At 69.8% G+C, this 111575-nt stretch carries 106 protein-coding genes, 1 tRNA gene and 2 pseudogenes (2 of these 109 only partly in view); 58 read left to right on the top strand and 51 right to left on the bottom strand.

From position 1 onward, the window contains the following. Together A3862_RS27620 and A3862_RS27615 are read left to right on the top strand one after the other, a co-directional pair. Positions 1 to 215, top strand: partial view of an NUDIX domain-containing protein gene (locus A3862_RS27620; RefSeq protein ID WP_043755804.1) — the end only. 355 nt of this gene lie to the left of the window's left edge; the window shows 215 of its 570 coding nt (coding positions 356-570); its start codon lies beyond the left edge, outside the window; it ends in the stop codon at positions 213 to 215. Between the two features lie 202 nt (positions 216 to 417). After that, positions 418 to 1587, top strand: a complete 1170-nt coding sequence (locus A3862_RS27615) for an acetyl-CoA acetyltransferase (RefSeq protein WP_111474142.1) — start codon at positions 418 to 420, stop codon at positions 1585 to 1587. Between the two features lie 232 nt (positions 1588 to 1819). On the opposite strand, the gene A3862_RS27610 is transcribed toward A3862_RS27615, so the two are convergent. The 3 genes from A3862_RS27610 to A3862_RS27600 form a co-directional block, all read right to left on the bottom strand. Next, the gene (locus tag A3862_RS27610) at positions 1820 to 3112 is read right to left on the bottom strand and encodes an O-acetylhomoserine aminocarboxypropyltransferase/cysteine synthase family protein (protein ID WP_043755809.1); all 1293 of its coding nucleotides are present in this window, start codon (positions 3110 to 3112) and stop codon (positions 1820 to 1822) included. 59 nt (positions 3113 to 3171) lie between these two features. Beyond that, positions 3172 to 3558: a response regulator gene (locus A3862_RS27605; protein WP_043351947.1), complete on the bottom strand. Its 387-nt coding sequence runs from the start codon at positions 3556 to 3558 to the stop codon at positions 3172 to 3174. Positions 3559 to 3643: 85 nt separating this feature from the next. After that, entirely contained in the window at positions 3644 to 4300 is a 657-nt protein-coding gene (locus tag A3862_RS27600) for an alpha/beta hydrolase (RefSeq protein ID WP_043351944.1), read from the bottom strand. Between the two features lie 273 nt (positions 4301 to 4573). On the opposite strand from A3862_RS27600, the gene A3862_RS27595 reads away from it, so the two are divergent. The 12 genes from A3862_RS27595 to A3862_RS27540 all read left to right on the top strand — a co-directional run bounded on the left by A3862_RS27595 (position 4574) and on the right by A3862_RS27540 (position 15102). After that, positions 4574 to 5743: a cysteine desulfurase family protein gene (locus A3862_RS27595; RefSeq protein ID WP_043755812.1), complete on the top strand. Its 1170-nt coding sequence runs from the start codon at positions 4574 to 4576 to the stop codon at positions 5741 to 5743. A 68-nt stretch (positions 5744 to 5811) separates the two neighbouring features. Next, positions 5812 to 7281 carry a Fe-S cluster assembly protein SufB gene (sufB, locus tag A3862_RS27590; RefSeq protein ID WP_043351940.1) on the top strand — a complete coding sequence of 490 codons (1470 nt, stop codon included), beginning with the start codon at positions 5812 to 5814 and terminating at the stop codon, positions 7279 to 7281. A gap of 25 nt (positions 7282 to 7306) precedes the next feature. Beyond that, positions 7307 to 7546, top strand: a complete 240-nt coding sequence (locus A3862_RS27585) for a hypothetical protein (RefSeq protein ID WP_043755814.1) — start codon at positions 7307 to 7309, stop codon at positions 7544 to 7546. A gap of 15 nt (positions 7547 to 7561) precedes the next feature. Then, positions 7562 to 8314: a Fe-S cluster assembly ATPase SufC gene (sufC, locus tag A3862_RS27580; protein WP_043351937.1), complete on the top strand. Its 753-nt coding sequence runs from the start codon at positions 7562 to 7564 to the stop codon at positions 8312 to 8314. Between the two features lie 3 nt (positions 8315 to 8317). Next, positions 8318 to 9640 (top strand): SufB/SufD family protein, encoded by a 1323-nt coding sequence (locus A3862_RS27575; RefSeq protein WP_043755815.1) that lies wholly within the window; start codon positions 8318 to 8320, stop codon positions 9638 to 9640. Between the two features lie 187 nt (positions 9641 to 9827). Beyond that, the gene (locus tag A3862_RS27570; RefSeq protein ID WP_043755817.1) at positions 9828 to 11072 is read left to right on the top strand and encodes a cysteine desulfurase; all 1245 of its coding nucleotides are present in this window, start codon (positions 9828 to 9830) and stop codon (positions 11070 to 11072) included. Between the two features lie 52 nt (positions 11073 to 11124). Next, positions 11125 to 11508: an SUF system Fe-S cluster assembly protein gene (locus A3862_RS27565; protein WP_043351932.1), complete on the top strand. Its 384-nt coding sequence runs from the start codon at positions 11125 to 11127 to the stop codon at positions 11506 to 11508. Positions 11509 to 11753: 245 nt separating this feature from the next. After that, positions 11754 to 12083: a hypothetical protein gene (locus tag A3862_RS27560; RefSeq protein ID WP_043755820.1), complete on the top strand. Its 330-nt coding sequence runs from the start codon at positions 11754 to 11756 to the stop codon at positions 12081 to 12083. Positions 12084 to 12454: 371 nt separating this feature from the next. Continuing rightward, entirely contained in the window at positions 12455 to 12694 is a 240-nt protein-coding gene (locus tag A3862_RS27555; RefSeq protein WP_236961564.1) for a hypothetical protein, read from the top strand. A gap of 271 nt (positions 12695 to 12965) precedes the next feature. Continuing rightward, the gene (locus A3862_RS27550; RefSeq protein ID WP_043351927.1) at positions 12966 to 13217 is read left to right on the top strand and encodes a hypothetical protein; all 252 of its coding nucleotides are present in this window, start codon (positions 12966 to 12968) and stop codon (positions 13215 to 13217) included. Positions 13218 to 13393: 176 nt separating this feature from the next. Continuing rightward, positions 13394 to 14326, top strand: a complete 933-nt coding sequence (locus A3862_RS27545; protein WP_043755821.1) for an ABC transporter ATP-binding protein — start codon at positions 13394 to 13396, stop codon at positions 14324 to 14326. Next, a complete protein-coding gene (locus A3862_RS27540) occupies positions 14323 to 15102 on the top strand; it encodes an ABC transporter permease (protein ID WP_043351924.1) in 780 nt (259 codons plus the stop codon). Before A3862_RS27545 ends, A3862_RS27540 begins: the two co-directional genes overlap by 4 nt. A gap of 4 nt (positions 15103 to 15106) precedes the next feature. On the opposite strand, the gene A3862_RS27535 is transcribed toward A3862_RS27540, so the two are convergent. Continuing rightward, complete coding sequence (locus A3862_RS27535; RefSeq protein ID WP_043351922.1) at positions 15107 to 15871, bottom strand: alpha/beta fold hydrolase; 765 nt, start codon at positions 15869 to 15871, stop codon at positions 15107 to 15109. Between the two features lie 116 nt (positions 15872 to 15987). Between A3862_RS27535 and A3862_RS27530 the strand changes: the two genes are divergently transcribed. Next, positions 15988 to 16830, top strand: coding sequence for an FkbM family methyltransferase (locus A3862_RS27530; RefSeq protein ID WP_043351921.1), 843 nt, complete (start codon positions 15988 to 15990; stop codon positions 16828 to 16830). Here the strand turns inward: A3862_RS27530 and sfsA are convergent. Continuing rightward, positions 16817 to 17530 carry a DNA/RNA nuclease SfsA gene (gene sfsA / locus A3862_RS27525; protein ID WP_043351919.1) on the bottom strand — a complete coding sequence of 238 codons (714 nt, stop codon included), beginning with the start codon at positions 17528 to 17530 and terminating at the stop codon, positions 16817 to 16819. The two genes, A3862_RS27530 and sfsA, sit on opposite strands and share 14 nt — an antisense overlap. 77 nt (positions 17531 to 17607) lie before the next feature. On the opposite strand from sfsA, the gene A3862_RS27520 reads away from it, so the two are divergent. Then, complete coding sequence (locus A3862_RS27520; RefSeq protein ID WP_043755823.1) at positions 17608 to 18348, top strand: competence/damage-inducible protein A; 741 nt, start codon at positions 17608 to 17610, stop codon at positions 18346 to 18348. 50 nt (positions 18349 to 18398) lie between these two features. Beyond that, positions 18399 to 19268, top strand: a complete 870-nt coding sequence (locus A3862_RS27515) for a formate/nitrite transporter family protein (RefSeq protein ID WP_043755825.1) — start codon at positions 18399 to 18401, stop codon at positions 19266 to 19268. Between the two features lie 195 nt (positions 19269 to 19463). Here A3862_RS27515 and A3862_RS27510 read toward each other — a convergent pair whose 3' ends face one another. From A3862_RS27510 to A3862_RS27480, 7 genes are all read right to left on the bottom strand, one after another. After that, entirely contained in the window at positions 19464 to 19949 is a 486-nt protein-coding gene (locus A3862_RS27510) for a F0F1 ATP synthase subunit B family protein (RefSeq protein WP_170861837.1), read from the bottom strand. A gap of 16 nt (positions 19950 to 19965) precedes the next feature. Then, the gene (locus tag A3862_RS27505) at positions 19966 to 20544 is read right to left on the bottom strand and encodes a F0F1 ATP synthase subunit B family protein (RefSeq protein ID WP_043383811.1); all 579 of its coding nucleotides are present in this window, start codon (positions 20542 to 20544) and stop codon (positions 19966 to 19968) included. A gap of 146 nt (positions 20545 to 20690) precedes the next feature. Then, positions 20691 to 20918: a F0F1 ATP synthase subunit C gene (locus A3862_RS27500; RefSeq protein WP_007566773.1), complete on the bottom strand. Its 228-nt coding sequence runs from the start codon at positions 20916 to 20918 to the stop codon at positions 20691 to 20693. Between the two features lie 75 nt (positions 20919 to 20993). Next, positions 20994 to 21749 (bottom strand): F0F1 ATP synthase subunit A, encoded by a 756-nt coding sequence (locus A3862_RS27495; RefSeq protein ID WP_043351912.1) that lies wholly within the window; start codon positions 21747 to 21749, stop codon positions 20994 to 20996. A gap of 74 nt (positions 21750 to 21823) precedes the next feature. Beyond that, on the bottom strand, positions 21824 to 22198 hold the full coding sequence (locus A3862_RS27490; RefSeq protein WP_043351911.1) for an AtpZ/AtpI family protein: 375 nt from the start codon (positions 22196 to 22198) through the stop codon (positions 21824 to 21826). A gap of 191 nt (positions 22199 to 22389) precedes the next feature. Next, positions 22390 to 23034, bottom strand: a complete 645-nt coding sequence (locus A3862_RS27485; RefSeq protein ID WP_043351909.1) for a DsbA family protein — start codon at positions 23032 to 23034, stop codon at positions 22390 to 22392. 89 nt (positions 23035 to 23123) lie between these two features. Next, positions 23124 to 23606, bottom strand: coding sequence for a DUF721 domain-containing protein (locus A3862_RS27480; protein WP_053609944.1), 483 nt, complete (start codon positions 23604 to 23606; stop codon positions 23124 to 23126). Between the two features lie 120 nt (positions 23607 to 23726). Here A3862_RS27480 and mutY point away from each other — a divergent pair, with 120 nt between their 5' ends. Next, the gene (gene mutY / locus A3862_RS27475) at positions 23727 to 25061 is read left to right on the top strand and encodes an A/G-specific adenine glycosylase (RefSeq protein WP_111474141.1); all 1335 of its coding nucleotides are present in this window, start codon (positions 23727 to 23729) and stop codon (positions 25059 to 25061) included. A 209-nt stretch (positions 25062 to 25270) separates the two neighbouring features. On the opposite strand, the gene A3862_RS27470 is transcribed toward mutY, so the two are convergent. Next, complete coding sequence (locus A3862_RS27470) at positions 25271 to 26461, bottom strand: site-specific DNA-methyltransferase (RefSeq protein WP_269467566.1); 1191 nt, start codon at positions 26459 to 26461, stop codon at positions 25271 to 25273. 585 nt (positions 26462 to 27046) lie between these two features. Here A3862_RS27470 and A3862_RS27465 point away from each other — a divergent pair. The 5 genes from A3862_RS27465 to A3862_RS27445 all read left to right on the top strand — a co-directional run bounded on the left by A3862_RS27465 (position 27047) and on the right by A3862_RS27445 (position 31565). After that, positions 27047 to 27397 (top strand): septal ring lytic transglycosylase RlpA family protein, encoded by a 351-nt coding sequence (locus A3862_RS27465; RefSeq protein ID WP_051044822.1) that lies wholly within the window; start codon positions 27047 to 27049, stop codon positions 27395 to 27397. A gap of 123 nt (positions 27398 to 27520) precedes the next feature. Beyond that, positions 27521 to 27835 carry a polyhydroxyalkanoic acid system family protein gene (locus tag A3862_RS27460; protein WP_043351901.1) on the top strand — a complete coding sequence of 105 codons (315 nt, stop codon included), beginning with the start codon at positions 27521 to 27523 and terminating at the stop codon, positions 27833 to 27835. 80 nt (positions 27836 to 27915) lie between these two features. Continuing rightward, on the top strand, positions 27916 to 28152 hold the full coding sequence (locus tag A3862_RS27455; protein WP_043351899.1) for a hypothetical protein: 237 nt from the start codon (positions 27916 to 27918) through the stop codon (positions 28150 to 28152). A 66-nt stretch (positions 28153 to 28218) separates the two neighbouring features. Further along, complete coding sequence (locus A3862_RS27450) at positions 28219 to 30021, top strand: ATP-binding cassette domain-containing protein (RefSeq protein WP_043351897.1); 1803 nt, start codon at positions 28219 to 28221, stop codon at positions 30019 to 30021. Positions 30022 to 30065: 44 nt separating this feature from the next. Further along, the gene (locus tag A3862_RS27445) at positions 30066 to 31565 is read left to right on the top strand and encodes a carboxypeptidase M32 (protein WP_111474139.1); all 1500 of its coding nucleotides are present in this window, start codon (positions 30066 to 30068) and stop codon (positions 31563 to 31565) included. Between the two features lie 39 nt (positions 31566 to 31604). On the opposite strand, the gene A3862_RS27440 is transcribed toward A3862_RS27445, so the two are convergent. Both A3862_RS27440 and A3862_RS27435 read right to left on the bottom strand, forming a co-directional pair. Further along, positions 31605 to 35081 (bottom strand): ATP-binding protein, encoded by a 3477-nt coding sequence (locus tag A3862_RS27440; protein ID WP_111474138.1) that lies wholly within the window; start codon positions 35079 to 35081, stop codon positions 31605 to 31607. Between the two features lie 22 nt (positions 35082 to 35103). Then, on the bottom strand, positions 35104 to 36342 hold the full coding sequence (locus A3862_RS27435) for a metallophosphoesterase family protein (RefSeq protein WP_043755834.1): 1239 nt from the start codon (positions 36340 to 36342) through the stop codon (positions 35104 to 35106). 268 nt (positions 36343 to 36610) lie between these two features. Between A3862_RS27435 and A3862_RS27430 the strand changes: the two genes are divergently transcribed. Beyond that, entirely contained in the window at positions 36611 to 37396 is a 786-nt protein-coding gene (locus A3862_RS27430; protein ID WP_236961563.1) for an endonuclease/exonuclease/phosphatase family protein, read from the top strand. Here the strand turns inward: A3862_RS27430 and A3862_RS27425 are convergent. From A3862_RS27425 to A3862_RS27410, 4 genes are all read right to left on the bottom strand, one after another. Continuing rightward, positions 37314 to 38750: a phospholipase D-like domain-containing protein gene (locus A3862_RS27425; RefSeq protein ID WP_043755835.1), complete on the bottom strand. Its 1437-nt coding sequence runs from the start codon at positions 38748 to 38750 to the stop codon at positions 37314 to 37316. The two genes, A3862_RS27430 and A3862_RS27425, sit on opposite strands and share 83 nt — an antisense overlap. Positions 38751 to 38816: 66 nt before the next feature. Next, positions 38817 to 39128 (bottom strand): hypothetical protein, encoded by a 312-nt coding sequence (locus A3862_RS27420; RefSeq protein ID WP_043356346.1) that lies wholly within the window; start codon positions 39126 to 39128, stop codon positions 38817 to 38819. A 137-nt stretch (positions 39129 to 39265) separates the two neighbouring features. Further along, positions 39266 to 40075, bottom strand: coding sequence for an enoyl-CoA hydratase (locus tag A3862_RS27415; RefSeq protein ID WP_111474137.1), 810 nt, complete (start codon positions 40073 to 40075; stop codon positions 39266 to 39268). A gap of 176 nt (positions 40076 to 40251) precedes the next feature. Next, a complete protein-coding gene (locus tag A3862_RS27410; protein ID WP_236952860.1) occupies positions 40252 to 40617 on the bottom strand; it encodes an AMP-dependent synthetase in 366 nt (121 codons plus the stop codon). A 378-nt stretch (positions 40618 to 40995) separates the two neighbouring features. On the opposite strand from A3862_RS27410, the gene A3862_RS27405 reads away from it, so the two are divergent. Then, a complete protein-coding gene (locus tag A3862_RS27405) occupies positions 40996 to 41421 on the top strand; it encodes a hypothetical protein (protein WP_043353176.1) in 426 nt (141 codons plus the stop codon). A 15-nt stretch (positions 41422 to 41436) separates the two neighbouring features. Here A3862_RS27405 and A3862_RS27400 read toward each other — a convergent pair whose 3' ends face one another. After that, positions 41437 to 42126, bottom strand: coding sequence for a uracil-DNA glycosylase (locus A3862_RS27400; protein ID WP_043383780.1), 690 nt, complete (start codon positions 42124 to 42126; stop codon positions 41437 to 41439). Between the two features lie 284 nt (positions 42127 to 42410). On the opposite strand from A3862_RS27400, the gene hemH reads away from it, so the two are divergent. Together hemH and A3862_RS31705 are read left to right on the top strand one after the other, a co-directional pair. Further along, positions 42411 to 43493 carry a ferrochelatase gene (hemH, locus tag A3862_RS27395; protein WP_043353172.1) on the top strand — a complete coding sequence of 361 codons (1083 nt, stop codon included), beginning with the start codon at positions 42411 to 42413 and terminating at the stop codon, positions 43491 to 43493. 93 nt (positions 43494 to 43586) lie between these two features. Continuing rightward, positions 43587 to 43745 carry a hypothetical protein gene (locus A3862_RS31705; RefSeq protein ID WP_164706403.1) on the top strand — a complete coding sequence of 53 codons (159 nt, stop codon included), beginning with the start codon at positions 43587 to 43589 and terminating at the stop codon, positions 43743 to 43745. A 294-nt stretch (positions 43746 to 44039) separates the two neighbouring features. Here the strand turns inward: A3862_RS31705 and A3862_RS27390 are convergent, their stop codons facing one another. Further along, positions 44040 to 44954 (bottom strand): peptidylprolyl isomerase, encoded by a 915-nt coding sequence (locus A3862_RS27390; RefSeq protein WP_111474136.1) that lies wholly within the window; start codon positions 44952 to 44954, stop codon positions 44040 to 44042. A gap of 261 nt (positions 44955 to 45215) precedes the next feature. Here A3862_RS27390 and secA point away from each other — a divergent pair, with 261 nt between their 5' ends. The 7 genes from secA (at position 45216) to A3862_RS27355 (ending at position 57371) form a co-directional block, all read left to right on the top strand. Beyond that, on the top strand, positions 45216 to 48110 hold the full coding sequence (gene secA / locus A3862_RS27385) for a preprotein translocase subunit SecA (RefSeq protein ID WP_053609938.1): 2895 nt from the start codon (positions 45216 to 45218) through the stop codon (positions 48108 to 48110). Between the two features lie 7 nt (positions 48111 to 48117). After that, a complete protein-coding gene (bioD, locus tag A3862_RS27380; protein WP_111474135.1) occupies positions 48118 to 48789 on the top strand; it encodes a dethiobiotin synthase in 672 nt (223 codons plus the stop codon). A gap of 126 nt (positions 48790 to 48915) precedes the next feature. Next, the gene (locus tag A3862_RS27375) at positions 48916 to 50859 is read left to right on the top strand and encodes a potassium transporter Kup (RefSeq protein WP_111474134.1); all 1944 of its coding nucleotides are present in this window, start codon (positions 48916 to 48918) and stop codon (positions 50857 to 50859) included. Between the two features lie 307 nt (positions 50860 to 51166). Next, positions 51167 to 51571: a hypothetical protein gene (locus A3862_RS27370; RefSeq protein WP_043755840.1), complete on the top strand. Its 405-nt coding sequence runs from the start codon at positions 51167 to 51169 to the stop codon at positions 51569 to 51571. A 159-nt stretch (positions 51572 to 51730) separates the two neighbouring features. After that, a complete protein-coding gene (ahcY, locus tag A3862_RS27365) occupies positions 51731 to 53131 on the top strand; it encodes an adenosylhomocysteinase (RefSeq protein ID WP_043353165.1) in 1401 nt (466 codons plus the stop codon). Positions 53132 to 53506: 375 nt separating this feature from the next. Then, a complete protein-coding gene (locus A3862_RS27360; protein WP_111474133.1) occupies positions 53507 to 56101 on the top strand; it encodes a sensor histidine kinase in 2595 nt (864 codons plus the stop codon). A gap of 37 nt (positions 56102 to 56138) precedes the next feature. Beyond that, positions 56139 to 57371 (top strand): MFS transporter, encoded by a 1233-nt coding sequence (locus tag A3862_RS27355; RefSeq protein ID WP_043387950.1) that lies wholly within the window; start codon positions 56139 to 56141, stop codon positions 57369 to 57371. 210 nt (positions 57372 to 57581) lie between these two features. Here the strand turns inward: A3862_RS27355 and tolB are convergent, their stop codons facing one another. The 4 genes from tolB to tolQ form a co-directional block, all read right to left on the bottom strand. Further along, positions 57582 to 58919, bottom strand: coding sequence for a Tol-Pal system beta propeller repeat protein TolB (gene tolB / locus A3862_RS27350; RefSeq protein ID WP_043387949.1), 1338 nt, complete (start codon positions 58917 to 58919; stop codon positions 57582 to 57584). 66 nt (positions 58920 to 58985) lie between these two features. Next, positions 58986 to 60311 carry a cell envelope integrity protein TolA gene (gene tolA, locus A3862_RS27345; protein ID WP_043387948.1) on the bottom strand — a complete coding sequence of 442 codons (1326 nt, stop codon included), beginning with the start codon at positions 60309 to 60311 and terminating at the stop codon, positions 58986 to 58988. Between the two features lie 9 nt (positions 60312 to 60320). Continuing rightward, positions 60321 to 60767: an ExbD/TolR family protein gene (locus tag A3862_RS27340; protein WP_043349109.1), complete on the bottom strand. Its 447-nt coding sequence runs from the start codon at positions 60765 to 60767 to the stop codon at positions 60321 to 60323. Between the two features lie 27 nt (positions 60768 to 60794). Next, on the bottom strand, positions 60795 to 61511 hold the full coding sequence (gene tolQ / locus A3862_RS27335) for a protein TolQ (RefSeq protein ID WP_043349106.1): 717 nt from the start codon (positions 61509 to 61511) through the stop codon (positions 60795 to 60797). A 309-nt stretch (positions 61512 to 61820) separates the two neighbouring features. Between tolQ and A3862_RS27330 the strand changes: the two genes are divergently transcribed. After that, complete coding sequence (locus tag A3862_RS27330; protein ID WP_111474132.1) at positions 61821 to 62609, top strand: HpcH/HpaI aldolase family protein; 789 nt, start codon at positions 61821 to 61823, stop codon at positions 62607 to 62609. A gap of 105 nt (positions 62610 to 62714) precedes the next feature. On the opposite strand, the gene ybgC is transcribed toward A3862_RS27330, so the two are convergent. The 3 genes from ybgC to ruvB form a co-directional block, all read right to left on the bottom strand. Beyond that, on the bottom strand, positions 62715 to 63167 hold the full coding sequence (gene ybgC / locus A3862_RS27325) for a tol-pal system-associated acyl-CoA thioesterase (RefSeq protein WP_205782303.1): 453 nt from the start codon (positions 63165 to 63167) through the stop codon (positions 62715 to 62717). Positions 63168 to 63257: 90 nt separating this feature from the next. Then, positions 63258 to 63983, bottom strand: coding sequence for a DUF4142 domain-containing protein (locus tag A3862_RS27320; RefSeq protein ID WP_043349102.1), 726 nt, complete (start codon positions 63981 to 63983; stop codon positions 63258 to 63260). 368 nt (positions 63984 to 64351) lie between these two features. Beyond that, positions 64352 to 65407: a Holliday junction branch migration DNA helicase RuvB gene (ruvB, locus tag A3862_RS27315; protein WP_043349101.1), complete on the bottom strand. Its 1056-nt coding sequence runs from the start codon at positions 65405 to 65407 to the stop codon at positions 64352 to 64354. A gap of 235 nt (positions 65408 to 65642) precedes the next feature. Between ruvB and A3862_RS27310 the strand changes: the two genes are divergently transcribed. Together A3862_RS27310 and A3862_RS27305 are read left to right on the top strand one after the other, a co-directional pair. Further along, positions 65643 to 65873, top strand: coding sequence for a hypothetical protein (locus A3862_RS27310; protein WP_043755845.1), 231 nt, complete (start codon positions 65643 to 65645; stop codon positions 65871 to 65873). 148 nt (positions 65874 to 66021) lie between these two features. Beyond that, positions 66022 to 66411, top strand: a complete 390-nt coding sequence (locus A3862_RS27305; RefSeq protein WP_043755846.1) for a hypothetical protein — start codon at positions 66022 to 66024, stop codon at positions 66409 to 66411. On the opposite strand, the gene A3862_RS27300 is transcribed toward A3862_RS27305, so the two are convergent. Next, positions 66383 to 66739 (bottom strand): hypothetical protein, encoded by a 357-nt coding sequence (locus tag A3862_RS27300; RefSeq protein WP_111474131.1) that lies wholly within the window; start codon positions 66737 to 66739, stop codon positions 66383 to 66385. The two genes, A3862_RS27305 and A3862_RS27300, sit on opposite strands and share 29 nt — an antisense overlap. A gap of 73 nt (positions 66740 to 66812) precedes the next feature. On the opposite strand from A3862_RS27300, the gene A3862_RS27295 reads away from it, so the two are divergent. Further along, complete coding sequence (locus A3862_RS27295; RefSeq protein ID WP_043349093.1) at positions 66813 to 67709, top strand: GGDEF domain-containing protein; 897 nt, start codon at positions 66813 to 66815, stop codon at positions 67707 to 67709. 212 nt (positions 67710 to 67921) lie between these two features. After that, positions 67922 to 68608, top strand: coding sequence for a LuxR C-terminal-related transcriptional regulator (locus A3862_RS27290; protein ID WP_043349091.1), 687 nt, complete (start codon positions 67922 to 67924; stop codon positions 68606 to 68608). Positions 68609 to 68643: 35 nt separating this feature from the next. Here A3862_RS27290 and A3862_RS27285 read toward each other — a convergent pair whose 3' ends face one another. Then, entirely contained in the window at positions 68644 to 69897 is a 1254-nt protein-coding gene (locus A3862_RS27285; protein ID WP_111474130.1) for a DNA topoisomerase IB, read from the bottom strand. 136 nt (positions 69898 to 70033) lie between these two features. Here A3862_RS27285 and A3862_RS27280 point away from each other — a divergent pair, with 136 nt between their 5' ends. From A3862_RS27280 to A3862_RS27265, 4 genes are all read left to right on the top strand, one after another. After that, positions 70034 to 71197, top strand: a complete 1164-nt coding sequence (locus A3862_RS27280) for a glycosyltransferase (protein WP_052083543.1) — start codon at positions 70034 to 70036, stop codon at positions 71195 to 71197. A 2-nt stretch (positions 71198 to 71199) separates the two neighbouring features. Beyond that, complete coding sequence (locus tag A3862_RS27275) at positions 71200 to 71859, top strand: class I SAM-dependent methyltransferase (RefSeq protein WP_043755852.1); 660 nt, start codon at positions 71200 to 71202, stop codon at positions 71857 to 71859. A 184-nt stretch (positions 71860 to 72043) separates the two neighbouring features. Next, positions 72044 to 72610: an NAD(P)H-dependent oxidoreductase gene (locus A3862_RS27270; protein ID WP_043755854.1), complete on the top strand. Its 567-nt coding sequence runs from the start codon at positions 72044 to 72046 to the stop codon at positions 72608 to 72610. A 67-nt stretch (positions 72611 to 72677) separates the two neighbouring features. Then, positions 72678 to 73292, top strand: coding sequence for a cytochrome b (locus A3862_RS27265; protein ID WP_043354496.1), 615 nt, complete (start codon positions 72678 to 72680; stop codon positions 73290 to 73292). A gap of 19 nt (positions 73293 to 73311) precedes the next feature. Here A3862_RS27265 and A3862_RS27260 read toward each other — a convergent pair whose 3' ends face one another. Together A3862_RS27260 and A3862_RS27255 are read right to left on the bottom strand one after the other, a co-directional pair. Next, a complete protein-coding gene (locus A3862_RS27260; protein ID WP_043755855.1) occupies positions 73312 to 74199 on the bottom strand; it encodes an AprI/Inh family metalloprotease inhibitor in 888 nt (295 codons plus the stop codon). Further along, the gene (locus A3862_RS27255; protein ID WP_043755857.1) at positions 74196 to 75167 is read right to left on the bottom strand and encodes a 2-hydroxyacid dehydrogenase; all 972 of its coding nucleotides are present in this window, start codon (positions 75165 to 75167) and stop codon (positions 74196 to 74198) included. Before A3862_RS27255 ends, A3862_RS27260 begins: the two co-directional genes overlap by 4 nt. 242 nt (positions 75168 to 75409) lie before the next feature. Here A3862_RS27255 and leuC point away from each other — a divergent pair, with 242 nt between their 5' ends. Both leuC and A3862_RS27245 read left to right on the top strand, forming a co-directional pair. Then, positions 75410 to 76822: a 3-isopropylmalate dehydratase large subunit gene (gene leuC / locus A3862_RS27250; RefSeq protein WP_043388616.1), complete on the top strand. Its 1413-nt coding sequence runs from the start codon at positions 75410 to 75412 to the stop codon at positions 76820 to 76822. Positions 76823 to 76889: 67 nt separating this feature from the next. Then, a tRNA-Leu gene (locus tag A3862_RS27245) sits at positions 76890 to 76974 on the top strand. A gap of 823 nt (positions 76975 to 77797) precedes the next feature. On the opposite strand, the gene A3862_RS27235 is transcribed toward A3862_RS27245, so the two are convergent. Further along, the gene (locus A3862_RS27235) at positions 77798 to 80479 is read right to left on the bottom strand and encodes a bifunctional diguanylate cyclase/phosphodiesterase (protein ID WP_052083549.1); all 2682 of its coding nucleotides are present in this window, start codon (positions 80477 to 80479) and stop codon (positions 77798 to 77800) included. Positions 80480 to 80831: 352 nt separating this feature from the next. Here A3862_RS27235 and A3862_RS27230 point away from each other — a divergent pair, with 352 nt between their 5' ends. After that, positions 80832 to 81134, top strand: a complete 303-nt coding sequence (locus A3862_RS27230) for a phage gp6-like head-tail connector protein (RefSeq protein ID WP_043755885.1) — start codon at positions 80832 to 80834, stop codon at positions 81132 to 81134. A gap of 189 nt (positions 81135 to 81323) precedes the next feature. Beyond that, positions 81324 to 81479: a hypothetical protein gene (locus tag A3862_RS31700; protein ID WP_158498440.1), complete on the top strand. Its 156-nt coding sequence runs from the start codon at positions 81324 to 81326 to the stop codon at positions 81477 to 81479. Between the two features lie 1001 nt (positions 81480 to 82480). Here the strand turns inward: A3862_RS31700 and A3862_RS27225 are convergent. Continuing rightward, positions 82481 to 82870 carry a hypothetical protein gene (locus tag A3862_RS27225; RefSeq protein ID WP_043755886.1) on the bottom strand — a complete coding sequence of 130 codons (390 nt, stop codon included), beginning with the start codon at positions 82868 to 82870 and terminating at the stop codon, positions 82481 to 82483. A 156-nt stretch (positions 82871 to 83026) separates the two neighbouring features. Between A3862_RS27225 and A3862_RS27220 the strand changes: the two genes are divergently transcribed. Next, positions 83027 to 83641 (top strand): NIPSNAP family protein, encoded by a 615-nt coding sequence (locus tag A3862_RS27220; protein ID WP_043755888.1) that lies wholly within the window; start codon positions 83027 to 83029, stop codon positions 83639 to 83641. Between the two features lie 634 nt (positions 83642 to 84275). Here the strand turns inward: A3862_RS27220 and istB are convergent. After that, positions 84276 to 85116, bottom strand: a pseudogene (istB, locus tag A3862_RS27215) (IS21-like element ISMdi7 family helper ATPase IstB). Beyond that, positions 85113 to 86611: pseudogene (istA, locus tag A3862_RS27210) on the bottom strand (IS21-like element ISMdi7 family transposase). The pseudogenes istB and istA overlap by 4 nt, the downstream one beginning before the upstream one ends. An 83-nt stretch (positions 86612 to 86694) precedes the next feature. Here istA and A3862_RS27205 point away from each other — a divergent pair. The 3 genes from A3862_RS27205 to A3862_RS27195 all read left to right on the top strand — a co-directional run bounded on the left by A3862_RS27205 (position 86695) and on the right by A3862_RS27195 (position 87919). Continuing rightward, positions 86695 to 87066: a sensor histidine kinase gene (locus A3862_RS27205; RefSeq protein ID WP_236961561.1), complete on the top strand. Its 372-nt coding sequence runs from the start codon at positions 86695 to 86697 to the stop codon at positions 87064 to 87066. A 184-nt stretch (positions 87067 to 87250) separates the two neighbouring features. Beyond that, complete coding sequence (locus tag A3862_RS27200; RefSeq protein ID WP_043755901.1) at positions 87251 to 87514, top strand: GCG_CRPN prefix-to-repeats domain-containing protein; 264 nt, start codon at positions 87251 to 87253, stop codon at positions 87512 to 87514. Positions 87515 to 87583: 69 nt separating this feature from the next. After that, entirely contained in the window at positions 87584 to 87919 is a 336-nt protein-coding gene (locus A3862_RS27195) for a GCG_CRPN prefix-to-repeats domain-containing protein (protein ID WP_043350781.1), read from the top strand. Between the two features lie 57 nt (positions 87920 to 87976). Here A3862_RS27195 and A3862_RS27190 read toward each other — a convergent pair whose 3' ends face one another. The 4 genes from A3862_RS27190 to A3862_RS27175 form a co-directional block, all read right to left on the bottom strand. Then, the gene (locus A3862_RS27190) at positions 87977 to 88963 is read right to left on the bottom strand and encodes an inorganic phosphate transporter (protein ID WP_043350779.1); all 987 of its coding nucleotides are present in this window, start codon (positions 88961 to 88963) and stop codon (positions 87977 to 87979) included. Positions 88964 to 88978: 15 nt separating this feature from the next. Further along, entirely contained in the window at positions 88979 to 89620 is a 642-nt protein-coding gene (locus A3862_RS27185; protein WP_111474129.1) for a DUF47 domain-containing protein, read from the bottom strand. Between the two features lie 135 nt (positions 89621 to 89755). Further along, positions 89756 to 90013, bottom strand: coding sequence for a hypothetical protein (locus tag A3862_RS27180; protein WP_043350773.1), 258 nt, complete (start codon positions 90011 to 90013; stop codon positions 89756 to 89758). A 106-nt stretch (positions 90014 to 90119) separates the two neighbouring features. Further along, positions 90120 to 90332, bottom strand: coding sequence for a hypothetical protein (locus A3862_RS27175; RefSeq protein WP_043350771.1), 213 nt, complete (start codon positions 90330 to 90332; stop codon positions 90120 to 90122). Positions 90333 to 90809: 477 nt separating this feature from the next. Here A3862_RS27175 and A3862_RS27170 point away from each other — a divergent pair, with 477 nt between their 5' ends. After that, positions 90810 to 91007: a hypothetical protein gene (locus A3862_RS27170; RefSeq protein WP_043755905.1), complete on the top strand. Its 198-nt coding sequence runs from the start codon at positions 90810 to 90812 to the stop codon at positions 91005 to 91007. Positions 91008 to 91129: 122 nt separating this feature from the next. Here the strand turns inward: A3862_RS27170 and murI are convergent, their stop codons facing one another. Continuing rightward, positions 91130 to 92005, bottom strand: a complete 876-nt coding sequence (murI, locus tag A3862_RS27165; RefSeq protein ID WP_053610954.1) for a glutamate racemase — start codon at positions 92003 to 92005, stop codon at positions 91130 to 91132. Between the two features lie 263 nt (positions 92006 to 92268). On the opposite strand from murI, the gene egtB reads away from it, so the two are divergent. The 3 genes from egtB to A3862_RS27150 are packed head-to-tail and all read left to right on the top strand — an operon-like array spanning position 92269 to position 95616. After that, positions 92269 to 93537, top strand: coding sequence for an ergothioneine biosynthesis protein EgtB (gene egtB, locus A3862_RS27160; RefSeq protein ID WP_111474128.1), 1269 nt, complete (start codon positions 92269 to 92271; stop codon positions 93535 to 93537). An 18-nt stretch (positions 93538 to 93555) separates the two neighbouring features. Beyond that, positions 93556 to 94530 (top strand): L-histidine N(alpha)-methyltransferase, encoded by a 975-nt coding sequence (egtD, locus tag A3862_RS27155; protein WP_111474127.1) that lies wholly within the window; start codon positions 93556 to 93558, stop codon positions 94528 to 94530. 21 nt (positions 94531 to 94551) lie between these two features. Further along, the gene (locus A3862_RS27150; protein WP_111474126.1) at positions 94552 to 95616 is read left to right on the top strand and encodes an adenylate/guanylate cyclase domain-containing protein; all 1065 of its coding nucleotides are present in this window, start codon (positions 94552 to 94554) and stop codon (positions 95614 to 95616) included. Positions 95617 to 95667: 51 nt separating this feature from the next. Here A3862_RS27150 and A3862_RS27145 read toward each other — a convergent pair whose 3' ends face one another. The 5 genes from A3862_RS27145 to A3862_RS27125 all read right to left on the bottom strand — a co-directional run bounded on the left by A3862_RS27145 (position 95668) and on the right by A3862_RS27125 (position 100779). Then, complete coding sequence (locus A3862_RS27145) at positions 95668 to 96966, bottom strand: flavin monoamine oxidase family protein (RefSeq protein WP_111474125.1); 1299 nt, start codon at positions 96964 to 96966, stop codon at positions 95668 to 95670. Positions 96967 to 97027: 61 nt separating this feature from the next. Further along, positions 97028 to 97312, bottom strand: coding sequence for a hypothetical protein (locus A3862_RS27140; RefSeq protein ID WP_043350748.1), 285 nt, complete (start codon positions 97310 to 97312; stop codon positions 97028 to 97030). Positions 97313 to 97403: 91 nt separating this feature from the next. Then, a complete protein-coding gene (gene clpA, locus A3862_RS27135) occupies positions 97404 to 99893 on the bottom strand; it encodes an ATP-dependent Clp protease ATP-binding subunit ClpA (protein ID WP_043755910.1) in 2490 nt (829 codons plus the stop codon). A gap of 37 nt (positions 99894 to 99930) precedes the next feature. After that, entirely contained in the window at positions 99931 to 100317 is a 387-nt protein-coding gene (gene clpS / locus A3862_RS27130; protein ID WP_043352001.1) for an ATP-dependent Clp protease adapter ClpS, read from the bottom strand. Between the two features lie 189 nt (positions 100318 to 100506). Then, positions 100507 to 100779 (bottom strand): phasin family protein, encoded by a 273-nt coding sequence (locus tag A3862_RS27125; RefSeq protein ID WP_236952864.1) that lies wholly within the window; start codon positions 100777 to 100779, stop codon positions 100507 to 100509. Positions 100780 to 101192: 413 nt separating this feature from the next. Here A3862_RS27125 and A3862_RS27120 point away from each other — a divergent pair, with 413 nt between their 5' ends. Beyond that, positions 101193 to 102662 carry a D-alanyl-D-alanine carboxypeptidase gene (locus A3862_RS27120; RefSeq protein WP_043352005.1) on the top strand — a complete coding sequence of 490 codons (1470 nt, stop codon included), beginning with the start codon at positions 101193 to 101195 and terminating at the stop codon, positions 102660 to 102662. Between the two features lie 104 nt (positions 102663 to 102766). Here the strand turns inward: A3862_RS27120 and A3862_RS27115 are convergent, their stop codons facing one another. The 3 genes from A3862_RS27115 to A3862_RS27105 are packed head-to-tail and all read right to left on the bottom strand — an operon-like array spanning position 102767 to position 104919. Continuing rightward, positions 102767 to 103525, bottom strand: coding sequence for a J domain-containing protein (locus A3862_RS27115; RefSeq protein WP_111474124.1), 759 nt, complete (start codon positions 103523 to 103525; stop codon positions 102767 to 102769). Positions 103526 to 103528: 3 nt separating this feature from the next. After that, entirely contained in the window at positions 103529 to 103792 is a 264-nt protein-coding gene (locus tag A3862_RS27110; protein ID WP_111474123.1) for a hypothetical protein, read from the bottom strand. Further along, entirely contained in the window at positions 103789 to 104919 is a 1131-nt protein-coding gene (locus tag A3862_RS27105) for a S1C family serine protease (protein WP_043388664.1), read from the bottom strand. The genes A3862_RS27110 and A3862_RS27105 overlap by 4 nt, the downstream gene beginning before the upstream one ends. 414 nt (positions 104920 to 105333) lie before the next feature. Here A3862_RS27105 and A3862_RS27100 point away from each other — a divergent pair, with 414 nt between their 5' ends. Beyond that, positions 105334 to 105549: a hypothetical protein gene (locus A3862_RS27100; RefSeq protein ID WP_043352013.1), complete on the top strand. Its 216-nt coding sequence runs from the start codon at positions 105334 to 105336 to the stop codon at positions 105547 to 105549. Between the two features lie 230 nt (positions 105550 to 105779). Here the strand turns inward: A3862_RS27100 and A3862_RS27095 are convergent, their stop codons facing one another. Beyond that, complete coding sequence (locus A3862_RS27095; RefSeq protein ID WP_053610950.1) at positions 105780 to 109217, bottom strand: SbcC/MukB-like Walker B domain-containing protein; 3438 nt, start codon at positions 109215 to 109217, stop codon at positions 105780 to 105782. Between the two features lie 176 nt (positions 109218 to 109393). Here A3862_RS27095 and A3862_RS27090 point away from each other — a divergent pair, with 176 nt between their 5' ends. Further along, complete coding sequence (locus A3862_RS27090) at positions 109394 to 111070, top strand: methyl-accepting chemotaxis protein (protein WP_111474122.1); 1677 nt, start codon at positions 109394 to 109396, stop codon at positions 111068 to 111070. A gap of 166 nt (positions 111071 to 111236) precedes the next feature. Here the strand turns inward: A3862_RS27090 and A3862_RS27085 are convergent, their stop codons facing one another. Beyond that, positions 111237 to 111575 carry the 3' portion of a DUF4194 domain-containing protein gene (locus A3862_RS27085; RefSeq protein ID WP_043345479.1) on the bottom strand. It continues 288 nt past the right edge of the window, so 339 of the gene's 627 nt are visible here — the last part of the coding sequence; its start codon lies beyond the right edge, outside the window; the stop codon is at positions 111237 to 111239.

Genomic DNA, 111575 nt, shown 5'->3' with positions numbered 1-111575 from the left:
CCGAGAAGATCCACCTGTACCTCGCGATCTACGGCTTGGCGGATCGGGCCGAGCCGGGCGGCGGGGCCGAGGGCGAGCACGAGAACATCCGGGTCGTCGAGATCCCGCTGGCCGAGCTCGCCGCCCGGGCCGACCGCGCCGAGATCACCGACCTGAAAACGCTCACCCTGATCCTCGCGCTCCGGGCACGCCATCCGGAGCTGTTCCACCGGTGAGGAACCGCCAGCGCGCATTCGCCCAGGGTCTGCTGACCGCGCTGGTGCTGGCCGGGGTCGCGTGGATCGCGTTCCACCTGCGCTGAAAGCGACCTGCGTGAAGGACACTCATGCGGACAGTAAGCTCCGAAGAGCCGTCGGCACGTCTTGATCGCCGGCCACGGCGGGCCCATCGTCCGCGCAAGACTCGGGAGGTCACCGGATGACGCGCGCCTGCATCGTGGGCTGGGCCCACACATCCTTCGGCAAGCTGGAGGAGCCGGATGTCGAAGGGCTGATCGCCCGGGTCTCGGGCGAGGCGCTGGCCCATGCCGGCGTCGAGGAATCCCAGGTCGACGGCATCTATGTGGGCTCGATGAACACCGGCTTCTCGAAGCAGGGCTTCGAGGGCGCGCTGGTGGCGGTGAATCGGCCCGGCCTCGCCCACGCCCCGGCGACCCATCTGGAGAACGCCTGCGCCACCGGGTCGGCGGCCCTCTACGCGGCCCTCGACTTCGTCGACAGCGGCCGCGGCCACGTGGCCCTTGTGATCGGCGCCGAGAAGATGACGGCCAAGACCGTCGCCGAGACCGGCGACATCCTCCTGGGCGCCTCCTACCGGAAGGAGGAGGCCGACATCGAGGGCGGCTTCGCCGGCGTGTTCGGGCGGATCGCGGCGGGCTATTTCCAGCGCTACGGCGACCGCAGCGAGGAGCTGGCCCGGATCGCCGCCAAGAACCACCGCAACGGCGTCGGCAATCCCTACGCGCAGCTGCGCAAGGATCTCGGCTTCGACTTCTGCAACCGAGTCTCGGAGAAGAACCCCTACGTGGCCGCTCCCCTGCGGCGCACCGACTGCTCGCTGATCTCGGACGGCGCGGCGGCCCTGGTGGTGGCGGATGCCGAGACGGCGGAGGGTCTGGAGCGGGCGATCGGCTTCCGCGCCCGGGCCCACGTCAACGACATCCTGCCGCTGTCCCGCCGCGACCCGGCGGAGTTCAAGGGCGCGCGGATGGCCTGGGAGAAGGCCCGCGCGCAGGCCGGGATCGCCAACGAGGACCTCTCCTTCGTGGAGACCCACGATTGCTTCACCATCGCCGAGCTGATCGAGTACGAGGCGATGGGCCTCGCAGCCCCCGGCGAGGGCTACCGCGTGGTGCGCGAGGGCCTGGCCGAGAAGGGCGGGCGGCTGCCGATCAACCCGTCCGGCGGCCTGAAGGCCAAGGGCCATCCGGTCGGCGCCACCGGCGTGTCGATGCACGTGATGGCCTGCCTCCAGCTCATGGGCGAGGCCGGCGAGATGCAGGTACCCGGTGCGGAACTCGCCGGGATCTTCAACATGGGCGGCGCGGCGGTCGCCAACTACGTGTCGATCCTGGAACGGCGGCGCTGAGCGGAGGCTCGGCGGCCCGGCGACGATCCAGAGGGGCAGGCTTCCTCTCTGGACCGGACGAGGATCGAACGCGAGAGGTCAGGTCCTTCGGGAGGTCTCGCCGTCGCCGTCTTCGCGACCGGAGCGCGGCAATCCAGCAGGGCGATGACGGCCAGCGCGCATTGCCGTGGTTCGCTGCGGTCGCGGCGGATGAGGAGAGGGGCCGCACGCCCTTCGGACGCGAGCGTCCCGCTCAGCCCAGCCGGTCCAAGGCCTGCGTGAGATCGGCGATCAGGTCGGCCTCGTCCTCCAATCCGATGGAGAGGCGAACGGTTTCGGGCCCGACCTGCGCGGCGGCCTTCTCGTGTTCCGGCAACTGCCGGTGGGTGGTCGAGGACGGGTGGATCGCCAGCGACTTGATCTCGCCGATGTTCACGAGGTGCGAGATCAGCTCCAGGGCGGCGATGAACGTCAGGGCCGCCGGCTCGCCGCCCTTCAGGGCGAAGGTAAAGATCGAGCCCGGCCCGTTCGGCGTGTAGCGCCGGGCGAGGTCCTCCCCGGGCTGTCCCGGCAGCATCGGATAGCTCACCCAATCCACCGCCGGATGGTCCTTGAGGAAGGCCGCGACCGCCCGCGCATTTGCGCAGTGCCGCTCCATGCGCAACGGCAGGGTCTCGATGCCCATGAGCGTCAGGAACGCGTTCATCGGCGACAGGCCGGGCCCGAGGTCGCGCAGGCCGAAGAACCGGCAGGCGGCCGCGAACGGGGTTTCGGGGAAGGCCTTGGTCAGGACGAGGCCGTCATAGTCCGGCCAGGGCTCGGTGATCAGGTTGTAGCCGCCGGCCTTTTCCCAGTCGAAGCGGCCGGCGTCGCAGATCACGCCGCCGATGGTCTGGCCGGAGCCGCTCAGAAACTTCGAGGTCGAGTGCCAGACGATGTCGGCGCCGTGCTCGATCGGTCGGATCAGGGCCGGCGAGGCCAGGGTATTGTCTACGACGAGCGGGAGATCGTGGCGCCGCGCCACCGCGGCGATCCCATCGAGGTCCACCACCGACGCGCAGGGATTCACGATCGATTCGCAGAAGATGGCCCGGCAGTCCGGGGTGATGGCCGCCTCGAAATCCTCCGGGGCCATGCCGCGTGCGAAGCGGGGCTTCAGGTCGTAGCGCCCATCGAGGCGGCGCATCAGACCGAGTGACCCGCCGAACAGGCGCGGCGATGCGACATAGGCGTCGCCGCTCTTCATCAGCGTCATCAGGACCAGCTGCATGGCGGACTGTCCTGAAGACACCGCCACGCCGGCCTTCGCGCCCTCGAGATCGGCGATGCGACGTTCCAGCGCGGCGACGGTGGGGTTCGAGCCGCGGGAATACGAGAAGCCTGTCCGCCGGCCGGCGAAGATGTCCGCCGCCTGCTCGGTCGAGTCGAACACGAAGCCGTTGGTGAAGTAGATCGGCTGGACCCGCGCGCCCGTGGCGGGGTCCGGCGCCGCGCCGGCATGGATGGCCCGGGTCGCGAAACGGTGCGGTCGGTTCTGATCCGTCATGGCTCTCGGTCGGGTGTTCGATGCCCGGACCGGGGCGTCAGCCCGAGCGGATCCGTGCGTCACGCCGCGCGGCGGAGGAAGGCCTGCAGGGTTCGGACCAGGGTGGTCGGCTCGTAGGGCTTCGGAATGAACCGGGCGCCCTCCGGCATGTCGTTGGGACCGGGCGTACCCATGCCCGACACCACAAGAACGGGGATCGACGGCCAGCGATACGCCACGAGGCGGGCGAGGGCGAAACCGTCCATCGAACCCTGCGGCATGTCGACGTCGGTCATCAGGACGCCGACATCGTCACGGTTCTCCAGGACCTTCAGCGCCTTGTCGGCGTGCGTCGCCTCGACGACGGTGAAGCCCGCATCCGCAAGGGTGTCAGAGGCCTCCATCAGCAGGAGGCCGTCATCCTCCACCAGGAGCACCACGGGTTGATCGGACGGGCTATCTGACATCAGACCTGCGAAGGTGAGTCTCAATTCCGAAGTCCGCGCCCTATTCCTCCGGGGCTCCCCCCGTCAAGGCGCGGGACCGGTTCGGTCAGGCCGCCTCCTCGCGCTTGCCCAGGCGCTTGTCGAGATAGGTGTCCACCGTCTGTGTCAGTTCCTCGACCTTGCCGTCGAAGAAGTGGTTCGCGCCATCGACCATCTGGTGCTCGATGATGACGCCCTTCTGGGTCTTCACCTTCTCGATCACCGGCATGACCTCGCGGGCGGGCGCCACCCGGTCCTCGGAGCCGTGCACGAACAGGCCGGAGGAGGGGCAGGGGGCCAGGAAGGTGAAGTCGTAGCGGTTCGCCATCGCGGCGATGGAGATGAAGCCCTCGATCTCGGGGCGGCGCATCAGGAGCTGCATGCCGATCCACGAGCCGAACGACACGCCGGCGATCCAGCAGGACTTCGCCTCGGGGTTGACCGACTGCACCCAGTCGAGGGCGGCGGCGGCATCCGACAGCTCGCCCGAGCCGTGATCGAAGGAGCCCTGGCTGCGGCCGACCCCGCGGAAATTGAAACGCAGGGCTGCGAAACCGCGATTGGCGAAGGTGTAAAAAAGGTTGTACACAATTTGATTGTTCATCGTACCCCCGAACTGGGGGTGCGGGTGCAGGATGATGGCGATCGGCGCACCGCGCTTCTTGGGGGCTTGATAACGGCCTTCCAGGCGGCCGGCCGGGCCGGTGAAGATGACTTCGGGCATCGCTCGTCTCTCACTCTCGAGATCGCCCGCCGGGCGATCGGCACGGCGACGCGGCAGCCTTGACTCGTCGCGCGCGCCCCATAAAAGCAGTCTTAGAATGGTTCTAGATGATTAGAACTATTCTAAAGAAGCCGCCTGAAGCTTCGCGCCGGCTGCCACGCCGACCGGATTGGGGCGGCGGGATCTCATTCTCTCGGCGCGCCTTAGCACGGCGAGCCGGTGCGCGGGCAAGGAATTGTGACGCGCCGCAGCAGAGGACTTAACGGAACGCGGATGAGCCGGGGACGCGCCTATCTCGACTACAATGCGACAGCTCCGGTCCGTCCGGCCGTCGCCGAGGCGGTGGCGCGCGCGCTGATGCTCCCCGGTAACCCGTCCTCGATCCACGCGGAGGGTCGGGCCGCCCGGGCCGCTCTTGAAGCGGCCCGCGCCGAAGTCGCGGCCCTGGTGACGGCGCGGCCCGAACAGGTCGTCTTCACCAGCGGCGGCACCGAAGCCGCCAACGCCGCCCTGTCGGGCGCCCTGCGTCGCCGCAGCACGCCGGCTCCGACCCGGCTCCTCTACTCGGCGACGGAGCACCCCTGCGTCGCGGCGGGTCACCGGTTCCCGGAAACGGCCGCGGAGGCGTTGCCGGTCACGGCCGACGGCGTGGTCGACCTCGCCGCCCTGGGGACACGGCTCGCCGCGCTGTCCGACGAGTCCGTGCTCGTCTCAGTCCATGCCGCCAACAACGAGACCGGCGCCGTGCAGCCGCTGGCCGACATCGTCGGGTTGGCTCGCGAGCACGGCCGGACCATGGTCCACAGCGACGCGGTGCAGGCGGCCGGGAAGGTCCCCCTCGACATGGCCGGCCTCGGCCTCGACGCACTGACCCTGTCGGGCCACAAGTTCGCGGCGCCGAAGGGTGTCGGCGCGCTGGTGCTGGCCGACGGGGTCACCCTGGAGACCGCCTTTATGCGGGGTGGCGGGCAGGAGCGCCGGCAGCGCTGCGGCACCGAGTGCCTGCCGGCCATCGTCGGCATGGGCGAGGCCGCGCGGATCGCCCGCGAGTCGCTCGACCGGGAGAGCGCGCGCCTCGGGGCGCTGCGCGACCGGATCGAGGCTGGCATCCGGGCCCTGGCGCCCGACGCGGTGGTGTTCGCCGCCGGGGCCCAGCGCCTGCCCAACACCCTCAGCTTCTCGGTCCCGGGCCTCGATGCGCCCTCGGCCCTGATCGCCCTCGACCTCGCCGGCGTGGCGGTGTCGTCGGGCTCGGCCTGCTCTTCGGGCAAGGTCGCGCGCTCGGCGACGCTCGCCGCGATGGGCGTCGGTCCTGACCTCGCCGGGGGGGCGCTGCGCGTCAGCCTCGGCTGGAACACGGTGGACGAGGAGGTGGCATGCTTCCTCGACGCCTTCGAACGGGCCTTGCAGCCCCTATATAGACGGCGAGGACAGGCGGCCTGAGGGCCGCGCCCCCGCTATCCGACAGACGCTTCCCGGCCCTTGACGCCGGAGATGCCCAGGAGACGCTGATGCCTGCCGTGCAGGAAACCATCGACCGGGTCCGCTCGATCGACCTCGACCAGTACAAGTACGGGTTTGAGACCACCATCGAGATGGAGAAGTCCGCGAAGGGCATCTCCGAGGACGTCGTGCGCTTCATCTCGGCCAAGAAGAACGAGCCCGCGTGGCTGCTGGAGTGGCGCCTCGACGCCTACAAGCGCTGGCTGACCATGAAGGAGCCGGAGTGGGCGCGGGTCTCCTACGACAAGGTCGATTACAACGACATCTACTACTATGCGGCGCCCAAGCGTCCGGCGGCGATGTCGCTCGACGAGATCGATCCTGAGATCCTGAAGACCTACGAGAAGCTCGGCATCCCGCTCCGCGAGGTCGAGGTGCTGGAGGGCATCGCGCCGGAGCGCCGCGTCGCGGTCGACGCCGTGTTCGACTCGGTCTCGGTGGCCACCACCTTCAAGAAGGAGCTGGAGAAGGCCGGCGTGATCTTCATGCCGATCTCCGAGGCCGTGCGCGAGCATCCCGAGCTGGTGAAGAAGTACCTCGGCTCGGTCGTGCCGGTGACCGACAACTTCTTCGCCACGCTCAACTCGGCCGTGTTCTCGGACGGGTCGTTCGTCTACATTCCGCCGGGCGTGCGCTGCCCGATGGAGCTGTCGACCTATTTCCGCATCAACGAGCGCGACACCGGCCAGTTCGAGCGCACGCTGATCATCGCCGACAAGGGCTCCTACGTCTCGTATCTCGAGGGCTGCACCGCCCCGAAGCGCGACGACAACCAGCTCCACGCCGCGGTGGTCGAGCTCGTCGCCCTGGACGATGCCGAGATAAAGTACTCGACGGTCCAGAACTGGTACCCGGGCGACAACGAGGGCAAGGGCGGGATCTACAACTTCGTGACCAAGCGCGGCGATTGCCGTGGCGCCCGCTCGAAGATCTCGTGGACGCAGGTCGAGACCGGCTCGGCGATCACGTGGAAGTACCCGTCCTGCATCCTGCGCGGCGACGATTCCCGCGGCGAGTTCTACTCGATCGCGGTGTCGAACGGCATGCAGCAGGTCGATTCCGGCACCAAGATGATCCATCTCGGCAAGAACACGACGAGCCGGATCATCTCGAAGGGCATCTCGGCGGGTCGGTCGCAGAACACCTACCGGGGGCTCGTCTCGGCCCACAGGAAGGCTTCCAACGCCCGGAACTTCACGAACTGCGACTCCCTGCTGATCGGCGACCAGTGCGGCGCGCACACCGTGCCCTATATCGAGTCGAAGAACGCCTCGGCGGTGTTCGAACACGAGGCGACAACCTCGAAGATCTCCGAGGACCAGAAGTTCTACTGTCAGCAGCGCGGCCTCTCCGAGGAGGAGGCGACCGCACTCATCGTCAACGGCTTCGTCCGGGACGTGCTGCAGCAGCTGCCCATGGAGTTCGCCGTCGAGGCGCAGAAGCTGATCTCGATCAGCCTGGAAGGCTCGGTGGGCTGACCGCCTGGGCGGTTTCGACGACGACGTGCTGCGGGCCGCGCATCGGCACAGCGCGCGGCACGCCGACGAGGTCAGGAGCAGCGTCCTGTGCGGATGCTTCTTCTGCATCGAGGTTTTCGCGCCGGACGAGATCGCGGGGTGGATCGCCGATGATGGCACCGCCCTCTGTCCCCGGTGCGGCATCGACGCGGTGACCGGCGATCTCTCCGGCTACCCGGCCGGGAACGTCGCGTTCCTGAGGGCGATGCGAGACAAATGGTTTTGAAGGACTTGGACTGACATGCTGGAAATCAAGAACCTCGTCGTGCAGATCGAGGACAACCGCATCCTGAACGGCCTGAACCTGACCGTGAACGACGGCGAGGTCGCGGCGATCATGGGGCCGAACGGCTCGGGCAAGTCGACCCTGTCGTACGTCATCGCCGGCAAGGAGGACTACGAGGTCCTCGACGGTGAGATCCTGCTCGACGGGCAGAACGTGCTGGAGATGGCCGCCGACGAGCGCGCCGCGGCCGGTATCTTCCTGGCCTTCCAGTACCCGCTGGAGATCCCCGGCGTCGGCACCATGACCTTCCTCAAGGCCTGCCTCAACGCGCAGCGCAAGGCGCGCGGCGAGGCGGAGCTGTCGACCCCCGACTTCATCCGGGCGGTGAACGGCGCCGCCGACAAGCTCGAGATCAACAAGGAGATGCTCAAGCGCGCCCTCAACGTCGGTTTCTCCGGCGGCGAGAAGAAGCGCATGGAGATCCTCCAGATGGCGCTGCTGCAGCCGAAGTTCTGCGTGCTCGACGAGACCGATTCCGGCCTCGACATCGACGCCCTGCGCATCGTGTCCGAGGGCGTGAACGCGCTGCGCGACAAGAACCGCTCGTTCCTGGTCATCACCCACTACCAGCGGCTGCTCAACCACATCGTGCCCGACACCGTGCACGTCATGTCGAAGGGTCAGATCGTGAAGACCGGCGGCAAGGAGCTCGCCCTCGAACTCGAGGCCTCCGGCTACGCCGAGTATCGCACCAACGAGGCGGCCTGAACCATGGCCGGCGTCACCAACCTCCGCTCCCCCGCCGAGGCCGGCCTGTCGAAGCTGTTCGAATCGGCCCGCCAGAGCTTCGCCAGCGAGACGGCGATCGCCCGCGAGGAGGCGTTCCGCTTCTTCGAGGCGACCGGCCTGCCCAGCCGCCGGGTCGAGGCCTTCAAGTACACGGATCTGCGCGCCGCCATCACCGAGGCCGCACCGCCGGCCGATGCGCCGAGCCTCGAGGTCGCCAAGGCGGCCGTCGCGCAGGCGAAGGGCTTCTCCGGCATCGAGGCCGCGCGCCTGACCTTCGTGAACGGGCACCTCATCGGCGAACTGTCGGATCTCGATGCGATCCCCGAGGGTGTCACGGTCGTGCCGATGTCGGAGGCCCTCGCCAAGGGCCATGCCGGCCTGAAGCAGCTCGCCCCGGTCGCACAGGCCCGGGAGAACCCGGTCTACCAGCTCAACACCGCCTTCCTGGCCGATGGCGCGGTGATCACGGTCGCTGCCGGTGCGAAGCCGGTGCGGCCGCTGCATCTCCGCTTCGTGGGCACCGGCGACGCGCCGTTCTCCACGGCGACCCGCGTGCTCGTCCAGCTGGGCGAGGGCGCGGAGTTCAGCCTGCTGGAGAGCCATGAGGGAACGGACGGCCTCACCTGCCAGCCGAACGACGCCCTCGACGTGGTGGTCGGCCCGAAGGCTGCCTTCCGGCACACCCGCCTGAACATCGAGGGCGATGCCACCATCGCGCTCTCGACCCTGTCGTTGAAGGTCGAGGCCGAGGGGCAGGTGGAAACCGTGAACCTCGTGACCGGAGCGGTGCTGTCGCGCCACCAGATCTTCGTGCACATCGCGGGCGAGGACACGAACGTGGTCGTCAACGGCGCGGCCATGCTGCGCAGGGGACAGCTCGCCGACTCGACGCTTCTCGCCGACCATGCCGCCGTGGGCGGTGTCGGCCGCGAGCAGTTCAAGTGGATCATCGACGGTGACGCCACCGGCGTGTTCCAGGGCAAGATCATCGTCCGTCAGGCCGCCCAGAAGACCGACGGCAAGATGAAGTCCGACTGCCTCCTCCTCACGGACGAGGGGCAGATGATGAACAAGCCGGAGCTGGAGATCTTCGCCGACGACGTCGCCTGCGGCCACGGGGCCACCTGCGGTGCGCCGGACGACGATCTGCTGTTCTACCTGATGGCCCGCGGCCTGCCGCGCGCGATCGCCGAGAGCCTGCTCGTGCAGGCCTTCGTGGGCGAGGCGGTGGAAGCGGTCACGCACGAGGGCGCCCGCGCGGCGCTGGTCGGCGAGATCGAGGCCTGGCTGAAGGCACGGGTGTAGCGTCCGCAACCCGCTCCGTCCTGCACGCGATGCGCTCTCCTCCCCCGTGCGGGGAGGAGCCCGAGGTTGGAGCGGCGCCGGTCGAATCTCGGCGGCGCCTCATGACCCGCCCGCACCCTTACCCCTCCCCGCATGGGGGAGGGGGCCCGTCCTCTTCGAAGGGTGGGCGCTCAGTGAGTGAGAAGCGATGAACGCACCCGTCCTCACCCCCACCTACGACATCGAGGCGATCCGCAAGGATTTCCCGATCCTAGGCCAGCAGGTCTACGGCAAGAAGCTGGTCTACCTCGACAACGCCGCTTCGGCGCAGAAGCCCCGTCAGGTGATCGACGCGATGGTCTCCTGCATGGAGACCGGCTACGCCAACGTCCACCGCGGCCTGCACTACATGGCGAACGCCGCCACGGAGGGCTTCGAGGGCGCCCGTGAGACCACGCGGCAGTTCCTCAACGCCGCCTCCACGGACGAGATCATCTTCACCCGCAACGCCACCGAGGCCTACAACCTCGTGGCCTCGTCGATGGGCTGGGCCGGCCTGATCGGGGAGGGGGACGAGATCATCCTCTCGATCATGGAGCACCACTCCAACATCGTGCCCTGGCACTTCCTGCGCGAGCGCCGGGGCGCCGTGATTAAGTGGGCACCGGTGGACGACCAGGGCAACTTCCTGGTGGAGGAATACGAGAAGCTGTTCTCGCCCCGCACCAAGATGGTGGCGATCACCCACATGTCGAACGTGCTGGGCACGGTGACGCCCGCCGCGGAGATCGTGCGTATCGCCCACGCCCACGGCGTCCCGGTCCTGCTCGACGGCGCACAGAGCGCGGTCCATCAGCCCGTCGACGTGCAGGCGCTCGATTGCGACTTCTTCGTCTTCACCGGCCACAAGGTCTACGGGCCGACCGGAATCGGCGTGCTCTACGGCAAGAAGGAATGGCTGGAGCGCCTGCCGCCCTACCAGGGCGGCGGCGAGATGATCCGGACGGTGAGCGAGGACGCGGTCACCTACAACGAACCGCCGCACAAATTCGAGGCGGGCACCCCGGCCATCATCGAGGCTGTCGGCCTCGGCGCGGCGCTGGAATACATGATGACGCTGGGACGCGACGCGATCGCCGCCCACGAGGCGAAGCTGACGGCTTACGCGCAGGAGCGGCTCGGCGCGATGAACGCCCTGCGCCTGATCGGCACGGCTGCCGGCAAGGGCGGTGTGATCGCCTTCGAGATGAAGGGCGCTCATGCCCACGACATCGCCACGGTCATCGACCGCCAGGGCGTGGCGGTCCGGGCCGGGACCCACTGCGCCATGCCGCTGCTCCAGCGGTTCGGCGTGACCTCGACCTGCCGCGCGTCCTTCGGGCTCTACAACACGACCGCCGAGATCGATGCCCTTGCCGAAGCGCTCGGCAGGGCGGAGATGCTGTTTACCTGATATCTGGATCCGAGGCTGGTCCCGTCCGCGCGGGTCCGGGGAGAGTGAAGCGATGACCACCGACGCCACCATCACGGGGGGCATGAACGCCCCCGCCGTCGAAGGCGATTCCGCGATCCCGCAGGCGGAGCTCGATCGCCTGACCGACGACATCGTCGCGGCCCTGAAGACCGTCTACGATCCCGAGATTCCGGCTGACATCTACGAACTCGGCCTGATCTACAAGGTCGATATCGGCGACGATCGGAAGGTCGCCATCGACATGACGCTGACCGCCCCGGGCTGCCCGGTGGCCGGTGAGATGCCGGGCTGGGTGGAGAACGCGGTGAGCGCCGTGCCGGGCGTCCAGTCCTGTTCGGTGACCATGGTGTTCGATCCGCCGTGGGATCAGAGCCGCATGTCGGACGAGGCGCGCGTCGCCCTCGACATGTGGTAGGGCGGATCCGCGTTCACAGGCTCCTGAACACGCATGGGCGCGTGCCGCGAGGCGCGTGACCGCGCTCGAGTTTCGCTGCTGCGACAAGGGCATAAGCCGAAACGTTGGCATTGCGAAGGAATGGACGGCACCGGCGGACCTGCGGCGATCTACGTAGCCGTTAAGGTCTCGCTAACCATCGCGGCGCAGAGCGGAGACGGCCGCAGCAACAGCGGCAACTCCCTCGATACGGTTGGTGGAAACGGATGGCTTCGGGCTACGTGGTCGCGGCGTTCCTGGAGGCGGCCGGGCTGGTCGGCCTCGTGATCGCGGTGCTCCGGATACGGACGGAACGCCAGGCGAAGGCCGCCGAATTGCGGAGCTTTCTCCGCTCCGGGCAGATCCCGTCCGCCACCGCCGGAACGCCCCGCCGCGTGGACTTCGCGTCGCACGCGGTCGCCGTCCCGTTCACACCGGGACGCGGCAGCGGATTGCAGGGCCGCCCTTCGGCAGCCCGCTCGGCGCTCGGACGCGCCATCGTGCGCGGCGGCCCGGCCCTGCCGCCCCGCCTGACCGGTGCCATCAGCGCAGGATGATGTCGAGGCCGCTGCCGAACAGAACGACGGCGCTGAGCGTCAGCATGAACTTCAGATCTTCCAGGCGCGCGCTCATGATCGATCCTCGTTGTTCGGCTGACGGGCCGCCGCTGCGATGTCCGATCATCATCTAAAGCGTGGGATTCTCGCGAGTCCTTTCAGGTTCCGTTAGGGATTTACCGACGGTTTCTGTTTACTAACGTTACCGCTGCGTTAATTCGGGATCCGCAGGCGGCGGTTCATCTTGGTCCGATCCGATGCGGCGCTACGCACCTGCTGGCAGCAGGAAGGTTCGAGCCATGGCCCCATCACCGCCTACGACCGTCCGGCGGGCGCTCGATTGGCTGTTCCGCGACAGGAACACCGGCGCCATGACGGTGGCCCAGTGGCCCAATCTGCCGCTCTGGCTGTTTGCTGGCTTCAGTCTGGCCGCTTGGTCGGCGCAGGAGCAGGGGCCGCTCGCATCCTGGCTGTCCCTTGGGGCGGATCTTGCGCTGGCTTGGTGGGCTGCCGATGAGCTGCTGCGCGGCGTGAATCCCTGGCGTCGATTTCTCGGCGGTGCGACGATCCTGGGATTGGCCGCGCTGTTCGCCCTGCGCCACGCGGCCTAGGGCGGCATTTTCGCCACCTATAGTTGTATTTTTTGATGATGTTCCAGCGTGGAGGTTGCTTCACGCTGGCCGAATCCGGAGGCACGCCCACCGATCTGCCTCTACGCGCCAGCCATTCGGCCTTAAGTCGCAGCCCTCTTCCGAGGTAGAACCATAACGGTAGGTTGCACCCGCCGCGAGAGTGTGAATGGTAGAGCCGCGCCGCGCGAACGGCGCGTTTGTGGGACCCCGTGCATTCGCGCTCGGCTGAAGGATTGGTTTCGAAGAGATCATGACGGACGCGGGCGGATTCGATCTCGACGGCGCGGCCCAGTCGGCTCGTGAGCGGGACAAGCTGCTTCGAGACATCGCCCGCATGTTGAACGTTCCGGAATCCACATTCCGGAGGCCGCCAGCCTCCGGGGGAACCCGCGGCCCGAGCGCCGCGGAATGTGCCGCGCTGCTGACGGCCTTCTCGCGCATCGAAGACCCGGATCTCCGGAAGGAGTGCGTGGCGCTGGCGGAGCGCTACGGCCGCACGTGAGGGACGCGGCGTCCTCGCGGTGCGGTGGCACACACGGGGTCTGTCAGCACCGTGATTGCCGCGTGCTATAGGGGCGCCCGCTACCGAAGACGGTCCGATCGGTCGGCCCACCGCGTTTCCGGTGCCGGCCTCATGGCTGCCGGCACCGCGCATGCCCCAGCTCGTTCCAGGCCCCGATGCCGATCATCTCCATCTCGAAGCTGTCGAAGACCTACACGTCCGGCTTCACCGCCCTGCGCGACATCGAACTCGCCATCGAGCGGGGGGAGATCTTCGCGTTGCTGGGTCCGAACGGTGCCGGCAAGTCGACGCTCATCAACATCGTCTGCGGCATCGTCACCGCCAGTTCGGGAAGCGTTCTGGTCGACGGCCACGACATCGTGGCGGATTACCGCGCCGCGCGCCGGGCGATCGGCCTCGTGCCGCAGGAACTGACTACCGACGCCTTCGAGACGGTGCTGAACACCGTGAGCTTCTCCCGCGGCCTGTTCGGGATGAAGCCCGATGCCGGGCATATCGAGCGGATCCTGCGGGCGCTGTCCCTCTGGGACAAGCGCGACAGCCGGCTGATGACCCTGTCGGGCGGGATGAAGCGGCGGGTGCTCATCGCCAAGGCGCTGTCGCACGAGCCCCGGGTGCTGTTCCTCGACGAGCCCACCGCAGGCGTCGACGTGGAGCTGCGCCAGGATATGTGGCGCCTCGTGCGCGACCTGCGCCAGCAGGGCGTCACCGTCATTCTCACCACCCACTACATCGAAGAGGCCGAGGAAATGGCCGACCGCATCGGCGTGATCCGCCGGGGCGAGATCATCCTGGTCGAGGAGAAGGCCGCGCTGATGCACAAGCTCGGGCGCAAGCGGCTGACCCTGCATCTCCAGCAGCCGATCACCGCGGTGCCGCCGGAACTCGCCGATTACGGCCTGGCGCTCTCCGGGGAGGGCAGCGAGCTGGTCTATACCTATGACACCCGCGCCGAGCGGACCGGCATCACCGGGCTTCTCACTGGCCTGGCGGCGGCGGGAATCCGCTTCAAGGACCTTCACACCGAACAGAGTTCGCTGGAGGACATCTTCGTGGGCCTCGTGCGCGAGGAGAGGGCACAGGTATGAGCGCGGCGTTCACCCTGAACTGGCCGGCGGTCCGGGCCATCTACCGGTTCGAGATGGGCCGCTTCTGGCGCACCGCCGGGCAGAGCATCCTGGCTCCGGTCATCTCGACCACCCTGTACTTCGTGGTCTTCGGCGCCGCGATCGGCTCCCGGGTCTCGGCGGTCGACGGCGTGCCCTATGGGCTGTTCATCGTGCCCGGCCTGATCATGCTCTCGCTGCTCACGCAGAGCATCTCGAACGCCTCCTTCGGCATCTACTTCCCGCGCTTCGCCGGTACGATCTACGAGATCCTGTCGGCGCCGATCTCGCCGCTTGAGGTGGTGCTGGGCTTCGTCGGCGCGGCGGCCTCCAAATCGATCCTGATCGGGCTGATCATCCTGGCGACGTCGGCCCTGTTCGTGCCGCTGCGGATCGATCACCCGCTCTGGATGCTCGGCTTCCTGCTCCTCACCGCGGTGACCTTCAGCCTGTTCGGCTTCGTCATCGGCCTGTGGGCGGACGGCTTCGAGAAGCTGCAGCTGGTCCCGCTCCTCGTCGTGACCCCGCTCACCTTCCTGGGCGGCAGCTTCTACGCGATCTCCATGCTGCCGCCCTTCTGGCACGCGGTGAGCCTGCTCAACCCGGTCGTGTACCTGATCAGCGGTTTCCGCTGGGCGTTCTTCGGCAAGGCGGACGTGAACATCGCGATCAGCCTCGGCATGACCGCGCTGTTCCTGGTGATCTGCCTTGGCCTCGTCACCTACATCTTCCGGACGGGCTACCGGCTGAAGAGCTGAGGCTTCAGGGCTGCGCGGCCAGGAAGGCCAGCACCCCGTCCCGGTGCGGCTTGGCACCGACCGCGGTGGAGTGGTCCTTGCCCTCGATCTCGAGGGCCCGGGCGTCCGGGATCAGGGCGGCGAGCCCCGGGCCGGAGCCCGCGACCGTATCGAGGGTCCCGACCGAGACCAGAACCGGGACCTCGATCTGCGCGAGTTCCCCCCGGCTCAGCGTCTGACGTGAGCCGCGCATGCACGCGGCCAGCGCCCGCAGGTCGCTGCGGGTCTGCTCGGCAAAGGTGCGGAAGGCTGCGGCCGTCGGGTTGGGCGCCGGCGTCCCGGCGGGCGCCTCCAGGGCCTCAGCGATCCCCGAGGGCAAACCCTTGCCTTCGATGAGGTGCATTCCGAGGCCGCCGATCAGGGCCGAGCGAACCCGGTCCGCATGGTCCAGGGCAATATGGGCGGTGATCCGCCCGCCCATCGAGTAGCCCATGACGTGAGCGCGCTCGATGCCGAGATGGTCGAGAAGCCGGATCGCGTCGTTGGCCATCGCGTCGGAGCTGTAGGCGGCCGGATCGTAGAGCTTCTCGCTCTCGCCGTGACCGCGGTTGTCGAGCGCGATCGCGCGGTAGCCGGCCTGGGTCAGGGCGCGCACCCACTGGGTGTTGACCCAATTGACCGCATGGTTCGACGCGAAACCATGGATCAGAAGGATCGGCTTCCCGGCCCCGTCCGCGGGCGGGACGTCGATATAGGCGATCCGCACGCCGTCGGAATTGAAGGACTCCATGCCGCGCAACCCGTGTTCATCAAGCTCGGCCACGGCTTAGACCACCGGAGCGCGCCGGAGCAACGTGGATCGATCCGCTTGCGGCTCGGGGCGCCGGCTGGCAAACCGCCCCGGTCATGACCGACATCCAGCCCTACGGCACCTATGAACCGTCCGGTCTCGTCGCGGCGATCACCCGCCGCACGAACCGGATCCCGGCCGAATCCTGGTACGGGCGGCGCCTCGCGCTGTTCCTGCGCCGGATCGCCATCGCGCGGCTCGGGGGCAAGCCCCTCGACGTGACCCGCTACGGCGCGCGGATGCGGCTGCACCCCTACAACAACAACTGCGAGAAGAAGGTGCTCTTCACCCCGCAGTTCTTCGATCCGGAGGAGCGCGCGCTGCTCCAGAAGCACCTGCCGAGGGACTGCGTGTTCCTCGACATCGGAGCCAATGTCGGCGCCTACGCCCTGTGCGTGGCGGCCTTCTCGGGCCCGGGGGCGCGGATCGTCGCGGTCGAGCCCCAGCCCGACGTGTTCGACCGCCTGACCTACAACATCGCCCAGAACCCGTTCCACACCGTGAAGGCGGTCGCCTGCGCGGTGGCCGACAAGGCAGGCGAGCTGACCCTGTTCATCGATCCGCGCAACCGCGGCGAGTCGAGCCTGCGCATCGTCGGCACCAACGAGGGTGCGCGGATCACCGTCCCGGCGGTGACCCTCCTCGATCTCCTGCGGAGCGAGGGCCTCACCCGGGTCGATGCGGTCAAGCTCGACGTCGAGGGCGCCGAGGACCTCATCCTGGAGCCGTTCCTGCGCGAGGCGCCGGACGCGCTCCTGCCGCGGATCCTGCTGATCGAGAACGGCACCGGGCAGTGGCAGCTCGACCTGCTGCAGCATCTGGCGCGCTACGGCTATCGCGAGATCGCCCGCTCCCGGCTGAACCTGATGTTCGAGCGCAGCACCGTCAGGGCGGCGTGACCACCGGAATCTCCCCGGCGAGGACGACGCCCTCCGGCCCGACGGCGCATCGGTAGGCCCGGACCGCCACACCCGCCGCTCGCGCCTCCCGGAACGCCCGGTCGAAGGTGGGGTCGATGTCCCGGGCAACGTCGAACGCCTCGGCCTTCATCTGCACGACGATGACCACCAGCGCCCGGCCCCCCTCGGCCACGACCTGAGCCAGGTCGCGCATGTGCCGGGCGCTGCGGGCGGCTTTGCAATCCGGGAATTCCGCGAGGCCCGCCCGACGCATCATGTGACAGTTCTTCACCTCGACGTGGCAGGGGCCGGCCACCGCGCCGCTCGCCAGGAAATCGACCCGGCTGGCCTCGGCATAGCGGACCTCCGGCTTCAGCGTGTCGTGGCCGGCGAGCGCCGTGATCGCGCCGGCGCGAAAGGCCTCGGCCACGAGGGCGTTCGGGCGCAGGGTGTTGATGCCGACCCATTGCAGCCCCCCGGGCAGGTCGGCCTCCACCAGCTCCCAGGTCAGCGGCAGCTTGCGCGCCGGATTGGTCGAGCGCGACAGCAGCACCCGGGCGCCGGGCGTGTTCAGCCCGAGCATCGCTCCGGGATTGGGACAGTGCACCGTGACCCGTCCCTCATCGGTATCGATGTCGGCCAGGAAGCGCTTGTAGCGTTGCACGAGCCGTCCCGGCACGAGCGGCGCGGCGAACTGCATCGGATCCTCGGGGTTCACGTAGTCGCGGGCAACGGTTGCGCTATCTGCCTGCAGGCCCCGCCCGACGCCAGAGTTCCATGCCCCAGCCTTCCGAATCCGTCACCGCCGCGATCCTCGTCATCGGCGATGAGATCCTCTCGGGTCGCACCAAGGACAAGAACATCGGCACGATCGCCGACTTCCTCACCGCCGCCGGCATCGACCTGCGCGAGGTGCGGATCGTGCCCGACGAGGCCGCCATGATCGTCGAGGCGGTCAACGCCCTGCGTGCCCGCTACACCTATCTGTTCACCACAGGCGGGATCGGCCCGACCCACGACGACATCACCGCCGATTGCGTGGCCGAGGCCTTCGGGGTCGGCATCGATGTCGATGAGCGGGCGCGTGCGATGCTGCTGGAGCGGCACAAGCCCGAGGACCTGAACGCGGCGCGCCTGCGCATGGCGCGGATTCCGTTCGGAGCCGACCTGATCGCCAACCCGGTCTCGAAGGCGCCGGGCTTCCGCCTCGGCAATGTCCACGTGATGGCCGGCGTGCCCGGCATCATGCAGGCCATGCTGGATTCGATCGCCCCGACGCTGACAGGCGGCGCCGCGATGCTGTCCGAGACGATCGAGGCGGCCGGCCTGCCGGAGGGCAACTACGCGGGCGACCTCGGCGAGATCGCCAAGGCGCGGCCGGCCGTCTCCATCGGCTCGTATCCCGCGATGACTCCGGACGGTTTTCGCAACCGGATCGTCGTGCGCAGCCGGGACGCGCAGGCGCTCGCGGAGGCACGGAGCGCGGTCGAGGCGCTGGTGGCGCGTCTCTCGGCCTGACGGACTATCCTGCATCCGATCGGATCGAGTTGCGTTGCGGAGCTGGGCGGATGGTTCGGGACAAGAATAAGCGCGGCGATCCGGAGGCTCGCCGCGACGCGTTGCTGAAGGAGGTCTCCGAGATCGTCCGGCCCGATGCCTACGTCCTGCACGAGGTCATCCGGCTCGGCGGCGACGAGGAGCTGCGGCGCCACGGCCTCGCCCTGTTCCTCTCGGCCTTCGCCGCCGGCCTGAGCATCGCCCTGTCCCTGATCGTGCCGGGGGTCCTGCGGAGCCACCTGCCCGAGACCGATTGGGCCAAGATCGTGAGTTCGATGGGCTATGCGGTGGGATTTCTGGTCGTCGTCCTCGGGCGCCAGCAGCTCTTCACCGAGAACACGATCACGCCGATCCTGCCGCTGCTGCACGACCGCTCGGTGAAGACGGGCCTCCGGGTCATCCGGCTCTGGACCATCGTGCTGTCGGGCAACATCCTGGGAACGCTGGCGATCGCGACGCTGCTCGCCCATTCGGGCGCCTTCGAGCCGCCGGTCCTCAAGGCTTTCGCGGAGATCAGCCACGATGCCATCGCGCACGGCTTCTGGGCGACGTTCATCAAGGCGGTCTTCGCGGGCTGGATGATCGCCCTGATGGTCTGGTTCCTCCCCGCCACGGCCAGCGCGGCGCCGTTCGTGATCCTGCTGATGACGTGGCTGGTGGCGCTCTGCAGCCTCGCCCACATCGTCGCCGGCTCCGTGGAGGCCTTCTACCTGGTCGTTACGGGGGCGGCCTCAATGGGCGATTACGGGCTGAAGTTCTTCCTCCCCACGCTCCTCGGCAACACCTTCGGCGGCGTGGCGCTGGTGGCGGTGCTGAATTACGGGCAGGTCGCCCCGGAGGTGGAGGAGACCAAGGCCGTCGAGGGCGAGCGGGCGGATTAGACCCGGACGCCCGGTCCAGAACCGGTCCTGCCACCGCGCGGTCCGACCCGAAGCGGCCCTCAGCCGATGCGGCCTCGGCCGGACGGCTGGCGCCGACCGAGACGACGACCGGCGTCGCCGTGCAAAGGCCTCGCAGTTCCCGAAACGAAAAAAGCCGCCCGAAGGCGGCTTCTCCCTGCGGCGATGCCGGTGCGGTCAGGACCGCATGCGGGTCCGGACCTCGCCGAGGCTCGCACGGATCAGGCCCTGCGCCGCCTCGCCCTGCATCCGCTCGCGCAGGATGGTCTCCGATACCTTCACCGCAGCCTCCGCGGCAGCGGCGCGGACCTGGGCCTCGGCCTGCGCCTCGGCCTGGGCGATCTTCGTCTCGGCAGCCTTGGTGCGGCGGGCGAGGAAGTCATCGAGCTTGCGGTGACCCTCCTCGGCGGCGCGCGCGGCCTCCTCGCGGGCACCGGCGACGATCGACTCGGCCTCCTTCTCGGCCTCGGCGCGGCGACGCTTGTAGTCGGCGAGTACGGCGGCCGCCTCCTCGCGCAGGCGCTTGGCCTCGTCGAGTTCGTGGCGGACGCGGTTGGCGCGGCCGTCCAGACCCTTGGTCATCGTCGAGAAGGCACCGGCCTTCCAGGCGATGCCCATGAAGATGACGAACGCGACGGCGACCCAGAATTCGGCTTCGAGCAGCATCGTGGGATCCCGTTCAGTGTGCGGTGGCGTCGAGGGCGCGGTCGAGGGTGGCCCGGTCGGGGGCCTGACCCGTCAGACGCTCGACGATCGCCGAAGCGGCCTCGCCCGCGATGGAGCGGACATTGCCCATGGCGGCTTCAGTCCGCGTGCGGATCGTCGCCTCGGCAGCGACGAGCTTGGCGTTCAGCTCCGCCTCCAGCGCCTTGCGCTTGGTCTCGGCCTCGGCGGCCAGCGTGTTCCGGGTGGTCTGCGCGATGTCGCGCGCCTTGCCCTGGGCATCCCGGAGGCCGGTCTCGAAGGCCACGCCGGCGGCATCCGCCTCGGCCTTCATCGCCTGCGCCTGGTCCAGGTCGGCACGCAGGCGCTCGGCGCGGGCGTGCAGGATCGACTGGATCCGCGGCAGCGCGATCTTGTCCATCAGGTAGTAGAGGAGCCCGAAGGCCAGGGCGAGCCAGATCAGCTGCGCCAGGAAGCCCGACGTCTCGAAGGGCGGGAAGGCGCCCGAATGCGCTTCCGTATGTTCGACATGGCCCGGCACGAGCTTCGTGTCGGCGCCCGGGGGCGGCGTGGTGAGGGGATTGGGCTGCGCCATGAGACCGCTACACTGACACCGTTCGGTGAGGCCACCGCCGGCGCGGTGACGGACGAAGGCGGACGCCCCGTCGCGGGAGCGTCCACCCGTTCATCGGGCCGGAGCCCGGGAGGAGACCGCGGGGACCGCGGCCTCCGGGGCGCCGATCAGACGGCGAAGAGCAGCAGCAGGGCGATCAGCAGCGAGAAGATGCCGAGCGCCTCGGTGAGGGCGAAGCCCAGGAGCAGGGTGGCGCGCTGGCCGTCGGCCGCAGACGGGTTGCGAAGGGCGCCGGCGAGGAACTGACCGAACAGGTTGCCGAGGCCGATGCCCGCACCCGCCATGCCGAGGCAAGCGAGGCCGGCGCCGATGTACTTCGCAGCGACGGGATCCATGGTAACTCCTGAGGTCTCTTCAGATCGAAACGTGCAGTGACGTTTGCGGCGGGTGGAGCCGGCCAGGTCTGACGACTAGTGGCCGGGGTGAAGGGCGTCGTTGAGGTAGATCGCCGTCAGCGTCGCGAAGACGTAAGCCTGAAGCGCCGCAACGAGGAACTCGAGAGCGGTCAGCGCGATCGTCAGGAACAGCGGGAGCGGCGATAGCACGCTCCAGGCGCCTGCGAGAAGAAGCTGGACCACGAAGAAGGCGAAGATCTTCATCGCGATGTGGCCGGCCAGCATGTTGGCGAACAGACGGACCGACAGGCTGATCGGGCGCGAGATGAACGAGATCACCTCGATCGGCACCAGGATCGCGAGAAGCGGCTTCGGCACGCCCGACGGCACGAACAGGCCGAAGAAATGGGTGCCGTGCTTCATCACACCGAAGATCACCACGGTGGAGATCACCAGCGCCGCGAGGCCGAAGGTGATGATCAGGTGGCTGGTCACCGCGAAGGCGTAGGGGATCATCCCGAAGAGGTTCAGGACGAGCACGAACATGAACAGCGAGAACACCAGCGGCAGGAACCGCTTGCCGCCGTCGCCGGTCGCCTGATGCACGGTATCGGCGATGAATTCGTAGAAGATCTCGGCCAGCGCCTGCATGCGGCCCGGCACGACCGAGCGCGACGCCGTCGCCACGATGGTGATCAGCGCGATCACCCCGACAGCCGCGAACATGTAGAGGGCGGACTGTGTGAACGCGAGCTGCTGATGGCCGATATGGCCCAGCGAAACGAGCGGCTTCAGCTCGAACTGATGAATCGGGTCGATCGTGACCGCCATTCCCGCTTCCGCCCTTCTTGTCCGGCGCGCCGACGGGTGTCGGCCGCCCCACATTCCCTACCGATCGGCGCGCCTTATGGCTCCTGCCGATCGCGCCGTCCCGGACGCGCGCCGGCGAAACCCGACACCCGCATCACGTTGTAGATCCCCGCGACGAACCCCAGCATCAGGAGGACGATCAGGCCCCAGGGCTTCGTCCCGAAGACATGATCGACGATCCAGCCGAGTATGCCCCCTGCGATCACGCCCGCGACGAACTCCGTGGAGATCGTCATGGCCTGGCCCAGCGAGGATGGCCCGCCGTTCCGAGGGCGCGTCGATGGATCGGGAGCAGCCTGCGGCCGCTTCCGTTCGATCTGCGTCTCGAGACGTCTGAGCCTCGCGGAGAGTTCGCTGTCCGTCGGCGTCTGCTGGGTCCCTTTCCCGTCCCTCTGGTCGTCGCCGTTCACGGCTCAAAACTCATCGGGCAGGAGGATCTGGAACCCGCTGGACACCCCCAGCAAGCGGGGCGCACCATAGTTTCGCCTATCTTGAGTGTCAAGGCGAACCCCATACACAGTAAGTCTTTGATTTTGAGTTGGAATTCCAGCTTCAAGCGACGCGCCGGAGCCGCGTTGCGCACAAGGCTCCGGCAGGGCTCTCAGGCCCCGATCAGCGGCTTGATCACCTTCTCCATCCCCTCGACGGTCATCTCGCCGGTATAGCGCTCGCCGTTGATGAAGAAGGTCGGGGTCGAATCGACCTTGAACACGTCGAGGCCGCGCTGCTTCACGGCGTTGACGGCGCTGTAGATCTTCTGGTCCTTCAGGCAGGCCTCGAAGGTCTGCTTGTTGTAGCCGGCCTGCCGGAGCATCTGCTCCAGGGCGTCCACAGGCTTGGGCGTGAAGGCCCAGGCCGGCTGCTGGTCGAACAGCAGGTCGGTGATCGGGTAATACTTGGAATCGCCCTGACAGCGCGCCAGCATGAAAGCCGCCGTCGCCAGCGGGTCAAGGGGGAACTCGCGGAGCGTGAACCGCACCTTGCCGGTGTCGATGTAGCGCTCCTTGAGGGTCGGCCAGGTGTTCCGGTGGAAGGCCGCGCAGTGCGAGCAGGTCATCGACGCGTATTCGATGATCGTGCACTTGGCGTCCGCCGGGCCGAGCCAGACATCGCCGAGGGGACCCGGCTGCAGCAGCGCGGCCATCTCGGAATTCTGCGCCCGGGCGGGCCGCGCGAGATAGGGCAGGGCGAGACCGGCGCCGAGGGCGAGGCCGGAGAATTTGAGAGCGTCGCGTCGCGTCGTCATCGGGCAGGCTCCGCCGGATTGAACAGTCGTGGCGTTCCGAAGCCGGTACTCGGGCGCGACCGTCCTGGCAAGGTGACCGAATCGACCGCTCACCGGTCCGGGCGCGTCGCCACCGCGGCGATGCCGAGGCGATCGAGGGCGGCGCGCAGGCCGTCATCGGCGATCCCCGCTACGGCGCGCTGCACCTCGACGGCGGCGGCCGGATCGATGCGGGCGGGGGAGGGCGCTCGGGCGCCGCGCCCGACCCGGTCCTGCTGCAGAACGATCCGCGAGACGCAGGCCCAGCCGTAATGGGCGTTGATCCGCTGGATCACCACCGGCGCGAGATGCTGCAGCTCGAGGGCGAAGACGCCCTCGACGCGCACCACCAGCGTCCCGGCTTCGGGCGTGCCGGCATCCTTCCGGCGACGCTTGGGCCATTCGAGCTTGGAAGGCCGGCAATATCGCGCGAGCCGTTCGCCGACGATCTCCGGCCAGGCGGCCAGGATGTCGGTCGACGCGAAGCCCTGCGCCGCGAAGGCAGGTCCGATGCAGCTCTCGATCAGCTCGGCCAGCGGTTTGACGCGCGCCATGGTGGTTCCGGCCCTGTGGATCCGCGAAGGTTAGCGCAGGATGGTTGACGAAGGGAGCACGGGGCCGCGCTGTCATCGCCCTATGATCGCCGCCGACCTGCGGCTATGCAGCCTGAACGCATGCCGACCCGCACCGCCACGGATCCCAAGCCCGGCCCCGAACCGCGCGCCGACGAGCTGCTCGCCTGGTACGACCGGCATCGGCGGGTGCTGCCCTGGCGGGCGCTCGCCGGCGAGGTGCCCGATCCCTACCGGGTCTGGCTGTCCGAGGTCATGCTGCAGCAGACCACGATCGCGGCGGTCCGGCCGTATTTCGAGCGCTTCCTGACGCGCTTCCCCGATGTCGTCGCCCTGGCCGACGCCCCCGAGGAGGCGGTGATGTCGGCCTGGGCCGGCCTCGGCTATTATTCACGCGCCCGCAACCTCCATGCCTGCGCCAAGGCGGTCGCGGCGGCTGGCGGGCGGTTTCCCGACACGGCGGACGCCCTGCGCAAGCTGCCGGGAATCGGCGCCTACACGGCAGGGGCCATCGCGGCGATCGCCTTCGACCGGCCGGAGGCCGCCGTCGACGGCAATGTCGAGCGGGTCCTGAGCCGGGCCTACGCGGTGGAGACGCCACTGCCGGGCAGCCGGCCGGAGATCCGCCGCCTGACGCAGGCACTGGTCCCGGAGGACCGGCCCGGCGACTTCGCCCAGGCGCTCATGGATCTCGGCGCGACGATCTGCACGCCCAAGCGCCCCGCCTGCGCCCTCTGCCCGTGGATGCTGCCCTGCCGCGCCCGGTCGGTCGGCACCCAGCAGACGTTCCCGCGCAAGATCAAGGTCGCCAAGGGCGCGCTCCGCCGCGGTGCGGCCTTCGTGGTGATCCGCAGCGGCGACGAGGCGGTGCTGCTGCGGACGCGCGCGCCGGAGGGGCTGCTCGGCAACATGGCCGAGCCGCCGGGCAGCGCCTGGGAGCCGGACTACGATGTCGCCGCCGCCCTCCTGGACGCGCCGCTGGATGCCCGGTGGAAGCGGCTTCCGGGGCTCGTGCGCCACGGCTTCACGCATTTTCCGCTGGAGCTGACGGTCTTCGTGGCCCGTGTCGCGCTCGCGACACCGGTTCCGGCCGGTATGCGCTTCACCCCGCGCAGCGCCCTCGACGACGAGCCGCTCCCCGGCCTGATGCGCAAGGTCCTGGCCCACGCCTTCGATCCGAAGCCGGAGCCCGAGGCGAAGCCGCGCGGACGCCCCCGGAAGGAGCCGCCGCCGATGCCGCTCCTCGCGGCGATGGAGGCGCCGGTATCGATGCCGGATCCGGTTCCGCGCCCGCGCGTGCGGGCCGTTCCGAAGCCCCAGCCGAGGCCGGCGCCCGCGCCACCGCCCGAAGCGGACGATCTGCATGAGGGCGAGGTGGAGCCGCCCGCGACACCGACCTCGCCGCGGCGCCGGGGCCCGGCCCGAAGACGGTCCTGACCCGGTCGCACCGCACGTCCGGAGCTGCCAGCAGGCGCGAGCCCCGGAATCCAGCGACCCTGCCGGTCCGGGACGGTGCCTTTAAGCTCAGTGCCGGCGCGGTTCCGGATTCCGGGCGCAGCGACGGGGCCCAGGGCAGGGCGACATCCGACAGCGTCATGCCAGCCTGGATGGCGTCGCTCCGCCCGCGCGGACGGCCGCGACGTTTGTCAGCTGTTCGCCATCGCCTGCCGCAGGCCCGCCCGGTAGGTGTCGATCACCACCGGCTTGCCGCCGCGCTCCACGTGCCAGAAGGTCCAGCCATTGCAGGCCGGCAGGCCCTGGACCAGGGCGCCGATCTTGTGGATCGAGCCGATGACGAGGCCGTTGTCGAGCTGGCCGTCGGGGCGGACCGTGGCGCGGAAGCGGCGGCGCTCGTCCGTGACGGTCTCGCCGGGGCGGATATGGCCCGCCTCGATCACCGACAGGAACGGCACCCGCGGCTCGGCGCGCTTGGTCGGCGCCACCATGAGGGCGGCCTTCGACAGGGTCTCGACGGCGGCGATCCGCTCACGGGCGGCCGCCGCGTAGGTCTCCTCGCGCTCGATGCCGATGAAGCGGCGGCCGAGGCGCTTGGCGACGGCGCCGGTGGTGCCGGTGCCGAAGAACGGGTCGAGGACCACATCGCCGGGATTGGTCGCAGCCAGCAGCGTCCGGGCGAGCAGGGCCTCGGGCTTCTGGGTCGGATGGACCTTGCGCCCGTCCGCATCCTTCAGCCGCTCCTCGCCGGTGCAGAGGGGGATGAACCAGTCGGAGCGCATCTGGAGGTCCTCGTTGCCTCCTTTCAGCGCCTCGTAGTGGAAGGTGTAGCCCTTCGAGTCCGCCGAGCGCGAGGCCCAGATCAGGGTCTCGTGCGCATTGGTGAAGCGCTTGCCGCGGAAGTTCGGCATCGGGTTGGCCTTGCGCCAGACGATGTCGTTGAGGATCCAGTAACCGAGATCCTGCAACGCGCTCCCGACCCGGAAGATGTTGTGGTACGAACCGATCACCCAGAGGGTCGCGTTCGGCTTCATCACGCGGCGGCAGGCGGCGAGCCAGTCCCGGGTGAAGGCGTCGTAGGCCTCGAAGGTGGCGAACTTGTCCCAATCGTCGTCGACGGCGTCGACGCGGCTCTGGTCCGGACGCAGCAGCCCGGCCTCGCCGAGCTGGAGGTTGTAGGGCGGATCGGCGAACACGCAGTCGACGCTGGACGCCGGCAGAGCGTTCATGGCCGCGATACAATCCCCGACGAGAACTTGGTCGAGGGGTAGGGAACGCTGGGCGGGTACGAGACCCATCCGTGGCGCCGACGCGGGCCGCCCGGCACGCGAGACCTGTTTCCGGGCGACGGCGTCGGCAGCCACGGTACGCGGGGAAGCCATGGCAAACACCGGTTACGCGACTGACCGGCAGACCATGCCTCCGGTACGGTAAAGGTCACGTTGTCGAATTCGGCGGCGCCGCGTCCCGTTCTGGGGCTGCAGATTTTGCCGACCCCGCTCTCGGACAATCCTGCGACAGATTTAGCAACGGTTACCCGGCGGTCCCGGGCGCCGTTTACGCGGCGATGACCCGTCACATCTGCGGGCGTCCGGCCCTAGCGCAGGGCCTGGACTGTCCGAACCGCCGGGCATGCCGGGCGGCGGCCATAAGGTCTGGTTTCCGCGTCCGCTTCCAGCTCAGCGGGATGCAGGGTCACAGCCGATGCAGGGCTTAGGAAAATCAGCCCATTTCGGCGCGCCGCAGGGTGGCCTGGACAGTACTTTCCGAATACGCGAAAGATCCAAACAATGCATTCTCCGCGAAACAAATGGAAACAAACCGTAATAAACCTCCATGTAATAATCATGATCAGGACGAAATCGGCCAAAATGTGACAGAATCGGCCCGCAAATGCCTGCCATAATCCGGCCGATTTCGGACACGACTGGCGCCGCCCCGACAACAACAAAGGGAATGCGTCGAGAATGTCGTTTGGTTTCGGTAAGCTCGTTGTCTCACTTGGAATGCTGTCCACCGTCGTCGGAACAAGCCTCCCGGCCGCCGCGCAGAGCGGAGCGGCCTCCTGGTATGGAAGCGGTCATCGCACCGCGAACGGCGAGCGTTTCAACCCCAACGGACTGACCGCCGCCCATCGCAGCCTGCCGTTCGGCACCCGGGTCCGCGTCGAGAACAGGCGGACCGGCCGCTCGGTGGTCGTTCGCATCAACGATCGCGGTCCCTTCGTGCGCGGCCGCATCATCGATCTGTCGCGTGGCTCCGCCCGCGCTCTGGGCATGGGCGGCACGACCTACGTGTCGCTGCAAGTCGTGCACTGATCCCTCACGGGCGCCGCACGCGCCGGGCCGCCGCCCGTCCGAGAGGGCGGGGCGGCTCCCCGGGCGTTGTCTGCCGCGCCCGGACGCCCCATCTGCAGCCGGGTTCAGCTCGGATCAGTGCCCATGCCCAAGCCCCTCATCGTCGACATCCCGCACGACCTCGGCCGCGATGAGGCCAAGCGTCGCCTGGAGCACGGCACGGATCAGGCGCGGGCCTTCCTGGCCAAGAGCGGCATCACCGTGGATCAGCTCGCCTGGACGGGGGACCGACTCGATTTCGGCGTGTCGGCGATGACCCAGAAAGTCGCCGGGACGATCGACGTGGGCGCCGAGAGCGTCCGCCTGGAGGTGAAGCTGCCGTTCCTGCTCGCCCTGTTCGCCGAGAAGATCCAGAAGGTCGCGAGCAAGGAGGGCAACCTCCTGCTGACGAAGAAGTAGCGCTCCGGAACCGGATCGGCCGGTCTCTGTTTCCGCGGGACCGGTGCCGAAGTGCGCCGTCGGTCTCGTGGAGGATTACGGTGCCCGATTACACCCTCGCCGATCCGGGGCAGGTCCCCGAGGTCCCGCCGCAGCCGGCTCCGGTGCCGGACCGGCCCTACGATCCGCCGCAGGCCCCGACGCAGCCGCCCGGACCGGAGATCCCGGGGAACACCCCGGCCGAGGCGCCGGGCGTCCATCCGCCGGAGATCCCGGTCAACGATCCGGGCGCGCCCGAGATCAGCCCGCCGACGGGACCGGCCAATCCGATCGCCTGACCCGCCGACGAGGTCGGGGGGCGGCGCCGTTTGAACAGGCCGCCCCACACTGCCATAAGCCGGCCCATGGCCGCTCCCCCGCTCCTCACCCTCCAGGACGTCGCCCTGACTTTCGGCGGCACGCCCCTGATCACCCGTGCCGACATCGCCATCGCGCCGGGTGAGCGCACCTGCCTCGTCGGTCGGAACGGGTCGGGCAAGTCGACGCTCATGAAGATCGCCGCGGGACTCGTCGATCCCGACAAGGGGCGCCGTTTCGTCCAACCCGGCACGACGATCCGCTACCTCGCCCAGGAACCCGACTTCACGGGCTTCGACACCACCCTCGATTTCGTCGAGGCCGGGCTGCCGCCTGGCGAATCGACCCACCGCGCCCGTTACCTGCTGGAGAGCCTCGGCCTCACGGGTGCCGAGGATCCAACCAAGCTCTCCGGCGGCGAGGGGCGGCGCACCGCATTGGCGCAGGCGCTCGCCCCCGAGCCCGACGTGCTGCTTCTCGACGAGCCCACCAACCACCTCGACCTGCCGGCGATCGAGTGGCTCGAGGCCGAGCTGAAGGGCACCCGCGCGGCCCTCGTGCTGATCAGCCACGACCGGCGCTTCCTCTCGGCCCTGTCGCGGGCCACGATCTGGCTCGACCGGGGCGAGACGCGCCGGATCGACCAGGGCTTCTCCAGCTTCGAGGCGTGGCGCGACGCCTTCTTCGAGGAGGAGGAGCGGGACCAGCACAAGCTCGACCGCAAGATCGCCGCCGAGGAGCACTGGCTGCGCTACGGGGTCACCGCCCGGCGCAAGCGCAACGTCCGCCGCCTCGGCAACCTGCACGAGCTGCGCCAGAACCGGCGCGAGGTGCGCCGCCCGGTGGGCAGCGTCAGCATGCAGGCTTCCGACGCGGAATCCTCGGGGAGCCTCGTGGTCGAGGCCCGCGACATCGCCAAGAGCTACGGGGAGCGCAAGATCGTCGACGGGCTGTCCCTTCGGGTGATGCGGGGGGACCGGCTCGGCATCGTCGGGGCGAACGGCGCCGGCAAGAGTACTCTGATCAACCTGCTCATGGGCCGGCTCGCGCCCGATTCCGGGCAGGTCGTCCTCGGCACCAACCTGCTGCCGGTGGTGCTCGATCAGGCCCGCGCCGTGCTGGAGCCCGGGATGACCGTCACCGACGTGCTCACCGGCGGCCGCGGCGACAGCGTCGTGGTGAACGGCCAGAGCCGCCACGTGATCGGCTACCTGAAGGACTTCCTGTTCACCCCCGAGCAGGCCCGCACGCCCGTCTCAGTCCTGTCCGGCGGCGAGCGCAACCGCTTGCTGATCGCCCGGGCCCTGGCCCAGCCGGCGAATCTTCTCGTCCTCGATGAGCCCACGAACGACCTCGACCTCGAGACCCTCGACCTGCTCCAGGAGATGCTGGGCGACTACCAGGGGACGCTGATCCTGGTGAGCCACGACCGCGACTTCCTCGACCGCGTGGCGGGCAGCGTGCTGGTGTCCGAGGGCGCCGGCCGCTGGGTCGAGTATGCCGGCGGCTACAGCGACATGCTGGTCCAGCGGGGCCAGGGCGTCGAGGCGCGGACCGTCGCGCCGAAGGCGAAGGAGCCGCGCGAGCGCAACGCCGCACCGGCGGCCCAGCCCGCGGGCAAGCCCAAGCTCGGCTTCAAGGACCAGCACGAGTTGAAGACGCTGCCGGCCCGCATCGAGAAGCTGGAGGCGGCGATCGCCCAGCTCAAGACGATCCTGGCCGACCCCGAACTCTACGCCCGCGATCCGGCCCGGTTCGACAAGGCTTCGACCATGCTGGCGCAGGCCGAGACCGAGCTGTCGCAGGCGGAGGATCGCTGGCTGGAGCTGGAGATGCTTCAGGCGGGGTGACCGCCGCAGCATCAGGCCGCGAGACGTACCGGACCGGAGACCGCATGACCGCCTACCAGATTCTCGAACAGCGCTTCGCCCGGCTCGCGGCTCTCGAGGGCGCGGCCGGGATCCTCGGCTGGGACGCGCAGACCCTGATGCCGGACGGCGCCGCCGAGGCCCGCGGGGACCAGCTCGCGATTCTGCGCGGGCTCGCCCACGGGATGCTCACCGCTCCCGAGGCCGCCGAGGAACTGGCGGCCGCCGAGCAGGGCGGGGACCTCGAACCCTGGGCCGCCGCCAACCTGCGGGAGATGCGCCGCGCCCAGGCCCATGCCACGGCCGTCCCCCGCGATCTCGTCGAGGCCAGCTCCCGCGCCGTGTCCCGCTCGGAGATGGTGTGGCGCGAGGCGCGGCGCGACGCCGACTTCGCCCGCCTCGAGCCCCACCTCGCCGAGGTGCTGCGGCTCCAGCGGGAGATCGGCCAGGCGAAGGGCGCGGCCCTCGGGCTCGACCCCTACGATGCGCTCCTCGACGGCTACGATCCCGGCATGCGCCGGGCGACGATCGATCCGCTCTTCGCGGATCTAACCGGCTGGCTGCCGGACCTGATCGCCCGCGCGCGCGAGATCCAGGCGTCCCGTCCGGCGCCGCTCCCGCTCGCCGGCCCGTTCGACGTGGCGGTGCAGCGCGATCTCGGCCTCAGGCTGATGGAGGCGGTGGGATTCGACTTCACCCGCGGCCGGCTCGACATCAGTCTGCATCCGTTCTGCGGCGGCGCCACCGACGACGTCCGGATCACCACCCGCTACGACGCGGCCGATTTCGGGCGGGCCCTGATGGGCGTTCTCCACGAGACCGGACACGCCCTCTACGAGCAGGGCCGGCCGGCCGCGTGGCGGAACCAGCCGGTCGGCGCGGCGCGGGGGATGAGCCTGCACGAGAGCCAATCGCTCATCGTCGAGATGCAGGCCTGCCGGAGCCGGGACTTCTTCACCTTCCTGGCGCCGCTCCTGCAGTCGGCCTTCGGGCGTTCCGGACCGGAATGGTCGCCGGAGAACCTGCACGCGCTCAACATCCGGGTGGCGCCGGGCTTCATCCGGGTGGATGCCGACGAGGCGACCTACCCGGCCCATATCCTCCTGCGCTACCGTCTGGAGACGGCGATGATCGCGGGCGACCTCGCGGTGCGCGATCTGCCGGGGGCGTTCAACGACGGCCTGCGCGATCTCCTCGGCCTCACCGTACCGGACGACCGGGTCGGTTGCCTCCAGGATATCCACTGGCCGAGTGGCGCCTTCGGCTATTTCCCGACCTACACCCTCGGCGCCTTGGCCGCCGCGCAGCTGTTCCGCGCCGCCCGGTCGGCCGAGCCGGCCTTACCGGACCGCCTCGCGCAGGGCGATTTCGGCCCCTTGCGGGACTGGCTCCGGACGAACGTCCATGCGGTCGGAAGCCTGCTGGACACCGACGCGCTGCTCACCCGCGCCACCGGGACGCCACTCGGCACGGAAGCGTTCCGGGCGCATCTTGAGGCACGCTATCTCGGGGGCTCGGGCGCCTGAGGAGGGCCGCGCGCCGGGACGGGGCGCTTCCAGCCCCTTCTACAGCGCCACCACGTCCACCGCTTCGCCGAGCCTGTCACGGGCGATGTCCGCCACGTGGCGGTGGTGCGTGAACAGGATCGGCTGGACCCGTTCCCCGATCGCCGCCAGGGCGTCCAGACCGTAGCCGGTCCGGGTCTCGTCGAAGGTCGAGAACAGGTCGTCGCCGATGAAGGGCGCCGGCTCGGCGCGTTCGGCGTAGTCTTCCAGGTAGGCCAGCCGCAGGGCGAGGTAGAGCTGGTCGCGGGTGCCCTCGCTCATGCCCTCGATCGCCACCGTGCCGCCCCCGGCGCGCTGCCCCGCGAGCTTCGGGGTGTCGGCCTCGTCGTAGATCTGGGCAAGGCCGGAGAACGCGCCGCCGGTGAGGGCGCGGAACAGCGCGCCCGCCCGGGCGACGAGGGGATCCTGCTGCCCCGCGCGATGGCGGGCCACCGCCTGCCCCAGCATCAGACCGGCGAGCCGCAGCACGGCCCAGGAGCGCGCCGCCGCCTGGAGATCCGCCTCCGCCGCCTTGCGCTCGGCGAGGGCCAGTTCGGCGCCGGTGCCGCCCTCCAGTTCCGCCCGGCGCCGCTCGGCGCGGTCGCGGTCGGCGAAGATCACCTGCCCGCGTTCGGCCTGCTCCTCGGCCTCGAGCGCCAGACGTGCCAGTTCGGCCTCGATGGCCTCTGGGGGCAGGGTCTCGAGACCGGCGCGCAGCTCGGCCTCGGGAAGCCCGTCGGCTGCGCCCGCGAGGCTGCCGCGGAGCCGCAGACGCTCGGCGCGCAGCAGCTCCCGGGCACTCAAGCGGCCGAACAGACGATCGATCTCCGCAGTCGGGGCCGCAGCGAGGTCCGGCATCGCCTCGGCCACCAGCCGGACGAGGGTCGCCCGGGCCGCCTCGTGCGATTCCGCGGCATCGCGATGCGCCAACTCGGCCTCCTCGCGGCGGCGGTCGAGCTCGGCACGCCGCGCTTCCCGGGCTTGCGCGGCGACGAGGCGGCTGTGGAGGGTCCGGATCGCACCGGCGGGCGGCGCCTGCGCGAGATCGGGCGCCAGGGCCTCGACCAGGGTGGCCACCGTGACCCGGAACGCCTCCATGTCCCGCCGGATGCCGGTGGACCGGCGCTGCAGGGCGGCCCGCTCCGCCAACCGGTCCGGCACGCTTCGCCATGCCTCCAGCGCGCCCTCGGCCTCTTCGGGCCCAGCCGCACCGTCGAGCCCGAGGGGCAGCAATGCCGCCGCCCAATCGGCCTGCCACGCGGCGCGACGGGAGGCGGTCTCGGCGAGGGCCCGCTCCAGCCGCTCAACCGAAAGTCCGGTGGCGCGCACCAGACCGGCAGTCTGAAGATTGGCTTCCCAGCGGCTTGCCAGGGTGGCGACCCGCGCTTCCAGACCGTCCAGCGCGGCAGCGATCTCGAGGTCCGGTGCGGCGTCGAGCCCGGCGCGGTGGCGCAGATCGGTCAGCGGCGCCCGGGCGGCCTCGATCCGCACCCGGAGGCGATCCGCCTCGATCCGCTGCGCGGCGAGCCGCTGCTCCGCTTCGATCAGGCTCTCCACCTCGGCGAGCCACGCCGCCATCTCGGCCGGCGGGCCGGGCACGAGGGCGGCGGGCCGCCAGGCCTCCTGCCAGGCCGCCTCGCCCGCGGCGAGCTCGGCGGCGAGGGCGGCGAGGACCTCATCGGCCTGCGTGGCCTCCGCCTCCTCGGTGGCGAGGCGCTCCAGGTCGGCGGCGTGGGCCGCGACCCGGGCCGCATCGGAGGCCCGCTCGTCGGCGACGCGGTCGGCCGACAGGAGCGCGCGCTCGAAGGCTGCGATCTCGGCGATCCCGGCCGGGCGCCCTTCCGCCAGGGCATCGCGGAGAAACGCGAAGGCGGCATCGCGGGTCGCCCGCAGCGCGTCGAGCCGCTCCCGGGTGGCGACGGGCCGGCCGGCCTCGCGCTCACGCAGCCGCGCCTGGGTGGCGGCGACCTGCCGGCGGGCGGTGTCGCGACGGTCGGCGGCCCGCTCGTGCTCGCGGGTCTTGGTCTCCAGACGCTGACGGTAACGCGCCACCGTATCGGGAGCGGGCAGAGGCGTCCGGACGAGGACGGCGAGGTCGGCCACCGGAGGCGACAGCCGCCCCGCCTGGTTGTGCAGCAGCGCCGCCTCTCGGCAAATGGCGGCGTCGAGGGTCTCGCGGGCGGCGATCCATTCGTGCAGGCGGGCGAGAGGCTTCAACGCTTCCCGCAGGGGGATCGGATCCCGGGCCGCATCCGCCGCCTCCATCTCCCGGGCGAGGCGCTCCCGCTCGGCGCGGGCGGCGGCGAGGTCACGGCCGAGCTGATCCTCCGCGGCCGCGAAGGTCCGGCCCTCCCGGATCAGGCGCTCGATTCGTGCGCGCGCGGCGTCCGGAGGCTGCCCAGCCTCGAGCGCGGCGAGATCGGGGGCGCCGATCCGGCCGCGCAGCCGCTCAAGCTCCAGCCCGACCTTGTAGGCGTCGCCCTCGATCCGGGGCAGGTCGGTGCCGCCCTTCTCGAACTCCTTGGTGCCGCTGAACGCCGCCAGGATCTCGTCGGCCCGGTGGGTCAGCGCCGGCTCGACCGGTACCGCCTCGGCCTCGCTCCGGGCCCGGTCACGCGCGGCTTCGGCCCGCACCGCCTCGGCTTCCGCGGCGCGGCACGCGTCAAGGGCGGCCCCGAAACGGGCGATCCAGGCGGGATCCGCATCGGCGAGGTCGGTCTCGGCGGCGATGCGCTCCTCCAGCGCGTCGATCTCGGCGATGATCGGCCGGACGCGCTTGAGCCGCTCCAGCCGGGCGCGCGCCACCGCGATGGCCTTCTGCTCAGCCCGCAACGCCTCAAGCTGCGCGGCCGCCGCGGCGATCTCGTCGTTGAGCGCCCGCCAGTCGCCGGCGCGCAGGCCCCGCTCGCGGATCGCCCGCCGTGCCGTCTCGTGACGCTCCAAGGCTTGGTAGAAGGTCCGGTGCTTGGCTTGGCGCGGGGCGAAGATGGCGTCGGCCTCCGCATCGAGTGTCGTCTGCAGCTCCGTGAGTCCGCGCAGGCCCGAACCCGCCGCGAACAGGCTCGCGCCAACCTCGCCCTCCACGTCGACCATCTCGCGCCCGCCGGCCCGGAGGCTCGCCGCGTCGAGGCCGAAGGCCCGGCAGAAGACCGGCCGGGACAGTCCGCCGAGGAACGGCGCCAGCGCGTCGTCGGGGAGCGGCGCCTCGGCGGCGTCGATGAGGGTCCGGCTGTTGCCCTTCCGGCGCCGGAAGGACAGACGGCGGCCGTCGGCGGCGGCGATCTCCGCGCCGAGGCGCAGCTGCGGCATGTCGTGCAGGAAGGCGTAGGGGGTGGATTTCCCGAAGCCGAACAGCAGGTCGGTGACCGCCGCCAGCGCGGTGCTCTTGCCGGCCTCATTGGCGCCCAGCACCACGTGAAGGCGCGCATCCGGCCGGAATTCGACCGTGCGGTCCGTGAAGGCGCCGTAGCGCTCCAGGGCGAGGCGGATCAGGCGCATCGGGCCTCCATGGGCGATCGCCTCAGCAGTGCCGGCCGCCGAGGCGCCCGAGGACCAGCGCCTCCGCCTCGGCACAGAGGGCGTCGAATTCCGCGTCGAAGTCGGCTTCCGCTGCGGCGGTCACCGGGATCCGGCCACCGATCTCGGCCAGGGCCGCCTTGGCCCTTGTGCGGAAATCGGGGTCGCGGTCGAGCTCGGCCAGCAGCGCGGCGGGGTCGATGGCGGCACCGGAGGGCTCCACCGCGGCGCGCGGGCGGCACGTCTCGATCTTCAGGCGCTCCAGCCAGATCTCTTCGTGCAGCCGGTGCGCGGCCGCCTGGATCTCGGCCGTCAGGGTCTCCCGGTCGGCCGCCAGGGCGTCGTGGGCGCGGGTGGTGCCGACGAGGTGGACGCGGACCAGGAGCAGCCGGCGGGCCGCGACGGCGGCGAGCGGCCTCAGGGCCGCCTCGACGGCCTCCACGGCGCCGCGCGGGTCGGCCGCCGCCGCGAGGTCGACCGCGATCCGCTCGAACCGGGCTCGGTCGAGGGGCAGGCGGCTGACGCCCGTCACCCGCCCGTCGGCGACGTCCACCACGACCGCCCCCTTCTCGCCGCACTCGCGCACGCTCCGGCCCTGGAGATTGCCGGGGAACACGATCCAGGGATCCCGGGACAGCTCCGCGTATTCGTGGATGTGGCCGAGCGCCCAGTACTCGTAGCCCCGGGCCGCGAGGTCGGCGACCGAGCAGGGGGCATAGGTTTCGTGGGCGGCGTGGCCGGTGCAGGAGGTGTGCAGGACCCCGAGATTGAACCAGCCCGGCACGGCCGCCGGGTAGGTGAGCGACAGGTTCTCTTCGACGGCCCGACCCTGGAAGCTGCGGCCGTGGATCGCGACCCGCAGCGCGTCGAGGCGCAGGGTGCCGGCGCGGGCCGCCGGGAAGACATGCACGGAGTCCGGCAGCGTGATCGAGCGCGTGATGACGCTCTCGGCGTCGTGGTTGCCGCGCACGAGGATCGTCGGGATGCCGGCACGGTCGAGGCGCGCCACCTGCCGGGCGAAGAACAGGCCGATCGTGGTGTCGGCCCAGTCGCCGTCGTAGACGTCGCCGGCCACCACCACGAAGGCGACCGACCGCTCGATCGCTTGGCTCACCAGGTCCTCGAAGGCCTGCCGCCCGGCCGAGGCGAGGCGCCGGGCGAGATCCGCGTCACGCGTGGCGAGGCCCGAGAGCGGGCTGCCGAGATGCAGATCCGCCGCGTGGATGAAGCTGAACGCAGTCATCGGTCTCCGGGAGGGATCGGTGGCGAGCCGGGGCGCGATCGCGCGCAGCCGTCGGCATCACAATGCGGGCTCTTAGGCCGCCGACAGGGGTCGTCTCAAGCGGCGGCATGCGACGAGCTGTGGGGCACGTCGCCGGGGACGGCCTCTGTTGCTCGTCGATCGGGCCCTTCCGCGGCGTCGGTGCGAATCCGGTCGAACGTCCCGGCCCCGGGCGCGTTAGAGCGTGGCGGTGACGGGAGAGCCGCGCGATGAGGTTGAGACCGGCCCGATGAATCCTGCTGCACGCCCGGCCCGCCTCACCGCCGCATCGTCGCACGCCCTGCCGATTTACCCTGCCGATCGGCCGCATCAGCCCTTCAAGATCGTGAGCTGGAACCTGCTGCGGCGCACCGGCGCGGCGGTTGACGACGTGGCCGCCCTCGTCGTCCAGGAGAAGCCCGACCTGCTGCTGATGCAGGAGGCGACCCGGGCCATCGGCTTCCTGCTGGACCGGATCGGCGGCCACTACGCCTGGGCACCCCTGCCGGGCCGGATCCACGGGCTGGCCATGTGGAGCCCCAGGCCCTGGCCGGCGCCGCCCCGGGTCATCGCGCTGCCCTCGGGGGCGCTGGTGCACCGGGTCTGCCAGATCCTGGACCTCGGCGAGTTCGGCGTGGCCAACGTCCACCTGTCGCATGGGCAGATGCTCAACCGCCGCCAGCTGCGCCGCATCGTCAGCGAGCTGCCGCCCCGGGCCGCGGTTCTCGGCGATTACAACATCGTCGGCCCCGCGATGATCCCGGGTTTTCGCGATGTCGGACCGCGTCAGTCGACGCACGCGATGGTCGAGGTGCTGCCCCTGCGGCTCGACCGCTGCCTCGCCCGCGGCCTCGTCTGCCACGCCCATGCGGTGCTGCCGCGGGGGCCCTCCGATCACCGGCCGATCATCGTCCATCTCGGCCCGGCTCCCGAGGCGCATGCCCCGGGACGCTTCAAAGGTATGGCAGCAGCAGTCGCACGCCTGCGTCGCGCAAACGGACCGGCAGGCCGCGCGCGGCGAGATCCTCCCGCCTGAGCTGCGTCTCCATTTTGCCGCGCATGAACCGGTCGAGCGCGGCCGCGCAATCCGCGTCGATGATCTCGACGTTCAGCTCGAAGTTGAGCCGGAAGCTGCGCATGTCCCAGTTGGCGCTGCCGACGAAGCACCAGATGTCGTCAACCACCATCGCCTTGGAATGGTCGAAGGGCGGCTCGTCGAGCCACACCTGCACCCCGGCCCGCAGCAGCGGCTCGAGATGCGCCCGGGTCGCCCAGTCGATGAACGGATGGTCGCTGACCCGCGGGATGATCACGTCGACGGTGATGCCCCGCATCGCGGCCTGGGCCAGAGCGCCGGTCACCAGTTCGTCGGGCAGGAAGTAAGGCGTTACGAACCGGACCTTCCGGCGCGCGCAGGCGAGCGTCTGAAGGATGACCTGCTCGATCTTCTCGACGTCCGCATCCGGGCCGGAGGTGACGGCCCGGGCGACGCTGGGCCCGCACGGCTCGAGATCGACGAACCACGGTTCGCCGTCGAGGATCTCGCCGTCCACGAAGGCCCAATCCGCCGCGAAGGCGGCGGCGAGTTGCTCGACCACGGGCCCGGTCATACGGAAATGCGTGTCCCGGATCGGATGCTCGGGCTTCAGCGCGACGCGATTCGCGTGCGAGATGTTGAGACCGCCCGTGAAGGCGATGCGCCCGTCGAGGATCAGCAGCTTCTTGTGGGAGCGCAGGTTGAGGAACGGCATCCGCCAGGGAAGGGCCGAGTGCATGAACAGGGCCACCGGCACCCCGGCCGCCGTCAGCCGGCGGTAGACGGGCGTCCGGAAGTAGCCGCCGCCGATCCCGTCGATGATGACGCGCACCTTCACGCCGCGGTTCTGCGCCTCGACGAGGGCGTCGCAGAATTCGCGGCCGGTGGCATCGTCCCGGAAGATGTAGCTCGACAGGCCGATGCTGGCCTGCGCCTCGCGGATCGCCGCCAGCATCACCGGATAGGCCGCGTCGCCGTTTCGGAACATCTCCACCGCATTGCCCGCGAAGGCCGGCAGGCTGGTAATCCGCCGGATCGCCCGGTCGAGGGGCCAGAGCGTCTCCGGCACCACGGCGTCGTCGGTGTCGGGCAGCTGCGTCGCATCGGAGGGCTTGGTCCGCAGCCGCCGGGCGCGGCGCGAGACCCGGTTGATGCCGAAAGTCAGGTACAGGGCGGTCCCGAAGATCGGCGACAGCCACGCGAGACCAATCCAGCCGACCGCCACGCTCACCCGGCGCTTGCGCAGCAAGGCATGCAGGGTGACGCCGATCGCCAGCGCGACGCCGATCAAGGCCTCGACATCCGCCCGCATCAATGCGGTCGACTGAACCCAGCGGAAGAGCGCGTTTTCCAAGGTCTCGGTATCCGGGTTCGCGTCGGGAGGCACCGGATTGGCCCAAGGCCCGTGCGGCGGGCGGGATTAATCCGCCGGCTTGGCCGGATGCGCAATGGCGGCGGTCCCGGCGGGCCGCTCGCAGCGATAGGGGCCGCTGCCGTCCAGCGCCCCATACAGGACCCGGCCGCCGGAGGCGATGCAGCGCGCCTTGGCTTCGGCGTAGGGCCGGTGGAAGCTCCAGATGGTGATCATGGGACCGATCGTGGCGAGGCAGATGCCCCCGAAGATCACGGCGGCGGCCCAGGTCGCGCCGTTGCGATCCGGCCGCGGCGGTCGCGGCGGCGGCATCGCCCCGTAGAAGGCCAGCGTCAGTCCGAACAGGTCGATGGTGCTCATCAGCCGTTCCGCGTTGCGGCGCCGCGTCCGACAGGATCGGGTGTGCCGAACCACCTAGGGCAGGGCGCGTCGTTACCTATAAGCACGGCGCCGACCGGCCTGCGTCGTATCGCGCCACCGCGCGCGATCTCGCAGCCTCACGGCTCCCAGCGCGGCGGCCTCTTGCCCAGGAAGGCGTCGATGCCCTCCTGGGCGTCGGCCATCATCATGTTCCGCGTCATCACCTCGGCGGCGTAGCCGTAGGCGTCCTCGAGACCCATCTCGAGCTGGCGACCGAACGCCTCCTTGCCGATCGCCAGGACACGCCGGGCCTTCCCGGCGATCCGCGTCGCCAGGGCGCCGACCGCCGCGTCGAGTTCCGCCTCCGGGACCACCCGGTTGACGAGGCCGATCCGCAGGGCCTCCGCGGCGTCGATCGGCTCGCCCACCAGAAGCATCTCCAGCGCGGCCTTGCGCGAGACGGCGCGCGACAGAGCGACCATCGGGGTCGAGCAGAACAGGCCGATCTGCACCCCCGGCGTGGCGAAACGGGCCGTCTCGGTGCAGACGGCGAGGTCGCAGGTGCCGACGAGCTGGCAGCCGGCGGCGGTGGCGATCCCGTGAACCCGGGCGATCACCGGCTGCGGCAGGCGCGTCAGGCTCAGCATCAGCCGGGCGCAGGTGCGGAACACCGCCTCTGTCGCCGCGCGGGAGGGATCGGTCCGCATCTCCTTGAGATCGTGCCCGGCGCAGAAGGCGGGCCCCGCCCCCTGGAGAATCACGACCCGGACCGCCGGATCTGCGCGGATGGCGTCGAGCTGATCCTGGAGGGCGCCCATGAGGGCCATCGACAGGGCGTTGCGCGCCTGGGGCCGGTTGAGCGTCAGGGTCGCGACCCCGTCGGCGTCGCTGCGCAGCAGTACCGGCGCCTCCGGAGCTGTCGCGGCGTGGGCCGTGGCTGAGGTCATCGCGGCGTCTCCCGGTGCCGGCCTCCCTGGCACGGGGCCGATCTCGTCAAGCGAGGTTAGCACGCCGGCTCCGGCTCCGCGATGCCGGCGCGGCGAGCCGCGCCGTCGGCCGTCCTCGAACCAACCCGGCGGCGCGCGGTGCGCGGGCACCGGTCCCGGACCGGGTGGGCTGCCCGTCAGGCCTGCTCGGCGAGGGCGAGGTCGAGGCTGGCGTAGTCGGCGCCCGGGCCGTTCCACCAGACGGCGGGATAGCTGGCGAGCCGACCCATCAGCCCGGCATAGACATCGGCAAGGTTTGTATCGACGACGACCAGCGCGGCATCCGACTGGGACAGGCTATCGGCGAGGGCCTGGCCGCGGCCGGCGCAGTCCAGGCAAACCACGCGCAGGCCGAGGCGGACGAGGCCGAGCCGCATGGCCTCGGCCTGACCGAGATCCTGCACCAGGAGCGCCACGGTCTGACCGGCGCGCAGGCCCTCGCTCCAGGCCCAGCGGGAAAAACGGTGCGGGCAGATCGCGGCGGCGGGTCCGGACGGTGCCACGCGACGATCCGCGTTGGCCCCTCCCGCATCGCCTGTCCGGACGCGCCGGTCGGCGTCCCGCGCCGGGACTGGAAGGAATGCCGCAGGAGGATGGACGCCGTACATGCGATGCGGACCGCCTGAATCTGGACAAATTGCAGGCTCTGGCGTGACGCGAGCAGGTTAACACTCTCTCACGCGCCGGCGTTCCACCGAAAAACGACGCCGTTTTCGTCGGCGTGCCGGTCAGGGACTGCCCCTATGGCCAACAGGCCGTGAAAGTAGATGCGCGGATTGCCGGCAAATTCCGTCGCATTGGCGTGCGCACCGGACCGGCCTATGTCCCGGTGCCAGACGTGGCCCGCAAGAGGCCCCGCTCGATCGAGGAAACTACCGCGCATGCGCCCGACCACGACCCGGATCGCCCTCCTCGCCGCCGCCGCGCTGACGGCATTGCCGGCACAGGCGCAGATCCGCAACGCGCCGTCGCCGCGCGCCCTGGAGTTCGCCTCCTACATCTTCGCCGCCTCCAATGTCTGCGGCTACCGGATCGGCAGCGCGCAGTTCGAGGCCCTCCTGGCGAAGCAGAATGTTCAGATCGCCGACGTTCAGCCGCGGGGGCCGTTCGGCAACCGTGTGCAAACCATGTTCACGCTGATGTCGAACCAGATGGCGCAGAACCGCGACCAAGCCTGTCTCGCCGTCGCTGGCGAGTACGGGCCAGAGGGCACGGTGGCCAAGAACGTGCTCCTGCCGGCGGGCCAGGAGCCGGGCGCCCCGACCAAGACGCCTGCGGAGCCGGCCGAACCCGCCAAGCCGCAATAGAGATCGGCGACGGCGTCAGCCGAGGCGCCAGTCGATCGGGCGGCGCCCCTGCGCGGCGAGCCAGCGGTTGGCCCGGCCGAACGGGTCGGAACCGGGGAAGTCCCGGGCGCGGTTGAGCGGGGAGGGGTGACCGCTCTCGAACACGCCGTGGCGGTCCGCGTCGATCAGCGCGGCCCTGGCCCGCGCCTGCGCGCCCCAGAGCAGGAACACCGCCGGCTCCGGGCGATCCGAGACCGCGCGCACCGCCTCGTCGGTGAGTGCGGCCCAGCCATAGCGCAGATGCGCTCCGGACTTGCCAGCCTCGACGGTGAGGGCGCTGTTGAGCAGGAAGACGCCCTGCCGTGCCCAGGGCGTCAGGTCGCCGCCGGCGGCGCGGTCGGATCCGGCCTCCGCCAGGATCACCCGCAACGACGCGGGCAGGCGCCCCGCCCCGACGAACGAGAAGGCGAGGCCGTTGGCGTCGCCCGGGGTCGGGTAGGGATCCTGTCCGAGAATCACCGCCTTGACGTCCTGCAGCGGCGTCTCCCTCAAGGCGCGGAAGATCCGGTCCGGCGCCGGCAGCACCTGGGCCCCCGCGGCGATTCGTCCGTCGACACGGGCCGCCACGACGTCGGCCTGACCATCGGCGAAGAACGGCAGCGTCAGCCAGGACGAGCCGGAGGCGCGGAAGGCTTCGAGGGCATCGGCCACAGGCGTATCGGTCATGGTCTCTCGCGGGTCGGATCGGGGCCGAGATAGCGGGCAGCCGGGCGCCGTCATCCGGGCAGCGGTTGCGGCCCGAGGCCCCGCGTGTTTAGGGACATGGGTCGAGCGTGCCGCATATCGCGGTGCGGCATGTGGCGTCCGGTCTTCGCCGGGCGGCTTCGCACCCTACATGGAAGCACACCCCACGGGGAATTGAGCCCCCGGCCAGGTTCAGGCGTCCGCGCCGGCGGCCGGGTATCGGAAACCAGAAGAAGGATCTCGGCGCGCGGCGCCGGAACGCTGCCATGAACGAACGCGTCGAACCCGCCGCGCTGGCGAATGGCCGGCCCCTCGCACCGCTCAAGCCCGCGGCCGACACCCTGCCGGCGGATCACCCGAAGGTGGCCTGGGGTCGCGTGGGCGTGCTCCTGATGAATCTCGGGACGCCTGAGGGCACGTCCTACTGGCCGATGCGCCGGTACCTCAAGGAATTCCTGTCGGACCGGCGCGTGATCGAGGTGCCGCGGCTGATCTGGTGGCCGCTCCTCAACCTCATCATCCTGACGAAGCGCCCCGGGCCGAAGGGCCGCGACTATGCCAGCGTGTGGAACAACGCCCTGAACGAGGGGCCGCTGAAGACCATCACCCGCGGCCAGAGCGAGCGCCTCCAGGCCGCCATGGGCGAGTCCGTGGTGGTCGACTGGGCGATGCGCTACGGCAAGCCCGAGGTCGCCGGGCGGATCCAAGCGCTCCTCGACCAGGGCTGCGACCGCATCCTTCTGGTCCCGCTCTATCCGCAATACGCGGCGGCGACCTCGGCCACCGCCTGCGATCAGGCCTTCCGGGCGCTGATGGACATGCGCTGGCAGCCCACGGTGCGCGTCTCGCCGCCCTATCACGACGACCCGGTCTACATCGCCGCCATGGCCGATTCGATCCGCGAGGGCCTCGCGAAGCTCGATTTCGAACCGGAGGTGATCCTCACCTCGTTCCACGGGGTGCCGCGGAGCTACCTGCTCAAGGGCGACCCCTACCATTGCCAGTGCCACAAGACCGGGCGGCTGATCCGCGAGGCCCTGGGCCTGTCGCCGGACAAGATGCGCGTGACCTTCCAGTCGCGCTTCGGCAACGAGGAGTGGCTGAAGCCTTACACCGACGAGACGGTGATGGACCTCGCGAAGTCGGGCGTGAAGCGGATGGCGATCGTCGCCCCGGGCTTCACGGCGGACTGCCTCGAAACCCTCGAAGAGCTCGACGGCGAGAACCGCCATTACTTCGAAGAGAATGGCGGCGAGCGCTTCGCCTACATTCCCTGCCTGAACGACAGCGACCTCGGCATGCGGGTGATCGAGCACGTGGTACGCCGCGAACTTCAGGGCTGGGTCTGAGATCGGCGCCGGGTTGCCGCTTGCGGCGCGGCCCGGCCCCCCTATTATTTTCCTAAGCTGAACGGGCGCATCGGTTCGGCACGGGAGGATCTCATGGCGTTCTTCATCGGCATCGCGTGTCCGTGGCTCCTGATCGCGGTGCTCGACAGGATCGCCGAGGGGCGCCGGAGCGCCGAACTCGCGGCCCTCGGGCTCACGCCACAGCCGGCCCCGGCTCAATCCAGCTACCTCGTCCCTGACCGGCCGTATTGAGGCCCGACTGGGGCGTGACCCAGCCGGAACCTCGCCCCACGTCGGGCGGGCCCCGCATTGCCGTCACAGGCCGAGCGACGTGACCCACGACAGCGCTGCTCTAGGACAGCGCGACGCCCGGTAGCGTGCCGTCACACGGATCGCTTCCGGGCGGTCGAAAATATGGCGGCGTTTCCGGTTCATAGAACCGGACGACCGTTTCGCTGCGGGCCCGGCGCCGCGCGGACCGACCCATCATCTCTTCAGAGGGCTGGACCGAATCAGAACCCGGCCCGGCCCTCTGTCGCATCCGGCTTACGGCTTCTTCGGCTCCGACTCCGGCTGAGCGGCCGGCGGCGCGTCGGTGCGCTCGATCTTGGCCTCCGAGCGGAGCTTCAGGATCATGTCCTGCTGCGCCTTGCGGATCAGGTGCTGGTCGATCTGCTCTTTCAGCTCGTCGAAGGTCGGCTGCGGCTTCGTCCGCTTCTCCTCCACCTTGATCACGTGCCAGCCGAACTGGGTCTTGATCGGGTCAGAGACCTGTCCGGGCTTCATCGCGAACGCGGCGTTGGCGAAATCCGGGACCATCCGTTCCTTCGTGAACCAGCCGAGATCGCCGCCCTCGGTCTTCGAGCCCGGATCCTTGGAGGCCTCGGCGGCGACCTTGGCGAAATCCTCGCCGCCCTTGATGCGCGCGGCGATCTTCTTGGCCTCGGCCTCGTTGTCCACGAGGATGTGGCGCGCGTGCACCTCCTCCTCGGGCTTCATCAGCTTGACGGTCTGGTCGTAGATCGCGTGCTCCGCCTCAGGCGTGACCGCGCGCTTGGCCTCCTGCTCCAGGTAGTCGTCGAGCAGCAGCTTGTCGCGGAAATAGGCGAGCTTGCGCTTGAATTCCGGCGTGTCGCCGATCTTGGCGGACTCGGCGGCCTGCGCACCGACGCGGAGATCGACCATGTAGTCGACAAGCAGGTTCTTCTTCTGCGCCTCGTCGACGCCCGGCAGCGACAGGGCGGGATCGTCCGCCGCGATGGCGAGGTCGCCCTGCGTGATCGGCTTGCCGTTCACGCTCGCCACGACCGAATCCGCGCTCGGCGCGGCGGCCGGCGCAGCGGCAGGTGTGTTAGCCGCCGGTGTCGGAGCCTTCTGGGGGGCCTGGGCCAGCGCCAGTCCCGGCATCGCGATCATGACGGCGAGCGCGCTGGCGCGCCGGAGAAGGGCGGTGTTCGGCATACGGGCGAAGTCCTCGGCTCACGTCTTGGCGCCGCACCGGATCGGCCGGGCGGCAGGCCGCGGCACAGGTGGGCCGCGTCGGGCGAGAAGGCAAGCGCGGCCATTTCACCGGTGCCGGAACCGTGACCGTACCGGCATGCGTTGAGGGCTGCCCCTTCCAGGTGCGCCGGGCGATGTTTACCTCTATAAGCCCGGCCAACTCCGTCCAGGCCGGCCCGCCACGCTCACCCGTGTGCGGGCTCGCGCGTCCGCAGGTCAACGATGCTCGGCTCCTTCGCCAAGAAGATTTTCGGCTCCTCGAACGACCGCCGCGTCAAGGGCTATCGCCCGCGCGTGGCGCAGATCAATGCGCTGGAACCGGAGATCCAGGCCCTCTCCGACGAGGCCCTGCGCGCCCGCACCGATATGCTGAAGGCGGAACTCGCCAACGGCAAGAGCCTCGACGACATCCTCGTGCCGGCCTTCGCCACGGTGCGCGAGGCGGCCAAGCGCGTCTTCGGCCAGCGCCACTTCGACGTGCAGCTCATCGGCGGCATGGTGCTCCACGAGGGCGGCATCGCCGAGATGAAGACCGGCGAGGGCAAGACCCTGGTGGCGACGCTTCCGGTCTACCTGAACGCCCTGGAGGGCAAGGGCGTCCACGTCGTCACGGTGAACGACTACCTCGCCTCGCGCGACGCCGAGTGGATGGGGCAGGTCTACCGATTCCTGGGCCTCAGCGTCGGCACCATCGTGCACGGGCTCGACGATGCGCAGCGCAAGGAGGCGTATGCCTGCGACATCACCTACGGCACCAACAACGAGTACGGGTTCGACTACCTGCGCGACAACATGAAGTACGAGATGTCCCAGCTGGCGCAGCGGGGCCATAATTTCGCGATCGTCGACGAGGTGGATTCGATCCTGATCGACGAGGCGCGGACGCCGCTGATCATCTCGGGCCCGGTGGACGACCGTTCGGAACTCTACGTGGCGGTGGACGCGCTGATGCCGCGCCTGCGCAAGGAGTTCTACGACCTCGACGAGAAGCAGCGCACCGTCTCGCTCACCGAGGAGGGGAACGAGTTCATCGAGGAGGCGATGCGGGAGGCGGGCCTCCTCAAGGAGGGCGACCTCTACGACGCCCACAACGTCACGCTGGTCCACCACGTGAACCAGGCCCTGCGCGCCCACACGCTGTTCACCCGCGACAAGGACTACATCGTCAAGAACGACGAGGTGGTGATCATCGACGAGTTCACCGGCCGCATGATGCAGGGCCGGCGCTACTCGGAGGGCCTGCATCAGGCGCTGGAGGCGAAGGAGCGGGTCACGATCCAGCCCGAGAACCAGACGCTGGCCTCGATCACCTTCCAGAACTACTTCCGTCTGTACAAGAAGCTCGCCGGCATGACCGGCACCGCCTCCACCGAGGCCGACGAGTTCGCCGAGATCTACAAGCTCGACGTGGTCGACATCCCGACCAACAAGGAGGTCGAGCGCGTCGACGAAGACGACGAGGTCTACCGCACCGTCGCCGAGAAGTACGAAGGCATCATCGCCGAGATCGACAAGGCGCATACCCGCCACCAGCCGATCCTGGTCGGCACCGGCTCGATCGAGAAGTCGGAGCACCTCGCCGAGATGCTCAAGAAGGCCGGCTACACCCTGCTCGACTATTCCGACCCGAACGCGCTCACCGACGTCTACGCCGCCGCCCGTGAGGGCCGGGTGACCAAGCGGTTTGCCGTGTTGAATGCCCGCTTCCACGAGCAGGAGGCCTACATCGTGGCCGAGGCGGGTGTCCCCGGCGCGATCACCATCGCCACCAACATGGCGGGCCGCGGCACCGACATCAAACTCGGCGGCAATCTCGAGATGCGCATCGAGAAGGAGCTGGGCCACCTCGCGGACGGTCCGGAACGCGCGTCCGCCATCGAGGCGATCAAGGCGGAGATCGCCGAGAACCGCGCCAAGGTGTTGGCCTCGGGCGAGCCGGCCGATCCCGCGGCAGGGCGCAAGAAGGACCTGCCGGGCGGCCTCTACATCATCGGCACCGAGCGCCACGAATCGCGGCGCATCGACAACCAGCTCCGCGGCCGCTCCGGCCGCCAGGGCGATCCCGGCCGCTCGAAGTTCTACCTGTCGCTTCAGGACGACCTGATGCGCATCTTCGGCTCCGACCGCATGGACGGGATGCTGCAGAAGCTCGGCCTGGAGCAGGGCGAGGCGATCATCCACCCCTGGATCAACAAGGCCATCGAGAAGGCGCAGCAGAAGGTCGAGGCGCGCAACTTCGACATGCGCAAGAACGTGCTCAAGTACGACAACGTCATGAACGACCAGCGCAAGGTCGTCTTCGAGCAGCGCCGCGACTTCATGGGGCAGGAGAGCGTCCGCGAGACCGTGGACGAGATGCGTGAGGGCGTGATCGACGACCTCGTCGCCCGCCACATCCCGGAAAACGCCTATGCCGAGCAGTGGGACGTCGCCGGCCTGCGCGAGCAGGTGAAGGAGATCCTGAATCTCGACGTGCCGGTCGAGGACTGGGCCAAGGAAGAGGGCATCGCCGACGAGGAGATGCGCGAGCGGCTGATGAAGGCCGCCGAGACCGCCTATGCCGAGCGGACCGAGAAGAACGGCGCCGAGGTCACCGCCTATATCGAGAAGCAGGTCCTGCTCCAGACCCTGGACCACCTGTGGCGCGAGCACCTCGTGACGCTGGACCACCTCCGGCAGGTGATCGGCTGGCGCGGCTTCGCCCAGCGCGACCCGCTCAACGAATACAAGTCCGAGGCCTTCGATCTGTTCGGCGGTCTCGTGACCGCCCTCCGCGAGCAGGTGACCGCCCAGCTGTCGCGGGTGGAGATCATGTTCCAGGAACAGCAGGAGGGTGAATTCCCGACGGCGCCTCCGGAACTGCCGCCGATGTTCGCCCAGCATCTCGACCCGGTCACCGGCGAGAACGAGATGGACCATGCCGGCTTCGGCTCGGGCAGCGACGGCGGCGGGGGGCCGGCCTACGGCTACGCGGCGCAAGGCCTGGCGGCGGATGGGGCCGTGCTGGAGCGCGACCCGAACGACGCGAGCACCTGGGGCCGCGTCGGCCGCAACGAGCCCTGCCCCTGCGGTTCGGGCAAGAAATACAAGCACTGCCACGGCAGCCTCCAGGCCTGAGGCCGGGATGCCCGCGCGGGCGCTCTTCATCGCCGGGGCCGGAACCGAGATCGGCAAGACCTACGTCACCGCCGCCCTGACCCGCCGCCTGCGGGCGCAGGGCCGGGCGGTCCGGACCGTGAAGCCGCTCGCGAGCGGCGTCCCGTCCCTCGGTGATCCCGGCTTCATCGAGAGCGACACGGCCCGGCTCCTAGACGCGCAAGGCATCGCCCTCGACGCGGAGGCCGTGGAGTCCTGCTCGCCCTGGCGGTTCTCGGCGCCGCTCTCGCCCGATCAGGCGGCCGTGCTGGAGGGGCGGTCCCTGAACCTCACCGACCTCGTCGGCTGGTGCCGCGCAGAGATCGCCCGCACGGAGGGCACGCTGCTCATCGAGGGCGTCGGCGGCCTCATGAGTCCGGTCACCGCGGTTGCCACCGGCCTCGACTGGCTCCGGGCGCTCAACGTGCCGGCGCTGCTCGTCTCCGGGAGCTATCTCGGGGCGATCAGCCACGCGCTCACCGCCTGCGAGACCCTGCGCCTCCACGATGTGCCGTTGCGCGCCGTGGCGGTCAGCGAGAGCCCGGGTGCACCGGCCCCCGCCGCGACCGTCGCCGCCGCGATCGCCCGGCATGCCGGCGCCCCCGTGTTCTGCCTGCGCCGCGGCGAGACCTGCCCGGAGGATCTGGCCGGCCTGATCTGATCGCGGCCGGTGTCCGTTGCTGGACGGCGCGGCCGCAGCCGCTACCTTTATCGTTGCGGCATCACACCCGGCGCCGGAACGCGATGTCCGGACGTCGAGACCGGGTGGCCCTCGGGGAATCCTGCATTGAGCCAGACCCTTGCCCCGGCGGCGAAGACCCGGCCCGAGACCGGCACGACCGACGCGGATGCGGCGCGCGGCCGGCTCCGACCCGCCCTCGTCCTGGGCGCGCTGGGCGTCGTGTACGGCGACATCGGCACGAGCCCGCTCTACGCGTTCAAGGAGGCCGTGAAGGCGGCGACCGCCGGCGGGGCGTCGGTGCCGGCGGCGGCCACGGGGGCGGTGTCGCTGATCCTGTGGTCGCTGATCCTGATCGTGTCGCTGAAATACGCGGTGCTGATCCTGCGCGCCGACAACCGCGGCGAGGGCGGCATCGTCGCCATGCTGGCGCTGCTCGGCGCCCGGCAGGCCCGGCCGGGCACGGGGAGGGCGCTGCTTCTGGTGGTCGGTCTGGTGGGGGCGGCGCTGCTCTACGGCGACGGCGCGATCACCCCGGCAATCTCGGTCCTGTCGGCGATCGAGGGCGTGAAGGTCGATGCGCCGGCGCTCGGCCCGTACGTGGTGCCGATCACGCTCGTCATCCTCGTCGGGTTGTTCTTGGTCCAGCACAAGGGCGTGGCCGCCATCGGCCGCGTGTTCGGGCCCGTGATGCTCGTCTGGTTCGTGGTGCTGGGGCTGCTCGGGATCGCCGGCATCATCGCCAAGCCCGAGATCCTGGCGGCGGCCAACCCGTTACGGGCGGTGGACTTCCTGGTCCATGCCGGCTGGCATGTCAGCTTCCTGATGCTGGGCGCGGCCTTCCTGGCGGTGACCGGCGGCGAGGCGATGTATGCCGATCTCGGCCATTTCGGCGCCCTGCCGATCCGCATCGCATGGTTCGCGCTGGTGCTCCCGGCGCTCATGCTCAATTACTTCGGCCAGGGCGCCCTGCTGATCGCCGCGCCCGACGCCCTCGAGAACCCGTTCTTCCGCCTCTGCCCGGATTGGGGACACCTGCCGCTGGTCGCCCTGGCCACGATGGCGACCATCATCGCCTCGCAGGCGATCATCTCGGGCGTGTTCTCGCTGACCCAGCAATCGATCCAGCTCGGCTTCCTGCCGGCGATGCGCATCGTGCAGACGGCGCACGAGGAGCGCGGCCAGATCTACGTGCCGGCGGTGAACTGGCTGCTGGCCGCAGCGACCCTCACGGCGGTGGTGGTGTTCGGCTCCTCCGACGCCCTCGCCGGGGCCTACGGGATCGCGGTGTCGATGCTGATGGGCATCACCACGCTGCTCGCCGCGCTCATCGCGCTGCGCTGGGGCTACAATCCGATCCTGGTCTTCGCGGTCAACGGCGCCTTCCTCGCCCTCGACGCCGTGTTCTTCGCCGCCAACAGCGTGAAGCTGTTCGAGGGCGGCTGGTTTCCCCTCGTGCTCGCCGGTCTCGTCGCCCTGATGATGCTGACCTGGAAGAAGGGCAACGAGCTGGTCGAGGAGGCGCGGGCCGCCCTGCGCCTGCCGGAAGACGTATTCCTGACCGGCCTCCAGCACCGCGATCTTCTGCGCCTGCCGGGCACGGCCGCGTTCCTCTCGGCCGCGGAGCACGGGATCCCGCTGCACCTCTCGCGCTTCGTGGAGCGCAACCGCGCCCTGATGGAGCGGATCCTGATCATCACGGCGCTTTATGAGGAGACGCCCACCGTCCCACGGGATCAGCGCGCCCATGTGACGATCCTGGCGCCGGACTTCTACCGGGTGATCCTGCGCTACGGCTTCATGGAGGAGGCCTCGATCCCGGAAGGCCTCGCATGCGCGGTCGAATCCCGCCATCTGCCGCCGCACATCCTCGACGACATGACCATCTTCGTCGGACACGAGACGATCATCCCGCGGAACGACAAGCGGGGCATGGCGCCCTGGCGGGAGAACCTGTTCGCCTTCATGCAGCGCAATGCCGAGCGCACCGGCGCGTTCTTCGGCGTGCCGACCCGGCAGGTCGTGGAGGTCGGCACCGAGATCGAGATCTAGCCCGGCGCCCGAGACATTCCCGCCGCCCGGACAGTCACCGGCGCGACGCGCGGCAGCAGAGGCCGAGTCGTACCGAGAGATCGACGGACCGGCGGCCCGTCGATATCCACCGATCGGGCCCCGGGGATTGGCGCGACCGCCGTCCTGTGCTCCGCGCCGATCCGGACCTGCTTCCGGCATGCGTGCGCCGAAGCACGGAAACTTGAAGCCGCTCCGCCCCGCCGCGGGGAACCGGAGCCGTCCGCCGTCGTTCCGCCCCGACACAAGCGACGCGCCCCTTTTGGGCGCGCCCGATCGGAGAGACAGCATGAACAGGGATCATCTCGAAGGCGGCGTCCGCCATCTGCGCGGTCGGGTCAAGACGGCCGCGGGCGCGGTTCGCGGCCGGGCCGGCGACCAGTTCGAGGGCGCTTACGATCAGGCGGCCGGCGCCGCTCAGTACGCCTACGGCGAGGCCCGGGACACGGTGCGCGACCTGCGCCACGGGGGCGAGCACCTCGTCGAGGAGGGGCGCGCCCGGTTCCGTGAGGTCAGCGATCGCGGGCACGCCCTGGCCGACGAGGCGATCGAACGCGGTCATCATTACCGCGACCGCGCGGTGCGCCACGGCCGCAGCCTCGCGGCGCGTGCGGACGAGAACCGCGGCGCGACCCTCGCCCTCGTGGCCGCCGTGGCTTTCGGCCTCGGATGGCTGGCGCGGCCGAGCCGCTGAGCGGCCGCATCGACCCTGATCCGGAGCGGGGCGGGCACACGCGTGGCCGCCCCGCCGATCAGAACGCATAAAGACATCTTTATGTCTTGATTGCTTCGTAGGTCGCAGGATGGTAGGGGATTGCCCCGACCCGCAACGCGAACACGGAGCCATCGACTCATGGCCAAGGATTACATCGTCAAGGATATCGGGCTGGCCGATTACGGCCGGAAGGAAATCTCGATCGCCGAGACGGAGATGCCGGGCCTGATGGCGGTCCGCGAGGAGTACGGCGCGGCGCAGCCCCTGAAGGGCGCGAAGATCGCCGGCTCGCTCCACATGACGATCCAGACCGCCGTGCTGATCGAGACCCTGAAGGCGCTCGGCGCCGACATCCGCTGGGTCTCCTGCAACATCTACTCGACCCAGGATCACGCCGCCGCCGCGATCGCCGCCGCCGGCATCCCGGTCTTCGCCGTCAAGGGCGAGACCCTGGAGGAGTACTGGGACTACACCTCGCGCCTGTTCGACTGGCATGACGGCGGCATGCCGAACATGATCCTCGACGACGGCGGCGACGCGACCATGTTCGTCCATCTCGGCCTGCGCGCCGAGAACGGCGATACCGCCTTCCTCGACAAGCCGGAGAGCGAGGAGGAGGAGGTCTTCTTCGCGCTCCTCAAGCGGAAGCTCGCCGAGAAGCCGAAGGGCTGGTTCGCGGGCCTCGCCGACAGCATCAAGGGCGTCTCCGAGGAGACCACCACGGGCGTGCATCGCCTTTACGTGCTCGCCAAGGAAGGCAAGCTGCTCTTCCCGGCGATCAACGTGAACGACTCGGTCACCAAGTCGAAGTTCGACAACCTCTACGGCTGCAAGGAGTCGCTGGTCGACGGCATCCGTCGCGGCACCGACGTGATGATGGCCGGCAAGGTGGCCATGGTCGCGGGCTTCGGCGACGTTGGCAAGGGCTCGGCCGCCTCCCTGCGCAACGCCGGCTGCCGCGTGCTCGTGTCGGAGATCGACCCGATCTGCGCGCTTCAGGCTGCCATGGAGGGCTACGAGGTCGTGACCATGGAGGATGCGGCCCCGCGCGCCGACATCTTCGTCACCGCCACGGGCAACAAGGACATCATCACCATCGAGCACATGCGGGCGATGAAGGACCGGGCCATCGTCTGCAACATCGGCCACTTCGACAACGAGATCCAGGTCGCCGGCCTGAAGAACCTCAAGTGGTCGAACATCAAGCCGCAGGTGGACGAGATCACCTTCGCGGACGGCCACCGCATCATCCTCCTGTCGGAGGGGCGCCTGGTGAACCTCGGCAATGCCACCGGTCACCCGTCCTTCGTGATGTCGGCCTCGTTCACCAACCAGACGCTGGCCCAGATCGAGCTGTGGTCCAACCCGGGCAAGTACCAGAAGCAGGTCTACACCCTGCCGAAGACGCTCGACGAGAAGGTGGCGGCCCTGCACCTGGAGAAGATCGGCGTGAAGCTCTCGAAGCTCCGCCCCGATCAGGCGGCCTATATCGGCGTCGCCGAGAACGGCCCCTTCAAGTCCGAGCACTACCGCTACTGAGCCCGGCGTTCCGGGCGGCGCGCACGGCCCCGATCGCGGGCCGAGCGGCGCGCCGTCCGGTCCCGGCACGCGGCCAGTTCGGCAGGAATCCTGGAGGCCCGGCGCGCTGCGCCGGGCCTTCTCGTTTGTCAAGCACTCGATGCCGATTCGAACTGTGTCTTCTGTGTGTCGTTAACGAGTGATTATGCCGACATCGTCAAAGGCCACGCTTCGTTCCCCTTCCGGGTCGAATCCGCCCCACTGTAGAGTGTGGGCGAATCTTAGATCGGCGGGGCTGCGGCGGTTCGGGAGAATCACTGCAGGAACGGTGCGTTCCGCGCCGCGCGGTGACGCGCGCCGGCCGGACCGCCATCGGGCGCGAGGGCGGGGCGAAGCATGGGTGTCGGTCGTGCGACGCACGTTCGGATCGGCGTGGGCGCACTTGCCCTGATGACGGCGAGCGCGGCGCTCGCCGAGCTGCCGGAGGCCGCCGCGGCACATCCCGCGCGGGAGATCCACAGCGTGGCCGCCCTGGCGATCCTGGGCGGCCTCGTAGCTTTCGCGGTGATCCTGTCGCTCCTCCACCTGTACGAGCGCGGGCGGTGGACCCGTCGCGAGCGCGAACTCGCCGCGACCCTCGATGTCCTGCGCGGCGCCCACGACCGGGCCGAGATGCTCCTCAACGCCGAGCGCCAGATCATCGTGACCTGGGATCAGCGCAGCGAACCGGTGGTGGAGGGCGACATCAGCCTTGCGATCCACGGCGAACGGCCGGCCTCGGGCTATGCCCGCCGGGTGCTGGCCTTCGGGACCTGGCTCGTCGCCGCCGACGCGACCGCAGTCGAGGCCGCCGTGGAAACCCTGCGGACGCGGGGCACGAGCTTCGCGCTGAGCCTGCGCAGTCAGACCGGCCGGAACATCGAGGCTCACGGGCAGGCCGTGGCGGGACGGGCGCTCCTGCGCCTGCGCGAGACCAGCCAGGAGCGCTGCGAGATCGCCGACCTGCGGGCGACCCTGGACGAGACCCGCCGGGGGCTGTCGGCCCTGTCGGGTCTCCTCGACGCGATCCCGCAGCCGGTCTGGCGGCGCAACCGGGACGGCGGCCTGAGCTGGGTCAACGCCGCCTACGTGGCGGCGGTCGAGGCGGAGAGCCGCGAGGCGGCCCTCGATGCCGGCCTGGAGCTGTTCGACCGGCCGGCGCGGGAGACCATCGCCCGCGAGGAGGCGGCCCGCTTCGCCGGCCTGACCCGAAGCGTTCCGCGCCTCTCGGCCATCGTGGCCGGCAACCGGCGCATGCTCGACGTGTTCGAGACGGGCCTCGAGACCGGCCGGGTCGGCATCGCCATCGACGTGTCGGAACTCGAGAGCGTGCGCGCCGACCTGCAGCGGCAGATGAACGCCAACGTCCGCACCCTCGACCAGCTGCCGACCGCCGTGGCGATGTTCGACGTCTCGCAGCGCCTGATCTTCCACAACGCCGCCTACCGTCAGCTCTGGGACCTCGATCAGGCCTTCCTGGACGGCCGCCCGTCGGACGGCGAGATCCTCGATCACCTCAGGGCAGAGCGGAAGCTCGAGGAGCATGCGGATTTCCGCGGCTGGAAGCAGGGCGTGCTGTCCGCCTACCGGGCCGCGGAGGCGAACCAGACGTGGTGGTACCTGCCCGACGGCCGGACGCTGCGCGTCGTCGCAGATCCCAACCCGCAGGGCGGCCTGACCTATCTGTTCGACGACGTCTCGGATCGCCTGAACGCCGAGTCGCGCTACAACGCCCTCCGGCGGCTGCAGGCCGAGACCCTGGACACGCTGGCCGAGCCGGTGGCCGTGTTCGGCGCGGACGGGCGCCTGACCCTCGCCAACCGGGCCTTCTGCACCGTGTGGCGGCTCGACCCGGCCATGGTCGAGGACCGCCCGCACGTGGACGCCGTCATCGCCGCCTGCCGCACCCTGGCGCCCGCCGAGGAGCCGTGGCTCGACATCCGGGATGCGGTGGTCGGCCTCGAGTCGCGCACCGCCCGCGCGTGCCGGCTTGAGGTGGTGGACGGCACCGTCCTCGACTGCGCGGCGCAGCCGCTCCCGGAGGGCGCGACGCTCCTCACCCTGATCGACGTCACGGCGAGCGTGAACGTCGAGCGGGCCCTCACCGAGAAGAACGACGCCCTGGAGAAGGCCGCGCAGCTGCGCGACACCTTCGTGCACCACGTCTCCTACGAGTTGCGCTCGCCGCTCACCAACATCATCGGCTTCACCCAGCTCCTGGGCGACGAGACCGTGGGCGCGCTCAACGAGCGGCAGCGCGAATATGCCGACCACATCATGCGCTCCTCGGCGGCGCTGCTCGTCATCATCAACGACATCCTCGACCTCGCCTCGATCGATGCCGGCTCGCTGGAGCTGCAGCGGGAGGATGTCGATGTCCAGGCGACGATCGAGGCCGCAGTGCGCGGCATCGAGGACCGGCTGGCGGAATCGCACATCACCCTGGCGCTCGACGTGCCGGAGGATATCGGCAGTGTCCATGCGGACGGGAAGCGGGTCCGCCAGATCCTGTTCAACCTGCTGTCCAACGCCGTCGGCTTCTCGGATGCGGGCCAGCGCGTCGAGGTCCATGCCCGCCGCACCGCGCAGGAACTTCTCCTCAGCGTCCGGGACCACGGCCGCGGCATGCCGCCCGAGATCGCCGATTCGGTGTTCAACCGCTTCGAGAGCCACACCCTCGGCACCCGCCATCGCGGTGTCGGTCTCGGCCTGTCGATCGTCCGATCCTTCGTCGAGCTGCATGGCGGCCGGGTCCTGCTGGAGACCGCTCCGGGGAACGGCACCCGCGTGACCTGCACCTTCCCCACCGATCTCGCGGGGCAGCCCCGGCGCGAGCCGCTCCCCGAATCGCGCCCCCCGGTCCCGCCACAGGCGCCGCCGCGCAAGCCCGGCCTGAGCGTGGCCTCGAGCCGGCTCGAGGCTGCGACATCCGACCGGCGCACGTCGCCGTAGCGCTTGCTTCTTCCGGCGGTCCCGCGCAGCAGGAAGCATGTCCGCACACGATCGTTCCGGCTGGGCCGTCTTCGGCATCGGCGATTTCCGCCTGTTCGGCGCGGCCCGTTTCCTGACGGGCCTCGCCTATCAGATGCAGGCCGTGGCGATCGGCTGGTTCGTCTACGATGTGACCCATTCCGCCCTGGCGCTGGGCCTCGTGGGCCTCGCGGGCTTCCTGCCAGCGGTGCTCTGCGCGCTGATCACCGGCCATGTCGCGGATGCCTACGATCGCCGCCTCGTCGGCGCCGCCGCCTTCGCCCTCCAAAGTCTGGCGAGCTTCGGCCTCCTCGCCTGCGCGCTCTCAGGCGTGCACGCCGTCTGGCCCATCTACGCTCTCGTCATCCTCGTGGGCACCGCCAGGGCCTTCGCCAACCCGGCCCTCCAGGCGCTGCTGCCGACCCTGGTGCCGGGACCGCTTTTCAGCTCGGCCATCGCGTGGAACGCGTCCCTGTGGCAGAGCGCCTCCGTGATGGGACCGGCTTTGGGCGGCTTCCTCTACGCCCTCGGGCCCGCCGTGGTGTTCGGCGGGGCCGGGGCCAGCTTTGCCGTGGCCAGCGTCCTGACCCTGCTGATCCGCTTCCGGCCGGCGGCGGTGAGCGAGCGGCCGCCGATCACCTGGGCGGCCCTCTCGGCCGGCATCGCCTACATCCGCTCGCAGCCCGTTGTGCTCGGGGCGATCAGCCTCGACCTGTTCACCGTGCTGCTTGGCGGCGCCACGGCGCTGCTGCCGATCTATGCCGACGAGGTGCTGCATGTCGGCCCACTCGGGCTCGGGGCGCTCCGGAGCATGCCGGCCTTCGGCGCGGTCGCCATGGCGGTGCTGCTGGCGAATTACCCCCTGCGGCGCCATGCCGGGCTGCGCATGCTCCGGGCCGCCGCCGTGTTCGGCGCCGCCACGGTCGCCTTCGGGCTCTCGACGTCGCTGCCGCTTTCGATGGCCTGCCTGTTCGTCACGGGCGCCGCCGACATGATCTCGGTCTACGTGCGCCAGACCTTCGTGCAGGGGGAGACGCCGGACGCCATGCGCGGCCGCGTCTCGGCGGTGAACACGGTCTTCATCGGGGCTTCGAACGAACTCGGCGAGTTCGAATCCGGGCTGCTGGCCGCCGCCATCGGGGCGGTCCCGGCGGTGGTGGTCGGGGGCGCCGCGACGATCGGCGTGGCGCTGCTCTGGGGCCGGCTGTTCCCGGCCCTCAAGGCGCGCGACCGGCTGATGGTGCAGGGGTGACGAGATCGGGACGCGGCCGGAGATGCCTCAGCGTCGTCCGCGATGGCCCGCGTCGCCGCCGTGTTCGCGCGCCGAGCGCAGCGATCCAGGCCGGCGCCACGCATGCGGACCTGACGCGGCCCTGGGTCACCGCACGGCACGCGCGATGACGGGCGGAGCCGCGGCGTCCGACAACACCGGACGCCGCGGATCGGGAGAGGTGGCTGCCGCTCAGCGGCCCGCCAGCAGCGGCGACCATGTGGGATCCGACGCGTAGGCGGGCGTCGGGACCGGCTGCTCGACCTTGCCGGTGATGTCGACCATGAACAGCTTGCCGCCGCCCTGACCGCCCGGATCGCGGAAGAACAGCACGTACTGGCCGTTCGGCGCGAAGGTCGGGCCCTCGTTGTGGAAGCCCTCGGTGAGGACGCGCTCGCCGGACCCGTCGGGCTTCGCCACGCAGATGGCGAACCCGCCGTTGCGCTGCCGGGTATAGGCGATCAGGTCGCCCCGGGGCGACCAAGCCGGCTGGGAGGCCGAGCCGGCGCCGAAGGTGATGCGGTGCGGGTTCGAGCCGTCCGCCCCCATCACGTAGACCTGCTGCGAGCCGCCGCGGTCGGACTCGAAGGCGATCTGCGCGCCATCCGGCGAGTAGGTCGGCGAGGTATCGATCGCCATGCCGTTGGTGATCGACCGCTGGGCCTTCGAGGCGATGTCCATGGTCACGATGTCGGCGTTGCCGCCCTGCTGGACGCTCATCACGATCTTACGCCCGTCCGGGGAGAAGCGCGGGCTCGCGCTCATCGAGTCGACATTGCCGAGCGCCTGGCGCGATCCGGTCTCCAGGTTGATGACCTGGACCCGCGGCTGGTGGCCGGTGGCCTGCGCCATGAAGGCGATGTCCTGCGTGGCCGGCGAGTAGCGCGGCGCCACGATCGACATCTCGCCGGTGGTGATGGCCCGGACGTTGGCGCCGTCCTGGTCCATGACCATCAGGCGCTTCCGGCGATTCTCCTTCGGACCGGTCTCGTCCACGAAGGCGATGCGGCTGTCGAACCAGGGGCCGAGGCCGGTGATCTTTGTGTAGACCGCATCGGAGATCAGGTGGCCGGTGCGCCGGACGTTGGCGGCGTCCGTGCCGTATTGCTGGCCGGTCATCTGCTGGCCGGAGGTCACGTCCCAGAGCCGGAACTCGACCTTGACCCGGCCGGCCTCTCGGACGACGCGGCCGGTGACGAGCCCCTGGACGCCGGTGGCGCGCCACTTCTCGAAATTCGGAGCGGCATCGAAGTTCGGCTGCTCCGGGAAGCGGGCGTGTTCGAGGGGCGTGAAATAGCCGGAGCGGCGCAGGTTGTTGGTGACCACGCCGGAGACGAGGCCGCCGAGGCTCGGGTCGCCGCCGAAATCCGCGATGGCGATGGGCATCGGCTGGAAGTTGCCGCCGCCGATGCGCAGCTGCAGCTGCGCCTGGGCGGGCCCCGCCAGGAAGCCCGTCAGCATCACGAGAAGCGCGATCAGGCGCGCGGCGTAGGACGTCGGGAGACGCCCGACGAAGGGGAGGTGCAGCATGATGGGTCGGATCCGAGTGACGATCAGACGAGGACGCGGGGACGGCGGTACGCGGGCTGGAAGACCTCAGGTCGCCGTGAACTCGAACTCCGCGTTGATGGCCTTCCAGTCGTTGTAATACGGCGCATAGGTGGCCGGAATGTTGTACGGCGCGCAACGGCGGACCGCCCGGAGCGCGGCCTGTGCGATCGACTGATCCACCGCGCTCGACCCGCCGCGCATGATCCGCGGCTCGGTGCTGAGCGAGCCGTTCGGGTTCAGGCGGATGTCGAGCACCGGCAGGACCACGCCCTGGGCCGCGCCGGGAGGCGCCGAGTAGCAGCGCTCGATCTGCTGCTGGAGCAGGCCGACCAGGGCGTCGCGCAGCGACGGGGACAGACGCTGCGCCGTGCCGGTCGCGGCGCCCAGCGCCGCCACCTTCTGGACCGTGTGGCCGGTGGCGCCGGTCGATTGCGACGGCGCCTTCGAAGCCAGCATCGAACGGATATCGCCCGCATTGAACTTGTCGGCGAGTTCGGCCTGCTTGCGCGCCTTGGCCTCGGCGTCGGCCTTCGCCTTCGCATCCGCCATGGCCTTCGCCTTCGCTTTGGCAGCAGCCTCCGCCTTGGCCTTCGCGGCGGCTTCCGCCTTCTCGCGCTCCGCTTCGGCCTTGGCCTCGGCGATCTCCTTCTGGCGCTCGGCCTCCGCCTCGGCCTTCGCCTTGGCGTCCGCGGCCTTCTTGGCGGCTTCCTTCGCGGCTTCCTTGGCCGCTTCGGCCTTGGCGGCGGCCTCGGCCTTGGCCTTCGCGGCGGCCTTCTGCGCGGCGGCCTCGGCTTCGGCCTCCTGCTTCTCGATCAGCTTCTCGAGCTGTTCGCGCTTCTCGGCTTCGGCCTTGGCAGCGGCGGCCTCGGACTTGGCCTTCGCCTCGGCCTTGGCGGCCTTGTCGGCCGCAGCCTTCTCCGCGGCGGCCTTCTCCGCAGCCTTCTCCGCAGCCTTGGCGGCCGCCTTCTCGGCGTCGCGCTTCTCCTGCGCCGCCTTCGCGGCCTGAGCCGCCTCCTGCGGATCCGGCTCGCCGCGGAGCGGCATCTCCTCCGCGTTGGCGAGCTTCATCTCGGCGGTGCGGGTGGGGGCGGTGGGGGCGTCGGTCTTGGCGTTCTCGGGCTCGCGATCCTCGAACTTCTCGGCCTTGCGGTCCGCCCGCGACGTCGCGTTCGGCATCGGCTTGTCGGCCTGCCGCTCACCCTTGGTGATCTCGGAGAACTGGTTCTCGGTGATCACCTCGACGGGCACGCCCTCCTGGGCCTCCGGCAGGGCCGGGGCCGCAACGCTGACGAGCGCCAGCGCGAGCAGCGCGACATGGGTGCCGGCGGAGATCCAGACACCCGGTTCCTTGCGGTCGAAGCGGAACTCCACGGGACGGCCCTACTGATGCTCAGGCTCGGTGACGAGGGCGACCTTCTTGAAGCCGCCGCCGGTCACGATCGCCATCACCTGCGCCACGCGGCCGTAATCGACCCGCTTGTCGCCGCGCACGAAGACGCGCTCCTCGGTCCCGGTCTTGGCGGTCTCCATGAGCTTCGGCACGATCGTGTCGTCCGTCAGCTCGTCCTCGCCCAGGAAGACCTGGCCGGTCTGGCGGATCGACAGGGTGATCGGCTTCACGTCGGAATTCAGCGGGGAGGCCTTGGATTGTGGCAGATCCAGGGGAACGCCCACGGTCATCATCGGCGCCGCGACCATGAAGATGATCAGGAGAACGAGCACGACGTCGATGAACGGCGTCATGTTGATCTCGTTGATGGGACCGCCGCGGCGGCCCCGGCGCCGGCGGCGCTTGCCGCCCTGCGATGCGCCCGCTGCCATGCCCATGGATCATTCTCCTCTGGATCAGCCGGGTCAGGCGGCGAGCGGCAGCCGCTCGTCGATCTGGCGGGAGAGGATGGCGGAGAACTCGTCGGCGAAGCCCTCGAGGCGCGACTGCGCCTTGGTCACCTCGGCCTGGAGCTTGTTGTAGGCGAGCACCGCCGGGATCGCGGCGAACAGGCCGATGGCGGTGGCGAACAGCGCCTCGGCGATGCCGGGAGCGACGACCGCGAGCGACGTGTTCTTCGAGGCCGCGATCGACGTGAAGGCGGTCATGATGCCCCAGACCGTGCCGAACAGGCCGATATACGGGCCGGCCGAACCGATCGAAGCGAGGAACAGGAGCCGCGACTCAAGCCGCTCGACCTCGCGGTGGATGGTGACGTCGAGCTGCTTCTCGATGCGTTGCGAGAGCGACTGGATCTGCCGGCCGGATCCCTCGAAGGAGCGCTTCCACTCCCGCATGGCGGCGACGAAGACGGCGGCGAGGCCAGTGGCCGGACGGTCGTTGAACGAGCGGAACAGCTCCTCCAGGGAGCGGCCGGACCAGAACGCGTCCTCGAACGCGTCCATCTCGGCCTTCGTCCGGCGGAACAGAAGTGTCTTGTCGACGATGATCGACCAGCACCAGATCGAGGCGCTGAGCAGCCCGATCATCACGATCTTCACGACGAAGTGGGCCTGCAGGAACAGGCCGAGCAGCGTCATGTCGGCGACAGGCGCGGCCTGCATCGCGTCGGCTGGGTTCATCCGTCGAGATCTCCTGCTCCGGATCGCGATGCGCCGGGCGAGGCCCGCGTCCGTCGGATCCGTGAGCGATATCAACGCTGTCGCCCGCGAATCTGTCGAAAGTAAGGGCCGTCGGCGGCCCTGCGCCCCGCCGTGGCATCGCCTCCGTTAAGGGCGCGGCAGGGTTAAGGATCGGTTTCGATCCAGGCGATCCTGAGGCACCGGACGCGGGCTTCCGGGCCATTCGGGCTGGACCTGCCGAAAGAGCCTCCCGTATGGTCGCCGCCAGCGGCGCCGAGTCGAGAGCCCTGAGATCCACGCAGGACGCGCATGACCCTCCCCGTTCCCAGCTTGCCCGACCTTCTGCCCACCGGCCCGGCCCGGTTCCTGGGCTGGTCCATGATCGCGGACCCGATGGTGGCCGGCTTCCTGGCGCGCGCGGGTTTCGATGCCGTGCTCTTGGATCAACAGCACGGCACCCACGATTACAAATCTTGTTGTGCGGCGATCACGGAAGTGGCGCTGGCCGGCAAATCGACGCTGGTGCGGGTGCCGGTGGGCGACTTCGCCATGGTCTCGCGGATGCTCGATGCCGGCGCCGCCGGCGTCGTGGCGCCGATGATCAACACCGTGTCGGACGCCGAGGCCTTCGCCGCCGCCGCGAAATTCCCGCCGGTGGGCCAGCGGAGTTGGGGGCCGGACCGGGCCATGTGGCTGTCGGGGCTCCGGAACGGGGCGGATTACCTTGCAGGCGCCAACGACCGGGCCCTCACGATCGCCATGTGCGAGACCCAGGCGGCGATCGCCGACCTGGAGGCGATTCTCGCCGTACCGGGCATCGACGGGATCCTGGTCGGGCCCGCCGACCTGTCGATCGCCCTGTCGCAGGGGACCGTCATCGATCCCCTGGGATCGGCGGTGACGGCAGCCCTCAGCGAGATCGCGCGCAAGACCCGGGCGGCAGGCAAGATCCCCTGCGCCTTCGCGCCATCTCCTGCGCGGGCGCGGGAAATGGTCGGGATGGGCTACCAGCTGGTCTCGATCGAGTATGACGCGATGACCATCGTCAACGCCTTCGCCCGCGTGCTGTGCGAGGCCGATCCATCCCGGGCGGGCTGAGCTCCGGGTAGGCTTGCATTGGCAAGCCGACGCATGATCCGCTCATGGCGCTGGCTGATGCCGGGTATCCGCCGCAGAGCCGGCGGCCGCTTTTGCAAAATCTGATCAGGCGGCCTCTCCCGGCGCGAGACGCTGCCGGAGCGCGTCCGGGAGGCGCACGGCGCGCCCGTCCCGGACGCAAGCGACTGTCACATCGGCTGAAACCAGAACGGCATCGCCCCGCCGGACGTCCTGGGTCAGGTGCATCGATGCGCCGCGCAGGGCGCGGGTTCGGGTGACGACGGTCAGGAAATCGTCCATCCGGGCCGGCCGAATGAAATCGAGGCTCATGCGCCGCACGACGAAGACGAGACCCCGGGCGTCGCGGTGCAGATCGGACTGATCGCCGGCGAGTTCCCGCAGGAGTTCCGTGCGGCCGCGCTCCAGGAAGCGCAGATAGCTCGCATGATACACGAAGCCCGAGAAATCGGTGTCCTCGTAGTAGACCCGCACGCCCAGCCGGTGGCCCTGGCCATCGACCTCGGCCGTTTCGTGCATGTAGGGCTCGATCGCGCTCATGCGCTCCTTTAGCGACGGCTTGAGCGACGGCGCAACACGACGAGGGCCGCCCGGGGGCGGCCCTCGCACAGATCAGCGATGACGCGCGGCTCAGCCGCCGATGCGGGCCGCGAGGCTCGCCGAATGGGCGTGCTCGTCGGCGATGTAGGGCAGCGCCTCGGTGGCGAACTTGCGGCCCTGGGCATTGTCGCCGGACTTGGCGTAGGCGTCGTAGAGCGCCAGGGTGCGGGCGTCAGAGCGGGCCTGCTGGTCGATATAGGTCCGGTCGAAGGCCCGGCCGCTGCGCGCCGCCTGGAGCTGCGCCAGACGCGCCTGGCCGCGGTCACCGAGGGCCACGCGGCGGCCCGGCTCGGCCGGGTTGTTGTCGACGAGCCCGACCGCGCCGAGAGCGCCGCCGACGATGCCGGTGCCGATATTGGCAGCCACCGTGACCGGGGCGAGCACGAGGCCGATTGGGTTGCTCAGGTCGGTGCGGATGCCCTGGTTATCGGACACGACCGATCCGCTGCGCGACAGCGAGGTGTTCGGCGGCAGCAGCGCGTCGGTGGTCGCCTTGCGCTCGACGAGGACGCGGTTGGCGTAGTTGCGGACCTGCGGGTTCCGCGACCGCTGAAGGGCCATGCGGCTCGCCTCGATGCTGGCAGCATCCGAGCGGAGCGCCTCGGCCCGGAAGGCGGGCGTCTCGGTCGCAGCGGCGCCGACGCCGTCCTGATTGGCGAAGGGCAGCACGCGGATCGGAAGGGCGTCCTGCGCGAAGGCCGGCGCAGAGATGGCGGCGACGGACAGGCCGAGCACGGCGAGCGTAAGCTTCTTCATGGCGGAAGTTTATCCCTGACGTTGTTTTTGAGATCTCGAAGATCTGTCGCGATCAGAGAGACAGGGCCTCGATCCCAACAGGCTTGCCGGCGCCCAGCAGACTGAGCGCGGTCGCCTCCACAACTGTCGCGTTTGGGCGCTGTTCCATGGGATCCGTCACTTTTTTCGTGCAGATCATCAGCAAAGTCGGCATCTAAGCTTAGCAATATTGCTTGAGCGGCGTCGTCAAAAGGGTTTGCATCGCAGAGACTTACTGATGCCGCACCGCAAAACCTCTTCGCGGGAGCGTCGTTTTTCGGGGCAATCGGCGCATGAGTTGCGGGAAATGCTGATCCGAACTCCATGCATGGGCAGGTCGGCGGCGGGCCTTACGGCGCGTCGTCTCCGAAGAAGCCGAACTGTCCCGGCGTCTCGCGCTTCGGCTCCGGCAGCTGCATGTGGCGGTAGGCGTGCCGAGTGAGGACGCGGCCGCGGGGGGTGCGCTGCACGAAGCCGCGCTGGATGAGATACGGCTCGATGATGTCCTCGATCGCGTCGCGCGGCTCCGACAGGGCCGCCCCGATCGTCTCGATCCCCACGGGCCCGCCCCCGAAGGAGCGCGCGATCAGGCTCAGGTACTTGCGATCCATCACGTCGAGCCCGGCCGCGTCCACGTCGAGCAGCTGCAGCGCCCGGTCGGCGATCGCCCGCGTCACCGTCTCGGCCTCCGCCACCACGGCGAAGTCCCGCACCCGCCGCAGGAGACGCCCGGCGATCCGCGGCGTGCCCCGCGCCCGCCGGGCGATCTCGTTGGCGCCCTCCGCCGACATCCCCAGGCCCAGGACCCGCGCCCCGCGCGCCACGATCTGCTCCAGCTCGTCGATCTCGTAGAATTCCAGCCGGATCGGGATCCCGAACCGGTCGCGCAGCGGCGTGGTCAGAAGCCCCGCCCGGGTCGTGGCGCCCACCAGCGTGAACTTCGGCAGCTCGATCTTGACCGAGCGCGCCGCCGGGCCCTCGCCGATGATCAGGTCGAGCTGGTAATCCTCCATGGCCGGGTAGAGGATCTCCTCCACCGCCGGGTTGAGCCGGTGGATCTCGTCGATGAACAGGACGTCGCGCTCCTCCAGGTTGGTGAGCTGCGCGGCCAGGTCCCCGGCCTTGGCGATCACCGGGCCGGAGGTCGAGCGGAAGTTCACGCCGAGTTCGCGCGCCACGATCTGGGCGAGCGTCGTCTTGCCCAGCCCCGGCGGGCCGACGAACAGCACGTGGTCCAGCGCCTGGCCGGTCTTCCGCGCCGCCTCGATGAACACCTGCATGTTCGCCCGCGCCGCACGCTGCCCGATGAACTCGGACAGGCTCAGAGGGCGGATCGTCTGATCCACATCTTCGGCACGCTTCTCCGGCGTCAGGAGCGCGTTGGTCGGAGGCTTCGGCTTGCTCATGAACCCTTGCTTCGTGGACCGAGCCGCGCAGCCCGCGATCAGGGACCTCGCAGGACGTCAGGACACCGGCGCGTCCGGTTTTGTTCTTCCTTACTCGCGAATGCCGGGAAATCTAAGCGCCGCGGCCGCGGATGTGAGAGGGCGCACGGCTCACCGCAGCGGATGCAACCGAACCGGCGGCCCGTGCATTCCTGAAGCGAATCCCCAAGCACGGCCGCAGAGCGCGTTTCCCGCCATGAAGATCCGTTTGATTGCCGCCGGCGCAGCCGGCGCCGCATTGCTCCTCATGCCGCTCGCGGCTCAGGCCGCACCCACCCCTGTCGAAACCAAGGTCGCCGAAGCCGATCCGCAGGTTCACGGCGCGACCGTGGAGCGGGACGACGACGTCACCTGCAGCCGGGCCCGTCGCCGCCTGTGGATCGAAGGAGAGGGCTGGGTGGTCCGGCGGATCACCACCTGCCGGTGAGTGTGCCGCATCCGAGCGGCGATCGTGCCGGTATGAGGGGTTATTCAGCACTCTCCGCGGCTGGAAACGCGGAACGGCGGATGATCCGGTCTGTTGGCCCCGCATCCGGCGCGGACCGAGCGCGCCGCCCCTCATCGGAGCCGGCCTCATGACAAACCGGATGGTCCTGACGGTGATCGCCCTGGCGGCGGCTGCGCCCGCGTCGGCGCAGACCTTCCGGAGCATCGAGCCCTACGCGCCGGTTTCGTACGGTTCGGGCTATGCCGGCGATCCGAGCTTCGCCGGCGAATTCGTACGCGGAACCTATATCGGCGCTCCGCTGACCCGCGTGCCGCGCCCGAGCCAGATCGTGCCCGCCCCATGGAGCTACGGCACTTACGGCATCCCGACGGTGACGGGAATTCCGGCCGCTCCGGCGGCCCAGCCGACCCTGACGGTGATCAACGCCGCGCCCAAGGCTCGGCGCCACGAGCGCGCGGTCGGCGCAGACCCGGTGGCCGGGGCACGGGTCATCGCGGTTCAGGTTCCCCGGCGGTGAGCGCCGCAAACCACGGTGCGTAGGGCGTGTTGCGGACGAGGTGCCGGTTCAGGTCTGGCGCGCCGTCCGTCCACCAGACCGGCCCGCGCTCGCCGAGGGCGATCTTGGCCGCGTCGACCGCGGCCCTGGCGGCCGTCAGCGCTTCCGCGGCCCCCGCTTCGCCGGCCCGCTCAGCCTGCTTGGCGTGTTTGACGTCCCGGCGCGCCGCCATCAGGCGCTTCACCAGCGCCGCCCTGCAGGCCTCTGACAAATCCGGGTTGGCGCAGCGCCACAGGCGTTCCCGAACAACGATATAGCGCCGATCCGGAGTGGTAATCGCCACGCTCATGCTGAAATCAGCTCCGTTGGGGGGGAGTTAAGCCTTCCAGCTTAAACCGCGGATCTCAGTTGCGGGTCACGCCATGCAGATTGTCATCGTCGACTCGAGCCGCGTCGTGCTGCAGATCATCACGTCGCTGATCGAGCCTCGGGGCCACGCGGTGCACGCCTTCACGGATTCCGAGCAGGCGCTGCAATTCCTGGCGGCGACGCCCGCGGTTCGCGTCCTGATCACCAGCCTGGAGGTCCGGCCGCTCTGTGGGCTGGAACTCTGCTGGTCGGCCCGGCTTCTCGCGGAATCCCGCGGGCCGCTGCACGTCATCACCATGTCGTCGGCGCGCAACGTCCGCAGCCTGGCCGAGGCCCTCGACAGCGGCGCCGACGACTTCATCGAGAAGCCGCCGAGCGCCGAGGAACTGAACGCGCGGCTGCGCGCGGCGGAGCGCCTGACGACCCTGCAAGAGGAGTTGATCCGCCTCGCCGAAACGGACCCGTTGACCGGCTCCTACAACCGGCGCGCCTTCTTCAACCGGGCGCGCATCGCCGTGGAGCAGCACCGGACCCCGCCCGCGATCTCGGCGATCCTGCTCGACATCGACCATTTCAAACGCATCAACGACGAGCACGGTCACGATGTCGGCGACGTGGCGATCAAGGCCGTGGCCGAGACGATCTCCGGGGAGGGGATCGCCGGACGCCTCGGCGGGGAAGAATTCGCCGTGATCCTGCCGGGCTGCAGCCTTCTGAGGGCGGTGGCGCATGCCGAATATCTTCGTATCGGCGTCCAGGCCCTGAAGATCCGCGGGACCAAGGGGCCGGTGGGCTTGAGCTGCAGCTTCGGCGTCAGCACGTGGCGCGACGGCGACAGCATCGAGGCCCTGGTCAAGCGGGCGGACATCGCCCTCTACGCCGCCAAGGGAAGCGGCCGGAACCGGGTGGTGCCGGACCGGGGCGAGGGGGCCCGGGCCGTCGCAGGTTGAGACGGCGGGGCAGGCCCAAATCGGCACAGTCTGTCGAGCAGTGTTCGGACGTCGTCCCAGATCGGCGCATCGATCCGCCGAGTATCCGCCAGAGCGGCGCGATTCCGCCAATATAAAGCTTAATATTCATCAACCGTTATTGGAACGGATCTTGGAACTTCGCCTTCGATCCCGGCCGCCTGTATCAAGCTGGGAGAGCGAGGTGCGAGGTCATGAGTACGGCCGTTGGCGTCCTGATCCTGGATGAGCCGGAGGACCTGAGCGCGACGGTGCGCGCCACACTGGAACACATGCCGGAGTTCCACACCGTTGGGGAAGCCGATCTGGACCGCGCTGACGCCGGCAGCATCGTCGCCCTGGTCTTTCTCGACGAGATCCGGCTGGCCGACGGCATTGCCCGCATCGTCGCGCTGAAGGAGCGGCAGCCGAACCTCCGCACGCTGGTCGCCTTCGGCGCCCTCACGGCGGACGACCTGCGCGCCCTGCTGGCCGCGGGCGCAGACGCCTTCGTGGCGCGGTCCAAGTCGCCGCGTGAACTCGGCGCCGCGTTGCTCGCTCTCGCCGAGGGCTCCGATTGCCTTGTTCCCCCGGAGCAACCGGTGGCGCTACCGGCCGAGGCGGGGGACGGCCTCGGGCTCACGCCCCGGGAGGCCGAGGTGCTGCGCTTCCTCAGCTCCGGGTTCAGCAACAAGGAGGTCGCGCGGCGGCTGGCGCTCAGCGTCCGCACCGTGGAAACGCACCGGCTCAACCTGCGGCGCAAGACCCAGACCGGACGGCTGAAGGATCTGGTCTCTCTCGCCCGGCAGCTCGGACTTGCGCCCGTCGTCGAGAGCGGGGAGCAGGTCCGGCGCGGGACCGACAGCCGGTCATCCGGCAACGACAACCAGTCCCGGCACTAAGCGGGACTCCGGGCGGTCCCGCCGGGACCGCCCCCCTAAGCAGCCGCAGCCTTCCTGCGGACCCGGGAAGCCCGTTTGGCCTTCGGCGCGGTCTCGGCCATGCCGGACGTCTTGGAAGCGGTCGTCGGCGCCGCAACCTTATCCCGCGGCTTCTTCAAGCTCCGCATGCGCGTTCCCGCCGGCTTGACCCGCGCCCCGGCCCGGACGCTCTCCCCGGCCGCGGACAGCCGCGCCTGGAGCAGCCCCAGCACCGCCGCCTCCTCCGGCCGCAGCCGGGAGAGATCCTCGCTCAGCTCGGACTCGACCGCGCCCTTCACCTGCAGGAGCAGGTCACCCTCCAGATAGCAGTCGAGGATCTGCGGGTGGATGTAGCACTTGCGGCAGATCGTCGGGGTGTTTCCGAGGCGGCCGGCGACGCTCTCGATGGCCGCGCGGATGTTGCGCTTGGCCCCCGCCTCGCTGTCGAAGCTTTCGAACTCGCGCAGCGCCAGCGCCGCCAGCACCGTACCGGCCCAGGTCCGGAAATCCTTGGCGGTGAAGTCCTCGCCGGTGATCTCCCGCAGATACGCGTTCACGTCCGAGGAGGTCACGTCGCGCTGCGTGCCGTCCGGATCGAGGTACTGGAACAGCTCCTGTCCAGGCAGGTCCTGGCAGGCCTTCACGATCCGGGCGACGCGCCGGTCCTTCAGCGACACGTCCCAGATCTTGCCGCTCTTGCCCTTGAACCGGAACGACAGGGCCGAACCCGCGATCCGCACATGGGGATCGCGCAGGGTCGTCAGGCCGTAGCTCTTGTTGGTCCGCGCGTAATCGTCGTTGCCGACGCGGATCAGCGTGGTCTCGAGCAGGTGGACCACGGTGGCCAGCACCTTCTCGCGGGGCAGGCCCGGCCGCTTCATGTCGGCATCGACCCGCCGGCGGATGCCCGGCAGGGCGTCCGCGAAGGCCATGATCCGCGAGAACTTGTTGGCCTCTCGCGCCTGCCGGAAATCCGGGTGGTAGCGGTACTGCTTGCGGCCCTTGGCATCGCGGCCGGTCGCCTGGATGTGGCCGTTGCTGCGGGGGCAGATCCAGACATCCGTGTAGGCCGGAGGGATCGCCAGCGCGCGGATGCGGGCGAGCTTCGCCTTGTCGCGCACCGGGGCGCCCTTCGCGTCGAGGTAGCGGAAGCCGGAGCCGCTGCGGCGGCGCGACAGGCCCGGCCGGCCATCATCGACGTAGACGAGGCCGGCCTCCGCCGCCGCCGCACGGAGGTCTCCGCCGTTTTCCGCCGTCTCGACACCCGCCATGCGCCACCCCTCCCATCTACGCCGCCCGGCTGACCGCCCGGCGGGACGGCCTCGATCAACTGGCATCCCCGGATCGCCGTTCCGGGGCAGCACATCCGTCGCAGGACGATCCGCGCCGACGTGCTAGAGGGATCGGATGCAGTCCGAAGCCACCCCCGGGAACAGGCCCGTTCCGATGCGCCGTCTGGTCTTCGTGGTGACCGAGGACTGGTTCTTCGCCTCGCATTTCCTGCCGATGGCCCGCGCGGCGATCGGCATGGGCCTCGCGGTCGCGGTGGTGACGCGGGTCCGGGCCCATCGCGCCGTCATCGAGGCGACCGGCGCGCAGGTCGTGCCCCTGGAAGCCGAGCGGGCGAGCCTCAACCCGATGGCCGCGGGTTACGCGGCCGGGCAGCTCGCGGCCATCCTCAAGGCCCTCAAGGCCGACATCGTCCACTGCATCGCCCTCCGCGGGATCCTGGTCGGCGGCACCGCCGCCGCCATGGCGGGCATCCCGTCCCGGGTCTACGCGCTGACCGGCCTCGGCCTCGTCGGGGCCCGGGGCGACCGGCTGGGGCGGGCGGCCCGCCTGGCCCTGCGGACACTGATCCGCGGCCCACTGGCCTCGTCCCGAACCCGCTTCCTGTTCGAGAACCCGGACGATGCCCGGGCCCTGGGTCTCGATCCGCTGGAGCAGTCCGTGACCGTGGTGGGCGGCGCCGGCGTCGATCCGGCCGCGTTCGTCCCGCGCCCGCTGCCGCCCATGCCGCCGCTCCGGGTGGCCGTGGTCGCCCGCATGCTCTGGTCGAAGGGGATCGACGTCGCCGTCGAGGCGGTCCGCCTCGCCCGGGCCCAGGGCGCGCCGGTCGAGCTGGCGCTGTATGGTGCGCCGGACCCATCGAACCGGCGGGCGATCGACGAGGGGACCCTGCGTGCGTGGAGCCGCGACGGCATCGTCTGGCACGGGCCGACGACCGACGTGGCGGCGGTCTGGGCCGGCCACCATGTCGCCTGCCTGCCGTCTCGCGGCGGCGAGGGCTTGCCGCGGACGCTGCTGGAAGCGGCCTCCTGCGGCCGGGCCCTGGTCGCGTCCGACGTCCCGGGCTGCCGCAGCCTCGTGCGCGATGGCGTCGAGGGCCTGCTGGTTCCTCCGAACGACGCGCCGGCCCTGGCCGCCGCCCTCGCGCGCCTGAGCGGGGATGCCGGCCTCGTCGCCGGCCTGGGCGCGGCCGCACGAACCCGGATCGAGACCGGGGGCTTCACCGAGGCTGCGGTGACCGACCATGTCCGCGCCATATGGCGCGACCTGCTGGAGGCCTGATCGTGCGCGCACCGGACGATCCCGCCGGATTCATCCGGGCCAACACCCGTCTGCTGCCCGTGCCCCATGCACCCGAGATCCATCTGCACGTCGCCGACGAGGCGACGGACCTCTGGCAGCGGACCGAGGAGGAGTTGCAGGAGATCGGGCTGCCGCCGCCGTTCTGGGCCTTCGCCTGGGCCGGCGGGCAAGCGCTCGCCCGGTACGTCCTCGACCACCCCGACGTCGCGGACGGGGCCCGCGTCCTGGATTTCGCCTCGGGATCCGGGTTGGTGGCGATCGCCGCCGCGCTCGCCGGAGCGGAGCACGTCGTGGCCAGCGACCTCGATCCCTTCGCCAAGGCGGCGATCCGCCTCAACGCCGAGGCCAACGGGGTCGGCGGACGGATCACCCCGGTCTGCGACGACCTCCTCGGCCGCGATCCGCAGGTCGACCTCGTCCTGGCCGCCGACGTCTTCTACGAGCGCGACCTCGCCGGGGCCGTGACCGCCTGGCTCTCCGGTTTGCAGGCGCGGGGCGTCACGGTGCTGATCGGCGATCCGGGCCGCACGTACCTGCCGCGCGACCGCCTCGATTGCCTCGCCACCTATGCGGTGCCGGTCTCGCGTTCGCTGGAGGATGCCGAGATCAAGCGCAGCCATGTCTGGCGGCTGCGCGGATGAGGGGCGGCTCGAGACGGTCGCGTCGGACCGCCGCCCATGCGGCCCCGCCGAGGGTTTATACGGCGCGGGAATGCGCTACCGTCAAAACCACTCGTGTCGCGTGCCGCGCATGCGCCAGAGTTTGCGAAGGCCCGGATCGGGGCATGCTGCGGCGGAAGGTTTCGTGGTGAGTGTCGAGTCGAGTGTGAAGCCCAGCGTTGCCCGCATCGTCGCCTTCTCGGGGAGCGCCAAGCGGCCCTCGCGCACCCGCATCCTGGTCGAGGCGCTCGGCGCCGAACTCGGACGCCTCCGCGGGATCGATCTCGCCGTCTACGACCTGATGGATGCCGGCCCGGGCCTCGGCGCCACGCAGCGGGACGCGCTGTCGGCACCGGCCCTGCGCCTGGTCGAGGCGATCGAAGGAGCGGACGCCCTCATCGTCGGGACGCCGGTCTATCAGGGCGGCTATGCCGGGCTGTTCAAGCACGTGTTCGACTTCGTCGATCCCGCCCGGATGATCGGCATGCCGGTGGCCCTCACCGCCACGGGCGGCGGCCTTCGCCACGCCCTGGTGGTCGAGCACGGGCTCCGGCCGCTGTTCGGCTTCTTTGCCGCGCATGTCGCGCCGACCTCCGTCTATGCCGGATCCGACGACCTGGTGGATGGCCGCATCGTCGACGAGACCGTGGCGGCCCGGATCCGCGCCGCGGCTGCGGAGCTTGCCGCCCTGCTCGACGTGGCACGGACGGCCGCACCCGGCGCATCCGACTGACGCGAGACTCCCCCGGCCTGCCGCGGGCCCTAGATCGAAGGCGGACCACGCTCACCCGCGAGGGATCATGTCAGGTTCTCCGATCACGGCCGGCAAGGCGGCGACAGCGCTGCCCGCAACCTACGTCACGGCCTCCGGCCTGCCGCGCTACCATCCGGTGTCGCAGGCGCTGCACTGGCTGAGTGCGGCCCTTGTCCTGGCGGTCCTGCCGCTCGCCTGGGTCGCGATCAGCCTGCCGCCGACACCGGCCAAGGGCAGCATGTTCGTGCTGCACAAATCGGTCGGCCTCACGATCCTGGCGATCGTGGTCCTGCGGATCGTCTGGCGGATGATCCGGCCGGCGCCGCCGGATCCGCAGGCGCCCCGGCTCCTGACGCTGATCGGCCGCGTCAATCACTATCTCCTGTACGCGATCTTCCTGATCATGCCGATCAGCGGGTACCTGCTCAGCGCGCTGTCCGGTCGCGACACGCCGTATTTCTGGCTGTTCACGGTCCCGGGGCTGCCGAAGGACGATGCGGCCCAGAAGATCTTCGAGGCGATCCACGTCTTCGGCCAGTGGCTCGTCTATGCCCTGGTCCTGCTGCATGTCGCCGGGACGGTGTGGCACCTGATCATCCGGCGGGACGGACTCCTGGAGCGGATGCTGCCGGTACAGGACGGTCGCGGGTCGTCCCGCTGACGGAAACCCCGCGGCGCACTCAGTCGACGCGGCGCAGGACGAAGGCGGTGCCGACCTCCGGTTCGCGCCGCCAGCGCCCATCGCCGCTCGGTGCGAGGTCGATGCTGTGGCCGCGCTTGGCGGTCAGCGTCATCCGCCCGTTCGCGTAGCGCCAGCGGACCGGATCGAACACCTCCAGGCCGCTGTCGTGGCAGCCCGGGACGATGTGCACGCCGCCGCCGGTGCCATCGAGGGTGATCCGGCAGGTGTCGCGCTGCTGGAACCGGTCGAGGGCATAGAGACCCGGTGCGGGGGCCGCCGAAGCAGTCGCCGCCGGCTGCAGTTCGGCCGGAACCGGGGCGGCGGCCTGGAGCGGGGCGGGGTTCGGGCTGGCTGCCACGGCCGGCTCGGACTCGGGCGAGCCTGCGGCGCCGGCCGGACGCATGGCCACGATGTCGAGGGGGACGAGGCTGTAGCGGCTACCGTCCTCGGCCAGCGCGACGAGGCTGCGCTGGTCCGGCCGCCGGGTGAATTCGAGGACGGGGCGGACATTGCGGTCCACGAAGCGGACGTTCCCTTCGACGAACAGCCAGCCGGCGACGCCGTTCAGGACGGGCAGGGCCCGGCGGCATCCGGCCGGGAAGCGCAACTTTTGGCCCGCATCGCCGCTGTCCAGCACCAGGGTCATGACGCAGCGGCGGTTGGTGCCGTCACGGGACAGGTCCCACGTCCCCGGCGCCTGACCGAGCCTTTCGGGCAGGCTGGGCGGCGCGGACGGGACGGGCGGCGCGGCGAGCGTCTCCGCGGCCGGCGGAGCCCCCGGTTCGACGGTCGCGGCCGGCACGTCCTGCGCGGCGGCAGGCCGGGCGACCGCGCCCATTGCGATGAGGGCGGATGCGGCCAGTCGGGCGGCCTGTGCCGGTGTCACGCGTTCGGTCTCCAGGGTGTCTCGGCGACGGGCGTCAGCGGGCCCCGTCCCTCGAACCACGAGACGACGTTGTCGACGACGAGCTGGGCCATCGCCGCGCGGGTGTGCTCGGAGGCCGACCCGACATGCGGCAGCAGGACCGTATTGTCGAGGGCGGCGAGGTCCGCCGGGACGTGCGGCTCGTTCTCGAACACGTCGAGGCCGGCGCCGAGGATCGTGCCCGCCGTCAGCGCTGCGGTCAGCGCCGCCTCGTCGACGAGCGTCCCCCGGGCGACGTTGATCAGGATGCCCTCAGGGCCGAGCGCCTCCAGGACGTCGGCGTTCACGAGATTGCGCGTCTCGGGCCCGCCGGGCGCCACCACGATCAGGATATGGACCGCGTGGGCGAGGCCGATCAGGGTGTCGTGATAGGTGTAGGGAACGTCCGCCCGTCGGCTGCGGCCGTGATAGTCGATCGCGACGCCGAAGCTCTCCAGGCGGTGAGCGATCGCCCGCCCGATCCGGCCGAGACCGAGGATGCCGACCCGCCGCCCGCGCAAGGAGGCCGTGAGCGGGAAGGGGGCCTTGAGCCAGTGGCCGGCGCGCAGGTAGCGGTCGGCCTGGGGGATCTTCCGCAGGGTCGCGAGGACGAGGCCGAGGGCGAGGTCGGCGACCTCGTCGGTGAGAACGTCCGGCGTGTTCGTGACGATGATTCCGCGCCGATGCGCCGCCACGGCGTCGACGGCATCGTAGCCCACCCCGAAATTCGCGATGAGTTCCAGGTTCGGCAGCCGGTCCATCAGCGCCCCGTCCACGCTGACGTGACCGCCGACGCAGAGCGCGCGGACCCGCGGGCCGATCTCGGCCAGCAGGGCCTCGGGATCCGCGGCCTCCGACAGCCTGTGGACCCTGTGCCGCCCCTCGAAGGCCGCCTCGACGAGCGGATGCATCTTCCGGAGCATTAGGATCTCGACCGGGGCCTCAGCCATCGTTCACTCCCATGTTCGGCCGTTCGTCCGCGCCGGCCCCCGCCATCGTCCCGGCATAGAGCCTGTGCGGGGTCGCGCGCCAGCGCGCCGGGCCGCCCGCGGTGACAACCGCACGGATCAGCCGGGCGGCCAATCGACCGGGACAGGGCTCGCCTCTTTCGAAAACCGCGCGCGATGCCTACTAAGGACCACGCATCATCGCGAGAGTTCTGAACCGATCCCATCTCCGAAGACGAAGACCGATGACCAGCCCGCGCACCCTCTACGACAAGATCTGGGACGACCACGTCGTCGATGTTCAGCCGGACGGCTCCAGCCTCCTCTACATCGACCGTCACCTCGTTCACGAAGTGACGAGCCCGCAGGCGTTCGAGGGTCTCCGCGTGGCCGGCCGGAAGGTGCGCCACCCGGAAAAGACGCTCGCCGTGGTGGACCACAACGTCCAGACATCGGACCGCACGCAGGGCATCGACGACCCTGAGAGCCGCACGCAGCTCGAGGCGCTCGCCGAGAACGTCCGCGATTTCGGCATCGAGTTCTACGACGCCCTCGACCGGCGCCAGGGCATCGTCCACATCATCGGCCCCGAGCAGGGCTTCACGCTGCCCGGGCAGACGATCGTCTGCGGCGATTCGCACACCTCGACGCACGGGGCCTTCGGGGCGCTGGCCCACGGCATCGGCACCTCGGAGGTCGAGCACGTGCTGGCCACCCAGACGCTGGTGCAGCGCAAGGCCCGGAACATGCGCGTCTCCGTCGACGGGACGCTGCCGCCGGGCGTGACAGCGAAGGACATCATCCTGGCGATCATCGGCGAGATCGGGACGGCTGGCGGCACCGGCCACGTCATCGAGTATGCCGGCGAGGCGATCCGCGCCCTCTCGATGGAAGGCCGGATGACGATCTGCAACATGTCGATCGAGGGCGGTGCCCGCGCCGGCATGGTGGCTCCCGACGCGACGACCTTCGCGTACGTGAAGGACAGGCCGAAGGCACCCAAGGGAGCGGCCTTCGACGCCGCGCGGCGGTACTGGGAGAGCCTCGTCACGGACGACGGCGCCCATTTCGACCGCGAGGTGCGCCTCGACGCGGCCGCCCTCCCGCCGCTGGTGAGCTGGGGCACGAGCCCCGAGGACGTGATCTCGATCCAGGGCCGCGTGCCGGACCCGTCCGAGATCGCCGACGAGAACAAGCGGCAGTCGAAGGAGAAGGCGCTCGCCTATATGGGCCTGACGCCGGGCACCAAGATCACCGACATCACCCTGGACCGGATCTTCATCGGATCCTGCACGAACGGCCGCATCGAGGATCTGCGCGAGGTCGCGCGGGTCGTCGGCGACCGCAAGGTGCACGAGGGCGTCTCGGCGATGATCGTGCCGGGCTCTGGGCTGGTGAAGGCGCAGGCCGAGGCCGAGGGCCTCGACAAGATCCTGAAGGCGGCGGGCTTCGACTGGCGGGAGCCGGGGTGCTCCATGTGCCTGGGCATGAACCCGGACAAGCTGCGGCCGGGCGAGCGCTGCGCCTCGACCTCGAACCGCAATTTCGAGGGCCGCCAGGGTCCGCGCGGGCGCACGCATCTGGTCTCGCCCGCGATGGCGGCGGCTGCGGCCGTGGCCGGACGATTCGTCGACATCCGGGAATGGCCGCAGGGTTGAAATCCCGATTGACGGCGGCGGCTCGGTTGCCTAAACGGAGCCGTCGCCGGCCGATGGCCGACGGCAAGCCCAGGTGGCGGAATTGGTAGACGCGCTGGTTTCAGGTACCAGTCTCGCGAGAGGTGAAGGTTCGAGTCCTTTCCTGGGCACCAAATGCCTGACAGCAGCCCGCCAACGCATTGGCGGGCTTTGTTGTTTCTGAGGTGCGGAATTCCTGGGCCCAGGGGGCGAGAGTTCTGCGCGCCTCGCGGGCCATCCGAGCCCGGTTGGTCGTCCACGTGTAGGTTGCGCTCTCCCAACTTCCGTCGGCCCAACCGAACAGGGCGTCGAGTTGCGCCTCTGTCGCCCCGTTCTCGGCGGCGCGACGCGCTCCGGCCTTCCGCAGCCCATGAGCCGGACCCGGGCATTGGGCCTCGCGGTAGACCTTCCCGACCCACGTGCCGAACGATTCCTTGGTGGACGGCTCTCCGCGCTCGGTGCAGATGAACGACGGATCGCCCGTCGGCCCCGCGGCGATCGACGCGGCGAGGGCTGTCAGGATCGGCGCGATCACCACCATCCGGGTCTTTCGGTGCGGATGGGGAATTCACCGTTCCGGACGTGCTGGCAGCCGAGCCGAACCGCGTCGCCGCGGCGCAGGCCGGTGTAGAGCAGCAGATCGAAGGCGAGGCGCTGCGGGTGCCGACCGGCCAGCAGGCCTCGAACCGCGCCAATTCCTCTCCGGTCCAGGCTTGGAAGCCGCCCGCATCGTTCCGGCCCGAGAGGAGCGACACGCCCCGGGTCGGATCGGACGGCACCAGCCGGCGCCCTACGGGGCCGTCCGCACGGCTGCGATCCGATGTGTCGCCCGGGGGTCGCTCTGACCGGAAGGGACAAATGATGGTCGGACCGCTCGCCGGCCGCGCATCGAGCGAACGGAGATCTGAGGAATGCAGGAGCAATGATGAATCGCGCCCGGAGCACGGGCAAAGGTCGCTAAGCGACCTCGAGGTCGCGATCGAGATCGACGAGCGCGCGATAGGAGTCGATCGGCTGCGGCTTGCCGCGCAGATAGCCTTGTATCTCTGCACACCCGTGCTGCCGTAGAAACGTCAGCTGCGCCTCTGTCTCGACGCCCTCCGCAATGACCGGAATGTCCAAGCTCTCACCGAGACTGAGGATTGCCCGGACGATCGCGCCGCCTTTGCTCGTCACGCCGATCTGCCACACGAACGACCGATCGATCTTGATCTTGTCGAACGGAAAAGCCTCCAACGTCGCCAGGGATGAGTATCCCGTTCCGAAATCATCCATCGAGATGCGCACACCGAGCGCCTTCAGGTCGCGCAGTGTCTCCTGCGCGCGTGCCGAACCCTTCAGAAAGAGGCTCTCGGTCACCTCGAGTTCGAGACGGTCGGCCTTCAGTCCGGTCTCCTTGAGCACCGCACCGACGACATCGCACAGGTCGGCTTGCTGGAGCTGCGCGATCGAGAGATTGACGGCGATGCCGAGGGGCAAGGCCCAACGCGCAGCCTCGCGGCAAGCCTCACGGAGCACCCACTCGCCGAGCGGGAGGATCGCCCCGGTCTCCTCTGCCAGCGGTATGAACTGCGCAGGCGAAATCGTCCCACGGGTCGGATGAGTCCATCGCAGAAGCGCTTCGAAGCCGCAGGCGCGATCCGAGGCGACTCTGAACTGGGGCTGGTAGTGCAGCGCGAACTGTCCGGTCCCGATCGCCGCGCGCAGGTCCAGAGCCAATCGGTGCCGCTCGAACGCTGCCTTATCCATCTCCGCCTCGAAAAAGCGGTAGGTTCCCTTGCCTTCCTTCTTGGCGCGCACCAGCGCCATATCGGAAGCGGACAGCAGGGCGTCGTAGGTGTCGCCATCGTGGGGGAAGAGAGCGATCCCGACACTGCAACTGACGGAATACCGCAGCTCGCCGTCGGCGTAGGGCGCAGAGATCGCCTCGATGATCGCCTGGGCCCTCGCGGCAGCGTGCCCGGTGGCGGCGAGATCTGTCGCCAGCACCGCGAATTCGTCGCCGCCGAGGCGCGCGACCGCGCCGCGCGCGCCGATCAATCCCTTCAAGCGCGCGGCGACCTCGATCAGCAGGCGGTCTCCGGCCGGATGGCCGAACAGATCGTTGACCTGCTTGAAGCCGTCGAGGTCGAGACAGAGAAGGGCCACATCCTCGGCCCGATCGGCGCTTGCCGCCAACTCAAGCTCGACGACCTCCTCGAAATGCAGGCGATTCGGCAATTGGGTCAGGACGTCGTGCCGCGCCAGGAAGCGCAAACGCGCTTCGCTCCGACGGCGCTCCGTGATGTCCTCGTGCGTCGATATCCAGCCTCCGTCCGGAAGGAGCACGCGGAGGACGCTGATGTCCCGATCGTCAGTCAGATGCATGACGCTCGCCGTGTCCGAAGGCACCCGGGGCAATGGCGGCGTCAGCACGGCTTCCCAGGGACCTCCTGAGCCGCGGTGCTGCGCCAGCACGAACCTGCGGAGATCCTCGGCTTTCGTGCCGGGTTGCCGAAGGTGATCGGGGATTGCGTAGAGACTGGCGAAGCGCGCGTTCAGGATGACGAGCCGCTCGTCGGCGTCGAATAGGCAGAGCCCCTGAACCATGTTGTCGAGAGCGACGCCGAACCGCTCGTAATGGGCGCGTAAGTCACGCTCGCTGCGGGCGCGTTCTTCGGCGCTCGCGATCCGCCGCTCGGCGCTCGCCCCCCGAAGAAAGAGCCGAAACAGGGCCGCGATGCACACCAGAAGGAGTGCCGTTGCTGCACCGACCGCGAGCGCCTGCCGGCGGAAGGGGGCCAGGCACGCTTGCGTCGTGCGACTGATGCTGAGAATGAGCGGGTAGCCGGCGAGAGCCTTCGTCGCGATGATCCGTTCTTGATCATCGACGGGGCTCACGTTGCGCATCACGCCGCCCAGAGGACTCGTCTGGGCGATCCGCGCGGCCCCCGTGGTCGGCAGGATCTTGCCGATCACGTTATCCCGATAGGGATGACGGACGAGCAGCATCCCGTCGTGGCGGAAGACCGAGACAACAGCGTCGTCGGTCGGTGCGATCTGCCGGTACAGTCGTTCGAAATAGCCGAGCTCGATCGCGCCGAGCACGAGGCCGAGGAACGTTCCGTCGGGTGCCGTGACCTTCCGGGCGATGTAGATCGTCCAAGCGCCGTCGCCGCGGTTCTGCACCGGTTGGCTGATGAAGCGTTGCAGCTTCGGGTCCGCTGCGAGTGCCTTGAAGTAATCCCGATCTGCGATGTTGACGTTCGGGATCGGCCAGAAGCGGCTGAAGTTCAGGAGCTGGCCGGCGTGATCGATGATCGTGACCGCGTTGACCTGTGGCAATGCCGCAACGCGCGCTTTGAGTGCCTCATGTAAGTCGCGCCGGCTCGCCGCCGCCGCGTACTCCGCGGGAGTCGAGACCTTTGCGCCGGCCATATCCTCGATGATGGCTTCTTGAACGATCTCGAGGGCCTGGAGCGAGCGATCGGCCTGATCAGCGAGGATCGTGGAGAGTCCGATGAGGTTGCGTTCGGTATCCTGCAGCGCCTGACCGTACATGTCGGCGATGAAGACGATCGCGCCTGACACAATCGCAAAGGCCAGAACGACCAGTGACGTAACGAGAGCGGCATACGATCGAACAGGTGATCCGAACATCAATGGAACCCTGGCACTGATGTTCAACTTTATTCAGACTGGAAGCAAAAGGCGAAAACGTCGATCGAGGCGGTTAGTCCATGGCACGCGCGGCTCGCAGCCCTCGGCGGTCGTTCAGGGTCCTGCCGTCGCGCGTGTCGAGCTTGGCGGACCTAGCCGGGTCGGGACATGGAGCATGGTGATCGTTCAGGGCAGGTGACCGGCGAAGCCTCTCCGCCGACGCCTGGCGCACCTCTGGACAAGCCGATCGCACACAACCGACTAAGACATCGTTGCCAGGGCGAGACGCCCGTTTTCGGGACCTGCCGATAACGGCTCGGACGGCTGGGACAGGCGTTCGCTCGGCGAGCGGGTGCTTGAAACCGCCTTCCCGGCCGACCTCGATCCCGATGACCGGGTCTATCCGTGCCCGCCCGCCACGTGCCTCGCGGACGAGACGCCGCACCAGGAATCCGGCACCGTCACGGTGTGCTACCGAGCCGGCTACCCTGTGGTGGACGGACGCAGCACGGTCCCGGCGCCGATCCGGCACGCGATCCTGCTGATGGTCGGGCATCTGCGCGACCTGCGCAAGATCGGCTGGGGGCTGGCCTCGGCGGTGCTGCTGGCCTTCGGGGGGATCGGGCTGGCGAAGATCGGGCTGGCGGGGCGCTGAGCCTGATCGGAGACTCGAAACCGCGCCGTCTCCCCGCGCGCAGACCGGGCCTCGACATGCCCCGAAAAGACCACCGTGAACCGCCCGGCTCCGGCCGCGGCGGCTTATTTGCGGACTCAAGCGCAGCCGTCGGAACGACCCTCCGCCAGATCCCATTGTCCCCATACATGCCTTTCAGGGGGCCATGACATGCTGAAGGTCACCTACATCGACTTCCACGAGAAACCGGGCAGCACCGTTCACAGCGGCTGGTACATTACCGACGAGAACGGGGCGATGATCGGCGGGGCGCATCGCTACGCGGACCAAATCAGCGGACTGCGGGCCCTGCTCGCGCTCAGCTGATTTTACCCCTCGGGAGATCTCGGCCCGCCCGGTCCGCCGGCGCGGGCCTTTTCGTGTCGGCTGGCCCGCGGCTTGCGCTGGCCCAACACGCCACCCAAAAATTCACGCAGCCCCGCCGGCACCGCCGCGCGGGGCTTTTTCATCCGCGGTTGGCTCGCACTCTTGAACGCTCGAACACAACCACGGGTCGAAAAATCGGCCCAACCAATCAGCCGGGCTCACGTTCAGACGGATAAGAAAACTCTGGATTTTCCGAGTTCAGAGATGCCGCGTATGCCAGGCTCGCGAAGAATTTTCGGACCTTGTAGGGTGCACAATTATACAATTCACCGCGCCCAGGGTAGACCATGCCATACAGGGCCTGGCCTGGATCGCCGATCTTGTCAGCATTTGCAGACCTGCAAACCATACGGAACTCTTTAAATCCTGCGAGGACCGGGCCGGTAAGATCGCTGACACGCACGTTCCACCCCCTCAATCGTACTCGGGCTCAATGACTCCATCCCGTTGCGATCCGCAAATATAGGCCATCACTCCGCAGGTCAATAAACCGAGCGCGGATTGGCTCCGACTCCGTATTCGATATCTGATTTGCGCGCGGTCTGTGTCGGTGCTGATGTCAATAAGGTGCGGTCGCCCAGACTCGATGATGAACGACGTCGCGTTTTGCGGCCCCGCCTGCGCCGTCCGTGAGGCAATGAGCCCACCGCTTGCGACGCTCTGCCCGCCTCTTCCCGGACCAATCTTCAGCCTCGCCGCCGCCGCGCTGGGCTGCTTCGTGCCCCGATACCCGGTGCGGTACCATCCTGAGCCCGGCCGGTATGGCCCGGTGACCGCCGCGGACGTCCTGAGCCCGAGCCACCTTAAGTATCGGCCCGGCCCAGACGTTGGTGAGATCAGGCGCTCCCCCGCCCCGTGAGCAGATTGGGGCGGGGCCGAGCGGCCGATTCCCGGCGATGGCGCCCGCGCCACACGGGGCGGCGTGACGATTTCGGAGCCCGTTATCGACCCTTGCGCGTCAGCGTGCCCTGGAATTCACACGAGGCGCCGTGCCACGCCAGGCAGCCGTCCTCCTCCAGAGCGACCGATCGAAGGTCGGGGCTGTAACGGGCCATGATCCGGCAAGTCTGTCCGTTCTCGGTCTTGCTGAAGAGGATCGTACGAGGCCCGGTCGATCGGCCCTTCATGGTCACACCACCACCGCAGCCTCTGGACCCGACCGAGAACTCGGCGACATAGCCGGACGCACCGGACGCCTTCACGACGACGCCCTGCTCGTATCCATCTTCCTTGCGCTCGAAGATGCCGGTCGCCTGCCGTCCAGGGCCGGCGGCCTGAACTGGAAAAGCGAAGAGGGTCAATGCAATCAGGATCTGGAGCCGGTGGCACATCAGACGGCAACCCTGCCAGCGTGAGCGTACAGGCAGAAATCAAAGATCTTGCCCGGCAGCCATGGCGCTTTTCGCGCTTCCGACCCGTGGCAGGTGCAGATCAGACCCATTGAAACGAACCGCTTCTCGGTTTGAAGGTGCAACGCCGAGGTCCCCATGCTCTACGAACTCGCTACCCTTTCGTGCCCGTTGCTCGCAATCGATCGAGCATCCGACGGGGTTTATGACTGGGTGAACGACGCGGAGGCCAAGGGTGAACTGTTCGGCTGCTGGCGGACCGAGATAGGGACACTCGGTCGCCTGATCGTGCTGCGCGGGTTCGAGGCACCGGAAGATATGACCGCCGAGCGCCGCCGGGCGCTTATGAGTGCTAACCCGTTCAATGCGGGGAGCGTGGTGACGGCGCTGGAAATGGACAGCTATGCGCCGTTCGCCTTTCTGCCGCCGATCCGGACCGGGGACCGTGGCGGGGTGTACGAGTTCCGGACCTACCGCCTGAAGCCCGGCGGGCTGCCGCCAACGCTCGCGGGTTGGGAAGCGGCTATCGCACCCGCACGTGAATATACCGAGCATCTCGTCGCGAACATGTACGCTCTCGATGGAGCACCGCGGATCACACACATTTGGGGCTTCACAAGCTTGAAGGAACGGACCGAGTTACGCTCTTGGGCTTATGGTGCAGCTGTCTGGCCGCCCGAGGGAGGCCCGGAGCAGATTGCCGAAGCAACTTCGACTATTGCGCTTCCACAGGGGCCATCTCCCCTGGCCTGAATCATCCTTCGTCTCCGCTCTCAAACGACCCTGAGGGTGGCTCGCAGATGACTGCTTTCGGGTTGCGTTGGCGACCTTCCGTATGACCGGCAGGGGTCGAAAGCGGGAAGGCCGCCTGGGTTGGTTTCCCGCCTGTCCGCTGACCAGAACTGCTGCCGCAAAAACGGACGTGCGGAGATTGGGGTGGTCGGCGGACTTGCGCCCCTCTCGATAATCCGAGGCACCTCGGTCAATTCTCGGCAGCAGACGTCGAGCGCGACAAACGACCAGCAGTACCCTCCGCCCAACTCCACGATATGCGTTGAAAGACGGCGCCTCCAGCTTCGGCCTCCTCGACACCGCGTGGCCCAGATTTTCGAGTCTGTTGTGGGAGCGCGATTGCGCCGTGGTTGATCATGGTGGACAGAAGATTTTCCGCTGCGTCTAAGTCCAAGCTGTAGTCGTCGCCAGCGATGACTTCATTTTGACTGTTGAGCAGGGCGAAGCCGCCGCGGTTCCGGATATACGGCTGGTGTAAAGGGCGGACCAATTTTAGGCCGCCGTGGCGGAGTAAAACCAGGCCACGGACTGCGGACAGCCTGAACGATGAAGGGGCCCGATCGGGCCTCTTCATCGTTTGTCGCGGATCGTGAGGTCAGGCTGGCCGGATCTCGCCCGTCGCGGGATCAGGGTCATCAAGGGTGGCCTGGTTTTGCTCCGCCCTGTCTGTGCGGCCCCGCCGGCTGCGGGAGGATCTGAGGCGGTAGCTGTCTCCGTTCAGGCTCAGGATGCTGACGTGATGGGTCAGCCGATCCAGCAGCGCACCGGTCAGCCGCTCCGAGCCCAGGACCGAGGTCCAGTCCTCGAACGGAAGGTTCGAGGTCACCACCGTCGAGCCGCGCTCGTAGCGCTGGGACAGGACCTCGAACAAAAGCTCGGCCCCGTCGGCGACAGCGGCACGTAGCCGAGTTCATCGACAATCAGCAACTTCACCGCGGCCAGCTCCCTCTGAAGCCGGAGCAGGCGGCGCTCGTCACGCGCCTCCATGAGCTGGTTGACCAGCGAGGCCGCCGTGGTGAACGTGACCGAGAAGCCCTTCTGGCAGGCTGCCAGTCCGAGAGCCAGGGCGATGTGCGTCTTGCCGGTGCCGGAGTTGCCGAGCGCGATGACGTTCTCCCGACCGAGGACGTAGCCGCAGCGCGCCAGCTCCAGCACGAGCATCTTGTTCAGGCTCGGGATGGCGGCGAAGTCGAAGGTGTCGAGGCTCTTCACCGCCGGAAGCGTGCCGCCCGGATCCGGCGCTCGACCATGCGCCGTTCGCGGTCGATCAGTTCCAGCTCAACCAGCCGCAGCAGATAGCGGGGGTGGTCGAGGCCGCTCCGGGCGCAGTCCCGGGCGACCTTGTCGTACTCGCGCAGGACCGTCGGCAACTTCAACTGCTTGAGGTGATGGGCGAGCAGGACGCCCGGTGTCGTCTCATCGCCGCTCACGCTCATGCCGCCACCTCCGGCACCAGCACCGTGTAGTCGGCGGCCATCGTCGCGCGCACCGCAGGCCGGGGCAGATGCGGGTAGGCCGACAAGTCGAGCCGAGGCGGCCGCCGTTCGAGACGGGCCAGCGCGATCAACTTGACCGCATCGAAGCCAATCGCCCCGAGCCGGATCGCCTCGGTGACGGCCCAGGCCACGAGGTCCTTCGGCATCGCCTCCATCAGGCGCAGCACCTGGATGAACTCGCGCTTGCCGCGGTTGCCCATGCGCGCCTCCAGAAGGTGGCGCAGGTGCTGGAACGCCTCGGGCAGATCCCAGCCCTGGAGTGCCGCGGCTTGGTCGAGGGCGTTCGGCTTGGTCTCGATCAGCGCGAGGTAGTGCAGAGGTTCGGCGACGAAAACGCCGCTGCCGTAGCTGCGCGGGTGCCGGGCGATCTCGACCCCCGCACACAGGATCACGACTTCCTCGACGAAGCCCTTCACCAGCACGTCCCGGAAGCCGTAGGTGGTCGGCACCGAGTAGTCGTTGCCGCGATAGCGCACCAGCGCGGTCGACGAGACGCGCCCGGCCCTCTTCTCGCACGGCTCCAGCGGCACCGCCGGCAGGGCTCGCAGAACCACTCGATCGGCCATGAGCCGCGTTCCGATGCTCTCGGGATGCCGCCCGGCGCACTCGTTCTGCCGAGCTCGGCAGCGGCGCTCCAGGTCAGCGTTCAGCGCCTCGAACGAGGCCGCCTCCGGAGCCGGGGTCATGAAGTGGGACCGGGCGAACTTGACCAGCCCCTCGACCTTGCCCTTGTCGTTGCCCCTGCCCGGACGGCCGAAGCGATCCCGGAACAGGCAGTGGCTCACCAACTCGGTGAAGGCGCGCGTACGCTCACGCTGTCCGTCGCCGCAGATCTTGGCCACTGCGATTTTGGTGTTGTCGTACAGGATCGACAGAGGCACGCCGCCGAAGAAGGCGAAGGCGGCGACATGCCCGTCGAGAAAAGCTTCGGTGGTCTCCCGCGGATACGCCTTCACGAAGCAGGCGTCGGAGTGCGGCAGATCCATGCAGAAGAAATGGATCTTGCGGCGCACGCCAGCGATGGTGGCGACCGCCTCGCCAAAATCGACCTGGGCATGGCCGGGCGGGTGGGCGAGCGGCACGAAAGTCTCCTGCCCCGTGCTCGGCAGATCCGTACGTGGTCCTTCACCACGGTATAGCCACCGGCATAGCCGTGCTCGTCGCGTAGGCGCTCGAAGATCCGCTTGGCCGTATGGCGTTGCTTGAGCGGTGCAGTCCGGTCCGCCTCAAGGATCGCCGCGATCACTGGCAGAAGAGGCCCGAGCTTCGGCTTCTCGACCGGCTTCGAGCGTGTGTAGCCCGGCGGCAACGAGAACCGACACATCTTGGCGATCGTCTCTCGGCTCAACCCGAAGACCCGAGCCGCCTCACGCCGGGACTGGCCCTCGATGAACACGAACTGCCGAACGGCTGCGTAGACTTCCACGACGAACATCCTCGGCTCCTCTCGAAAGAGAAGCCTCTCCACTGGCCGGCTTTTACACCGCCCGCATCAGCACAAAGCCGACGCTCCAGTGGATGGTTTTGTCACCGCCCTACACAGCCACGGTGGCCGGCGACGCGGTCGCCCTGCGCCGCGTCGTGGCCAACCTGATCGGGAACGCCGTCAAGTTCGGGCGCTCGTCGGTGTCGGTGGCGGTGAGCCGGGCCGGAACGGTCTGCCGGATCGTTGTCGAGGATGACGGGCCGGGCATCCCCGAGGCGGAGCGGACGGCGGTGTTCAGCCCCTATTACCGGGTCGAGCGGTCGCGGAGCCGGCAGACCGGCGGGACAGGCCTCGGTCTCGCCATCAGCCGCCAGATCGCGGAGGCCCATGGCGGCACGGTGGTGGCGGAAGCCGGCGCCAACGGCGGCGCACGCCTCGTCGTGACCCTGCCGGGCCTGTCCTGAGCGGCCCGCGGCAACGGCCGCGCAACCGGCGGTTACACAACGTTACAGGACGGCGCATCCCGGTCACATCCGGGAAGCGCGCAGGGACGAACCTTCGCCCATACGCCGCGGCCAATACCCCGCCCCGGCGCGGGCCGTCGGCCGAGAGGCCGCGCCAGCCCGATCGAGCAGAAGGAGATCATCGATGTTGAAGAGCCTCGCCCCGGCCGCCTTCCTCGCCAGCCTCGCGGTGCCCGCCTCGGCGCTGCCCCTGGTCCAGGACGCGGTCGCCACCGGCTTCGACGGCGCCCGGATCGTCCAGGTATACGGCGGCTGCGGCCCCTACGGGCATCGCGGCCCCTACGGCGGCTGCCGGACCGGCGGGCAATGGGGTGGCTATGTCCGCGGCCGCTCCTGCCCGGCCGGTTTCCACATCGGTCCCTACGGCCGCCGCTGCTGGCCGAACTGAGCCGCCGCATCGCCTGATCGCACCCTGTCCCTCGTCCGGCCTTAGGGCCGGACGCCCATGGAGTGAGTCATGATCCGTACCCTCGTCGTGCCCGTGGCGCTCGCCGCGGGAGTCCTGATGGCCGGTTCGAGCGCCGAGGCGCGCGACGGCTGCGGGCCCGGTTTTCACCGCAACATCTACGGCTGGTGCCGGCCGAATCTCGGCTACGGTCCGGTGGTCTACGTCCCGGCCTATCGGCGCGTCGGCTACCGGTGGCATTACGGCTACCGCTACGGCTGGCACCGCCGGTTCGCATGGCACGGCGGCTCCCGCTGGGGCGGCTTCCGCCGTGTCGGCTGGCATGGTGGCTGGCACGGCGGTTGGCACCGCGGCTGGCATCACGGCGGCTGGCATCACCGCTGGTGACCCCGCGCCGGATCCGGCCCCGCCCGTCGCGGGGCCGCGACCGGTTCGCAGGCCGTCCTACGGCAGCACGAGGCCCGATGCCGCGTAGGTCAGGGCCGCGACCAGGGCCGCGGCCGGCATCGTGATCACCCAGGCGATCACGATGCCCTGCGCCACGTTCCAGCGGACCGCCGAGACCCGGCGCGCAGCCCCGACGCCGACGATGGCGCCGGTGATCGTGTGGGTGGTCGAGACCGGGATGCCGAAGGCCGTCGCGGCGAACAGGGTCGCGGCGCCCCCGGTCTCGGCGCAGAAGCCCTGCAGGGGCGTCAGGCGCGTGATCTTCGAGCCCATCGTGTGGACGATGCGCCAGCCGCCCAGAAGGGTGCCGAGCGCCATGGCGCCCTGACAGGACAGCACGACCCAGAGCGGCACATGAAAGGCCCCGCTCTCGCCGTGGGCGTAGAGCAGGGCGGCGATGATGCCCATGGTCTTCTGGGCGTCGTTGCCGCCGTGGCCGAGGGAGTAGAGCGAGGCCGAGACGAATTGCAGGCCCCGGAACAGCCCGTCCACCGCGTGCGGGGTCGAACGGATGAAGATCCACGAGACCGCCAGCATCAGCACCAGGCCGAGGGCGAAGCCGAGGGCCGGCGACAGGACGATGGCGGCGCTGGTGGCGATCACGCCGGGCCAGACGATCACGCCCATCCCCGCCTTGGCGATGCCGGCGCCGAGCAGGCCGCCGATCAGGGCGTGCGAGCTCGAGGACGGGATGCCGGCATACCACGTGATCAGGTTCCAGCTGATCGCCCCGCCGAGCGCGCCGAGAATCACCCGGTCGTCCACCGCCGCGACGTCGATGATGCCCGAACCCACGGTTCCGGCGACGTGGAGCCCGAACACCAGGAAGGCCACGAAGTTGAAGAACGCCGCCCAGAACACGGCGTAGCGGGGCGCCAGCACCCGCGTCGACACGATGGTGGCGATGGAATTCGCGGCATCGTGCAACCCGTTCAGGAAATCGAAGACCAGCGCGAGGGCAATAAGGACGATGAGGAATGTCACGCGGCGGCCTGCAGCTTAAACGTGTTCGACGACGATGCTGCTGATCTGGTTCGCCACGTCCTCGAACCGATCCATGACCTTCTCCAGGTGGCCGTAGAGTTCCGACCCGACGATGAAGGCCATGGGGTCCTGTCCCGACGCCTTGAACAGGGCCTTCAACCCGTCGTTGTGCAGGTCGTCGGCCCGCCCCTCCAGCTCGATCACGCGCTCGGTCAGGCCGTTCAGCGCGGTGGCATTCTCGCCGAGCGCCCGCAGCTTCGGCAGGGCCTCGGCGGTGACCTGCGCGGCCTCCTGAATGACCGCCCCCATCTCGCGCATCGCCGGCTCGAAAGTGGTCACCTCGAAGAGCTGGACCGCCTTGGCGGTCTTGAGCATCTGGTCGATGGCGTCGTCGAGGGACCCGACCAGGGCCTGAATATCGCTGCGGTCGAAGGGCGTGATGAAGGTCCGGCGGACCGCCAGAAGCGCCTCCCGGGTGATCGCGTCCGCGGCATCCTCATGGGCCGCGATCGCCACGTAGGCCGCCGATACGGCTTGCGTGCCGTCGAGGAGCGACCGAAGCGCGGCGGCGCCCTCCGTGAGCGTCGCGGCATGACGCTCGAACAGGTCGAAGAACCGGTCCTCTCGCGGCATCAGGGCACGAAACCAAGCCAGCATGTCGTGTCCGGGTCGAGAGGTCGGCGGTATCCGCCGGGCGCGAAAACGCCCGGCAGGCACAACGGGCGAAAGCGCCGGCCGATCCGGCGGCCGGGATACAATCGACCGTTGCTGATCGCCCTCCGGCCGCGCGGCTCAGCAGGCTTGTCCCGTGGAGGCGTGAAGCCAGCCGAAATCCACCGGGTAACCGAGGCCATGCAGCATCTTCACCCGCTTCCAGGAGGCCGACCGCGCCAAGGCTGCGTCTTGTCCGGCCTCGATCTCGGCGCTCTCCATTTCCTGAAGCTCGCGGCTCAGCGCCTCGCGCAGACCCGCGTCCTTCATGTTGCCGAGGGCGGCAGTGAAGGCCTGCTCGGCGATCCGAACCTGATCACAAATCTGACGCACGCTCATCAGTCCCTAACCCTCCCGCGCGGCGTGAACACTGCGATCCCGCAGTCCATCAGAGATTATCATGCGCATGGTCGCCGGGAGATGTACGTCTTTGGTGCAGCGGCCCTCACCGCATCGGGAGCGGCCCGATGCGCCGTGCCACCCGCGGCGGACGCCGCCACCGGCGCTTGCGTCCGAAGGTCCGGCGCGGATCCGGCACGCGCGGATCCACCTCGTTCCTCCGGCTAAGGCCCGGCTGGAAGCTCGCCCCGATCGCCACGATCGCGGCCGACCCGATCAGCGCGACGAGCGCCGCGCCCCAAAACATGCTCTCGAACATCAGGCACTCCCGGAACGGAGCCCCGCCGCAGGCCGCTCGGACCCGCGGGCGATCACGAATCAAGCTAAACCATACTCTCGAATGCGATCAACGCCCAGTATCGAGCTGTATTCAGCTTTCGACATCTGATCGAAGCCCGCCATTGGCCCAAATCGTCCCTGAACGTGTCGGCGCCGTCGGCGCGCTGCGGCCGACGGACCGGCTCCTCCGTCTGTGCGGTGACGCACCGCGCATGCGCCGCGGCCGTCCACCTGTCGCCCCATTCCGGTGCGACACGGCGATCATCCGCTTTCCGGTCGAACGCACCATCATCGTCTTCACGGCGAAGACGATTCTGACCCGCGCCTCGGACCCGGCTGACGCAGCCGGCCCCGGCCTTCGGCAACGGATCGGACGAGGCGATCGAGGGCGGAATTTACGGGGCGTTCATCCTCCGGGTGTCCGATCCGGATGGTCAGAGGCGGAGAAGCGGAAGCGATGCCGAGCGAAACCAACAGGCCGCACCAGGATGCGCCCGCTCAGGAGCCGATCCTCGAACTCTGGCGGATCATCGCCCTCGCGCTGATCGTCGCCGCCGGCATGCTGTTCGTCCACCTGATCGTTCCGACCGAAGCCGATGCGTCCGCAGCCCCGTCGACGACCATGCCGAGTGCCGCCGGCCTCAGCGCCTCCTGAGGGGCGCGTGGGCCGGACACGGCACCGAGGGCCGGGCCCGGCGGCGCTCACGCGAGCGGGCGGGCGGATGCGCATCCCAGGGCTCAGGCGCCCGTTGTGGCGCCCGGGATCGCCGCGCCCATCTACTGCATCGGCAACGGGATCGACTCCACGCCGACCTCACCGATTCCGCGGGCCGCGAGGGCTGTGCACAGGGCGTCGGTCAGGCAGCTTCCGGCCGTGAAGGCGCCGAGCGCGGAGCCGTGCCGGTCCGCCTCGCGCGGGAGCGGGCCGATCAGCTGCACGACGCGCCGGGCGATGGCGGGGGCCGGGTCGATCCAGGTCACCGGCCAGGGCGCCACGGCCTGCAGGCGCGGAAGCAGCAGGGGATAGTGGGTGCAGGCGAGGCAGATCACGTCGGTGCGCCGGCCGTCCGCCTCGGTGACGAAGCAGGGGGCGATCTCCGCGGCGAGGGCGGCATCGTCCACCGGCGCGCCGGCGAGCTCGGCTTCCGCGTAGCCGGCGAGATTCTGCGAGCCGATCCGCGTGACCGCGCAGGCGCCGGCATAGGTCGCGATCAGGTCGCTCGTGTAGGACCGCGCCACCGTGCCGGGCGTCGCCAGCAGGGTTATCATCCGGGAGCGCGTCACCTCGGCCGCGGGCTTGATCGGCGGCACCACGCCCACGAAGGGCGTCGTGAAGCGCTGCCGGAGCGCCGGAAGCACCAGCGTCGAGGCGGTGTTGCAGGCGATCACGACGAGATCAGGCCTGTGGGTCGCGACGAGCCGCTCCATCACGGTGAGGACGCGGGCGACGAGGGGCGCCTCCCCGAGCCGGCCATAGGGGAAGGCGGCATCGTCGCCGACATAGACGTAACGGGCATCCGGGCGGGCGCGCCGCACGGCGTCGAGGACGGTGAGGCCGCCGAGCCCGGAATCGAAGACCAGGATGGTCGGCTCGGCGGCACTGCGCAGCGCCGCGGCGGACAGGCTGGCCCCGGCCATCAGATCGATCCGCATGAGAACCCGGACTCCTCGAAGAGCGTCCCAAAATCTCGGCCGTGAGGGTTAAGGCGATCTCACTGCGGCGAGAGAAAGATCCGCGATCCCCAACCCGTTCCGTTAACCGCCGCGCGTCCGCGGCGAAGTGCCACCAGACCGGCTGCGCCGAGCCGATGCTCGTCGGAGAGGTTGTCGGACCATAACCGGGACATATCTTCTGCCGGCCGGCCCGGAATTGAGGAAATGGTTCTCGGTGCGGCAGGATTAAGGGGATCATCGTCATGGCAGCGACGGCCGCACTGCGTCCGGACGAGACGCACGACCCCCGGGCACCGGCCTTTCCGCCGCCGCCCGTCACCGCACGACCGATCGATCGCGCAGCGTGGATCGCGGCCTTCCGGCAGGTCCGGAACGAGACCGAGCGCCGCGCCGCACCGCTCTCGCCCGAGGACCAGCAGGTCCAGTCCATGGCGGATGCGAGCCCGACCAAGTGGCACCGGGCGCATGTCACGTGGTTCTTCGAGCAGTTCCTGCTGCGGGAGCATCTGCCGGGCTACGCCATCTACGACGCGCGGCTACACTACCTCTTCAACTCGTACTACGTGGCGGCCGGCCCGCGGCAGCCGCGCATCCAGCGGGGCATGATCACCCGCCCGACCATGGCCGAGGTCGCTGCCTACCGGGCCCATATCGACTGCGCCGTCGAGACCCTGCTGAGCCAAGCCTCCGATCGCGCCCTGGAGATGGTGCTGCCGATCCTGGAGATTGGCCTCTATCACGAGCAGCAGCATCAGGAATTGCTCCTCACCGACATCCTCCACGCCTTCGCGCAGAATCCGCTCAATCCCGCCTACGATCCGGACTGGCGCTTCCCGGACGCAGCCGCGCAGCGCGGTCAGGTCGAGCTCCGCCGGGAGATCGCCTGGATCGGCCACACGGGAGAGGGGTTCTCGTTCGACAACGAATCCCCCCGCCACGAGACGCTGATCCCGGCCGGCCGCATCGACCGGGCGCTGGTGACCAACCGCCAGTGGCTCGGCTTCATGGAGGACGGCGGCTATGCCAAGCCCGAGCTGTGGCTCTCGGACGGCTGGTATGCCGGTCCGGCGGAGGGCTGGGAGGCGCCCGGCTACTGGCGCCGGGACGGGGAGGGGTGGGCGACCATGACCCTCGGCGGCCAGCGGCCTGTGGATCTCGACGCGCCCGTCACCCACATCAGCTACTACGAGGCCGACGCCTATGCCCGCTGGGCCGGCCGGTTCCTGCCGACCGAGTTCGAGTGGGAGGTCGCGGCCCGGGACGGCGGTCTGCCGGATGCCTTCGGCCTCGTCTGGCAATGGACCCGCAGCGCCTACATGCCCTACCCGGGCTACCGGCCGCTCCCGGGGGCCCTCGGCGAGTACAACGGCAAGTTCATGGCCAACCAGTTCGTGCTGCGCGGCTCGTCGGTGGCGACACCCGAGGGTCATGCCCGGCTGCCGTACCGCAATTTCTTCTATCCGCACCAGCGCTGGCAATTCACGGGCCTGCGCCTGGCCGATGCCGCCTGACGCCCTCCGGAGCTGCCCTTGACCATCAAGCCCACCTTCCCCGACGCGACGCCGGTCACGCTGGACGCGGCGCCCCTGTCGTTCCTCGACGACGTCCGGACGGGCCTGTCGAAACCCCAGAAGGCGCTCTCGCCGAAGTACTTCTATGACGCGGCCGGATCCGCTCTGTTCGAAGAGATCACCCAGCTTCCAGAATATTATCCGACCCGTACGGAGATCGGCATCCTGGAGGCCAGCGGCCCGGAGATGGCGACGTTGCTGCCCGCGCATGCGGCGCTGGTCGAGTTCGGCAGCGGCTCGACCGTCAAGCTCCGTCGCTTGCTCGGCCATCTCGACACGCTCGCGGCCTATGTGCCCGTGGACGTCTCGGGCGAGTTCCTGCGGGCGCAGGCCGAGGGGCTCCGGGGCGACTTTCCGCATCTGCGGGTCGAACCGGTGGTCGCTGACTTCACCCAGGACTTCAACCTGCCGGACAGTCTCGACGGCCTCCCGCGGGCCGGCTTCTTCCCGGGCTCGACCATCGGCAATTTCGATCCGCACGAGGCCGAGGGTTTGCTGCACCGCTTCGGACGGATCCTCGGCCCGGGCGCCCACATGATCGTCGGCGTCGACCTCGTGAAGGATGCCGCGGTTCTGGAGAATGCCTACGACGACGCCCAGGGCGTCACGGCCGCCTTCAACCTCAACCTCCTGACGCGGATCAACCGGGAACTCGCGGGCCGCTTCGAGCCGGACGCGTTCAGCCACCGGGCGGTGTTCAACCCCAACGCCTCGCGGATCGAGATGCACCTCGTGGCCCGTGACGCGCAGGCCGTGCGGGTCGGCAGCGACACCTTCGCCTTTGCGGCAGGCGAGACGATCCACACGGAAAGCAGCTACAAGTACACAGTGGCCACGTTCCGCGCCCTCACCGAGCGGGCCGGCTGGACATGGCTGAAGGTCTGGACGGATCCAAACCAGCTCTTCTCGGTCCACGCCCTCCGGCTGGACTGAGGACAAGGCCGGGGCCGCCCCATGCGTATCGGGCCGCCCTGGTTCCTCCTGGTGGCGCCTGGATTGGGGGCGCTCGCGGGGCTGCTCTACGGGACGCTTTTCGACGTCGGTCCCCTGACCGGCGCGGCGATCCGCGGCGCGATCATCGGCACGCCGATCCTGCTCTACGAGCGCAGGCTGCTGGCCCCGCGCCTGCGCGACCGCATCCGCGCCCTCGCGACGCCGCTGTTCCTGATCGCCACGGTGGCCCTCTATATCGGGCTGATCGTGATCGGGAATGCGGTCGCCAGCACCGTTCTGAACAAGCTGTTCCGCTTCATGTACAGCGCGCGGAACGCGATGCTGATGACCGATACAGGCCTCCTCTACGCGCTCGGCATCTCGGCCCTCGTGGTGTTCGTGTTCCGCGTCCGCGACCTGATCGGTCCCGGCGTGTTCGCCAACCTGCTGATCGGGCGCTATCACCGGCCGATCAGCGAGGAGCGCATCTTCCTGTTCCTCGACGTGATGGGCTCGACGCACTTCGCCGACCGCTACGGCGACCGGGAGGCCCAGGCCTATCTCGGCCAAGTGTTCAACGCCCTGGCGCTGCCGGTGTCGCGCGCCCGCGGCTCCATCGACGATTACATCGGCGATCTGGCGCTGGTGACTTGGCCGCTGGACCGGGGGTTGCGCGATGCGGCCTGCCTGCGCTGCGTCTTCGACTTCGAGGCGCGTCTGGCCGCGGAGGCTGCAAGCTGGCGCAGCCGCTTCGGCCAAGTCCCGCAATTCCGCGCCGCCCTGCATTGCGGCCCGGTGGTCACCGCCGAGATCGGGCTGGAGCGGCACAAGATCGCGTATTTCGGCGACGTCGTGAACACGACCGCGCGGCTCGAGGCCCTGTCGAAGACCCTCGGGGTGCACGTGCTGGTTTCCGCCGATCTCCTCGACCGGATCGGAGAACTGCCCGACGACCTGATTGCGGACGATCTCGGTGCCCATGCCCTGCGGGGGCGCGCCGAACCCCTCGCGGTGGCGGCGATCCGGCGACGGTCCTCCCGCGCGGCACCGGTCGTGCCGCTTTCGAGCCGCGCCGCGACGGGCTGAGGCCGGGCGGTCCCGTCCGGCCTCCAGGGCAGAGACGGCGCGCGCGCCCTCTCAGGTCGACAGCGCCTTCAGAACGTCGCGGGCGGCGCGCGCGCCGTCCAGCGTGGCCCCGCCCACCGTCATGGCCCCGCCGCCGGCCAGCGCCTCTCCGGCGAAGAACACGCGTCCCCCCACCGGGTCACGCAGGCGGTCACGGGCCTCCGCGTGGCCGGGGGCGACGATCGCGTACGATCCGAGGGCGTACGGATCCGTCCACCAGCCGGCGAGCCGTCCCGCCACGACCGCGTCCCGGGCGTCCGCGCCGAGGATCGCGACCAAGCGCTCTGTGGCCAGCGCCACGGCCGCCGCCTCACCGACGCGGCACAGGTCGCGGGCGAGATCGCCCCCGAGATTGGCCACCGTCAGGGACCGGCCGAACGGCTTCATCTCGAAGTAGATCGTCGGTCCGCCCTTTGCCAGCGACACCGCATCACCCACGGTCGCCGGATCGAGCTTCGCCGGGTCGAGGCGCAGACCGATCTTGGTGTAGGCGCCCATGCGCAATCCATCGAGAGCCGCCTGTGTGCTGGCCGGCAGGGCCGGGGTGAAGGCCACGCGACCGGCCTTCAGCACGCCCACCGGCACCGTCACGATCACCGCGGCTGCGGTGAGGGTGCCACACCCCGTCTCGATGCGGACGTCCTGTCCGGACCAGTCGATCGCGTGAACCGGGCAGCCGAGCCGCACCGGCAGGTCGGCGAAATGGTGCGCCACCAGGGCGCCGTAGCCGTCGACCCAGAGGTCCGTGCCGGACCAGAGCCGGTCGTAATCCACGGCCGAGACGCGCTCGGGATCCTCGCCGAGCGAGAGCCGGCTGAGGCCGGCCGCGGCCTGCACGGCCATCGGGCCGCCGATTCCGGCCGCTTCCGCCAACGAGATGTCGGCCGCCTTCGGAACGAGGAGCGCGTCGAGGCCCGAGAAGCCGGCACGCCGGTTCGCCATCTCGGCTTCGGTGGCGGGGCGACCGTCGATCACGAGCTTGCGCGCCCAGCCTTCCTCGCCGGCGAAGCGGGCCTTGGCGGCCCGGGCGATGGGCGCCCAGGGATTGCGCTCGGCCCAATGGATATACTCGGCGCCGGCATCGAACGGATACGCCGCACCGAGCGCCCTGTCGGTGAAGGCGCGCCCGCCGATCCGGTCCCGTGCCTCCACCAGGATGAAGCTACGTCCGGCGCTCCGCAGCGCCGATGCCGCCGCCAGCCCCGCCGCCCCGGCACCGACGATGACCACCGGGCCGGTGCGGGCCCAGGCGCGCAGTGCCGGGGCCGCTACGAGGGCAGAGGTGAGGACTGTGCGTCGGGTCGGTCTCATGGCGCACCCGCTCGGAGTCATCCAGGCTCCAGTCCACGGCGCGCGGACCGAAAGCGGTGCGCTAGCCGCGCGCCCCCGGGCTGCCCGAGCGCTTCTCCATCATGGCCTTGACCTGCATCAGCTGGTCCCAGACCTGGCCGGGCGATGTGCCGAAGAAGTCGAAACCGGCGCTGATGCCCAGGTAGATGCCGACGCAGATCAGCGGCACGAGCACCCAGGCGAGCACCTCCTCGCCGCGCCGACGCCGCTGACGACGCCGCCGCCGCTCCTCGCGCCGGGTCAGCTTCTTGGGGGGCGCCGGCTGCGCGACGGGGGACAGGGGTCCCTCGTGCAGGTTGTCTGTCATCGGGCGCCTCCTCGCCGCGGCGCTTTCGCGTCGCGGCGGTCATAGACCGGCGGCCCCTAGTCCGGAAGGCCGCCAGCCGGCATGCACACCATTAGGCGCGCACGAGTGGCACCTTCGGCACGGTCCGGACGCCGCCGCCCGAGCTGCCGCCGCCGCCCTTGTTGTCCTTCGGCGTCTTCTTGCGCGCCGCGGCGCGGGGCTTGGCCCGCTTGTGGCGCTTGGCGGCGTTGGTCACGTCCTTCTCGGGCTTGGGCGTGACGGGGCCGGCCGGGAAATCGAAGCCCAGGCTGTCCTTGGCGCCCGACTTGGCCTCGGCATCCTCCGGCTTGCGCACGACCACGCGGACCGCACCGCCATCCTTCAGCCTGCCGAACAGAACCTCGTCGGCGAGGGGCGTCTTGATGGTCGACTGGATCAGCCGGGCCATCGGGCGGGCGCCCATCGCGTCGTCGTAGCCATGCTCCACCAGCCAGTCGCGGGCCTCGTCCGAGAGCTCGATCGTGACGTTGCGGTCGGCGAGCTGCGCCTCGAGCTGGAGGACGAACTTGTCGACCACCTTGGCCACCACCTCCTTCGGCAGGTGGCCGAACGAGATGATCGCGTCGAGGCGGTTGCGGAATTCCGGCGCGAACAGCCGGTTGATCGCCTCCACGTCGTCGCCGGAACGCTTCGACTGGGTGAAGCCGTAGGCCGCCTTCGCCAGATCCGAGGCGCCCGCATTCGACGTCATGATGATGATGACGTTGCGGAAATCGACCTGCTTGCCGTTGTGGTCGGTGAGCTTCCCGTGGTCCATGACCTGCAACAGGATGTTGAACAGGTCCGGGTGAGCCTTCTCGATCTCGTCGAGCAGCAGCACGCAATGCGGGTGCTGGTCGATCCCGTCGGTGAGCAGGCCGCCCTGGTCGAAGCCCACGTAGCCGGGGGGTGCGCCGATTAGGCGGCTCACCGTGTGGCGCTCCATGTATTCCGACATGTCGAAGCGCAGCATCTCGACGCCCAGCGACGCGGCGAGCTGCTTGGCGGCCTCGGTCTTGCCGACGCCGGTCGGTCCCGCGAACAGATACGAGCCGATCGGCTTGTCCGGGTCGCGCAGCCCGGCCCGGGCCAGCTTGATCGCCGAGGTCAGGGCCTCGATGGCGTTCGGCTGGCCGTAGACCACGCGCTTCAGGTTCTCGGTCAGGTGCTGGAGCACCACCGCGTCGTCCTTCGAGACGGTCTTCGGCGGGATGCGGGCCATCGTGGCGATGGTCGCCTCGATCTCCTTGATGCCGATGGTGCGCTTGCGGCGGGCCTCCGGCACGAGCATCTGCGAGGCGCCCGTCTCGTCGATCACGTCGATCGCCTTGTCGGGCAGCTTGCGGTCGTTGATGTAGCGCGCCGACAGCTCCACCGCGGCCTTCACGGCTTCGGTCGTGTACTTGAGCTTGTGGAACTCCTCGAAATACGGGCGCAGGCCCTTCACGATCTCGATCGTGTCGGGGATCGACGGCTCGTTGACGTCGATCTTCTGGAACCGGCGCACCAGGGCGCGATCCTTCTCGAAGTACTGGCGGTACTCCTTGTAGGTGGTCGAGCCGATGCAGCGCAGCGTGCCCGAGGCCAGCGCCGGCTTGAGCAGGTTCGACGCGTCCATGGCCCCGCCCGAGGTCGCACCGGCGCCGATCACCGTGTGGATCTCGTCGATGAACATGATGGCGTTCGGGTGCGCCTCGATCTCCTTCATCACCTGCTTGAGGCGCTCCTCGAAGTCGCCCCGGTAGCGGGTGCCGGCGAGCAGCGTGCCCATGTCGAGGGAGAAGACGGTCGCGTCGGCCAGGACCTCCGGCACCTCGTGCTGGATGATCTTGCGGGCCAGCCCCTCGGCGATGGCGGTCTTGCCGACGCCCGGGTCACCCACGAGCAGCGGGTTGTTCTTCTGCCGGCGGCACAGGACCTGGATGGTCCGCTGGACCTCGGTCTCGCGGCCGATCAGCGGGTCGATCTTGCCGTCGCGGGCCTTCTTGTTGAGGTTGACGCAGTAGGCGTCGAGCGCGTCGCCCTTCTTCTTCGCGCCGCCGCGGGGATCCCCCTCGTCGCTCGGGCGCTCGGCGGCACCCTCGTCCTCGGCACCGCGCACGGGCTTCGCCTCGGAGGCGCCCGGGCGCTTGGCGATGCCGTGGCTGATGTAGTTGACCGCGTCGTAGCGGGTCATGTCCTGCTCCTGCAGGAAGTAGGCGGCGTGGCTCTCGCGCTCGGCGAAGATCGCCACGAGCACGTTGGCGCCGGTCACCTCCTCGCGACCGGAGGACTGGACGTGGATCACCGCCCGCTGGATCACGCGCTGGAAGCCCGCCGTGGGCTTGGCGTCCTGCCGTCCGTCCCCGGTGAGGTTAGAGAGTTCCGTGTCGACGTAGTCGACCAGGCTGCGCTTGAGCGTGTCGATCTCGACGTTGCAGGCACGCATGACCGCGGCCGCATCCTGATCGTCCACGAGGGCGAGCAGGAGATGCTCCAGCGTCGCGTATTCGTGCCGGCGTTCTCCGGCCAGCGCCAGGGCGCGGTGGAGAGCTTGTTCTAGGCTGCGTGAGAAGCTTGGCAAAGCTGGCCTCTGTGTGGGTGCCTACCGCGAGCGGCGCCTATTTCTTTTCCATAACGCACTGGAGAGGATGTTGGTGTTTGCGCGCGAAGTCCATGACCTGCGTCACCTTGGTCTCCGCCACCTCGTAGGTGAAGACGCCGCACTCGCCGACCCCGTTCTGATGCACGTGCATCATGATGTGGTAGGCGTCCTCGTGGCTCTTGTTGAAGAACCGCTCGACCACCAGGACCACGAACTCCATCGGCGTATAGTCGTCGTTCAGAAGGAGTACCCGGTACAGGCTCGGCCGCTTGGTCCGCGGCTTGGTGCGGGTGATGATCGCCGTGTTGGACCGGTCGTCGCCGCCAGGGGCGCGCGAACCGGACGCCGTGACCGCTTTGCGCGCCGGCCAGTGAACCTTCGTCGAACTCGCGGTGCCCTGCATGGGGACCTGTGTCATGTGCGTCGAACCGATCCCTCGTTTGGAGCGGGCGCCGCCGGCCCTGACGGCCGATCCAGTCCTGGCCTGCCGGGAGCAGCGCTCGGCTCCACGGCCGTTAATCTACAGACGGTGAGCCGACTTCGCCAGACGCCTGTGCGCACTTGTCCGCCTCGCTGATCATGCGCCAGCGGCTCACGTCTGCGCCGATCCGGGACGGGGCGCGCCTTCGAGCGCTGCCTTCGGCCGCAGAAATGCGCCGGTGAGGCCGAGGATCATGTCGCCGGCCGCGGCAGAGCGGGCCGTGGCGCGCGCGCCGGCCCGGTTCAGATATGCGGCCTGAACCGCCACGAGTTCGGCCGGGCCGCGGGCCGCCGCCAGCGCCCGCGAGGTAGCCCCGAGATCGTCGAACGCCGTCTTGAACGAGTCGGCATACGTGATCCCGAGGGTCTGGGCCGCCCGACTCACGATCCCGAACCGATGAAGGGGCGTTCTGAACCCGGAGACGACCGGGCTCAACGGAAGGGCAGGGGGCCTCTGCATCGCCGATCTCCAGACCGCCGCCGAACCTGCCGGCCACCCGCGACCGACCTCTTCGGATCGGCGCGAGAGTGTGCGGCGCGACAGCCAGCGTCAAGCTCGGGCGGGTAAGACCCGCCGGCCGCAACCGGCATGGGTTGGCAGGCCGGTGACGGTCCGCGAGCGATCGACCGTAAACGATGGCCGGAACGACACGATCCGGCATTCGCCGCGATCGCATTAACGGGCCTGTAACTGCACCTGCCTAACTCTCCACTGATGCAGCGGGGCCACGCGATCGGCGGGAGGCTCTGCAGGGGATACGACCGGCCAGATCCGGTCTCGCGAGGCAATCAGGCGTGATGCGTAGCGTAGTAGGCCGCTCCCGGACGATTCCAGCGCTCCCGGCCGCGATCCTGGCCGCCGCGGTCCTGACGGCCCTGGCCTCGCCGGCCGAGGCCCGGCGCGGCCGGCACCAACACCATGCCCGGGCCACCGGCGGCTACAACCCGCCCTACGCCGCGATGGTCGTGGACGTGAAAAGCGGCAAGACCCTGCACGCGGTCAACGAGGACGCCCTGCGGCACCCGGCCTCGATCACCAAGGTGATGACGCTCTACATGCTGTTCGAGCAGATGGAGCGCGGCAAGTTCGCCCTCGATTCCGAACTGACCATCTCGGCCCACGCCGCCGCCCAGGCGCCGTCGAAGCTCGGCCTGCGGCCGGGCCAGACCATCACGGTCGAGGATGCCATCAAGGCGATCGTGACGAAGTCGGCGAACGACGTGGCCTGCGCCATCGGCGAGAACATCGCCGGCTCCGAGGAGCGCTTCGCCCAGATGATGACCGCCAAGGCCCATGCCCTGGGCATGAGCCGGACGCGCTATGCCAACGCCTCGGGCCTGCCCGACCCGGACCAGCTCACCACCGCCCGCGACCTGACCGTCCTCGCCCAGGCGATCCAGGACCGGTTTCCGCGCTATTACCGTTACTTCCAGACCCGGTCCTTCGCGTTCCGCGGCCGGGTGATCGGCAACCACAACCACCTGCTGGGCAACGTCCAGGGCGTCGACGGGATCAAGACCGGCTACACCCGGGATTCCGGCTTCAACCTGATGACCGCCGCGAAGTCCGACGGCCGCCAGATCGTGGCGATCGTGCTCGGCGGCAAGTCCGGCGCGAGCCGCGACCGGATCATGGCCGACCTCGTCCGGTCCAGCCTGCCGCGGGCCTATGCCGGCGCCCGGGTCGCGCCCGCCGTCACCGAAGTGGCCGAGCGCGCCCGCCCGGCAGTCGTCGCCGACGCGGTCTCGCGGACCCGCACGCAGGTCGCCTCCGCCGACGACGAGGATGTCGAGACCACCGGCACCACCGGCGAGCCCCTCGACCTGTCGCCCTCGAAGACGACGACGCCGGGCGGCACCTGGAAGCCCGGGCCGCAGGGAATCCCGAAGGCGGCCCAGGCCTATGCCGGCGGCGGCAATGCCCAGCCGCCCTTCCCGGGGGCGTCCAAATCCACGGCCCGGGTGGCCTCCCTCGAGCGCGACGAGCCGCCGAAGGCGGTCTCCGGCGCCCGCGTCGTCCCCACCGCCTGGGTGATCCAGCTCGGGGCCATGGACGACGAGGGCAAGGCCCGGTCGATGCTCTCTGAGGCGCGTGCCAAGGTGGGGGGCAGCCTCTCCAAGGCCGCACCCTACACCGTCAAGGTCGAGCACGGCGGCACCACGCTGTTCCGGGCCCGCTTCTCGGGCTTCGCCGAGCAGGATTCCGCCCAGGAGGCCTGCTCGGCCCTGAAGCGCAGCGGCTTCAGCTGTTTCGCCACCCGGAGCTGAGGCTCCGGAGACCGGCCGGCGCGCCCGCGCGCCGACACGGAACGGCCGCGACCGAGTTCGTCCGCGGCCGACGATCGGTATCTCTCTGACAACGCGCGTGGAGTTCAGCGATGTCGGTTCAGAAGCCTGTCCCGGGCCGCGTTGACGCGCGCCGCCCGCTCGGCGCTGCCTCCCTGGTCGGGGTGAGCCCGCTTCATGAGAGACCGGTGGGCCGACCGGATCTCCTCAGCGGTCGCCCCGCGCTGAAGCCCCAGGACCTGGTACGCCTCCTCCTGCGTCATCGTCCCTGGGTTCGCCGGACGGCGCGGCCGCGGGTCGCGATCGCGCTCAGCGTCTACACGCCATCCGGGCGCCCGGCGGTCGAGATACGGCTCTAACAGGGCGGCGCCCGCGGCGTCGCGAAGGCGGCAGAGCCGGAGCAGATCGACCACGGCACCGGTTGGCATGGCGTCGAGCGACGTGCCGGCGCTTGGCCCGGCGATGACCCGGCCGGTGCGCAGGCTGCCGTCCGGGCGCAGGAGCGCGTCGATCAGGATCGTGCGGAAGCGGCGATCCGCAGGATCGCGGGGCCCCTGACCGGGGTCCGGCCGGATCAGACGACGGAGCCGCGCGGTCATCGCGGCCTGCCCCTCGATCAACCAGACGCCGCTGAGCCCGAGAAGCGCCGCCAGGACGAAGTTCCCGCGCAGGAGCAGGAACCCGGCGGCGAGCAGCGCGAAGGCGCCGAAGGTCGGCAGCCGCACACGTCCGAGGGCTGAGCCGAGGCCCGCCCCGAGGCCGCGCCTGATCCGTCGGCCGAGGCCGCCGTTCTTGGACAGCCACCACAGGGTCAGGCAGGCGAGCAGGCCGGCAAACAGCACCATCGCTCAGCGCCGCACGCCATAGGTGGCCGAGGCGCTCCCGCCGATCTGGATGCTGGTCCCGTCGCCCAGGTCGAAGAAGCCGGGACGGCGCGGCTTCGGCGGGCGGATGTCGGCGTCGCAGCCGGGCTGCGGCGGGAGACGCACGCCCTCGGGCAGATTCTCCGGGCAGAGGCGCGCGCGCGCCGGCGGCTCGCCGGCCTGCGCCGCACCGGCGAGGAGGATGACGGGGAGGGCGATGACGGGGAGGGCCAGGCGCAGGCGCGTCATTGCCGGTTCTCCGCAACGTCCGCCGTGGTGACGCGGACCTGCCGGATCCGGCCGTCGCGCACCACCTTCAGGGTCACGCCGGCGCCGAGGCCGGCTTCCTCGATGGCCGCCGTCAGGTCCGCGAGCCGATGGACCGGGCGGCCGTTGGCCTCGACGATCACGTCGCCGATATCCCCGGTCTGCGGGTCGACGCCGCGCAGCCCGGCCTGCGCGGCGGGGGAGCCGGGCAGCACCCGCACGATCACAACGCCGTCGATGCCGAGCCGCGCGGTGGCCGCCTCCTGGGCGGCGATGATGCCGATGCCGGGATTGCGCACCCGGCCGGCCTTGATCAGCTCCGGCACGATGCGGTTGACGACATCGACGGGGATCGCGAAGCCGATCCCGGCGCTGGCGCCGGACGGCGAGACGATGGCGGTGTTGACGCCGATCAGCCGGCCCGCGGAATCGAGGAGGGGCCCGCCGGAATTGCCGGGATTGATCGCCGCATCCGTCTGGATCACGCCGGACAATTCGCGCCCCTCGCTGGTCGGCATGCGCCGCCGCACGGCGCTGATCACGCCGGTGGTCAGGGTGTGGTCGAGGCCGAACGGGTTGCCGATGGCGAAGGCCGATTGCCCGACCTTCAGATCCGCCGAGGTGCCGATCGCCAGCGGCGGCGGCATGTGCCGCACCCGCCCGAGCTGCAGGACGGCGAGGTCGTAGGACGGCGCCAGGCCGACGAGGGTCGCGGGGACCACCTCGCCGTCGCCGAGCCGGACGGAGACCGATCCGCCGCTCTGCGCGGCGTTCTGCACGACATGGGTGTTGGTGACGATGTGGCCGGCGCCGTCCCAGACGAAGCCGGTGCCGGTCTGCGTCCCGCCCTGGTCGCCACCCTGGTCGTCGAGGTCGAGCAGGTCTCGGTTCTGCGCCGCCCCCTGCGCGAAAACGTGAACGACGGACGGGCTCGCGCGCTCGAACAGCGCGACGGTCGAGGTCTCGGCCGGCGCCAGATCGCCGCGGGCCATCACCGCCCGCGGCGTGTCGGCGGAGTAGAGCAGCGGTTGCAGGTAAGGTTGGGCGACGTAGAGCGCCAGCAGGACCAGGACCGCGGCGAGGACGATGCGCACGGTACGATCCGGCACGGGTGTCTCCGAAAGAAGCGCAAAGGCAGGCCCTCGACGGGCGAAGCCTTAAGTGCGCGTTCAGGATCGGGGCGTCAACACAGAGAGGCGCCGCCGCCGACAGGCTCCTGACGTGTTCTGGCGCACGTCGGCGACCGGTGCAGACTGGCTAACGGAATGGTCACCATTCAGGAGCCACAATTCTCGCAAGTCCAGGGCAGCTCAGCTGTGCTCAATACGGACATGGAACACCGAACCCCGCCCACGCTCGTGCCTCGGCACCGGGTGCTGGCTTCGAAAACCGCCCGAATTGATCGCAAAGCTGCCGCAGAGATGCTTGCATTGACGCTCAGACCCTCGATCGCCACCGCTCCTCGGCCCAGCCCGGCGGCGGCGATCTGAACGGTCCAAAACGGTTCGGAAGGACGAGTACCCATGGAAACCGAAGCTCTGGAACGGCCCGCGGATCTGACGATCTGGCGCACGGCCCCGGCGAGCGCCCCGCTCGCGCAGCCCGAGCGCTACGACACCCTGCGCGAGGCGATCGCGGCCGCGGCCGGTGCCCTGGCCGACCCGGCCAAGCAGCCCTGGATCATCACCGAAGAGGGCGAGATCCTCTCGCCGAACTGGATCCGCACCTACCTGAACTGACGCCCGGCGCGACGAAGAACGGGGATACCGGGGATGGCGGCGCGAGCCCCGCCCCGGCCCTGCGCGGGCTCGGTGAGCCCTCCCGGTGATGGCGTCGGCGCCGCTGTCCTGGCACGCGGCGCGCAGCAACCGCGAGCACCACGTTTCCGAACGTCCCGAAGGCAAGGGTCGCGACGCGCGTCACGACCGTGAGGGCTCTGATCGCCCGAAGGCGCCGACCCCGGCGCCGATCACTCCGCCGCGTCCGGCTGGCGAAACCCCTCGATCCCGATCTGGTCGGGGTTGATCGCGTGCAGCGCCCGCCGGGCCGCCTCGAGGGGATGTTCGGCCTCGATCCGCACCGAGGTGAGATCCGGGCTCTTATAGACCGTCACGATCGTATCCATCACCTCGGTCAGCGTGGTGCGCTTGTCCTCGGGGGCGGCGATCAGGAGCTGCAGCCCCCAGGCCCGGTACAGATCGACCAGCGCCTGGCTGTTGCGCACGTCGAGCTTCGAGAAGGCCTCGTCGAGCAGGCACAGGCCCAAGCCCGGATTCTCGTCGCCCGGCCGGTCGCCCGGATAGTAGGCGCTGGCCAGCGAGGCGGCGATCGCCACGTAGAACGGCGCCTGGGCCTCGCCGCCGGAGCCGCGCAGCGCCCGGGCCGACATCGTGGTGCGGTTGCCCGCCCGGTCGCGCATGCCGATCTCGTAGACGAAGTAGTTGCGGTAATCGGCGAGCCGCGCCGCATCCTCCTCGCCGGCGATCAGCGCGGTGATCTCCTCGAGCGCCGCCGCCATCTGCCCCTCCGCCTCGCCGGCGAGCAGCGCCTGCGCGGCCTCGGGTGAGCGGGCGGTCTCGGTGGCGAGCGCGTGCACGGCGGCGTAGCGGCGATCCACCGCCGCCTCGAACGCGTAGGTCTGGCCGGTGAAGCTGCGCGCCGAGAGCCGCTCGTTGAGGGCGGCGAGCCGGGCATGGACCCGCTCGAACCGGTCGGCGAGGCGCGTCAGCAGATCCTCGGTCATCAGGCGGCGCATCTCGACCTCGGCCCGCTCGGCCTGCGCCCTGTAGCGGCGGAGTTCGTGCCCCTCCACGGCCTCGTATTCCCGCCGCACCCAGGCGAAGCCGTCGATCGCCGGGGCGTCCCCGGAGGCGAGCGGGTTCTCCACCCGCCAGGCGGCGCAGGCCTCCGCCAGCTCCCGCTCGGCGATCCGCCCGTGGGAGCGGGCGGCCTCGGCGGACTCCCGGGCGAGGCCGCGCTCGGCGGTCACCCGGGATCCGGCCGCCTTGGCATCGAGGCCGGCCAGCGCCCGCCGCGCCTCGGCGACCACGCCGAGGTCGAAGGGCTCGCCGCGGGCGAGGCGCACCCGCGCGGCGTCGCCGGCACTGAGCTGGCGCAGGGCCGCGCGGCGGGCCGACAGAGCGGCGCGGACGGCCTCGCGCACCGGTCCCATCCGGGCGCGCAGCGCCGCCTCGTCGGCGAGCAGGCGGTCGAGCTTGGGCTCCAGCTCCTCCGACAATTCCCGCAGGTAGCCGACCCGCTCGGTGGTCAGCGCGGCGATCTCGGCGGCGAGCCCGGCGGTATCGCGCTTCTCGATACCCTCCCGCTCGGTCTGGAGCGTGCGCCGCCGCCCGTCGAGCCCGTCGAGCTCGGCCCGGAGCGCCTCCACGTCGTCGAGGCCCCGGGCGACGCGGGCCCGGATCGCGGCCGCCGTCCGGGCGGCCTCGCGCAGGACCGCGGCCTCGCCGCGCAGGCGCCGCGCCTCGGCGACGGCGATCTCGTGGGCGCGGCGGCTGTCGGCGGTGGGCCCGCGATGGCCGCGGGTCATCAGCAGGTCGACGCTGCGGGTGACCGAATAGGCCATCCCGGCCGTGGTCCGGCCGCTCGGGGCGACCGCCCGGGCGAGGCGGGCCAGTTCGGCGTCGTCCCGGGCGAGGTCGTAGCCGCCGAGCCGCACGCCGAGGAACGCCTCCGCGTGCGGGTCGCTGGTCTCGATCACGGTGAGCGGACCGTCGTCGTAGCGGCGGGACCGCTGCTTGGCGGTGTCGGTGGTCTTCACCAGGATGCAGCGGTGGAACCGGTCGCGGCCGGATTGCAGGACGCCGAGTGCCTCGTTCAGCCGGTCCGGGGGAACCACCAGGGCCTCGCGGGCGCGCCCCAGCAGGCCTTCGAGGGCCGGCCCCCAGGTGGGGTCAACGATCTCGGCCAGTTCGCAGATCGGCACCGCGTCGATGCCGCGGCGCTCCAGCTCGCCGCGGAACGCCACCGTGTCGGAGGACAGGCGCGCGGTCGGGCCGCCGCCGGTGCGCGGCGCCGTGCGCTCGGCCTCGCTCTCCTGGGCGCGGGCCTTCAGCGCCGCGTCCTCGGCGGCCCGCTCCAGCGCCTCGTCGAAATCGGGCAGGCGCACCAGCCCGTCGGCCAATTCGGCGAGCGGCCCCTCGGGGCGCAGGATCTCCTCGGGGGAGGATTCCCGACGCAGGCCCGCCCGGGCGCAGGCCTCGGCGAGGCGGGCCGCCTGCGGGCAGCTCTGGCGCAGGATCGGGGCGACCGGCTGGAGCTTGGCCATCTGCCCGACGAGGCCGACGAGATCGCCGATCCGGCCGATCAGCTCCTTCCGGTCGCGCTCCAGCATGGAGAGGCCCAGCGTCGAGGCGGCGAGCCGGCCCTCGGCGGCGCTCGCGGTGGCCAGCGCCTTCTTCTCGGCGATCTCGCCGTCGATCTCGCGGACGTAGCCGCGGCTCGCCGCGACGCGCTCGCGGGCGATGCGCAGGGTGTCGGCGCCTTCCCGGAGCCGGGACCGGACGGCGATGAGGTCGAGGCTCCGGCGGCGCAGCTCGGCGCTCGCCGCGCGCAGCTCGTGCGTCGCGGCAGCGAGGACCGCCTCACCCCAGGCTTCGTAGCGGTCGCGTAGGCGCCGCAGGCGTCCGAGGCGGCTCTCCAGCTCGGCGATGGTCTCCAGAAGCCGACGCCAGTTGGCGATGGAGTGGCGCACGCGCTCGACGTCCAGGGGCTCCGGGTCGAGCACGAAGGCGCGCACGAAGGCGCTGGTGTCGAAGATCGGCTTGAACGCCACCGCGTTGGCGAAGCTGCGCAGGAAGTGGCGCGGCTCCGGCGACGGCGCCCCCTCGCGCAGGGTGGCGAGGACATCGGCCGTGAAGCGTTCGCCGGAGGTCCGGTACTCGGTGAAGCTCGCCGCGCGGGCCCGCAGGTCCGCGGCGATCTCGCTCCAGGGCGCCGTGTAGGTGCCGCCGGGGGCGGTGCGGGCGTAGTCGGAGACCTCGAACCGGTGCCCGACCGCGATGAAGCGCGAGAGCACCGTCTCCTTGGGCTCCACGGCCCGAGCGGCCAGGGCGAGGCCGACCGAGACCACGCGGCCGGAATCGGGATTCTCGAAGACCAGGACCAGCACGGTCTCGCAGGATTCCCGGGTCGGGCGGCCGCCTTCCGCCGGGTCGCTGATCCAGCCCAAGCAATAGTCGCGCACGGTTCGGGCGCTGCGCCCGGAGGCCGAGGCGTTGAGGGCGAGGCGGCTGGCGTTGTTGCCGGCCAGCACCGTGCCGACCGCATCGAAGATCGTCGATTTCCCGGCCCCCGTCGGCCCGACCAGCGCGGCGGCACCGCGCAGCCGGATCTGCTCGCGGCGGATCAGGTACCAGTTGGAGATGGCGATGTCGGTGAGGACGTACACGATGTGGGTGGGTCGGGCCGGTGGCGAGGAATGTTCGGCCCAGTTGGCCGGACTCGGCCGCGTATGCAAGCCGACACGCGCGAACCTCTGAAGCCCGATCCTACCTCAGGTTATGACACTATTAGCACAACCTGTTCATGTCCTGCCGGTCTCGTCCGCACGACCGGAACCGACCGATGCGTCTCAGTCTCAAAGCAAAGCTCAGCGGCCTCTTCGCCCTCCTGCTCCTGGCGGCGCTGGTTCAGGGCGGCGTGACTCTCGACAAGATGCAGGCGGTCGACCAGCGGCTCGCGGAGCTGATCGACAACGCCGTGCCGTCGATCAACGAGGCCCAGGCGATCAACGCCCTCGTGATGCGCTCGCGACTGTGGCAGTTCCGCTACGTGACGGCGGATACCGAATCGGAGCGCGCGACCAGCCTGAAGAGCGCGGACGAGATGATGCGGAACCGCCAGGCGAAGGCCGAGGCCTACCGCACCCTGGTGGCGTCGAAGGAGGAGCAGGCGATCTACGACGACCTGCTCGCCAAGCTCGCGGTGCAGCAGGCCGACTGGACCCGTCTGCGCGCCTTCCCGGCCGATCAGCACGATCAGGCGCTCGCCTATTTCCGCGGGCCGATGAACGCCAACTATCTCGCGGCCTCGACCGCGACCCGCGCTCTGGCCGACCTGAACATCAGGAACGGCGAGGCGGCCGGGCGCACGGCCCGCGACAGCCAAGCGGACGCGGTCCGGACCACCATCGTGAGCCTGCTCGTCAGCTTCGTCATCGCGCTGGGCGCCATGCTGTACGCCTTCACGGGCGTGTCGCGGCCGCTCGCGGGGATGACGCTGTCCATGCGGCGCCTCGCCGACGGCGACACGCAGGCCGAGATCCCCTACGCGGCGCGGCGGGACGAGATCGGCGCCATGTCGGCGACCGTCGCGGTCTTCCGGGAGAACCTGCTGCACGCCCGCGCCCTCGAGGCCGAGACCGCGCAGGCCCGGGCCGGCGCCGAGGCCCAGCGCCGGCAGGCGACGCGCGAACTCGCCGACCGGTTCGAGTCGGCCATCGGCGGCATCGTCGGCTCGGTGACGTCCGCGGCGACGCAGCTCCAATCCACGGCCCAGAGCCTCACCGTGACGGCGACGCAGACGGCCGGCCAGTCGACCAGCGCGGCGGCCGCCGCCGAGGAGGCCTCCAGCAACGTGACCACGGTCGCGGCGGCCGCCGAGGAACTGGGCTCCTCGGTCAACGAGATCGGCCGTCAGGTCGGCTCTTCGGCGGATCTGGCGCAGGCCGCCGTCCGCGAGGCGGCCGCCACGGCCGATCTCGTCCAGGCCCTGAGCACCGGCGCGCGCCGGGTCGGGGAGGTGGTGGACCTGATCTCGGCCATCGCCAGCCAGACCAACCTGCTGGCGCTGAACGCCACGATCGAGGCCGCCCGGGCCGGCGCCGCGGGACGCGGCTTCGCGGTCGTCGCCACCGAGGTGAAGGCGCTGGCCGACCAGACCGCCAAGGCCACGGCCGAGATCTCGGCCCAGATCGCACAGATCCAGGGCTCGACCGGCCAGGCCGTCCAGGCCATCGACGGCATCGCGGGCCGCATCCGCGAGATCAGCGGTATGGCGACGTCGATCGCCGCCGCGGTGGAGGAGCAGGGCGCGGCCACCCAGGAGATCGTCCGCAACGTCGCCGAGGCGGCGACCGGGACCGGATCCGTCACCGCCAATGTCAGCGGCGTCGCGGGCGCCGCCGAGGAGACCGGGGCGGCCGCCGCGCAGGTCCTGGCGTCGGCCTCCGAGATGGCCCGGCAGGCGGCCCATCTCGGCAGCGAGGTGGAGCACTTCCTGGCGACCGTCCGGGCGGCCTGACCGGATCCCGGCCGGCCGGAGGCGTCCGGGCGATGAGCCCGGTCGCCGCCCGTCGTCACGGGCGCCACGCCTGACCCCGGTCTGCGGGACATCGTCGAGCGGGCCGCCGCCGGGACGCTTCGCTCCGTCCGCGAAGACGACACCCCCTCAAGGACGGACGTCGGCCTCAGGCCTCCCCGGCCTCCGACCACGCCCGAAGGCGTTCCATCCAGGCGTCGGAAGCCAGCACCGTCAGCCCCGGCAGGAGCGAGAGCGGGGTGACCCGCTCGACCCGGTCGCGCTCGCCGAGGCGCAGGCCGCCGCGCTTCGCGTAGAGGCGCAGGATGTCGGCGAGCCGCCCCTCCTCGGGAGGCTCGTTGCGCGCCACGGTGCGGATCTTCTCGACGATCTCGTCGGTGGTGCAGTCGACGATCCCGTCAGTCCCGGCCCGGTGGTCGCGCAGGCCCTCCTCGTAGAGGAGCCGGAGCGCCAGGAGCACCAGCGTCTCGTCCTTGCGCAGGCGCTC

The sequence above is a fragment of the Methylobacterium sp. XJLW genome (assembly GCF_003254375.1).
Lineage (GTDB): Bacteria > Pseudomonadota > Alphaproteobacteria > Rhizobiales > Beijerinckiaceae > Methylobacterium > Methylobacterium fujisawaense.
This window is presented reverse-complemented; position numbering and strand designations above follow the sequence as displayed.

Bases quoted from the DNA above. Each gene is read 5' to 3' on its own strand.
- A3862_RS27615 (WP_111474142.1), top strand. From the start codon at position 418: ATGACGCGCGCCTGCATCGTGGGCTGGGCCCACACATCCTTCGGCAAG.
- A3862_RS27610 (WP_043755809.1), bottom strand. From the start codon at position 3,112: ATGACGGATCAGAACCGACCGCACCGTTTCGCGACCCGGGCCATCCAT.
- A3862_RS27605 (WP_043351947.1), bottom strand. From the start codon at position 3,558: ATGTCAGATAGCCCGTCCGATCAACCCGTGGTGCTCCTGGTGGAGGAT.
- A3862_RS27600 (WP_043351944.1), bottom strand. From the start codon at position 4,300: ATGCCCGAAGTCATCTTCACCGGCCCGGCCGGCCGCCTGGAAGGCCGT.
- A3862_RS27595 (WP_043755812.1), top strand. From the start codon at position 4,574: ATGAGCCGGGGACGCGCCTATCTCGACTACAATGCGACAGCTCCGGTC.
- sufB (WP_043351940.1), top strand. From the start codon at position 5,812: ATGCCTGCCGTGCAGGAAACCATCGACCGGGTCCGCTCGATCGACCTC.
- sufC (WP_043351937.1), top strand. From the start codon at position 7,562: ATGCTGGAAATCAAGAACCTCGTCGTGCAGATCGAGGACAACCGCATC.
- A3862_RS27575 (WP_043755815.1), top strand. From the start codon at position 8,318: ATGGCCGGCGTCACCAACCTCCGCTCCCCCGCCGAGGCCGGCCTGTCG.
- A3862_RS27570 (WP_043755817.1), top strand. From the start codon at position 9,828: ATGAACGCACCCGTCCTCACCCCCACCTACGACATCGAGGCGATCCGC.
- A3862_RS27565 (WP_043351932.1), top strand. From the start codon at position 11,125: ATGACCACCGACGCCACCATCACGGGGGGCATGAACGCCCCCGCCGTC.
- A3862_RS27560 (WP_043755820.1), top strand. From the start codon at position 11,754: ATGGCTTCGGGCTACGTGGTCGCGGCGTTCCTGGAGGCGGCCGGGCTG.
- A3862_RS27555 (WP_236961564.1), top strand. From the start codon at position 12,455: ATGACGGTGGCCCAGTGGCCCAATCTGCCGCTCTGGCTGTTTGCTGGC.
- A3862_RS27550 (WP_043351927.1), top strand. From the start codon at position 12,966: ATGACGGACGCGGGCGGATTCGATCTCGACGGCGCGGCCCAGTCGGCT.
- A3862_RS27545 (WP_043755821.1), top strand. From the start codon at position 13,394: ATGCCGATCATCTCCATCTCGAAGCTGTCGAAGACCTACACGTCCGGC.
- A3862_RS27540 (WP_043351924.1), top strand. From the start codon at position 14,323: ATGAGCGCGGCGTTCACCCTGAACTGGCCGGCGGTCCGGGCCATCTAC.
- A3862_RS27535 (WP_043351922.1), bottom strand. From the start codon at position 15,871: ATGGAGTCCTTCAATTCCGACGGCGTGCGGATCGCCTATATCGACGTC.
- A3862_RS27530 (WP_043351921.1), top strand. From the start codon at position 15,988: ATGACCGACATCCAGCCCTACGGCACCTATGAACCGTCCGGTCTCGTC.
- sfsA (WP_043351919.1), bottom strand. From the start codon at position 17,530: ATGCAGTTCGCCGCGCCGCTCGTGCCGGGACGGCTCGTGCAACGCTAC.
- A3862_RS27520 (WP_043755823.1), top strand. From the start codon at position 17,608: ATGCCCCAGCCTTCCGAATCCGTCACCGCCGCGATCCTCGTCATCGGC.
- A3862_RS27515 (WP_043755825.1), top strand. From the start codon at position 18,399: ATGGTTCGGGACAAGAATAAGCGCGGCGATCCGGAGGCTCGCCGCGAC.
- A3862_RS27505 (WP_043383811.1), bottom strand. From the start codon at position 20,544: ATGGCGCAGCCCAATCCCCTCACCACGCCGCCCCCGGGCGCCGACACG.
- A3862_RS27500 (WP_007566773.1), bottom strand. From the start codon at position 20,918: ATGGATCCCGTCGCTGCGAAGTACATCGGCGCCGGCCTCGCTTGCCTC.
- A3862_RS27495 (WP_043351912.1), bottom strand. From the start codon at position 21,749: ATGGCGGTCACGATCGACCCGATTCATCAGTTCGAGCTGAAGCCGCTC.
- A3862_RS27485 (WP_043351909.1), bottom strand. From the start codon at position 23,034: ATGACGACGCGACGCGACGCTCTCAAATTCTCCGGCCTCGCCCTCGGC.
- A3862_RS27480 (WP_053609944.1), bottom strand. From the start codon at position 23,606: ATGGCGCGCGTCAAACCGCTGGCCGAGCTGATCGAGAGCTGCATCGGA.
- mutY (WP_111474141.1), top strand. From the start codon at position 23,727: ATGCCGACCCGCACCGCCACGGATCCCAAGCCCGGCCCCGAACCGCGC.
- A3862_RS27470 (WP_269467566.1), bottom strand. From the start codon at position 26,461: ATGGCTTCCCCGCGTACCGTGGCTGCCGACGCCGTCGCCCGGAAACAG.
- A3862_RS27465 (WP_051044822.1), top strand. From the start codon at position 27,047: ATGTCGTTTGGTTTCGGTAAGCTCGTTGTCTCACTTGGAATGCTGTCC.
- A3862_RS27460 (WP_043351901.1), top strand. From the start codon at position 27,521: ATGCCCAAGCCCCTCATCGTCGACATCCCGCACGACCTCGGCCGCGAT.
- A3862_RS27450 (WP_043351897.1), top strand. From the start codon at position 28,219: ATGGCCGCTCCCCCGCTCCTCACCCTCCAGGACGTCGCCCTGACTTTC.
- A3862_RS27445 (WP_111474139.1), top strand. From the start codon at position 30,066: ATGACCGCCTACCAGATTCTCGAACAGCGCTTCGCCCGGCTCGCGGCT.
- A3862_RS27440 (WP_111474138.1), bottom strand. From the start codon at position 35,081: ATGCGCCTGATCCGCCTCGCCCTGGAGCGCTACGGCGCCTTCACGGAC.
- A3862_RS27435 (WP_043755834.1), bottom strand. From the start codon at position 36,342: ATGACTGCGTTCAGCTTCATCCACGCGGCGGATCTGCATCTCGGCAGC.
- A3862_RS27430 (WP_236961563.1), top strand. From the start codon at position 36,611: ATGAATCCTGCTGCACGCCCGGCCCGCCTCACCGCCGCATCGTCGCAC.
- A3862_RS27420 (WP_043356346.1), bottom strand. From the start codon at position 39,128: ATGAGCACCATCGACCTGTTCGGACTGACGCTGGCCTTCTACGGGGCG.
- A3862_RS27415 (WP_111474137.1), bottom strand. From the start codon at position 40,075: ATGACCTCAGCCACGGCCCACGCCGCGACAGCTCCGGAGGCGCCGGTA.
- A3862_RS27405 (WP_043353176.1), top strand. From the start codon at position 40,996: ATGCGCCCGACCACGACCCGGATCGCCCTCCTCGCCGCCGCCGCGCTG.
- A3862_RS27400 (WP_043383780.1), bottom strand. From the start codon at position 42,126: ATGACCGATACGCCTGTGGCCGATGCCCTCGAAGCCTTCCGCGCCTCC.
- hemH (WP_043353172.1), top strand. From the start codon at position 42,411: ATGAACGAACGCGTCGAACCCGCCGCGCTGGCGAATGGCCGGCCCCTC.
- A3862_RS31705 (WP_164706403.1), top strand. From the start codon at position 43,587: ATGGCGTTCTTCATCGGCATCGCGTGTCCGTGGCTCCTGATCGCGGTG.
- A3862_RS27390 (WP_111474136.1), bottom strand. From the start codon at position 44,954: ATGCCGAACACCGCCCTTCTCCGGCGCGCCAGCGCGCTCGCCGTCATG.
- secA (WP_053609938.1), top strand. From the start codon at position 45,216: ATGCTCGGCTCCTTCGCCAAGAAGATTTTCGGCTCCTCGAACGACCGC.
- bioD (WP_111474135.1), top strand. From the start codon at position 48,118: ATGCCCGCGCGGGCGCTCTTCATCGCCGGGGCCGGAACCGAGATCGGC.
- A3862_RS27370 (WP_043755840.1), top strand. From the start codon at position 51,167: ATGAACAGGGATCATCTCGAAGGCGGCGTCCGCCATCTGCGCGGTCGG.
- ahcY (WP_043353165.1), top strand. From the start codon at position 51,731: ATGGCCAAGGATTACATCGTCAAGGATATCGGGCTGGCCGATTACGGC.
- A3862_RS27360 (WP_111474133.1), top strand. From the start codon at position 53,507: ATGGGTGTCGGTCGTGCGACGCACGTTCGGATCGGCGTGGGCGCACTT.
- A3862_RS27355 (WP_043387950.1), top strand. From the start codon at position 56,139: ATGTCCGCACACGATCGTTCCGGCTGGGCCGTCTTCGGCATCGGCGAT.
- tolB (WP_043387949.1), bottom strand. From the start codon at position 58,919: ATGCTGCACCTCCCCTTCGTCGGGCGTCTCCCGACGTCCTACGCCGCG.
- A3862_RS27340 (WP_043349109.1), bottom strand. From the start codon at position 60,767: ATGGGCATGGCAGCGGGCGCATCGCAGGGCGGCAAGCGCCGCCGGCGC.
- tolQ (WP_043349106.1), bottom strand. From the start codon at position 61,511: ATGAACCCAGCCGACGCGATGCAGGCCGCGCCTGTCGCCGACATGACG.
- A3862_RS27330 (WP_111474132.1), top strand. From the start codon at position 61,821: ATGACCCTCCCCGTTCCCAGCTTGCCCGACCTTCTGCCCACCGGCCCG.
- ybgC (WP_205782303.1), bottom strand. From the start codon at position 63,167: ATGAGCGCGATCGAGCCCTACATGCACGAAACGGCCGAGGTCGATGGC.
- A3862_RS27320 (WP_043349102.1), bottom strand. From the start codon at position 63,983: ATGAAGAAGCTTACGCTCGCCGTGCTCGGCCTGTCCGTCGCCGCCATC.
- ruvB (WP_043349101.1), bottom strand. From the start codon at position 65,407: ATGAGCAAGCCGAAGCCTCCGACCAACGCGCTCCTGACGCCGGAGAAG.
- A3862_RS27310 (WP_043755845.1), top strand. From the start codon at position 65,643: ATGAAGATCCGTTTGATTGCCGCCGGCGCAGCCGGCGCCGCATTGCTC.
- A3862_RS27305 (WP_043755846.1), top strand. From the start codon at position 66,022: ATGACAAACCGGATGGTCCTGACGGTGATCGCCCTGGCGGCGGCTGCG.
- A3862_RS27300 (WP_111474131.1), bottom strand. From the start codon at position 66,739: ATGAGCGTGGCGATTACCACTCCGGATCGGCGCTATATCGTTGTTCGG.
- A3862_RS27295 (WP_043349093.1), top strand. From the start codon at position 66,813: ATGCAGATTGTCATCGTCGACTCGAGCCGCGTCGTGCTGCAGATCATC.
- A3862_RS27290 (WP_043349091.1), top strand. From the start codon at position 67,922: ATGAGTACGGCCGTTGGCGTCCTGATCCTGGATGAGCCGGAGGACCTG.
- A3862_RS27285 (WP_111474130.1), bottom strand. From the start codon at position 69,897: ATGGCGGGTGTCGAGACGGCGGAAAACGGCGGAGACCTCCGTGCGGCG.
- A3862_RS27280 (WP_052083543.1), top strand. From the start codon at position 70,034: ATGCAGTCCGAAGCCACCCCCGGGAACAGGCCCGTTCCGATGCGCCGT.
- A3862_RS27265 (WP_043354496.1), top strand. From the start codon at position 72,678: ATGTCAGGTTCTCCGATCACGGCCGGCAAGGCGGCGACAGCGCTGCCC.
- A3862_RS27255 (WP_043755857.1), bottom strand. From the start codon at position 75,167: ATGGCTGAGGCCCCGGTCGAGATCCTAATGCTCCGGAAGATGCATCCG.
- leuC (WP_043388616.1), top strand. From the start codon at position 75,410: ATGACCAGCCCGCGCACCCTCTACGACAAGATCTGGGACGACCACGTC.
- A3862_RS27235 (WP_052083549.1), bottom strand. From the start codon at position 80,479: ATGTTCGGATCACCTGTTCGATCGTATGCCGCTCTCGTTACGTCACTG.
- A3862_RS31700 (WP_158498440.1), top strand. From the start codon at position 81,324: ATGCTGAAGGTCACCTACATCGACTTCCACGAGAAACCGGGCAGCACC.
- A3862_RS27225 (WP_043755886.1), bottom strand. From the start codon at position 82,870: ATGTGCCACCGGCTCCAGATCCTGATTGCATTGACCCTCTTCGCTTTT.
- A3862_RS27220 (WP_043755888.1), top strand. From the start codon at position 83,027: ATGCTCTACGAACTCGCTACCCTTTCGTGCCCGTTGCTCGCAATCGAT.
- A3862_RS27205 (WP_236961561.1), top strand. From the start codon at position 86,695: ATGGTTTTGTCACCGCCCTACACAGCCACGGTGGCCGGCGACGCGGTC.
- A3862_RS27200 (WP_043755901.1), top strand. From the start codon at position 87,251: ATGTTGAAGAGCCTCGCCCCGGCCGCCTTCCTCGCCAGCCTCGCGGTG.
- A3862_RS27195 (WP_043350781.1), top strand. From the start codon at position 87,584: ATGATCCGTACCCTCGTCGTGCCCGTGGCGCTCGCCGCGGGAGTCCTG.
- A3862_RS27185 (WP_111474129.1), bottom strand. From the start codon at position 89,620: ATGCTGGCTTGGTTTCGTGCCCTGATGCCGCGAGAGGACCGGTTCTTC.
- A3862_RS27180 (WP_043350773.1), bottom strand. From the start codon at position 90,013: ATGAGCGTGCGTCAGATTTGTGATCAGGTTCGGATCGCCGAGCAGGCC.
- A3862_RS27175 (WP_043350771.1), bottom strand. From the start codon at position 90,332: ATGTTCGAGAGCATGTTTTGGGGCGCGGCGCTCGTCGCGCTGATCGGG.
- A3862_RS27170 (WP_043755905.1), top strand. From the start codon at position 90,810: ATGCCGAGCGAAACCAACAGGCCGCACCAGGATGCGCCCGCTCAGGAG.
- murI (WP_053610954.1), bottom strand. From the start codon at position 92,005: ATGCGGATCGATCTGATGGCCGGGGCCAGCCTGTCCGCCGCGGCGCTG.
- egtB (WP_111474128.1), top strand. From the start codon at position 92,269: ATGGCAGCGACGGCCGCACTGCGTCCGGACGAGACGCACGACCCCCGG.
- A3862_RS27150 (WP_111474126.1), top strand. From the start codon at position 94,552: ATGCGTATCGGGCCGCCCTGGTTCCTCCTGGTGGCGCCTGGATTGGGG.
- A3862_RS27145 (WP_111474125.1), bottom strand. From the start codon at position 96,966: ATGAGACCGACCCGACGCACAGTCCTCACCTCTGCCCTCGTAGCGGCC.
- A3862_RS27140 (WP_043350748.1), bottom strand. From the start codon at position 97,312: ATGACAGACAACCTGCACGAGGGACCCCTGTCCCCCGTCGCGCAGCCG.
- clpS (WP_043352001.1), bottom strand. From the start codon at position 100,317: ATGCAGGGCACCGCGAGTTCGACGAAGGTTCACTGGCCGGCGCGCAAA.
- A3862_RS27120 (WP_043352005.1), top strand. From the start codon at position 101,193: ATGCGTAGCGTAGTAGGCCGCTCCCGGACGATTCCAGCGCTCCCGGCC.
- A3862_RS27115 (WP_111474124.1), bottom strand. From the start codon at position 103,525: ATGGTGCTGTTTGCCGGCCTGCTCGCCTGCCTGACCCTGTGGTGGCTG.
- A3862_RS27110 (WP_111474123.1), bottom strand. From the start codon at position 103,792: ATGACGCGCCTGCGCCTGGCCCTCCCCGTCATCGCCCTCCCCGTCATC.
- A3862_RS27100 (WP_043352013.1), top strand. From the start codon at position 105,334: ATGGAAACCGAAGCTCTGGAACGGCCCGCGGATCTGACGATCTGGCGC.
- A3862_RS27090 (WP_111474122.1), top strand. From the start codon at position 109,394: ATGCGTCTCAGTCTCAAAGCAAAGCTCAGCGGCCTCTTCGCCCTCCTG.